This window comes from Tropicibacter naphthalenivorans, from assembly GCF_900176475.1.
GTDB lineage: Bacteria > Pseudomonadota > Alphaproteobacteria > Rhodobacterales > Rhodobacteraceae > Tropicibacter > Tropicibacter naphthalenivorans.
Genome location: NZ_FWXX01000002.1, coordinates 373,938 through 485,069 on the forward strand (window position 1 = coordinate 373,938; position 111,132 = coordinate 485,069).

The following is a 111,132-nucleotide window of genomic DNA, read 5'->3' on the forward strand; positions in this document are numbered from 1 at the left end:
GTTGACCACGCGGCCCCAGCCCTTGTCGATCATCTTGGGCATCAGCGCCGTCATCAGTGCGATGGGCGTCAACATGTTGGAATCAAGCGCTTTGAGGAAATCCTCACGCCCCCAATCGGACCACATCCCCGGAGGCGGCCCGCCAGCGTTGGTCACCAGGATGTCCACGTCGCCCGCAACCTCCAGCACCTTGGCGCGGCCCTCTTCGCTAACGATATCCGCTGCGACGGTGGTCACCTCGACACCAAACCGATCCCGAATGTCCTGCGCCGCAGCCTCCAGCGCCTCGGCCCCGCGCGCGTTCATCACCAGGTCGACGCCCGCTTCGGCCAGCGCCTCGGCGCAGCCCCGGCCAAGCCCCTTGCTCGACGCGCAGACCAGCGCTTTTTTCCCGCGAATACCCAGATCCATGTCCTGCTCTCCCTTGCTGCGTCCAGAACGGTCGGCCCCCAAAAAGGCCGAATGCGGGGCCATATGATGACACATTCCCATGGCATACAATGGCCGTTACAGTAGTTTTACCGGGAATTTCCCCCGGCCGTTCCAAGGGATTGTCGCGCACCATGGCACTTAGAGATTTTCAACGCCCCGCGCAGGGTTTGCAGGTTTACCGCGCCGAGTTTCTGCGCGTGGTCAATGGCGCGAACCTTGGCGACCCGCTTGGCTTTGCCGAAGAGTTGGTGCATGACGACGTCTACCGCCTGTCCCCCGTGGCCGGGGCCACCCAGCTGAGCGTGATCGCCACCGCGACGCCGCCGTTCCGCATTGCGCAGGACTCTGAAACTGGCACCCCCGGCGCGGACATCCACCTTGATTGCTGTGCGACCTTCATGTCCGGCGATGGCCACACCACCGAGGTGCTTGTGCTTGTCGAGGTCGACGGCCAAGGCGACGTGGCGCAGGTCTATCTGTTGCCGCTCGCGCCCCTGTCGGCGAAACACGACTACGTGCTGGTGGGCGTCAGCCAAAAGCTGGCCCTGCAACGCTTTGCCCAGGTCGCCTGCGTGTCCTTTACCGGCGGCACCATGATCACCATGGCCAACGGCGCGCAGCGCCCGGTCGAAGAGCTTGAGGTCGGCGACCGCGTCCTGACCCGCGACGACGGCCCGCAGGAAATCCGCTGGATCGGCCACCAGACCACCCGCGCCGTGGGGGCCTTTGCGCCGATCTGCATCCGCGAAGGCACGCTGAACAACACCCGCGATCTTGTGGTTTCGCCCGACCACCGGCTGTTCATCTACCAGCGCACCGATGAGCTGGGCGCGGGGCGCTCGGAAATCCTCGTGCGGGCGCGGCATCTGGTGAACGGCGATACGGTGACGCGGCTGAATGGCGGCTTTGTGGACTACTACCAGATGCTGTTCGACGCCCATCAGATCATCTACGCCGAAGGCATCGCGGCGGAATCCATGCTGGTCGACACCCGTACCCGCGCCGCCCTGCCCGAAGAGATCGGCGACAAGCTGGCCGAGCTGATCCCCGGCCACCGCAAAAGCGACCACCGCGCTTTGGAAGTGCAAGAAGGCCTGCTCGCCCGCCCCGACGCGGCGGCTTTGCTGCGCAAGTCGTCGGGTGGCTGAGGGTGAGCCCGGTTCGCTCTGCGACAAAGGCTCCGGGGGAGCCTTTGAGGGCCTCACGGGCGGAGCCCCGGCGTAATTTCTTGCCCTAACGCCGTAACTTAATGCCTCGCGACCCTTGACGCGCACCCGCATCGCGGGTGTTCTCTGCCTTCGGGGTAAGGTGAGGGGCAGATGGCCAACCGGCAACATATCGAGTGGCTTTTAGAAGGCGTCGGCGCATGGAATGCCCGCCGCGAGCGGGATGATTTTGTTCCGGATTTTGAGGGACTTGATCTTGCCCGCCTTTTATATCAACAACGGAAAGATTTACCGGAAAATCAGCAATCACGGCATCTCTTGGTCAGTGTTAATCTAAGCAGGGCCAACCTGAGGTACGCGAGCTTAGATTTGGCAGACCTCCGCTATGCGAATTTCAATCGAGCAGACCTTTCATTTGCGAAGCTCTTCTCTGTCGTCCTCATAAAAGCCAACCTAACAGAAGCAACGTTGAAAAGTTGTCAATTAATCAAATCGAATCTGTCTGAAGCAGATTTACGCGGAGCAGATTTATCGAATGCCTCTCTGGAAAGCTCATTTCTTTCCGGTGCTGATCTACGAACCTTTGTAGGTCGCGACGAAACTGGAAAGCTATCAATTCTTACAACAAACCTATCTACAGCCAAGTATCTGAAACAAGACGCTCTTAACGAGACAATCGGCGACCAAGGAGTTGTGCTTCCTTCCAGAACCACTATTAATCCTCCTGCCCATTGGCCGCCATTGTCAGACACTATAGCGGAGTTCATTGGGGAAGCCGCGCCACGATCGCATATTGATAACGAACTCGAACTCCCCCTCATCAAAGCCAGCGCCGTTGACTTCCAGATCACCGACGCCGGGGTCGAGGCCACGCCGCCCGAGGGTCAAGACCTCTCGCAAATCACCTTTACCGGCGATTGCCTGCAGCGCTCGACCGCGCTGATTACGACAGCCCGCGATATTGCCGCCTCGGTTTCCAACAAGTTGGGCGAGGACACGCGCGAGGATCTGTTGCGCTATGCGAACCACCTTGAAAACAGCGAGAGTGGCAACCCTCATTACCTTGTCTCGACCTGTGTGGGCATCCGGGCGGACCTTGACGACCCCTTTGTGTCGGATGCGCTGGGGCACCGTCTGACCCGAAAGCTTGAGAATTTCCTCAGCCAGCACAATGACTTCTTGGCCCACTGCCTGCCTGCCACCGCCGAAGCGGTCCAAGTCAAAGCAGATACGCATCCCACGCGCGAGGTGACAAAGGAAGAGGCGACCGCCGTCCTCAACACCCTCGAAGAGGCCATCGCGCAGGCCGAGGCTTCGACCGAATCCTACAGCAAGGTGATTGCCGAGTTCCGCGCTTTTGACGACCACCTCAACGATCTCAAGATAAAGGCGTTTCACCCCGGCGAGATTGAACGCCTGCGCAACGCCGTGCAGCGCGAAACCGTCGAGCTGGGGGCCTTTGGCGCACGGCTGTATTGGCGGGCGAAACAGGTCGTCTCTCGGGCTCGGCTACACGCCGGGGACATTGCCATCGCCGGAACGATCAGCGGCAAGACCGGGGAACAGATGGCTGCGGCGGTTGTCCAATATCTTGAGCCATTGATGCGCAAACTCGGAGAGCTGTTCACCGCCCTGCCGCCACTCTGATCAGGCGCGCAACGCCTCGATCAACTCGCCCTTGTCCATCCCCGACCGCCCGTCGATCTCCAATTCCTGCGCGCGCTCGTATAGCTCGTCCTTGGTCCACTCCTCATAGGGCGGGGCTTTGCCGCCTTTTTCGCTGGGGGACATGTCGTCGTTGGCTTGCGCGTTGGCGATGCGGGCGGCTTTGGATTTGGACATGCCGTCCTCGCGCAGGTCTTCGTACAATTTGTCGTTCTTGATGCTGGGGCCGTGGTCCTTGGTCATCGGGGTCTCCTTTTCCCGGATTAACCACGCGCGCGCGGCAAGGGTTCCGCGCAAAGCACTCCATTGTGCCGCGTCCCGTTTCAGGGTAACGGAGCGGTCATGTTGGATACCGCTTCGAACCGCCCCGATCTGCCTGCCGAAATCGCTCGGCGGCGCACCTTTGCCATCATCTCGCACCCGGATGCGGGCAAGACCACGCTGACTGAAAAGTTCCTGCTGTACGGGGGCGCGATTCAGATGGCCGGACAGGTGCGCGCCAAGGGCGAAGCGCGGCGCACGCGCTCGGACTTCATGCAGATGGAAAAGGATCGCGGGATTTCCGTTTCCGCCTCGGCCATGTCCTTCGATTTCGACGGGTTCCGGTTCAATCTGGTGGACACCCCCGGCCACTCGGATTTCTCCGAGGACACCTACCGCACGCTGACGGCTGTGGACGCGGCGGTGATGGTGATCGACGGCGCGAAGGGCGTGGAAAGCCAGACGCAAAAGCTGTTCGAGGTCTGCCGGTTGCGCGACCTGCCGATCCTGACGTTCTGCAACAAGATGGACCGCGAAGCGCGCGACACCTTTGAGATCATTGACGAAATCCAGGAAAACCTGGCGATTGACGTCACGCCTGCGTCGTGGCCGATCGGCATGGGGCGCGATTTCCTGGGCTGTTATGACATGCTCAACAACCGGCTGGAGCTGATGGACCGCGCCGACCGGAACAAAGTGGCAGAGAGCATCCGTCTGGAAGGGCTGGACGATCCGCGCATGGAAGAGCACATCCCGGCGGACCTGCTGGAACAGCTGCGCGAAGAAGTCGAGATGGCGCGCGAACTCTTGCCCGCTTTGGACCCGCAATCGGTGCTCGAAGGGCACATGACCCCGATCTGGTTCGGCTCTGCGATCAACTCTTTTGGGGTGCAGGAACTGATGGACGGGATCGCCAAATATGGCCCCGAGCCGCAGGTGCAAAAGGCGCAGCCGCGCGAGATTTCCCCCGAGGAAAAGAAGGTCGCGGGTTTCGTGTTCAAGGTTCAGGCGAACATGGACCCCAAGCACCGCGACCGTGTGGCCTTTGTCCGCTTGGCGTCGGGGCATTTTCATCGCGGGATGAAGCTGACCCATGTGCGCACGAAAAAGCCCATGGCGATTTCCAACCCGGTGCTGTTTCTGGCGTCCGACCGGGAGCTGGCCGAAGAGGCCTGGGCCGGGGATATCATCGGCATTCCGAACCACGGGCAGCTGCGCATTGGCGATACCCTGACCGAGGGCGAGGCGCTGCGCGTCACCGGCATCCCGTCCTTTGCGCCGGAATTGCTGCAATCGGTGCGCGCGGGTGACCCGATGAAGGCCAAGCACCTTGAGAAAGCCTTGATGCAGTTCGCCGAGGAAGGCGCGGCGAAGGTGTTCAAGCCGATGATCGGTTCGGGCTTTATCGTGGGCGTTGTGGGCGCGTTGCAGTTCGAAGTCTTGGGTAGCCGGATCGAGCTGGAATACGGCTTGCCGGTGCGCTTTGACGCCTCGCAGTTTACCTCCGCGCGCTGGGTGCACGGGGACAAGGCCGCGGTGGAGAAGTTCATCAACGCCAACAAGCAGCACATCAGCTATGACCATGACGGCGATGTGGTGTACCTGACGCGCTTGCAGTGGGACATTGACCGGGTGGAACGGGATTACCCGGATGTGACCTTGTCGGCGACGAAAGAGATGCTGACTTAAGGTTGTGGGTCGGCCCCGTATGACCGGAGGTGAGCATTCTATAGACTAGGGGGCGCTGCCCCCGCCCTGCGGGCTCCCCCGGGATATTTTTAAAGAAAAGAAAGGCGCGGGTCCGTGGGTGCGGTCGCGCCTTTCCTTGTTTTCTCAGGGGGAAAACCCTGCGGCGTTATTGCAGCAGCGGCGTGATCCGGCGGATGGCGGCGCGGCGGTTGGCGCGCTCATCGCTTTGGGTTTGCACCAACAGATCGCTCTCGCCGTAGCCTTGGAGCACCATGTTTTCCGGCGGCACGGCGAAGTATTCGGTCAGCGCGAGGGCCACCGATTCCGCCCGGCGGTCGGACAGCGCGAGGTTGTAGCCATAGCCCCCCACCGCGTCCGTGTGGCCTTCGATCAGGAAGACTTCGCCGGGGTTCTTGTCGATCAGGTCGCGCATGGCGTTGCCCAGCGTTGCCAGCTCTTCGGCCTCATCGGGGCGGATGGCGGCGCTGTCAGTGGCAAAGTTGATCGTGTCCACCGAGATTTCCGGCACCAGCTGGCGCACCGCGTCGATGTTGCGGATTTGGTTCAGCGAGAATGTGCGGTCGATCTTGGCCGTCTCTTGCGCGGCCAGAGCGGCTTCGAGGTTATCCACCTCTACCGTTCGGTAGTTGACCGTGTTGCGGTCGGTGGTTTGCGGCAGATCGTTTACGACCACCTCTTGCTGGGCTTGTGTGTCGTCAAAGAGGACGACTTCGGTGCCGTCCTGCAGGGTGCGGGTGCGGCGCAGGACGCGGCCATCGTTCGCGCGCACTGTCTCGACGGTGGTGCCGTCGTTGTAGGTGATCACGGTGCGGGTCGAGCCGTCGTCATAGCTGTAGGTCTGCACCTCGGCGCCGGGGCGGCGCAGCAACACGTCGTCATTGCGCAGCACGCGGTACTGGCCGTTGCCGTCCTCGACCACCACGCGGTCGCCCGAGTTGGACACCACCTTGTCGTCGGCGTTCAGGATCTCGTTCAGCGCCACGGCCCCAAGGCCGATCAGCGCGGCGGTTTTGAAGTCGCGCAGGCTGTCGTCGCCGTTGCCGCCATCGGCAGCGGGTTCATTGGCGGGGGCTTGCGCCATGACGTCGGTGTCAAAGTCCTGATCCGAGCGGCGCACATCGGCGTCGGCGACGGTTTCCTCCGAAACTTCGGCCTGCGCGTCCGCATCGGCGGCAGCGGCAGCGGCGGGGGCGTCATCCTGGGCGGCCACCGCATCGGCTTGGGCCTGAGCGTCCATCTGCGGCGGGTCCTGCGGAGCTGGTTCCTCCTGCGGGGCGGCGATCACCTCGGGGGCTTCGGGCTCGACCGGGGCGGGATCGGCGGCGGCCTGCGCTTCGGCGTCAGCTTTGGCCTCGGCTTCCGCAAGGGCGGCGGCGAGGTCTTCGCTCTCGACCGGCTCAGCCGTTTCGGCGGGGGCTTCGGCGACGTCAGCAGGCGCTTCGGCGGCGGGGGCTTCAGCGACCTCGGCGGGGTCTTCAACCGGCGCGCCCTCGGCGGGGGTCGGGGCGATGTTGGCTTGTTCGATCACCTGATCGATCATCTCGGGGTTTTCCAGGACCTGCGCGCGCAGCGCTTCGTCGGTCAGCAGCAGGTCGACCACGGCGCAGTCCACACCCGCAGGCAGATTGGGCAGCGTGCCGCCATCCTCGCAGGCCTGCGAGAGTTGCTGGAGGCGTTCGGTGACGCGCGCCGGATCGGCACGGGCCGCCAAGGCCAGCAGGTCGGCAAGGTCACGCGCGCCCTTGGCATTGGCATTGGCGTTGATCTGCGCGTTGATGTTGGCATTGGCGTTCTGAGCGAGGCTTTGCTGCGGCAGCGAGAGCGCCAGAACGCTGGCCGAGACGGTCGCCATGAGGATCTGTTTCATCGAAGTGTCCTTTCCTGTTGCCCGATGCGGGCTTGGAGACAGAACGCCGTTCGATGCGACAAAGTTGCATGGCCGGGATGCAATGGCGGGGATGCGGGGAGCGTTTAGGCCGTGACCTCGCCTTGACACAGCCGGATAAAATCCTCTCTGAGGCCCGCTTGCCAATCTGCCAGAAAGCGCAAAGCCTGCGCCTGCATCCACTCGTGTTGACGAGGCCAATCCTCTTCGTCGAGGGCATCGGCATCCAACGTCACATAAAGTCCCCAGACGCCTTTCGGGCTGCATTCACTCTCAGCGTCAACCAAAGAGGGATAGGACGCGAGCGCTGACAGCCAGCGCTCGATGTCTTCTTCTTCGTGCTTGCCAATGCTCAGGTACGCCCCAACCCGATCATTTTTAAGATTCCGGTACAATACAATGCTGGCGGCACCGCTTTCCGTGCGCAAATCCGGCGGAAACTTCAGGTTCATCCAGCCTTGATTGGGCGCACGGGATGGCGGGATCAGGTCCGAGGCGTCGCCGTATGCCTCCAGAAACGCCCCCCAATATTCCATCCGTCCCTGATAGCTGACCATGGTTGCGGTCTTTTTCGCCTCCGTCTCTTTCTGCGCCATGCGGATCATGTAGTCGGCGGCCTCTGGGGGCGGGATGACCTGTTGCAGGTCGATCAGCACGTCGTCGTCAAGACGGTACGGCTTGACCTTGATGCAGCGCGCGTCGATGCCGTAGTCGCGCAGCCAGAGCACGGTCGAGGTGACCTCTTTGCGGAAATCCGTGGCCACCATGATGACCCGCTGGCCGGTGCCATCGTTGAGGATCACATCGTCGAGGGTCTCTTCGCCCAGAAAGTCGCACAGGCTGTCCGAGGCCGAGGTGCCGGGATCGTAGCGGTCGAGATAGGCCTGAAAGGCGGACACAATCTCGGACTTTTGCATGGTCGAGCAGTAGGCGGCGTATTTCAGCGCCTGCCAGACCACGTCGCGGCCGCTGTCGTCGAGCTTGTTCTCGATGATGACCAAGCGCCCCTCTTTGTCCAAAGCCAGCAGGTCGAGCCGTTCGCGCGTGCCATCAAAACCGTCGAATTCCTTTTGGATGATCAGCAGCTCCTCGCCCAGGGCCAAGGGGTCGGTCGCGATCCATTCTTGCAGGTGGTCCCGTTCGCGGAACGAGACGTCTGACAGGGTGGTTTCGGGCAGTTTTTGCAGACGGTTGCCGGAACGGTCGATACGGTACATGGGAACGGGCCTTTGACGTAGGGTTGCCGTCAGGGTGGCCCGCCCTGCCCCGCATGTCCACCCCTAGAGCAGCGCCATAAGCCGTTGTTTTTCCCCCGCATCGTCGGGGCGGGAAATGGCCTCGGCGAGGTCTTCGAGCGAGGCGATGGAATGTCCGGCGCGGAAGCTGTGGACGTGGGGCAGCATGGCGCGGATACCGGACGCCTTGGGTGCAAAGCCATCCCAGCGCAGCAAAGGATTGATCCAGATGAGGCGGCGCGAGGACAAGTGCAGACGCTCCATTTCCTTTTCCAGCGCGCCCGCGTCGTCGCGGTCAAGGCCGTCGGTGATCAGCAAGACCACCGCGCCCTGTCCCATGACCCGCCGCGACCAGTCGTGGTTGAACTGGTGGAGGCATTCGCCGATGCGGGTGCCGCCCTCCCAGTCTTGGGCCTCGGCCCCGGCGGCCTTGAGGGCGGCGTCCACGTCGCGGGTGGCGAGGTGGCGGGTGATGTTGGTCAGACGGGTGCCAAAGGTGAAGGCGTGCACCTTGGCCCAGCCCTGCCCCTTTTCGTTGGCCACCGCGTGCAGGAAATGCAGCACCATGCGGGAATATTGGCTCATGGAGCCGGAAATGTCGCACAGCACCACGAGGTTGGGCCAGCGCGGGCGCGGCTTGGCATGGGCGATGGAACGGATCTCGCCGCCTTTGCGCAGCGCTTCGCGCAAGGTCCGGCGATAGTCGGTGCGCGCGCCGGTTTGCGAGGCGATGGAGCGGCGCGATTGGATCGGTTTGACGGGGAGTTTCATGCGGGCCAGCATCCGCTTGGCCTCGGCGATTTCCTGCGTCGACATCTGTTCGAAGTCAAGGCTGCGCAGCTTTTCCTCGTAGGACATGGTCATCGAGGCGTCGATTTCGATCTGCTCGCCGCCTTCGTTTTGCTCTGCCTCCGGGACTTGCGGCATCTGGTCGCCAAGGAGCGCCTGCGCCGCGCGTTTTTCAGCCGATTGGGCGAGCTTTTCCTCTTGGACGCCGCGTACCGCGGGCAGCATCATCGACATCATGTGCTCGAGGAACCGCGGGTCGCGCCAGTAAAGGCGGAAGATCTGGGCAAAGACCACGCGATGTTCGGGGCGGTTCACGAAACAGGCGTGGAGCGTCCAGTAGAAGTCCATGCGGTCGGTGAAGCCCGCCGCCTGCACCGCGTTGACCGCGTCGATCACCCGCCCCGGCCCCACCGGCAGCCCAGCCCGCCGCAGCGCCCGCGCGAAGTGAATGATGTTCTGCGCAAGCCGTGGATTGTCGGGGATTTCGAGAGGGATGTATTCGGCCATTGGGGTGCTCTCGGGGTTGGTTGGTCGGAGTGGGGGCGCTGCCCCGTCTCACCGGAGGTGAGCCACTTGAAGGTGTAAAGGGGGGGGGCGCTGCCCCCCTGCCCGTTGGGCATTCCCCCCGGGATATTTTCAAAGAGAAGAAGCGCACGGCGTGGTGCCTTGGGGTGGCGGTCGGGCCTGCCCCAAGGGACGCCTTTGTCGTCATGCCTCTTCGAGGGCTTTCTTGCTTTCGTCGAGGATGCGTTTGGCTTCGGAGCCGTTGATCTTGGCGATGTCGTCCTGGTATTTCAGGATCGCGCCCAGCGTGTCCGAGATGACCTCGGGGGAGAGGTCGACCACGTCCAACGCCAGCAGGCATTTCGCCCAGTCGATGGTTTCCGCCACGCCCGGTTTCTTGAAGATGTCCTCGGTGCGCAGGGATTGCACGAAGGCGATGATTTCGCGGGACAGGTTTTCCGAGACCTCCGGAGCGCGGGAGCTGAGGATTTCCACCTCGCGGTCGAAGTCGGGGTAGTCCACCCAGTGGTAGAGGCAGCGGCGTTTCAGGGCGTCGTGCACTTCGCGCGTGCGGTTGGAGGTCAAGATGACGATGGGCGGTTCTGGGGCCTCGATGGTGCCGATCTCGGGGATGGTGACCTGGAAGTCAGAGAGCGCTTCGAGCAGGAAGGCCTCGAACGGCTCGTCGGTGCGGTCCAGCTCGTCGATCAGCAGGATCGGTGCACCGTTTTCATCGGGGCGCATCGCTTGCAGCAGCGGGCGCTCGATCAGGTAATCGGGGCCGAAAAGCTCGTCGTTCAGCGCCTCGCGATTGGCCCCGCCCTGCGCCTCGGCTGTGCGGATCGCGATCATCTGCGCCGGGAAGTTCCATTCGTAGACCGCGCTCGAGGCGTCGAGGCCTTCGTAGCATTGCAGGCGGATCAGTCGGCGGTTCAGCGCCTTGGCCAGCGCCTTGGCGATCTCGGTCTTGCCGACGCCGGCCTCGCCTTCGAGAAACAGCGGGCGGCCCAGCTTGAGCGACAGGAACACAACGGTGGCCAGCGCGCGGCCGCAGACATAGCCGGTCGAGGCGAGTTCGGACTGCACCTCGTCGATGGTATTGGGAATAGGCATGGACGTCCTCCTTGGCCCCTTGTGTCCCAAGAGGTTAAGGCGGGGTCAATAGCGCCAAGGTCGCACATGGGCATATGATCTGGCGCAAAGATTGACCCCGTGGAAAGGGGATGTCATGATTCGCACGATAAGAAGGCCGGGGCAAACCCGGGGATTATGGGCAGATATTTAGGATGATAAGCCGTTTTCAGCGGGGCGCGCCATGCGCATAACCGCCGTCACATGTGTCAAGAACGAAGGCCCGTTCCTATTGGAATGGATCGCCTATAACCGTTTGATCGGCGTGACCGATTTCCTGTTTTACTCCAACGATTGCACCGATGGAACGGACAATCTGCTGGACGCTCTGGCGGCGCGCGGGGGCGTGGTGCACCTGCCCAACCCAGCGCGCAGCCGCAAGTACCAGATGGAGGCGCTGAAAGATTGCCCGCGCCAGCCGGTGATTGGCGCGTCGGACTGGGTCTGGGTGGCGGATGTGGACGAGTTCCTGAACATCCATGTGGGCGATCACACCCTGCCCGCCTTGATCGAGGCTTGCGGCAACCCTCAGGCGATTTCCGTGACCTTTCAGTACTTTGGCAATGACGCGGTGTGGGATTTTGTCGACACCCCGGTGATCGAACAATTCACCCGCTCGCACAATCCCGACCTGTGGTGCGCCGATCCGCAGATGGAGGTCAAGACCCTGACCCGGCGCGGCTTTCCCTTGCAGTATTTTGGCGCCCATCGCCCCTATTTCCGCGAGGCGATCCCCAAGGATCACTGGCCGGTCTGGACCGATGGCGCAGGCCGCCCCGTGCATGACAAGTTCAAGGTGCCGCCCAACCCGCGCCGCAGCCGCAAGTTCCACTGCGCCGGGGCACGCAAATACGCCACGCTGAACCACTACGCCCTGCGCTCGCTGGACAGCTACCTGGTCAAGAACGACCGGGGCGATGTGAACCGCGCCAACCGCGCCTTTGACGACACCTATTGGCTGGAACGCAGTGACGTGGCCTATGAAGATCGCTCAATCCTGCGGCACTCGGACGCGCTGGCACAGGCGCTGGCGGTGATGAAATCCGACCCAGAGATCGGGCGCTTGCACGAGGAATGCGTCGCGAGGCACCGCGCCAAGCGTGACGAGCTGCTGGCGCAGGAACCCTATCGGCTGCTCTACGATCATCTCAAGGGACTGCCGCCCTACCCGCCCGGCGAATACGCCCTGATGCAGGAGCTGGGGCTGGCATGAGCGTGAAACTGGTCAATCTGGGGCTGCCCAAGTCGGGTACGACGACGCTGGCGCACGCGTTGCAGCAGGCGGGCTGGCACGCCGCCGATCACAAGGTCCGGCGCATCCACACCAAGGATCCCACGCTGGGTGGCACCTTTGTGGGGCGGCAAATCTATGACGGCTATTACCAAGGCGACCCCTTCAAGCGGCTCGACCTCTATGATGCGCTGACGGAAATCAACGTCCTGAACGGCGATGTCTCGCTCTGGCCGCAGTGTGATTACGCAGTGCTCAAGGCGATGCGGCTGGCGCGGCCCGATATGCTGTTCGTGGCGACGTGGCGCGATCCGGCGGAGGTCGCCGACAGTATGCGGCGCTGGAACAACCTCGGGACGGACCGTTTGCCCAACGCTTGGGTGCCCGGCCTGCCGCGCGGCTATGGCACCAGCGACGCCGAGCGGATCCGCTGGATCGAGGGGCATTACGACATGCTGCGCGACGTCTTTGGCGACGATCCGCGATACTTGCAGTTGGACATGGCGGCGGAGGACGCGCGCGAGAGGCTCTCGGCCCATATCGGCGAGGATCTGCCTTGGTGGGGGCGCGTGAACGTCAACACCGACAACCCGGCGACGGCGCCAGAGTCGGGGGCAGTCTGATGCGGATTTACGTGCATATCGGCCCCGACGCGGCCACCGCCACGCGCCTGCAACAGGTGATGGACGCGGGCCGCGACGCGATGCTGGCCCAAGGCGTGCTGTTCTCGCGCGCACCCGGCGCGCGCAACCACACGCGGCTGTTCATGGCCGTCACCGATCCCGACAACGTCGACGTTCTGCGCTACAACCGCGAGTTTGTCAGCGCCGCCGCGCAAGAGGCCCTGCAAGAGGACGTCGCGCGCCAGTTGCTCCAAGAAGCCCAAGGGACAGACGCCCGCGCGCTGATCCTCTCGGCGCATCAGCTGGGCAACAGCCTTGTGTCCCGGACCGAGTTGCAACGGCTCAAGGACATGCTGACGCCGATCTCGGACGACATCCGCATCGTGGCGCATTTGGACGATCCGGCGCGGCTGCTGGTGCAGCGCTATGGCGCGCAATTGCTAGAAGGGCGCAACCGCGCGCTTGATCTGGAACTGGCCTGTCTGGGGCCGGATTACCGCAGCACAGCCTTGGCGACCCGTCCCGACAGCGACCCCGCCAAGGGCCAAATCATGGACGTGCAAGGCGCGAGCTTTTGGCTCGATTTCAAGGCCTTGCAGACGGAATGGGAAAGCGTGTTCGGCGCGGGCAGCGTGTCTTTTCACAGCATCGCGGCGGACAGTCTCTATGCGCCTGAAGTCACCCAAGACATCGCCGCCGCCTTTGGGATAGACGCCCTGCCCCCCGCTGAGGCGGACAAAGCCCCGCGCCCGCCCTCGGCGGCGTGGCTGACGCGGTGCCGGCTGTTCAATGACGCCGTCCTGCGCTTGCTGAACAAACAAGACGTGCGCATCCCGCGCCCCCTCTGGCGCAAGTTCCTTGCCGAACTCAAGGTGCCCGGCGCGGGGATCAAACCCGGCGCGCTCCATGCCGTGTCCCAGCATTTCGCCGCCGACATCGCGCAGCTTTGCGCCCAGCACCCCGGCCTTGATCCGGCGCACATGGCCCCCGATGCGCCGCTGGACCCGTGGCAAGAGGCGGGCCCGACGCGCGGCTTTCGCGCCACGCAGTACCTGATGGCCTTTCGCCCGCGCATCGACGCCGCCACCGCCGAGGAAACGCAGGCCCCGGCCCCAGAACCAAAACCAGAGCCGCAAGACATCAAGCTGCCGGACAATCTCGACCAGTTCCTGAGCCCCGCCGCGCGCACTCTGCTGCCGCCCGAGGCCAAGCTGAACTTTATCAAACTCCAAGCCTCTCCGTTTGCGCCGCACAACCGCATTGGCCGCGTAAACGAGGAATTGCCCGCCCCGCCCTATACGCCTGCCGACACGCGCCCCATCCCCGATGGCAGCACCGGACGCGTCATCGTCGCCTGCATGAAAAACGAGGCGCCCTATATCCTTGAATGGATCGCCTACCACCGGGCCATCGGGTTCGACAATTTTCTGATCTACACCAACGATTGCGAAGACGGCACGCAGCACATCCTGACCCACCTCCAAAGCCTTGGGATCGTGCAGCACCGCGACAATTCCAAGTGGCGCGGCAAGTCCCCACAGCAGCACGCGCTGGACAAAGCCTTGAAAGAGCCAATCGTCCAGAACGCCGCATGGGTCGCGCATCTCGACGTGGATGAGTTCATCAACATTCGCTGCGGCAATGGCACCGTGGACGATCTGCTGAACCACGTCCCCGATGCCACCCACATCGCCATGACGTGGCGCTTGTTCGGGCACGGCGACGTGACCACCTTGCAGGACCGTCTGGTGATCGAACAATTCGATGCCTGCGCGCCGAAATACTGCCCCAAGCCGCACACCGTCTGGGGGTTCAAGACCTTTTTCCGCAACACCGGCGCCTATGGCAAGCTGTCCTGCCACCGGCCCAACAAGCTGCAACCGGGGTTTGAAGCCAGCGTCAAATGGGTCAACGGCTCGGGCGTCGATATGACCGATGCGTTCATCAAGAACGGCTGGCGCAGCTCGCAGCGCTCGATCGGCTATGATCTGGTGCAGCTCAACCATTACGCCTTGCGCTCACTCGACAGCTTTCTGGTGAAGCGCCAGCGTGGGCGGGCCTTGCATGTGGATCGCACCATTGGGCTGAACTACTGGGTGCGTATGGATTGGAACGACAATCGCGACGTGACGATCCAGCGCAATATTCCGCGCGTGCGCGCCGCCGTGGCCGACCTATTGGCCGATCCGGTCTTGGCCGATCTGCACGCGCGCGGGCTGGCCTGGCATCAGGCGCGGGCCGAGACTTTGCGCAACACGCCGGAATTTGCCGACCTGGCGCAGCAGGCTTTGCAGGTCAAGCTGACGGAAACCGAACGCGTGGCCTATTCCCTGACCTTGGACATGGAGACCTGAGATGACCCAAAGCCCTCCGGTTCCACGCTCGCCCTATATCATGTCGCGCGGGATGCGCATTCCCAAGCATCCGCAGATCACGCGCGGCCGGGTGCGCGGCGCCTTGCGGGATGATCTGTACGAGCGCAAGGAATGTGACGCGGTGATGCGCGTGGTCCAGCCCGGCGACCGGGTGCTCGAGCTTGGCGGCGGGCTGGGGTACATGTCGACGCTTTTGTCGGTGAAAAAGGGGGTCTCGCGCGTCATCAGCTATGAGGCGAACCCGGCCCTGATCCCCTACATCCGCCAAGTGCACGAGGCCAATGGCGTGACCAATGTCGAGGTGCGCAACGCCTTGCTGTCGCCGCAAGCGGGCGAGCCGGTGCCCTTCTACGTACGGCGTAACTTTCTGGGGTCGTCCATGGACCGCGAGGCCGATGTGAACAGCATCACCGCCGAGCATATGATCGAACGCCACGCCCTTGCCCCCGTGCTGCAAGAGCTGTGCCCCGACGTGCTGGTCTGCGACATCGAAGGGGCCGAGGCCGATCTGATCCCCGCGGGCGACTGGTCGGGCCTGCGCGCCGCGATCATCGAGCTGCACCCGCAGTGGATCGGGCAAACCGGCGTTCAGGCGGTGTTCGACGCCATGCACAAGGCCGGTCTGACCTATTTCCCCAAGGCGTCCGAGGCCAAGGTCGTCACCTTTCGGCGGGGCTGGTAAATGGCTGCGCCGACCATCACCGCCGTGCTGTGCGTGCGCAACGAAGGGGCGTTCCTGCTCGACTGGATGGCACATCATCTGGCGGCGGGGGTGACCCACGTTGTGGCGCTGAGCAACGATTGCGACGACGGGACGGACGCGATCCTTGACCGTTTGGAGGCGATGGGTCTGGTGACGCATCTGCGCAACGACGGACCCTATGACAAGGGCGGCATCCAGTTCACCGGGCTGAAAGCCGCCGACAAGCTGAACGCTGTGAAACGCGCCGACTGGCTGCTGGCGCTGGACATTGACGAGTTCGTCAACGTGCATGTGGGGGACCGCACCCTGCCCGCCTTGATCGACCACCTGCCGGACGCCGACGCCATCACCCTGACGTGGCGGCTGTTCGGCAACGCAGGGGTGGTGCGCTACCAAGACACCCCCGTGACGCAGCAGTTCACCCGCGCCGCCCCAGAGGTCATGTACTGGCCGTGGCGCGCCGCGATGTTCAAGACGCTCTACCGCAACACCGGGATTTACCGCAAACTGGGCGTGCACCGCCCGCGCAACCCCGATCCGGCGCGCGTCGACGGGGCGCGGTGGTTCGACGCCCATGGCCGCGAATTGGACGGGCAATTCCGCAAGCGGCGGATTTTCTCGAACTATGGCCGGCCGATGTACGGGCTGGCGCAGCTCAACCACTATCCGCTTGGCGCGATGGAAAGCTACCTGCTGAAAGCCGACCGGGGGCGCGCGGTGCATTCCGATCACGTCTTGGGCATGGATTACTGGGTCGAGCGCAACTGGTGCGAGGCCGAGGATACCTCTGTGACCCAGTTGGCGGGCGTGGCCGAGAAACGCGCCGAATTCGCCGCCGATCCGGTCCTGAGCGATCTGCATTCCAGTGCCGTGACATGGCGGCACGCGCGGTTTGACGCGCTTATGGCTTTGGAGCCGATGCGCGCGCTCTTTGCCCGTTTGCTGATGACGCCCCCGGCCCGGCCCATCCCTTTGGAGGCGGCGCAGGTCCTGGCCACGCACGCGACCCGCGCCAAACAGGCCGAGGGCGATTAACCAATCTGGCAGGCCCTCCGCCGGGGAAAACCGCCGAAAAACAGATCCTTAGACCCAAAGCCCGCATACCCCCGCCGCGAAACCTTCGCCCTTTTTCCACGCCTTAACCACAATCTCGCCCGGATCGCGGGGCATTGTTTCCTCAAACGCCGCAAAACAACGGCGGTTCGAGGACTGTGGGCAATGCAACGTAACGACCAAGCTTTTTCTCCTGATCTCAGCAAATTGCCGCGTAGCGAGTGGCTGGAGGCTTTGCGCAAAATCGGACAAGAGCGCGGCTTTGCCGAACCCTTGGGCAAGGCGCACGCGGGCGTGTTCGTCGAAGAAGGCGACACGCTGCTGGTCAGTTTCGAATCCATGTCCGGGATCGAAGCGCTGTCCGACACCCGCACCCCGCTGGGATGGGACATGGTGCAAAGCCACGGCTGGTCGTCGCTGTCGGTTCTGTCGCACGGCGATACGTGGTTCCGCGACCCGCGCGTTTACGGGTTTTTCGACCAACTGCTGGACGACGGCTTTTTCGACGACTTCGAGAACGTGATCTTCTACGGTGCGGGGCCCTGCGGTTATGCGGCGGCGGCCTATTCCGTGGCGGCCCCCGGCGCGCGCGTGTTGCTGTTGCAACCCCAAGCCACGCTGGATCCGCGCATCACCGAATGGGACGAGAGGTTCACCGAACAGCGCCGCCGCGATTTCACCTCGCGCTATGGCTTTGCCCCCGACATGATCGACGCCGCCCACCGCGCGCATGTGATTTATGACCCGCGTGAGCGGCTGGACGCCATGCACTCGGCCCTGTTCGAGCGGCGCAATGTGCGGCGGTTCCGCGCGCCGTTCATGGGCGCGGCCTTGCAGTCGGAATTCCGCACGCTGGATGTCTTGCCCTCGCTGCTGGCCGCCGTCGCCGAAGACCGTCTCGACACGCGCGCCTACGCCCAGATCATGCGCATCCGCCGCGACCACGCGCCCTACCTGCGCAAGCTGTTGGCGCATCTGGACCATGACGAGCGGTTTGGCCTGTCGCGGATGCTGTGTCAGAACGTGGTCAGCCGGAAAAAGGCGCCGCGGTTCCGTCGCCGTCTGGCGGAGCTTGAGGCGGCTTTGGACTAAGCCCGTCAGTCGCGGCGGTTCAGGATCGCCTCGCGGATGTTGGCTTGGAAATACCCCAGCGCCGCGCCAAAGACAAAGACGAACACCCGCGCCCAAAGCCCCAAGAGCGCGCAGAGCGCAGCGCCCAAGAGCAAGCACAACAGCAGCGAGGCCGCCCGCCGGTCCTGCACGTCCGGCAGGTTGTCCGCGCCTAAAAGGCTGACCAAGGCTTCGGTCATTTTCGGCTCTGCCGGGCGCGCGGCGTATCCGGCCACCACCCCGATTATCAATGTCAGGATCATCCCTGCCCCCCAGATCGTTTGCCCCCCGTTTGCCCCCTTGTAGCGCGCCTTTGCCCACTGGTGAAGCGCCGCGCGCCGTGCTAACGCGAGGCCATGGAACAGATCACGCTTGCCCGCCCCGACGATTGGCACCTGCACCTGCGCGATGGCGCGATGCTGCGGGCTGTCGCCCCTGAAACCGCGCGCCACTTTGGCCGTGCGATCATCATGCCCAACCTCGTGCCGCCGGTTGTGACCGGCGCGCAGGCCGCCGCCTACCGAGAGCGCATCCTGGCCGCCCTGCCCGAGGGCAGCGCCTTTGAGCCGCTGATGACGCTGTATCTGACCGAGGATACCGACCCTGCCGATGTCGCCGCTGCCCACGCCAGCGGTCTGGTCAAGGCGGTCAAGCTGTACCCCGCCGGGGCCACCACCAACTCCGCCTCTGGGGTGACGAATTTCGACAAGGTCCGCCCCACGCTGGAAAAGATGGCCGAGATCGGCCTGCCGCTGTGCGTGCACGGCGAGGTGGTGACCTCTGACGTGGATATCTTTGACCGCGAGGCGGTGTTCATCGACACCGTGCTCGACCCGCTGCGCCGCGCGACCCCCGGTCTGCGCGTGGTGATGGAGCATATCACCACCAGCCAAGGGGCGGATTACGCGCGCTCTGGCGGCGACGATCTGGGGGCGACGATCACCACGCACCATCTGGTCATCAACCGCAACGCCATTCTGGTCGGCGGGATCAAGCCGCATTACTACTGCCTGCCCGTGGCCAAACGCGAAGAGCACCGTCTGGCACTGCGCAAGGCGGCGACCTCTGGGGATGCGACCTTCTTTTTGGGGACCGACTCGGCCCCGCACCTCGACCCGCTCAAGGAAAACGCCTGCGGCTGCGCGGGCTGTTTCACCGCCACCAACACCATGTCCGTGTTGGCCGAAGTGTTCGAGCAGGACGGCGCGCTGGACAAGCTTGAGGCCTTTACCTCGCTCAATGGCCCGCGGTTCTACGGCCTGCCGGTGAACGACAGCACGCTGACGCTGACCAAGGGCGCGCCCGTGACCTACCCGGCCAAGATCGACAGCGCAGACGGCCCGGTCACGGTGTTCGATCCGATGATGCCGCTGCACTGGCGCGTCGAGGATTAAGCAGATCAGGGCGGCCTTTGGGTCGCCCTTTTCCTTTGGGGATCAGCGCCCAGCCTGCTGGTTCTGCCAGTCCATCCACGCCTTGCGCGGCCGCTCGGCACGCTCGGCGATCCCGCCCAATTCATGCGCGATCAGCATCATTCGCGCCACCGTGGCGCTGTCCAGTATGCCCGCCGCGCGAAAGCCCGCCCGTTCCAGCATCCCGGCGATCAATTGCAGCTCTTGCCCCAGCGCATAGGCCGCAAGATCGTCATCCCCCAGCTCTGGCTCAATCGCTGGCTCCATCTCTGGCGCCTGTTCCCTATCCACGTGTCCCCACTCCGATCTACGGGCCCTGCTGCCGCATTTTGCGGCTTTTCTCAAAGCCCTCGGTCTCAGCCATTAACCAACCCTAAAGATGAATTAACCCAAGCCCGATGCTGGGAAACCCGCACGAAAGGCTGTAAATTCAGACCCTTGGGATGGGATGCCTATCCGTACGGATAGTGGAAAACGCCGATCAGACCACTAGCGCGCCAAAGGCGTAGCGCCGCAGGATGCGAAAACGGTGTTTTCCAATCGCACGTGACGCGCTAAAGGGGCCACAAAGCTGAACGGAGTTGCCCTGATGATCCCCTCGACCTATCCGACCACCGAAGAAATGGCCCGCCTGACCGCGCGCATGTTGTGGGAAATCGAGGCGGTCAATTTCATGACCGACGAGCCGTTCAAACTGGCCTCGGGTCAGCTGTCGCCGGTCTATATCGACTGCCGCAAGCTGATTTCCTACCCGCGCATCCGCTCGACGCTCATGGACTTCCTGACCGTCACCGTCATGCGCAACGCAGGCTTTGAGGCCTTCGACAACATCGCCGGGGGCGAGACCGCGGGCATCCCCTTTGCCGCTTTGGTTGCCGAACGCATGGGCCTGCCCATGACCTATGTGCGCAAGAAACCCAAAGGCTACGGCAAGAACGCCCGCATCGAAGGCGCCATGACCGAAGGCCAGCGCGTCCTGCTGGTCGAGGATCTGACCACCGATGGCGGATCGAAACTGTCGTTTGTGGATGCGATCCGCGACACCGGCGCGACCTGCGCGCATACGGCGGTGATTTTCTACTACGGCATCTTCCCCGAGACGATCAAAACGCTGGGTGATCACGGCGTTGAACTGCACCACCTGTGCACCTGGTGGGAAGTGCTGGCCGAGGCCCCCGAAAAGCACAAGGGCGTGCTGGGCGAGGTCGAAGCCTTCCTCAAGGATCCGCACGGCTGGCGCGCCGCCAGAGCTTGATCGAGGCGTAATCAGCGGCTTTCCACCGGCGCACCACCGGCGAAAAATTGCGCAGTTGACCTGTGGCCTTGCGGTCACGGGCCTGCGGGGCTGGCCCCACATGTTGACCGATGCGGGGCCAAAGTGCCAAGATGATGCGGCGGGACCAAGGTGGAACCGTCCACAACTTATCCACTGAAACATACAATTTGCGTGAACCCGGCGGCCTGAGGTAGGCAGCCTACCTGAGCAGTCCGGGGGGACAACAAGATGAACGAGATCACGACGATCAATCCGACAGGCGTGCATGTGGATGCCGCCGAAACCATGCCGCACTCGATCGAAGCCGAGCAGCAGCTTTTGGGTGCGATTCTGACCGATAACGAGATCTATGACCGCGTCGCCGCGATCATCAATTCCAAGCATTTCTACGATCCGGTGCACCAGCGCATCTACGAAATCGCCGCCGCGCGCATTTCCAAGAACAACCTCGCCAGCCCCGTGACGCTCAAGGCGTTCATGGAGGATGACGACGGCCTCAAGGAACTGGGCGGCCCGGCCTATCTGGTGCGTCTTGCGGGCGCGGCGGTGTCGACCTTTGCGGTGCGCGACTATGCGCAGATGATTTACGATCTGGCGGTGCGCCGCGATCTGATCCGTCTGGGCCGCGAGATTGCCGACAAGGCCGCCAAGGTCGATGTGTCCTCGGAGCCCAAGGAACAGATCGTCGAGGCGGAACAGGCGCTGTACAAGATGGCCGAGCAGGGTCAGGCGGACAGCGGGTTCAAATCCTTCCTTTCGGCGGCGACCGAGGCGGTCAACGTGGCCAACGCCGCCTACCAGCGCGAAGGCGGTCTGGCCGGCATTTCCACCGGGCTTGATGACATGGACGCCAAGCTGGGCGGTCTGCACAAGTCTGACCTTTTGATCCTCGCGGGGCGTCCGTCCATGGGCAAAACCTCGCTGGCGACGAACCTCGCCTTCAACATCGCCAAGGCGTATAAAAAGGGCGATCTGCCCGATGGCACGCGCGGCGCGGTGCAGGGCGGCGTCGTCGGCTTCTTTAGCCTTGAAATGAGCGCCGAACAGCTGGCCAGCCGTATTCTGGCCGAGGCGTCCGAGATCAGCTCGCACAAGATCCGCCAGGGCGACATGGACGAAAAGGAATTCCGCCGCTTCGTCGAAGCCGCCAAGGCGCTGGAGGCCTGCCCGCTGTTCATCGACGACACCCCCGCCTTGCCGATTTCGCAGGTGGCGGCGCGCTCGCGGCGTCTGAAACGGACGCATGGGTTGGATCTGATCATCGTCGACTACTTGCAGCTGCTGCGCGGCACCGCCGACAACCGCGTGCAGGAAATCGCCGAAATCTCGATGGGTCTCAAAGCCATCGCCAAGGAGCTGAATATTCCGGTGATCGCCCTGTCCCAGCTGTCGCGTCAGGTGGAATCGCGCGAGGATAAACGCCCGCAGCTGTCCGACCTTCGGGAATCGGGCTCGATCGAGCAGGACGCCGACGTGGTGATGTTCGTGTTCCGCGAGGAATACTATGTCGAACGGGAAAAGCCGGGCGAGCACGAGCTGGACAAGATGGCCGAGTGGCAGGAACGCATGTCGCGTCTGCACGCCAAGGCCGAAGTGATCATCGGCAAGCAGCGTCACGGCCCGATTGGCACCGTCGAGCTGGCCTTTGAATCGCAGTTCACGCGCTTTGGCAACCTGGCCAAGTCGTGGCAGGTGGAACAGGCGGATCAGTACTAACCCCGCCTTTTCAGCGCCTTACGGGGCGTTTTTCACGTTACACCCAAACCGTCAGGCCGAGCAGGACCCCCAGCTCGGCCAATTGCTCGACCCCGCCGAGGCAGTCGCGCGTGTAGCCCCCCATCTTGGCCACCGCGCGCATCCGCCAGACCTGCCCCAGCGCCACCGCACCAAGGAACGCGCATAGGCCCGCCGCCAGCGAGGTCACCGCCACCAAGCCCGCCAGCAAAAGCCCACTGGTCGCCAAGGCCGCGCGGTAGCCGTCCGGCGTAACGCCGGGCACCAGCGCGCGAATGCCCTCTTCTCTGGCGTAATGCGTGGTCGCCGTCACATGCACCGCCGCCATCCGCCCGATGCCATGCGCCGCGATCAAGCCCACCGCCGCCAACCCCGGCGGCAGCTCCATCAGCAGCGCCAGCTTCAACGCCAGCGCCAGCCCAAGGGTCAACGTCCCCACGCGCCCATAGGAACTGGTCTGCAAGCCGCGCAAGACAGACATCCGGTCGCGGCCAATCGCCAAAGCCTCTGCCGAGCGGGCAAACCCCTGTTCGTGGAACGCGCCCGTCACCAGCAAGGTCGCCCCCAGCGACAGCAGCACCGCCACCGGCCAGGACCACACCATTCCCGCCAGCCCCAGCACCGCAGCCCCCACAGCGCCGACCAAAGCCCCCACCAGCGGCTGATACTTGGTCGCCCGAACGCGCAGATCGTCCGAGGTCGCCAGATCGCGCGCCATCGGCACCCGCGTCAGATAGCGCAGGCACAACAGGAACAGATGCGCTTCCATCCTCAGGGCGTCTTTCATCCCCCCTTGCTAGCATGTGACCGATAACAAGCGGTTACGACCCCCCGCAGACACGCCGCTTTGATCGCCTTAACACCGCGCGCCGCGCATTTCCCCTTGACCCGGCGCGCCAGAGTGACAAACACAGGCCGCATGGCACAGGCACATCTTACAATCGATCTCGCGGCGCTTTGCGCCAACTGGCGCGCCCTGCGCGATAAATCCAACGCCGAAGCGGGCGCGGTGGTCAAGGCAAACGCCTATGGCCTAGGCGTCGACAAGGTCGCCCCGGCTTTGGCCGCCCAAGGCGCAACGCGGTTCTTTGTGGCCGTCGCCGAAGAGGGCGCGGCCCTACGGCGCATCCTTGGCCCCGGCCCCGAGATCAACGTCTTTTCCGGCCATATGGCGGGGGATGCGGGCCTGATCCGCGCCGCCCACCTGACGCCGATGATCAACTCGATCGACCAAATGCTGCGCCATGTCGAAAGCCTGCCCGGCCACCCCTTTGGCATCCAGCTGGACAGCGGCATGAACCGTCTGGGGATCGAAGCCGACGAATGGCGCGCCCTGCGCGAAATCGCCATCGCCCAGAACCCCTCGCTGATCATGAGCCACCTCGCCTGCGCCGACGAGCCGGACCACGACATGAACCCGCAGCAGCTGCGCGCCTTTGTGGACATGACAGATGGCATCGACGCGCCGCGCTCGCTGTCCGCCACGGGCGGCATCCTGCTGGGCGAGGACTACCATTTCGACGTGACCCGCCCCGGCATCGGCATGTACGGCGGCGCGCCCTTTGACGACGCCCAGCCGGTCGTGCAACTGGACATCCCGGTGATCCAGATCCGCGACGTCCACCCGGGCGAGACGGTGGGCTATGGCAACACCTTCGTGGCCCCCGCCCTGACCCGCGTGGCGACCATCGCAGGCGGCTACGCTGACGGCATCCTGCGCGCCATGGGGCCGGACGCTGTGCTCTGGTCCGGGGACACCCGCTGCAAAGTCCTTGGCCGCATTTCCATGGACCTCATCGGCGTGGATGTCTCGGCGCTTGAGGACGCCCCCGAAACGCTGCAACTGCTGAACGCGGCGCAAGGCGTCGACACGCTGGCGGACTGGGCCGGGACCATCGGCTACGAAATCCTGACCTCGCTGGGCACCCGCTACGCCCGGACCTACCTGCCCGCATGAGCGCCCTCGCCCCCATCGGAGCCATCGGGCGCGGCACCCTTGCGGCCATGTCCTCGGTCGGGCGGGTGACGCTGTTTGCCCTGAGCGCGCTGGCGCATATGATCCGCCCGCCGTTTTACCCGCGCGAACTGGCGGTGGCGCTGCTGAACATCGGCTGGCTGTCGCTGCCCGTCGTGGGCCTCACCGCGATCTTCACCGGGGCTGCGCTGGCCTTGCAGATCTACTCCGGCGGCGCGCGTTTCAACGCCGAAGCGGTGGTCCCCCAGATCGTCGCCATCGGCATGGTGCGCGAGCTTGGCCCGGTCCTCGTGGGGCTGATGATCGCCGCCCGCGTGACCTCTTCGATCGCTGCCGAAATCGCCACCATGAAGGTGACCGAGCAGATCGACGCCCTCGTCACGCTCTCGACTCACCCGATGAAATACCTCGTGGCCCCGCGCGTGCTGGCGGCGTTGCTGGTGGTCCCGCTGCTGGTGGGCATTGGCGACATCATCGGCATCTTCGGCGGCTACGCGGTGGCCACCGGCAGCCTCGGCTTCAACGCCGCCGCCTACCTGAAAAACACCGTCGACTTTCTCGAACCGCTCGACGTCATCTCGTCCCTCGTCAAAGGCTGCGCCTTCGGCGGCATCGCGGCGCTCATGGGCTGCTACTTCGGGATGCAATCGGGCCGCGGCGCCCAAGGGGTGGGCCGCGCCACCAAAGGCAGCGTCGAGGCCGCCGCCGTCCTGATCCTCGCGGCCAACTTCCTACTTACGGGGGCCTTCTTCTCGCTATGACCCACCCCAACACGGCAGCCCAAACCCCCCGTTTCTTCTCTTTCAAAATATCCCCGCCGGAGGCATCCGCCCCCACCACAAACGCGAAGGCCAGACCATGATCGACCTCGCCCACGTCCAGAAAACCTTTGGCAGCAACACCGTGCTACGCGACGTCTCGCTGACGATCCCCAAGGGCACCTCCATGGTCATCATCGGCGGCTCGGGCACGGGCAAATCGGTGCTGCTCAAATGTATCCTTGGCCTCGTCACCCCCGATGCGGGGGTCATCTCGCTGGACGGGCAGGACGTGACGACAGCCGACCGCGACGCCTTTCTGGCGCGCTTCGGGATGCTGTTCCAGGGCGCGGCCCTGTTCGACAGCCTGCCCGTCTGGCAAAACGTCGCCTTTCGCCTGCTGCGCGGCAGCCTTCAGCGCCCGCGCGCCGAGGCCCGCGAGATCGCCATTGAAAAGCTCCGCCGCGTGGGTCTGAAACCCGACGTGGCCGACCGCCTGCCCGCCGAACTCTCGGGGGGCATGCAAAAGCGCGTGGGCCTTGCCCGCGCCATCGCCGCCGAGCCGGAAATCATCTTCTTTGACGAGCCTACGACGGGCCTCGACCCGATCATGGCCGGGGTGATCAACGATCTGATCCGCGAGATCGTCACCGAGATGGGCGCCACCGCCATGACCATCACCCACGACATGAGCAGCGTGCGCGCCATTGCCGACAACGTCGCCATGTTGCACGATGGCGTCATCCAATGGACTGGCCCCGTGGCACAGATGGACCACTCGGGCGATCCTTATGTTGACCAGTTCATCTCGGGCCGCGCCACTGGCCCGATTGAGGCCGTGCGATGACCCCCCTGTTCCAGCCGCCCCCCGAGGTGGTCGCCTTTCTCTTCGTCAAGAAATTCGTCTATCTCGAAGTGCTCGCCCTCCTTGCCTTGCTGCGGGTGATCGGCGGGCGCGGCATTGCGCGCTGGCCTGCGCTGGTCACACTTGTCATGGCCGCCAGTGGGATCTTTACCACCTTTGCGCCCGCGCTTGGCCTGAACCAAGGCCCGCTCTACACCAACGCCGCGCGCCTGATGGCGGGCAATGGCGGCATGTCGGCGCTGCTCGTGCCCTCGGCGGTGTTCCTGATCTGCTCGATCACCCCGCGCGCCCGCTGGCGCTGGATCGACGTGGTGCATATCGTGATGCTCTCGGGCCTCATCGGCCTGTGGTGGTGGGTGTCCTAAGCCGTTGCGCTGGCTGAACCTGACCCTCTTTGTCCTTTACCCCGTGGCGTGGTTCGCGCCGCTTTTGCGCGCGGGTCTGTTGCCACTGTTCGGGATGAAGGAAATCAGCGTCATCTCGGGGCTGCAATCGCTGTGGGATACGGACATCTTCCTTGCGCTGATTGTCACGGCGTTTGCCCTGTTCGCGCCGATGCTCAAAACGCTGGGGCTGGCCTTGGTGCAATTCCACCTGCTCGACCGCCGCGCCCTGCCCGCCTTGAACCTGCTCGGCAAGTTCGCCATGGCCGATGTCTTTCTGATCGCGGTCTATGTGACGCTGTCCAAGGGGATGGGCGTGGGCCGGGTGGACACGGCTTGGGGTCTGTACCTGTTCACGCTTTGCATTCTGGCGTCCATCGTCCTTGGCGCGGTCGAGGCGCGCAAGCGCTGACAACTTGGCCCCCGGCGCGCTTTGCGTCATAAAGCGCGGACACCTCGCATAAGGACCAACCATGGCCAAAGCCCAAACCTCCTTTGTTTGCCAATCCTGCGCCGCGCGCTCTTCGAAATGGTCGGGCCGCTGCGAGACCTGCGGCGAGTGGAACACCATCGTCGAGGAAAAGCCGCTGGCCGCTGGCCCATCTGGCAAGACCTTGGGCAAATCGCGCGGGCGTGCCGTGGCCCTGTCGGACCTGTCCACCAAAGAGGCGCCGCCGCCGCGCACCGCGTCCAAGCTCGATGAGCTGGACCGCGTGCTGGGGGGCGGCCTCGTGCCTGCCTCGGCGGTGCTGGTGGGCGGCGATCCCGGCATCGGCAAATCGACGCTGTTGCTGCAAGCCGCCGCCGCCTTTGCCAACGCTGGCCTGTCCGTCGTCTATATCTCTGGCGAAGAGGCCAGCGCCCAGGTGCGCCTGCGCGCGCAGCGCCTTGGGCTACAAGACGCGCCGGTCAAGCTGGCCACGGAAACCAACCTGCGCGACATCCTGACCACCTTGGATGAGACCCGCCCCGACCTTGCCATCGTCGATTCGATCCAGACCATGTGGGCCGACAACGTCGACAGCGCGCCGGGCTCCGTCAGCCAGGTGCGCGCCGCCGCCCACGAGCTGACCACCTTTGCCAAGCGCCGGGGCAGCGCCGTTATCATGGTCGGCCACGTCACCAAGGACGGCCAGATCGCCGGCCCGCGCGTGGTGGAACATATGGTCGACACGGTGCTGTACTTTGAGGGCGAGCGCGGCCACCAGTTCCGCATCCTGCGCAGCGTGAAAAACCGCTTTGGCCCGGCGGATGAAATCGGCGTCTTTGAAATGACCGGCGGCGGGCTGGCCGAAGTGTCCAACCCCTCGGCGCTGTTCTTGCAGGAACGCGGGCAACCGGCCCCCGGATCGGTGGTGTTTTCCGGCATCGAAGGCACCCGCCCCGTCTTGGTGGAATTCCAGGCGCTGGTGTCCCCTAGCCCCCATTCGCAGCCGCGCCGCAGCGTTGTGGGCTGGGATGGCTCGCGGCTGGCAATGATCCTCGCGGTGCTCGAATCGCGCTGCGGCATCCCGTTCGCCGGGCTCGATGTCTATCTGAACGTCGCGGGGGGGATGCGCGTGAACGAGCCTGCCGCCGATCTGGCCGTGGCCGCCGCCCTGCTTTCGGCGCGCGAAGACAGCGGGCTTCCGCCCGAAACGGTTGTATTTGGCGAGATAAGCCTGTCTGGCGCGCTCCGTCCCGTCAGCCAGACGGAAAATCGGTTGAAAGAAGCGCGAAAACTTGGTTTCTCCACCGCAATCCTGCCTTCGGGCGGAAAAGCTGCCGGGAACGGCGGCATGGCGCTTTCGCAAATGGGGGACCTTGCGTCCTTTGTGGGCGAAGTGTTCGGCGCCGGGTAAGGGACAACAAGAGGACGGCCCATGGAAGGTTTCACTATCGTAGACGGCGTTGTGGCCGGGATCATCGTGCTGTCCGCACTGCTGGCGTATTCGCGCGGCATCGTGCGCGAAGCCATGGCGATTGTCGGCTGGGTGGCCGCGGCGATCCTTGCGTTCATGTTCGCAGGCCAGGTGCAGCCGCTGGTCAAGGAAACCCCGGTGATCGGTGGTTTCCTGTCCGACAGCTGCGAATTGTCGGTGATCGCCGCCTTTGCCGCCGTGTTCACCGTGGCGCTGGTGATCGTGTCGCTGTTCACGCCGCTGTTCTCGTCGATTGTCCAGCGCTCGGCGCTTGGCGGGATCGACCAGGCGCTTGGGTTCTTTTTCGGCGTGGCGCGGGGCGTGCTTCTCTGCGCGATCGGCTTTTTCGTCTACGAGACGGTGATCACCGCGCAGGACATCCCGCAGATCGACGATTCGCGCTCTGCCGCCGTGTTCTCGCGCTTTACCGGCAAGATCGAAGAGCAAAACCCCGAGGAAGCGCTGGGGTGGATCACCGCGCAATACGAACAACTGGTGGGCATTTGCGCCGCCCCGGTGCCCGGCAGCGACGCCTGACAGCGCCTCAAAACGACGCATACAAACGCCCGCGTGACCAATGCGCGGGCGTTTTGCGTTAAAAATGCCATCTCGCATCTGTGACCCCGCGCCACAGAAAAACATCGTCATACTTCCGTGACATATGAGGTGTTAGCGATTAAGTAGGGCGCGAACAGCCACACTGGAGTCGGAGCGCGCCCTTGTCCGAGGCCCAATTTCCCCCCGCACACCCCTTTGATGACGACAAACTAAAGGAGGAGTGCGGCGTTTTCGGCGTTGTCGGTGTGACCGACGCGGCGAACTTTGTGGCCCTTGGCCTGCACGCCCTGCAACACCGCGGCCAAGAGGCGGGCGGCATCGTGTCCTACGCGCCCGACGCCGGGTTCAACTCGGCCCGCCGCTTTGGATATGTGCGCGACAACTTTACCAAGCAGTCCTTGATGGAAACGCTGCCGGGGGCTTTGTCCATCGGTCACGTGCGCTATTCCACCGCCGGGTCCAAGGCGGCGGCGATCCGCGACGTGCAACCCTTCTTTGGCGAGTTTTCCATGGGCGGGGCGGCGATTGCCCACAACGGCAACATCACCAACGCCGACGCGCTGCGCCGCGAGCTGATCGAGCGCGGCTCGATTTTCCAGTCCTCGTCGGATTCCGAATGCATCATTCACCTGATGGCCCGGTCCTTGCAGCGCAACATTCCGTCGCGCATGGAAGACGCCCTGCGCCGGGTCGAGGGCGCGTTCAGCGTTGTCGCCATGACCCGCACCAAGCTGATCGGTGTGCGTGACCCCTTGGGCGTGCGCCCGCTGGTGCTGGGCAAGATCGGTGACGGCTGGGCGCTGTCGTCGGAAACCTGCGCGCTGGACATCATCGGCGCGGAATTCGTCCGCGAGATCGAGCCGGGCGAAATGGTGGTCATCACCGCCGAGGGCGGCGTCGAAAGCAGCCACCCCTTCCGTCCGCAGCCTTCGCGCTTCTGCATCTTTGAGCACGTCTATTTCTCGCGTCCCGACAGCATCATCGGTGGCCGCAGCGTCTATGAAACCCGCCGTCAGATCGGCGTGGAACTGGCGCGCGAAGCCCCGGTCGAGGCCGATCTGGTCTGCGCCGTGCCCGACAGCGGCACCCCGGCGGCGATCGGTTTTGCGCATGAAAGCGGTATTCCCTTTGGCATGGGCATCATCCGCAACCAATACATGGGCCGGACCTTTATCGAGCCGACCGAGCAGATCCGCAACATGGGTGTGCGCCTCAAGCTCAACGTCAACCGCGCGCTGATCCGGGGCAAACGCGTGATCCTCGTGGACGACTCGGTGGTACGCGGCACGACCTCGCGCAAGATCAAGGAGATGATCCTTGATGCGGGCGCCGCCGAGGTGCACTTCCGCATTGCCTCGCCCCCCACCGCTTGGCCGTGTTTTTACGGCGTCGACACGCCCCAGCGTGAAAAGCTGCTGGCGGCGACCATGTCCGAGGACGAGATGTGCCAGCATCTGGGCGTTGACAGCCTCAAGTTCATCTCGCTCGATGGTCTGTACCGCGCCGCCGGCGAGGCCGAGGGCCGCAACGCCAAGTGCCCGCAGTATTGCGACGCCTGCTTCTCGGGGGAATATCCGGTCAAGCCTGCGGATATGATCGAAAAGGGCTTTCAGATGAAGGCCGCGGAATAAGCCTTTGGCTTTGTTGTGAATTCCAAAAGGCGGGTGGTCGTGGGCTGCCCGCCTTTTTCCTATCCAGAATGAAGGAACACCCCGTGTCCCTGCTTATGCTCGACAGCCGTTGGAAACGGTTTAACGACGAAGCCCGCGCCTGCCCCTGCTGCGGCGTGCAGTTCAACGGCATCTTTGACATCGGATTTTCCGAGCCCGAGGACTGGCCCCATGCCCCCTATACCGGCGCGCCGGTCGAGGTCGAAGACGACGTGCTGACCTCTGACTACTGCCGCATTGATGGGCGGCATTTCCTGCGCGCTGTTCTGCTGTTGCCGGTGCGCGGGGCCGATGACAATTTTGGCTTTGGCGCCTGGGTCGAGGTGTCACGGGACGTGGCCCGCGCCTATGGCGAGACCTTTGGCGACGATCCCCAGCCGTTCGAGGGCGAAGGCCTGCTGGCCAACACCCTGCCCGGCTTTGAGGACGAACAGGGCATCGCCGTCGCCCTGACCTGCCCCGACCCGGCCGAGCGCGCCTTGATCCATCCCCTGGACGGGCCACTGGCCGAGGCGCTGGAAAACGGCATTTCCTTTGACGATCTGCTCGACATCTACGCCGCCTCTGGCAACGACATTCGGCCGCATCTGACCCAGTAACGGCAAGGCTTTGCCGAAGGGTTTGCGTCTTTCGGCAAGGGCGCGCGCAGGGATTTGGGGAACTCTTCCGCTAGATGCGGGCGGCGCATAGATGGCGCGGACACGCAAACAGGACAGAGGTCTGAGATGCTGATTTCCTCGCCGCGCCCCAGCGGGCGCCCACAAACCGTTGTGAACCGCGTGACCTTGGCCAAGGCCGAGCCGCAGAGCAAACCCGAACAGCTTGCGACCGAGCAAGTGCCGCTGCCGCCGCGCAATGGCTTGCTGCTCTTGGGCACCTTTGGCACCGACAGCGCACCGCGCGCCCTGATCCGCCTGCCCGGTGGCAAGATCGACGAGGTGTCCAAGGGCGACAAGGTCGGCGGGCATCAGGTGCTCGCGATCGAAGCCGCAGCGGTGGTTTTGAACGTCGGCGGCACCGCGACCCGGCTGGCGATGCCGTAACGGCGCTTATGCCGCGCTTGACCTTGGACGCAAAGCGACACAAAAGCGGGGGCATGAAACAGATCGCCCTTATCACCGGCGCATCGCGTGGCCTTGGGGCCGCTCTCGCGCTGACGCTCGCCCCCAAGTACCACATCTTTGCGGTCGCCCGCACCGTTGGCGGCCTTGAAGAGCTGGATGACCAGATCAAGGCGCGCGGCGGCGAAGCCTCGCTTGCGCCCATGGATGTGACCGACCGCGACGCCATGGCCTATATGTGCCGCTCGATTTATGACCGCTTTGGCGGGGTGGCGGTCTGGTTGCACACGGCGATCCACGCCGCGCCGCTGACGCCTGCCGATCACTTGGACCAAAAGGACTGGGACAAGTCGATGGCCACGAACATCAACGCCTTGGGGCATCTGGTGCCTTTTGTGGCGCCCTTGCTGGGGGCCGAGGGTCAGGCCGTGTTCTTTGACGACCCGCGCGGCGGCGAGAAGTTCTATGGCCATTACGGGACAACCAAGGCGGCGCAGATCGCCCTGGCGCGGTCCTGGCAGGCTGAGACGGTCAAGGTTGGCCCCAAGGTGCAGATCTTGGAGCCCGCGCCGATGCCGACCCACACCCGCGCACGGTTCCACCCCGGTGAGGACAAGACGCTGCTGGCCAACCCGCTGGACGAGGCGGCCCGTTTGGTGGCTTTGGCGGGGCTGTAGTCCCGAGGCGGGTGCGCTTGTCGGACCCGATGAGGGGCGCTGCCCCTCAAACTCGCAGGTCTTCATGAGGGGCGCTGCCCCTCAAACTCCCCGGGATATTTTCAAAGAGAAGAAGACCCGGGCGGGGCTTTGGGCCCTCCTGCGGCTTGCCCCTGTGAAAGCCTTGCCCTAATGAGTTTGCAAGGCAATTCAGGGCGGGGCTTATGCGTATTCTCATCACCAATGACGACGGTATCAACGCGCCGGGGCTGAAGGTTCTGGAGGCGATTGCTCAGGACTTGGTCGGCCCGGACGGCGAGGTCTGGGTCGTAGCCCCTGCCTTTGAACAATCCGGTGTCGCGCATTGTATTTCCTATACGCACCCGACGATGATTGCGCAGATGGGCGAGCGGCGCTTTGCCGCCGAGGGGAGCCCGGCGGACTGTGTCTTGGCCGGTTTGCATGACGTGTTGAAGGATAGCCCGCCGGATTTGATCCTGTCCGGGGTAAACCGGGGCAATAACTCGGCGGAGAATGCGCTGTATTCCGGCACCTTGGGCGGCGCGATGGAGGGGGCTTTGCAGGGCATCCGGTCGATTGCCTTGTCGCAGTATCTGGGGCCGAAAACCCACGGTTTGGACAACCCGTTCGAGGCCTCGGCGGTGCATGGCGGCGACGTGATCCGCAAGATCCTCGCCGCCGACCCCGACGGGCAGAGCGGCTATCGTCTGTTCTACAACGTCAACTTCCCCCCGTTTCCGGCGGCGGATGTGGTCGGCACCGTGGCCACCGCGCAGGGCATTCGCCCCGAGACGTCCTTTAGCGTCGAGCCGCACACCTCGCCGTCGGGGCGGCGGTTCCTTTGGGCGTCGGGCGGCAACCAGCGCATTGGCACCGCCGAGGGCACCGACGCGGACATGAACCTCAAAGGGTACATCACCGTCACGCCCATGCGCGCCGATCTGACCTGCCACGACAGCCTTGCCCGCCTGAAAGACGCGCTGACATGAGCTTTGACGCCGAAGCCAAGATGCAGTTCCTGTTTGCCCTCCGCTCCAAGGGGGTGACGGACACCGTGGTGCTGAACGCCATGGAAAAGGTCGACCGCGGGCTGTTCGTGCAGGGCTATTTCAACGACCGCGCCTATGAGGACACGCCGCTGCCGATCCCCTGCGGGCAGACCATCAGCCAGCCCTCGGTGGTCGCCTTGATGACGCAGGCGCTGGATGTGGGCCCGCGCGACAAGGTGCTTGAGGTCGGGACCGGCTCTGGCTACCAGGCCGCGATCCTCAGCCAACTCGCCCGCCGCGTCTACACCGTCGACCGCCACAAGCGGCTGGTGCAGGCGGCCCGCGCGGTGTTCGACGCGCTGGAACTGAGCAACATCACCGCCTTCACCTCCGATGGTTCGCACGGGTTGCCCGATCAGGCGCCCTTTGACCGCATCATCGTCACCGCCGCCGCCGAGGATCCGCCCGGCCCGCTCTTGGCGCAGCTCAAGATTGGCGGTATCATGGTGGTGCCTGTGGGCCAGTCGGACACGGTGCAACAGCTGATCCGCGTCACCCGCCACGAGGACGGTTTCGACTACGATGAGCTGCGGCCTGTGCGTTTCGTGCCCCTCGTCGAGGGGCTGGGCAAGGACTGAACCATCGGCAAGACAGTGCCGTGACGCCTCGACACAAGGGGCGCATATGAGGATATCGAGATGACCCGGACAGCGCGCCTTTTCCCTTTGTTCGTCAGTATGATAGCGCTTGGCGCCTGCTCTGGCGGTGTAGACTTTGACCTCCGGGGCAAGATGGGCGGGCGGGTCGACACCTCGCAGGCAGCGATCAAGGCGACCACCGCGCGGCCCGCGCCGGACAACCGCGGTGTCATCTCTTACCCCAGCTACCAGGTGGCCGTGGCCAAGCGCGGCGACAAGCTCTCGGACGTGGCGAACCGCCTTGGCCTGCCCGCCGAGGACCTCGCGCGCTTTAACGGTATCAAGGTCGACGACCCCCTGCGCCAGGGCGAGCTGATCGCCCTGCCCCGCCGCGTGAGCGAACCTTCGCCGGCGACCGGCGCGGCCACCACCGGCCCGATCCGCCCCGCGCCGACCGTCGATGTGGCGACGCTGGCGGGCAACGCCATCGACCGCGCCGCCCCCACCGCGCCGCGCACCGCCACAGGCCCCACCGGGATCGAGCCGATCCGCCACCAGGTCGCCCGCGGCGAAACCGCCTTTACCATCGCGCGCCTCTACAACGTCTCGCCGCGCGCGCTGGCCGAGTGGAACGGCCTCGACAAAGCCTTCAACATCCGCGAAGGCCAGTTCCTGTTGATCCCGCCGGTGGACACCACAGCGCCGCAAATCGCCGAACCGGCGGTCTCCGAGCCCGGCGATGGCACCCCCACGCCGACGCCGCCCTCGGCCTCGAAACCGCTGCCGACCGTGACCCCGCCCGCCGCCGCCAGCGTGGCCGCCACAACGCTGCCCAAAGCCGACGCGAAACCGGCGGCCCCGGCCAAGCCCGTCGCCGACATCGGCCAAAGCAAACCCGCCGCCAGCAGCGCGCAAATGGTCATGCCGGTCAGCGGCTCGATCATCCGCGAATACTCACGCGAAAGAAATCCCGGGATCGACATCTCTGCCACCGCAGGCTCTCCGGTCAAAGCGGCGGCCTCTGGGCAGGTCATCGCAATCTCGACAACCACCGAAGGCGTCAAGTTCATCTTGATCCGCCACCCCGCCGATCTGGTCAGCGTCTACACCCATGTCGACGATGTCAAAGTTGCCAAAGGCGACGCCGTCTCCAAAGGCCAAGACATCGCCCGTGTCCGGTCAGGAGAGCCAGCCTTCCTGCATTTCGAAGTCCGCCAAGGCATGGAACCCACCGACCCCATGCCCTACCTGCGCTAACCCCTAAAATCCTCCGGGCTTCTTCTCTTCAAAAATATCCCGGGGGAGCGCCTTCAGGCGCGGGGCAGCGCCCCCTTTTAACCAAGGCCCGTAGCCGATCCTCACACAGCACGAGCAGCCGCCTAACAGCCGCCCCGGTGGAACACGTCGCCCCAATCCGCCACGCCAAAGGTCCGAAACCGCCCGATCCCACCAGCGGGCATATCGCGGATCTTGTCCCCTCCGATCTCGGCGCGCCCGTCGCTCCGTTGCGCGGACAGGTAATAATTGCGGTTCGTGGACTCCGCCATCAACGCGATCCCATTGGGCGGCACCGGAAAGAACCCCTCGGTCTTCCAATCCCCACTCAGCGGCCTGAAATGCACCGCAACATTCAGCGCCCTCTGCCGCGTGCAGGTGTTCACCGCAAAGGTCCGGATCAGGTAATCATCCCCCGCAACCTTGCGCACCCATGGCTCTGCATACTCCGACCACGCCGGATCACCCGTGACGATAGCCGTCAAAATGTCCTGCCGCTCGCGCGTGAATAGACCTCTTCGACCTCGAAAAAACCCGCCCCAAGGTGCCCGTATGCGGGTTCCCCGGCGCAAAGATCACGCCCTTGCGCGCCTCGCCCGCCTCATCGACCACGCAGTCCGCCGCCGTCAGGATAAAGTCCGACGCGATCACCGACGCGGTGCAATAGGCAACGCGGGTGCCGTTTGACCCACGCTTATAATCCCGCAGCACGCCAACCTTGTTCGGAACGTCCCGCAGGGTGTCGGGCACGCGGGTGGTGGGCTTCAGCCTCTCAGCGGACAGCGACGCGCAGCTCAGCGCCAGCGCACAAAGGCCTTTAGAATGACGCGCATCGTGGGTCGGCTCCTTTTCTATTGGTGCGTTAAGGGTTTCAGATTCACGCGAAAACTCAAAGCCTTGCAGGCCTCCCTTTCCCCGCACCCACGCAAAAGTGACCAACAAAAAGGCCCCGGTCCCATGACCGAGGCCCAATCAGGACACAAGCAAGGCTCAGCCCAATGCCACACCCTTGCGCCCGGCCAGATCGGTAAAGAACTGCCACGCCACACGCCCCGAGCGCGACCCGCGCGTCGCCTGCCACTCGATGGCCTCGGCGCGCAGATCGTCGTCCGAAATCTCGACGCCATGGGCATCGCAGTAGCCGCGGATCATCTCAAGGTATTCGTCCTGCGAACAGGGGTGGAACCCCAGCCACAGACCAAAGCGATCGGACAGCGACACCTTTTCCTCGACCGCTTCGCCGGGGTTGATGGCGCTGGACCGCTCGTTCTCGATCATGTCGCGCGGCATCAGGTGGCGGCGGTTGGACGTGGCATAGAACACCACGTTGTCGGGCCGCCCCTCGACGCCGCCATCCAAAACCGCCTTGAGCGATTTGTAGTGCTGGTCGTCGTGCGAAAACGACAGGTCGTCACAGAACAGCACAAACCGGTAGGGCGCATCGCGCAGCAGGTTCAGCAAGCGCCCCACGGTCGGCAAGTCTTCGCGCTGCAATTCCACCAGTTTCAGGTCATGCCCCTGTGCGCGCACCGCCGCGTGGACTGCCTTGACGATGGACGACTTGCCCATCCCCCGCGCGCCCCAAAGCAGCGCGTTGTTGGCGGGCAGCCCTTCGGCAAACTGCAGCGTGTTCTTTAGCAGCGTATCGCGCGAGCGGTCGATGCCAACCAGCAGGTCCAGATCCACCCGGCTCACCCGTGCCACCGGGGCCAGACGGTCGGGCGATACATGCCAGACAAAGGCCTCTGCCCCATCGAAATCCGGAGACGCCAAAGGCGCCGGAGCCATCCGCTCCAGCGCCTCGGCGATCCGCGTCAGCGTCTCGTCATTCACGTGTCTTTATCCTCGTCGAACTCTTTCATCAGCGGGTCGTTCTCGGTGTCCGGCTCGTCCTCGAACCAAAGCCCCTGCGCCCGCAGCTCTTTTTCGCGCTTTTTCTCGACCATGCGCACCAGGATGATCGACACCTCGTAGAGGCCGTAGACCACGGTGAACAGGATGATCTGCGTGGTCACATCCGGCGGCGTCACAATCGCGGCGAGGATCAGGATACCAACCATGGCGTATTTGCGCACGCTGCCCAGACCCTCGGCCGAGACCATCCCCGCCTTGCCCATCAGCGTCAGCAGCACCGGCAGCTGGAAACACAGGCCAAAGGCGATGATGAACTTCAGCGTGATATCAAGGCTCTCGTTCACCTTACCAAAGAAGGTGATCTGGATGCCCTCGTCCGGCGCGGCTTCGGCGGCGGCTTCGGCCAGCTCCGGCACGGTCACCCCGGTCAAATCCCCTGCCCGTCCCAGAAGGTCAGACATCAGCGACGGGAAATCCGCGAACCCAAGGAAGAACGCCATCGCCAGCGGTGTCACCACGAAATGCGCAAAGCTCGCGCCCAGCAGGAACATGAACGGCGAAGCGATCAGGAACGGCAGGAACGCGCCCTTTTCGGATTTATACAGACCCGGCGCGATGAAGCGCCACATCTGGTAAGAGATCACCGGAAAGGCCAGCGCAAAGCCGAACACCATCGAGATGCGGAACAGCGTGAACAGGTATTCCTGCGGGCTGGTGTATTGCATCGTCGGCGACGGGTCGCCCAATTCGCGCAAGGTCGCCTCGATCGGGCCCAGCAGGAACTGCAAGATCGGCTCGGCCACGGTAAAGGCCAGCACCATGCCGATCAAAAAGGCGATCACGCAGCGGATCAGCCGCGTGCGCAATTCGGCGAGGTGCTCGATCAGCGGGGCCGAGCTGTCCTCGATCTCGTCGTTGGTCGCGTTCATGCGTCACCCTTCGTAGGGGCGTCATCGCCCTTGGTCTCAGACGCGGCCTCGGCCTCCAGACGCTCGGCGGCTTTCAGCGCCTCCTCGGCCTCGCGGGCCTTGCGTTCGGCGGCCTTGCGCGCGGCAGAGGCTTCGATCTTTTTGCGGGCCTCTTCGCGCTCGGCGGCCAGTTTGCCGGTCTCGCTGCTGGGGTCGAGGTTGGTCATCGACTTGGCCGCATCCTTGACCCCGTCCATGGCCGCGCCAACGGGGTTGGTCGCGGTTTTAAAGGTCTTGGCCACGTCCTGCACGCCAGACTGGTCCGCCGCGTCATTCATGGCACGGCTGAACTCGCGCGCCATTCCGCGGGCCTTGCCCATGAACTGGCCCACCTTGCGAAACAGCATCGGCAGATCCTTGGGACCGACGACGATCAACGCCACGATCCCGATCAGCATCAGCTCTGTCCAGCCAAGATCAAACATGGTTTAGACCTTGTCTTTCTCTTCGGCGGGGGTGACGTCCTTGGCCTCGGCGGCCTTTTCGTCCTCAAGCTCTTTGGCGCCCTCGTCGACACCCTTTTTGAAGGCGGTGATGCCCTTGCCGACCTCACCCATGAGGCCAGAGATTTTGCCGCGGCCGAACAGGACCAGCACCACGACGGCGATCAGCAGAAGGCCCGGAAGGCCGATATTGTTGAGCATTGCTCTCTCCTTAGTCCGTGGGGATTTTCCCCGCGATGAATTCCGTCCGATGTATGTATCGGCTTCGCGCCAAGGCGAAAAGCACCAAACTGCACCGCTTTGAGGGTGTTTGTGTCATGAGGTTGTCAGTTGTCAGGATTTTGTCAGTATAGGCGCAACTGGAGGCTCGAAAATGAATCGCAAAGACCGGCTTTTCGCCCTGATGCAGCGCCTGCGCGATGGGCAATTGCACACCGCAGAGGCAATGGCGCAGGACCTTGGGGTGTCCGTGCGCACGATCTATCGCGACATGGAGGTGCTGGCAGAATCAGGTGTGCCGGTCGAAGGGGCGCGCGGCTATGGCTACACGGCCCAAGCGGCGATCACCCTGCCCCCCTTGAACCTGACCGAAACAGAGCTGGAGGCGTTGCACGTCGCCCTCGCGGCCCTCGGCGCATCGGACCTGCCCGAGATGTCAGAGGCGGCGCGGTCGCTGTCCGCCAAGATCGACGCCATCCTGCCAGAGGACAGCAGCGCGCCGTCCGCCTCTTTCGGCTTTGCCACCCATGCCTTTGCCGAGGCGGCGCGCGGCTTTGCCCATATGCCCAGCATCCGCGCCGCGATCCGGGCGCGGCAAAAGCTGCGGATCACGCGGGCGGGCGCGGTGCACGACATTCGCCCGCTGCACTTGGATTACTGGGGGCGCGTCTGGACCTGCATCGCCTGGGAGGAGACCGCGAACGACTTCCTGTCCTTGCGCATCGACCGCATCGACAGCGTCACCCCCCTGCCGGGGCTGTTCGTGGACGAGCCGGGCAAGCGCTTTGCCGACTGGCAGGCCCGTACAAAAGACGAAGCCCCCCTTCGCCAGCGCAAAGAGGGGCCTTGATCGTCTGACTGAGGGAACAGATCAGAGCGAAGCTTGGTAGATCTTGTCGATGTTCGCGCCGAGCGCCGCGTTGAACTCTTCGTCCGACTGCTGCTTGGACAGACCTTCGGCCAACGCGCGGCTGAAAGAGGCGATCATCTTGGGCTGCTTGGACAGACGCGCGCAGGCGTCGTCGGTGGTGTAGCCGCCCGACAGCGCCACAACGCGCAGCACGCGCGGGTGGTCGGCCAGATCGTCGTACAGGCCCGCCTCGTTCGGGATGGTCAGCTTGAGCATCACGTTCTGATCGTCGGCCAGCGCGTCCAGCTGCGCGGTGATCTCGGCCTTGAGGATCGCCTCGGCCTCGGACTTGGTGGCAGAGTTGATGTCGACCTCGGGCTCGATGATCGGCACCATGCCGCAGGACACCACGGTCTTGCCGACCTCGAACTGCTGGGCGACCACGGCCTTGATGCCCTCGGGGTTCGCCTCGTGGATGACCGAGCGTTCCTTGGTGCCAAAGATGCCAAAGGTGGCGGCTTCTTTCAGCGTGTCCTCAAGGCCAGGGATCGGTTTCATCATCTGAACGCCGTTCGCCTTGTCGTCGAGACCCTTGTCGATCTTGAGGAACGGCACGATGCCGCGATCTTCCCACAGGGCCTTGGCGGTGGGCTTGCCGTCCACTTCGCCGCGCATGGTGCGTTCGAACAGGATCGCGCCCAGCACCTTGTCCTTGGTGAAATCGGGGGCCTTGATGATGCGCGTGCGCATGGCATGGATTTCGGCGAACATCGCCTCTTCGCCGTCGTACATGTCTTCGGTGACGCCATAAAGCCCCAGCGCCTTGGGGGTCGAGCCGCCCGACTGATCCAGCGCCGCGATAAAGCCTTTGCCGTTGGTCATCTGCGCAGCCATCTGCGCGAAAGTGTCTGTAGACATGTCGCCCTCATGAGGTGAGTAAGAATGAATTAACCCTTCGTTACACAAAGCTGTGAAGGCGGTATAGAGGCTCAACCGCCTGTTATCGCTAAACTTCGGCAGTTCGTCTCAAATGTTTCAAATCGCGGCGGGGCGCTGGGTGACGCGCAGCCAGATCCCATCGCGGGCGCGCACGGTCAGGTGCGCTTCGGGGATGGGATCGCGGCCTTTGACGCGCTCGACTTTCAGGTCACGCAGCAGCAGCGACAGCAGCAAAGGCCCCTCGACCATGGCAAAGCCTGCCCCCGTGCAGACCCGCGGCCCGGCGGAAAACGGGATATAGGCGTCGCGCCCGCATTGCTTGCCGTTCTCGGTCTGCCAGCGGGTCGGGTCGAACTCATCCGGGCGCTCCCACAGGCGTTCGTGGCGATGTAAATGCCATGGGCTAAGGACGATTTGGGACGATTTCGGGAGTTTTCTGTCACGAAACGCCTCTGGGCAGGTCGTTTGGCGCACCATCATCGGCACCGGCGGATAAAGCCGCAGCGTCTCGCGGAACACATCGCGGCTGAGGCGCAGTTTCGAGACATCGCCAAAGTTTTCGCCTTGCAGCAGCTGCGCCTCGGTCGCCAGACGGTCCTGCCAGTCGGGGTAAAGCGCCATCAGGTACAGCGCCCAGCCAAGCGCGCTGGCACTGGTTTCATGCCCCGCGAGGAAAAAGATCGCCACTTGGTCGACCATCTCCTCGGCGCTAAAGGTCTCGCCGGTTTCGGGATCAACTGTGGTCATGATCTTCGTGGCCAGATCGTCCGGCGCGGTGCCTGCCTTGATCTGCGCCATGCGGTCGGCGGTCAACTGGGCAATCAGCCCGCGAATGCGCTGCGCCGCCGCCCGCGTGTCCTTGCGGAAAAAGCGCGGCATCCAGCGCGGCAAAGGCACAAAGGCGGCGATGTTCAGGATCGGCTGGGTGCGCTGGTAGGCGCGGAATTCGTGAAAGACGGCGCTGGCGACCTCGTCCTCGATCGGGATCGAAAACAGCGTGCGAAAGATCACGTCGGCGGCGGCGTGGCTGGTGATCTCTTCGATTTCCACGTCCTGCCCGGCGCGCTCGGTTAGCCGTTTCAAAGCCGCCTCTGCCGCCTGCCACATGGCCGGATAGGTTTCGCGCAGGCGGCCGCCTTCGAACGCCGGGTCGATGATGCGTCGCTGCCGCTGCCATTGCGCGCCATTGGTCAGGAACACGCTGTCACCCAGCAAGGGTCGCAGCCCTTCGGAAATGCGCGAGGATTTGGGGAAATCCATCGGGCGATCCTTGAGCACGGTTTTGACCAGCTCGGGCTGGTTGACCAGATAGGACCGGAAAAAGGGCGTCTTGAACTCGGCCATCCACGCCCGGTACAGCCGCGCGGGCTGGGCCGAGAGGATGTCGGCGCGGAACAGTTTGACGTATTTGAGCAAGGACACACGGTTGGGCCGCGCGGCGGGTTTCGGCGGGATCATGGCGCGGTGCTCGTGAATTTCGACACCGCCTTGGTCAGGCGGCTGGCCGAGGGCGGGCGGTCCTGATAGCGCTGAGCCAGCGACAAAGGCCCGGCGGTGATCTGGAAATAGTCGTAGTCCAGCGGCGCATCAAAGGCGCAGAGATACTGGAAATGCAGGCGGAAAAAGCGCCAGCGCAGCGCCTTCCAGCGGGCGGGGCTGAGGCTGCGGGTGAACTGCGCCGAAAAGACCAGCGGCCAGAGTTTGTTTTCGGGCGCAACGCCGGAGACGCTGACCGGGTCACACAGAGCAAAGGCGCAGCCGTCGCCGGGCGCGGTCACATCGACCCAGGTCAGGGCGTTTTGCGCCGCCAAAAACTGCAAATCGGCCCTCAGACGCCACGCATCGCGCAGGAAAGACACCATGGGCACCACTTGCCCGAGGCTGAGGAAGGCCAGTTTCGGGCCTTGGTCCGGCACGCGCCCTTGGCGGATCAGATCGGACAGGATCGAGACCGCCAGATGCGCGCCCGAGGAATGGCCGACAATCAGGACTTCATCCACATCCGTGGTCAACGCCTCGGCGATGATGTCCGCAAACTCGGCCATGCGGGTTTCCAGCTCTGGCGGGTTGGCACCGCGATGCTGGGCCGAATAGGCGTAGTCGTGCATCAGGTAGTAGGCAAAGAACTTGCCGTCTTTCTTCTTGAACCAGCGCAGCAGGGCATGGCCAGCGGCGGCCCCAAGCGCCGCGCCGAGGAGCGTCGTCAGAGTGTTGCCAAGGCTGCCGAGTTTTGCGCCGAGGGCGGTCAGGCACAGGGCGAGCAAAGCCTGAAGCAGCAGCATCCCGATGGGATAGAGCGCCGCGATCACCGGCCCTTTGCGCAGGCGCATGAGGCGGAACAAAGCGCCGGTGGCGATGTACTCCCAAGCGGTGCGGACCAGCTGCGCGTAGGTGGCGGGGATCGAGGTTTCCATGCTGCCGCGGACGATGTCGGACCAGACGAGGACTTCGACGTCCGCTTGGGTTGTGTCTTGCGCGATCTCGCTGGAGACGCGCCAGCCGTAGAGGCCGCCGGTTTGCTTGGGGCTGAGGGTTAGCTCGTAGCCGGAGATGGCCGCCTGGGCGGTGCCTTCCTTGCGGTAGAGTTCGCGATAACGCCGGGGGTGAATGGGATCGTAGCCGGGAATGTAGAAGACCCGGCGTTTCGTGACATCTTGTTTGCGGGTGTGCTGCTCTGAACTCATGACCCGTCCCTTGGTTTAGGGAAAGAGTAACGGTGATTTTCGGCCAGAGTAAGGCCCGGGTGTGGGTTTTTGGTGTGGATGGGGGCGTCTGGGGGTGGGCAAAATTATTGATTAATAATTTTGGTGGGGGCGTTGCCCCCGGCCTGCGGCCTCCCCCAGGATATTTGGAAAGAGAAGAAGACGCGGGCGGTTAGCCGAGGCTGCCGAGGGCTGGAAAGGTGTCGAGGAGCCAGAAGCTGAGCGCGGAGAATCCCCCCGTCAGCATCAGCAAGCCGATGGTCCACAGCAGCAGGCCCATGGCGCGTTCTATCCGCTCCATGTGGCGTTTCATCCAGTTCATGGCCCCGGTGAGGCGCGGCAGGAAGGCGGCAACCAGCAGGAAGGGCACGCCGAGGCCAAGCGCGTAGATTGCCAGCAGCAGGGTTCCGCGCGCGACGGAGGCTTCGGAAGCAGCGAGCGACAGGATCGCGCCCAGCTGCGGGCCAATGCAGGGGGTCCAGCCGAAAGCGAAGGCGAGGCCGAGGATGTAGGCGCCAAAGGCCGAGCCGCCTTGGTCCCCTGCGTCGAGGCGGGCTTCGCGGTCGAGGAAGCCGATCCGGTAGACGCCAACGAAATGCGCGCCGAAGATCATCACGATCACGCCGGCGACCGTGTTGAAATACGCTTGGTATTGCAGCAGAGCGCGCCCCGCGGCGGAGGCGGCGACCCCCAGCAGCAGGAAGACCGTCGAGAGGCCCATGACAAAGAACAGCGCCGCCAGCAGCGCCTTGTTGCGGCTGTGGCTGAGGTCGGACATCGAGACGCCGCTCATATAGGCGAGGTAAGGCGGGACCACCGGCAGCACGCAGGGGCTGAGGAAGGATATCAGCCCCGCCACCAGCGCAACAAGCATGGCGGGCAAGAGCGATGCGTCTATGATCTCGATTCCGAACATGGGGTTGGCTTACGCCAATTCCACGGCGGCGTCACGGTGCAAGGCGGTCACATCCTTGTGGCGGGGATGAAACATGCGGGCGGGCGGGGAAAAGTGGTTTTCGCGCGGGGCCGTGCGCGCTAGATCAGAGGCATGGAACATGAACTTGATGCTTTGGGGCTGCTGTGCCCCCTGCCCGTTTTGAAAGCGCGCAAGCGGATGCAGGCTTTGCGCGCCGGGGATCGCTTGCGCGTGGTGACGGACGATCCGGCCGCGGTGATCGACATGCCGCATTTTTGCAATGAGGCCGGGCATATGTTGCTGTCTTCGGAGGAAGATGGAGACGCCATGATTTGGCTGATCGAGAAGCGGTAAATCGGCGTTTCGGCCCTGAAGTGCCCGATTTCGTGCAGAGACGCCGGATTGATCCAACCAGATTGACGCCTTTTAAACATAAAAAGCCCCGCCGGTTGGCGGGGCTTTTTGTGTCTGCGCTGCGCGCGAGGTTAGCGACCCAGAGACCACCAGCCGCGGCGCTTGGGCTTGTCTTCCTCGGCCTCCGCGCTCTGCGGCTCGGCCTCGGCAGCGACGGGCTCGGGCGCGGCGTCCTCTGCCGGGGTCTCCTCGGCTTTGGCTTCCTCGGCTTTGGCTTCCTCGGCCTCGGGCTCTTCGGCCTTGGGCGCGGTATCCCCCATCACCTGCGCGATGATGTCAGAGGCCTTGACGCGGGTGCGTTTAGGCTTGGCATCTTCGGCTTTCGGGGCGTCGTCAGTGGGCGCTTCAGCGGTCGGTTCGGGGGCCGCAGGCGCTTCGGCCTTGGGCTCCTCTGCCGGGGTGTCTGCGGCAGCGGCTGGCTCGGGCGTTTGTGCCGGTGCGTCCTCTGCCGGGGCCGCCTCCGCCGCGACCGGCGCGGGCGTTTCGGCCTCTGCGGGTGCCTCGGGGGCCGCCTCAGACTGTGCTTCGGCTTGCGTCTCTTCCTTTTGATCGTCCTTCTTGGACTTGGAGCGAGAACGCGACCGGGACCGCGAGCGGGATTTCTTGGGCTTGTCCGTCTCGGCAGCCTCTTCGCCCGACTCTTGCGGTTTCACCTCGGTGGCTGCGCCATCGGCTTCGGCGGCTGCGCCATCGGCTTCGATGGCTTGACCATCGCTGTCGGGCTTGTCCGACGTGTCCGATTTATCAGCGGTTTCGCCGTTATCGCCGTTCTCACCGTTCGACTTGGACCGCGAGCGCGAGCGCGACCGGCGGCGGCGCTTTTTCTTGGGCTTGTCCTCTTCGGACCCGGCCTCGGGCGCAGGGGCATCGGTGCTCTCGATCACCTCGGCGTCTTCGATCTCTTGGGCTTCGGCGGCGGCTTCTTCGTCGAGCTGCTCCATCAGCTTGGAGTCGACCGACACCACCGGCGCCGTCGCCTCGGGAACCGAGCGGGTCGCGGTCTTGAACTTTTCAAGCGTGAAGTCCGGCGAGACCAGATGCGGGTCGCCCTCAACGCGGACGGACATGCCGTAGCGCGCCTCGATCTGGGCGATATGCTCGCGCTTTTGATTCATCAGGTAGTTGGCGATGCCCACCGGCACCTTGACCAGAACCTCGCGCGAGCGGCGGCGCACGCCCTCTTCTTCGATCTGGCGCAGCACTTGCAGGGCAAGGTTGTCGTCCGAGCGGATCAAGCCGGTGCCGTGGCAGGCCGGGCACGGCTGGGTCGTCGCCTCGATCATGCCGGGACGCAGACGCTGACGCGACATTTCCATCAGGCCAAAGCCCGAGATGCGGCCCACCTGGATGCGCGCGCGGTCGGTTTTCAGCTTGTCCTTGATGCGTTTTTCGACGGCGGCGTTGTTCTTGCGCTCGTCCATGTCGATAAAGTCGATGACGATCAGACCGGCGAGATCACGCAGACGCAGCTGGCGCGCCACCTCTTCGGCGGCCTCAAGGTTGGTCTTGAGCGCGGTCTCTTCGATCGAGCCCTCTTTGGTGGCGCGGCCAGAGTTCACGTCGATGGCGACCAGCGCCTCGGTCACGCCGATGACGATGTAACCGCCCGATTTCAGCTGCACGACCGGGTTGAACATCCCGCCAAGGTAGCTTTCCACCTGGTAGCGCGCGAACAGCGGCATCTGGTCCTGGTAGTGTTTCACGTTCTTGGCGTGGGACGGCATGATCATCTTCATGAAGTCCTTGGCGATGCGGTAGCCGCCTTCGCCCTCGACAAACACTTCGTCGATGTCGCGGTTATACAGGTCGCGGATCGAGCGTTTGATCAGGTCGCCTTCTTCGTAGATCTTGGCGGGCGCGATGGATTTCAGCGTCAGCTCGCGGATCTGTTCCCACAGGCGCTGGAGGTATTCGTAGTCGCGCTTGATCTCGGTCTTGGTGCGTTTCGCACCGGCGGTGCGCACGATCAGGCCCGCGCCCTTGGGCACGTCGATCTCGTTGGCGATGGCCTTGAGTTTGGACCGATCCGCAGCGTTGGTGATCTTGCGGCTGATGCCGCCACCGCGCGCGGTGTTGGGCATCAGGACGCAGTAGCGGCCCGCGAGGCTAAGGTAGGTGGTCAGGGCCGCGCCCTTGTTGCCACGTTCCTCTTTGACGACCTGCACCAGCATGATCTGGCGGACCTTGATGACTTCCTGGATCTTGTAGCGGCGCGGGCGCGGCTTGCGGACCGGACGGATGTCCTCTTCGGTGTCGTCGTCGGCGACGGACTCGATCTCGTCGTCGCGGTCTTCGGGTTCGGTCGTCTCGGGCTTTTCCGACTTGGTCGATTTGCGGCTGCGCGAGCGCGAGGACCGCTTGGGCGCAGAGAGTTCCTCGGCGTCGGCTTGCTCCTCGGCGGTGTCCTCTGCCGTGTCTGCTTTTGCGTTGGGCGCATCAGAAGCGTCTTCGGCGGCGACCTCGCGGGCCTCGGGCGCGTCTTGCTCCGCTGCTTGGGCGGCGTCTGCGTCGGCCTCTGCTTCAGCCGGGGCGTCCTGAGATACTTCCGCAGGCTCGGCGGTCACGACGGCGTCTTCTTCCTTGGCGCCTTCGGCCATGGGACGCTGCGGCTTGTCTTCGCTGTCCGCGTCTGCTTCTGCGGCGTCACCTTCTGCGGCACCCTCGTCCAAGGGGGTAACCTCCGGCGTGGATTCCTCGGTCGAGGCAATCTCTGCCGGACCTTCCGCAATCTCGGCGGGGGCCGCCGCTTCCAGAGCGGGTTCTTCGACCACCTCTTCGACCGCCGCTGCGGGCGCGTCCTGCGCAGGTGCCTCCGCTTCGGGGGCCGCGTTCTGTGCCGGGGCGTCCGCCTCAGAGGGGGTCTCTACAGCTTCGGCCGCTTCGGCTGCCTGCTCGGCGGCGACCTCATCGGGGTCCGCCACAGGCGCCTCGTGCACGGTTTCCATCGGCGACAGACCTTCGCCCGGCGCGCCAGCTTCGCTGTCCTCGCCAAGGTCGATGGTTTCCATGCCGCTGATCTGATCAGACGACTTGACCTGCGCCTCATCGCCCTGCTCGGCACGATCGCCCGATTTCGACCGCGACTTGGACCGCGAGCGCGACCGCGAAGAGCGTGACTTCTTGGGTTTGTCGTCTTCGTCCTCGGCAGCGGCCAAGGCCGCCTCTTCTTCCATCAGGGCCTGACGGTCGGCGACCGGGATCTGGTAATAATCGGGGTGGATCTCCGAGAACGCCAAAAAGCCGTGGCGGTTGCCACCATAGTCCACGAATGCCGCCTGAAGGGACGGCTCGACCCGTGTGACTTTCGCTAGATAGATATTGCCGGCGAGCTGCCGCTTGTTCTCTGATTCAAAATCGAATTCCTCGACCTTGTTTCCGTCAACCACCACAACGCGGGTCTCTTCCGCGTGGGTGGCGTCGATGAGCATCTTCTTTGCCATGTTGTCCGTTTGCACACGAAATCGAGCCCCTGCCCGTCAGCGCGATCAAAAGACCGATCTGGCGGAGCGAAAAGCCGAAGGGTGTGTCTTGTCTGGGCGAACTGCGGCGCGCGCGGCTGGGGGGCGCAAATGCGTCCTGCCCCGTGCCTGTCTTGGTTCGCGCGCTTCATCGCGTTTCTTCTCCGACGCTCTCCCAAGGTGTGTCCCCGGTGGCGCCCATTAATAAACCCGTCGCTTGTGGCGGTCCGGGTCGGTTCGTTGGTCTTGCGACCGGATCGGTCTGGCCGGGGGCTGTTTGCCTGTCCACGTCCAGCGAAACTCTCTGGTGCCGCGCGGTGTCGCGCTGGCAGCCTAACCGCTAACATAAGGGCAGGATGGCCCCCATGACAATCCACAATCGTCAGCGCCAAGACGATCAGCACGGCCCAAAGGCCAATTTTCCATCAAAATGTCGGAACAAATGTGGGGCGGGGCCGGAAGTATGGGGCGGGAAGAAAGAGGACAGAGTCGGAGGAATGAGGGCGACACACGCCAATGTGTCAGGGTCGGCCCGCCAAGGGGTCCCTTCCCCCGGTGTGACGGGGGAAGGTCAGGATGGGGGCCGAGGCCTGCGGACTTGAGCTGTGCTCAAGCCCTTTGGATCAGGTGGATCAGTCCAGCTTGCGCAGGCGCGCCAGCAGCGAAGAGGTATCCCAGCGCCCGCCGCCCATCTTCTGCACGTCCTTGTAGAACTGGTCCACTAGCGCCGTCACCGGCAAGGACGCCTGTACCTCTTCGGCGGTTTTCAGACAGATCGCCAGATCCTTGCGCATCCAGTCGGTGGCAAAGCCGTGGTCGAACTTGCCATCCACCATGGTGTCCACGCGGTTCACCATCTGCCAAGAGCCCGCCGCGCCGCCGCCGATCACCTCGACCACCGCGCGCCCGTCCAGACCGGCCTTTTCGGCAAAGTGCAGACCTTCGGACAGCCCCTGCACCAGCCCGGCAATGCAGATCTGGTTGACCATCTTGCACAGCTGGCCCGCGCCGCTGTCGCCAAGGCGTTTGCACAGCTTGGAATAGGCGTCGATCATCGGCTCGGCCTTGGCATAGGCGTCTTCCTCGCCGCCGCACATCACCACCAGCTGGCCGTTCTCGGCGCCCGCCTGACCGCCCGACACCGGCGCATCCACAAAGGCCACGCCCTTGTCCGCCGCCGCCGCGAACAGCTCGCGCGTGACCTCTGCCGACACCGTGGTGTGATCGACAAAGGTCGCGCCCGCGTCCATCCCGGCGAACGCCCCGTCCTCGCCCAAACACACAGAGCGCAGATCATCGTCGTTGCCCACACAGGCCATAACGAACTCTGCCCCCTGTGCCGCTTCGCGCGGGGTGGGTGCCCATGCGCCGCCATTCTCGGAAACCCATTTGTCCGCCTTGGCCGCCGTGCGGTTGTAAACGGTCACCTCGTGACCAGCTTTGACCAGATAACCGGCCATCGGATAGCCCATCACCCCAAGGCCCAGAAACGCTACTTTTGCCATGTCATCGTTCTCCCTGCTGTCGCCGATCATGGGCACGCCTCTTGGCAAGGCCCGACCAGACGGTTAAGTCGCTTCAAACCCAACTAGCCCAAGACAGGAGCGAGTGGAATGGCGCTTATCTTCAAATGGCTGTTTCGACTGGCCAGCGCCGTGGTGGTTCTGACCGTCATCGGTGTGTTTCTGGCCTATTATCTCGCCTCTCGGTCGCTGCCTGAGTACGACAAGACCCTGCCCGTCTCTGGCATCACTGCCGACATCGAGATCGTGCGCGACAACAATGGCGTGCCGCATATCCTGTCGCTGTCCGACCGCGACGCCTTTTTCGGGCTGGGTTACACCCACGCGCAGGACCGCCTGTGGCAGATGACCCTGCTGCGCCGCACCGCCCAGGGCCGCCTGTCCGAGATCTTTGGCACCCGCACCGCCGATGTGGACACGCTGCTGCGGCGGTTCGACCTGCACCGGCTGGCGATCGAGTCGGCCCGGTTCCAGGACCCGCGCACCCTGGACGCGCTCGAAGCCTATTCGGCCGGGGTGAACGCCCGCATCGAGGAAATCAACGCCCGCTCGCTGGGCCGGGGCGCGCCCGAGTTCTTTATCTTTGACGCCGCCATCGCCCCTTGGCAGCCCGCCGATTCCATCGCGCTGGTCAAGCTGCTGGCGCTGCAACTGTCGGACCAGCTCAAGGACGAGGTGCTGCGCGCCCGCACCTCTTTGGCGCTGGACGACGATTTGCGGCTGTCCGACATCCTGCCCGACATGCCCGGCACCGGCACCGCCGCCCTGCCCGATTACGCCAGCCTCTTTGACGTGCCCCTGCCCCGTTACGCGCAGGCCACCGCCCAGCCGGATGGGTTTCTGGACGTGATCCCGCCGCGCGGGCTGGCGGGGGCATCCAACGCCTGGGCCGCAGCGCCGGGGCGCTCTGCCTCTCAGGCGACGATCCTCGCCAATGACCCGCACCTTGGGCTGACCGCGCCGTCGGTGTGGTACCTCGCCCGGATGAACCTGCAATCGGGGCCGGTGATCGGCGGGTCCATCCCCGGTATCCCGTCGCTGTTGGTCGGGCGCTCGGACAGCTTTGGCTGGGCGCTGACCTCGTCCTATATGGACGACCAAGACCTTTATATCGAAGAGCTGAACCCCGACGATCCACAGCAATACCGCACCCCCACCGGCTGGAAGCGGTTCGAGACGCGCAAGTCGATCATTGAAATCAAGGACGCCGCCCCGATCACCGTCACCCTGCGCTGGACGGACAATGGCCCGGTGCTGCCCGGATCGCAGTTCAACCTGAATGCCGTGACCCCGCCGGGGCATGTCGCCTCGCTGGCGTGGACCGCCCTTTCGGCGCAGGACACCTCTATGAGCGCGGCCATCGGACTGATGATGGCGCAGACCATCGAGGACGGGATCGAAGCGGGCCGCGCCTTTGTTGCGCCGTCGATGAACGTGACCATGGCCGACCGCACCCGCGTCGCCTTGCAGACCGTGGGGGCCATGCCGCGCCGCGACCCCGCGCACCAGTCGCGCGGGCGGATGCCTTCGCCGGGGTGGATCGCGCAGAACCGCTGGCAGGGGATGATGCCCTATTCCGCCAACCCGGTTTTTGTCGCGCCCCAAGGCGGCATCGTCGGCAATACCAACAACAAGGTGGTGGATCGCCCCTTCCCGAACCACATGTCCTACAGCTGGGGCGACAGCCAGCGGGTGCAGCGCTGGCAGACGCTGATGCAGGGGCGCAAGGTCCACACCCGCGACAGCTTTGTCGAGGCGCAGCTGGACACGGTATCGACCGCCGCGCGCACCTTGCTGCCGCTGATTGGCCGCGATCTGTGGTATACCGAAAGCGCCGCCCCCGAGGGCACGCCGGAACGTCGCCGCCAAGAGGCGCTGCGCCTGTTGGCCGATTGGAATGGCGAAATGAACGAGCACATGCCAGAGCCGCTGATCTACGCCGCCTGGCTGCGCGCGCTGCAAGACCGGCTGATCCGCGACGATCTGGGGCCGCTGGCCGGGGCGTTCAGCCATGTGGAACCGCTGTTCATTGAGCGCGTGTATCGCAACGTGGGCGGCGCTTCGGCCTGGTGTGACGTGATCCGTTCCGCGCGGGTCGAGACCTGCACCGACATTGCGCGGCTGGCGCTGGACGATGCGCTGGTGTGGATCGGCGAGACCTACGGGACCGCTTTGGGCGCGCTGCGCTGGGGGGATGCGCACGCGGCGCTGCACAAGCACCAGACCTTGGGCGATGTGCCGGTGCTGCGCTACTTTGTGAACATCCGCCAAAGCACCTCGGGCGGCGATCAGACCTTGCTGCGCGGGCGGACGATGGGCACCGGCCCTGCGCCCTTCACCAATGTGCACAGCGGCGCCTATCGCGGGGTCTATGACTTTGCCGATCCGGACAGCTCGGTGTTTATCTCGTCGACCGGGCAGTCGGGGCATTTCCTGTCGCGGCATTACGACGATCTGGGCCAGCTGTGGCGGCGCGGAGAGTATATCCCCATGTCGCTGGACACCGATCTGGCGCGGGCGGCCTCGGTTGGGGTGACGCGGCTGGTGACACCTTGATGCTCAGCTTGGCCGAGGCGCGCGGGCGCGCGCAAGAGGCTTTGGCGGCGCGCGGGGTTGCGCCGGAGTTGACCGCGTTACGCCCGGATGCTGGGCGCGCGCAGGCGCATCTGTTTGGCGCGGCGCTGCCCGAGGGGCGCGCGATCCTCAAGGTGTTTTCCCCTGCGGCGGCAGAGCGTGAGGGCCGTCAAGCCAAACGCGGGCGCGAGGTGGCGGCGGCCTTGGCGACAGGTTCGTATCGCGCCCCGGCACAGGTGTTTCACGACACCGAGCGGCAGGTCTTGGCCATGCAGGCGGTGGATGGGTTTGATCTTTCGGCGCTCTGGGCCGCGCGGGCGGATGAGGAATTGGCGACGCGGGCGGGCGCTTGGCTGCGGGCGTTTCATGGGCTGTCCCGGCGCGAGGTTTTGTTTGATCCGACCGGACAAGTGAATTGGCTTGCGCGGCTTGTCGAAGCTGGCGCCACCGGTGCGCGGGAGATTGTCGACCTCGAAGGGTTCACCAAGGCCGCGCGTCTGGTGCAGGCGCAGGCGGTGTCGGTGCAGGGGCGATTGTCCGTGCGGGCGGTGACCCATCGCGACATGACCCTGTCGAACCTGCTGATGGATCAGGCGGGGGCGATCTGGGGGATCGATTTCGAGAACCGCCGCGAGGATGAGCCGTTGCGCGATGTCTATACGCTGGCGCTGGACCTGATGACGGTGGGGCCGCATGACGGGCGCAAGGCGGTGCTGGCCTTGGTCGAAGGGTATAGTGAACCGCATATCGAGCCGCCCGTGCGGGTGTTCTTGCAGCGGTGTTTCAGCCTGTGGGTCTGGGCGAACACGCCCGAGGCCCCTTCGGCGCGGCAATTGCGGCGGCTGGAGGTGGCCGAGCAATGGCTGCGGGCGCGGCATCCGGTGATCTGACCGGATCGCATGTGGATAGGTTTGGGTGCGAGGGGTATTCCCCCTCGCGCTCCCCAGGATATTTTTAAAGAGAAGAAGATGAGGCCCCTTGCAGGGGTTAGAGGCTTTCGAACTGGGCGCGATCCTTGGCGGACCAGCTGAGGGTCAGGTGAAAGCCGTCTTCGTCTTGGGTTTCCTCTTCGACCAAGCCTTTTTGGAAGAGCCAGGCGCGTTTGCGGCCCTCGTCGTAGGGCAGGACCAGTTGGTCGCGGCGCTTTTCCTCGCCAAGGGCGTGGGTGACCGCGTCGAGGAAGGCATCGAGCCCTTCGCCGCTGAGGGCGGAGGTGACAAAGGTGCCGTCGTCGCGGCTGGCGCGGGCGCGCAGGGCGTCGGCGGTGTCCAGGTCGAGGCGGTCGACCTTGTTCCACAGCTCCAGTTGGGTGGTCTGTTCGTCCACGCCGAGGCTGTCCAGGATGGTGGTCACGTCGCGGGCTTGCTCTTCGGTTTCGGGGTGCGAGATGTCGCGCACGTGGACGATGACATCGGCGGCGAGCACCTCTTCGAGGGTGGCGCGGAAGGCGGCGACCAGTTCGGTGGGCAGGTCAGAGATAAAGCCCACGGTGTCCGACAGGATCACATCCGCCCCGGTGGGCAGTTGCACCCGCCGCATGGTCGGGTCGAGCGTGGCAAACAGCATGTCCTTGGCCATCACGTCCGCCCCGGTCAAGCGATTGAACAGCGTGGATTTCCCGGCGTTGGTGTAGCCCACCAGCGCGACGATCGGGTACGGCACCTTGGCGCGGGCCTTGCGGTGCAGCTCGCGGGTTTTGACGACCTTGTCGAGCTGGCGGCGCAGGCGCACCAGTTGCTCGTCAATGGCGCGGCGGTCCGCCTCGATCTGGGTTTCGCCGGGGCCGCCGACAAAGCCAAGCCCGCCGCGCTGGCGTTCGAGGTGGGTCCAGGCGCGCACCAGACGCGTGCGCTGGTAGCTGAGGTGGGCCATTTCCACCTGCAACACCCCTTCGCGCGTGGCGGCACGGTCGCTGAAGATTTCAAGGATCAGCCCGGTGCGGTCGAGCAGTTTGACCCCCCACTCCTTTTCAAGGTTGCGCTGTTGGACCGGCGTCACCGGCCCGTCGACGAGCACCAGCTCGACCTCGGCGTCCTTGATGCGGGTTTTCAGCTCGGCGATCTTGCCAGAGCCAAAGAGCATCCCTGCGTGGGGTTTGGGGAGCGAGACGACCTCGGAGCCGATGACCTCGAGGTCAGGCAAGGCGTGCGCGAGCGACACGGCCTCTTCGAGCGCCATATGCGCATCGCGTCGGCCGCGGTCGCTCTTGATGTCCGGGTGCAGGACCCAGGCGCGGGTCACATGCGTTTCATGTTCGTTCAAGAATTATCTTCGCCATCATAGAGGTTGATCGGCTGAGAGGGCATGATCGTGCTGATCGCGTGTTTGTAGACCAGCTGCGATTGACCGTCGCGGCGCAAAAGCACACAGAAGTTGTCGAACCACGTGATCACGCCTTGCAGCTTGACCCCGTTGATCAGGAACACTGTTACCGGAACCTTGGTTTTACGTACGTGGTTAAGAAATGCGTCCTGCAAATTCTGTCTGTCCGAAGCCATTGACTTGCCTTTGTTCTTTTATGGCCCTGAATACGGGCTTCCTCGTCCGGGGTAAGTATGTCTAAGCCGCGCGGGAGTTTCCAGCCGAAAAATTCCCCCTATGGGTTTGTGGGCGCGCGTGGGGCGATTGCGCCCTTATTCGCGCCAGATGTCCGGGCTGAACATCACGATCACGGCCAAAAGCTCTAGTCTTCCCAAGACCATAGCCACGCAAAGCAGCAGTTTGACATCCCAGACAGCCCCTGCGAGGTTCATGGGGTCTTCGGCGGCGATCTCGATCAGGGGGCCGGTGTTGGACAGGGTTGCGATGGTCAGAATCGTCGCGTTTTCCAGATCGATCCCATAGGCGCCCAGCACCATGGTCAGCGCCGCAAGGGTCAGCGCGAACATCATAAAGGACACCCAGGCGAGGAACGCGCCTTCGCGCCGGATGCGTTTACCAACCTTACCGGCGCGGCCAACCGAGTGCGGGTGGACAAGCCGCTCGATCTCGCGTTTGCCGTTCAGGTACAGCACGTAAACCCGTAGCAGTTTGACCCCGCCCGCGGTGGTGGCCACGCCGCCGCCCACCAGCGCCAGCCCCATCAGGATGATCCCCGGCGTCGGCAGCCCGGACCAGCCCTGCGCCGCCGACCAGTCAGCGCTGACAAAGCCGGTGGTGGACAGGAACGACAGCGCCGTAAACAGCCCGCCCCACAGCGCGCGCAGGCCCGCCTGCCAGTTTTGCTCATCCCCAACGTCAAAGGCCGCCGACCAGTGGCGCAGGAACAAGGCTAGCGGCACCGACAGCGCGATGATCAGGCCCATGCGGAACTCTGGGTCGTACCAAAGGCCCCGCTCGGCCTTGGTGTCGGCGGAAAAGGTCATGCGCGACAGGGCAAAGACCATGAAGCAGAACAGGATCATCTCGCCCGCCAGCCCAGAGGACGCGTTCGGCGTGTGGCCCAGCGGCGAAATCCCAGAGGTGGACATGATCGACATGGCGTGGCTCAGCGCGATAAAAGGCCGGTCGCCCGCGATCAGCAGCAGGATGGTCAGCGCCACGGTCAGGCCCGCATAGACCGGGAAAAGCGCCTCGAAGCTGCGGGTCAGGCGCTGGGACGGGCCGGTGTTGTCACTGCGCGAGGCACCTTGCAGGATGGTCTGGCCTGGCTCGCCGCTGGCGGTGACCTCAAAGCCCCCAAGCGCCAGCGGCGCAAGGATCGCAGAGGCCGCCACCCACATCAAAAGCCCCCCCATCCATCCCACCTGCACCCGCAGCAGGTGTTCCGCAGGCGACAGCCGCGCCGGGTCAAACAGGGTCGCGCCGGTGGTGGTCAGGGCCGAGACCATCTCGAAATAGGCGCTGACAAAGCTGGTGTTGCGCACCGCCTCTTGGAACGGCACCGCAAGGAACAGCGGCAGCGCCAAAAAGGCCGCCGCCAGCGTCACCAGCATCCGCAAGGGGCTGCGGTTGTGGTCGCGGTTGGACAGGGCCACCGCCACCAGCGTCGTCAGGATCAGGCCGATCAGCGCGCCGTAAAAGAACGTGCGCGCATCGTGGTGATCCCCGATCGAGCGCGCGTAGATCGCCGGAAAGACCAACGACACCGACGCGATCCCCATGAGCATCAGGAAAAGGGGCAGCTCCGCCAGACGTTTCATCAGAAAAAGTCGATCGAGACCTGCAAGAGCCGCTCTACTTCGGCCACGTCCCCGGACAGGCTGAAGATCACGATCAGGTCCCCTTCTTCGATGCGCAGCTCGCCGGTGGGTTTGACGACCTTGTCGCCCTTGCGCACCGCGCCGACCAAGACGCCTTCGGGAAAGTCGATGTCGCGGATGCGGCTGCCGGCGATGGGCGAGGTGCTGAGCACTTCGGCCTCGATCACCTCGGCCTCGGCGTCACCGATGGAATAGACCGCGCGCACCCGGCCATGGCGGATGTGGCGCAGGATCGAAGACACGGTGGTGGCGCGCGGGTTGATATAGGCGTCGATGCCGAGCGGATCCATCAAGGGTACCAGCGTCGGGTCGTTGATCAGCGCGATCACCATGGGGCAACCGGCGGCCTTGGCGCGCACGGCGGCCAGCATATTGGCCTTGTCGTCGTCGGTGACAAACAGCGCCGCATCGGCGCGCTCGACCCCCGCCTCGGACAGCAAGGCCTGATCCAAGCCATCGCCGTGCAGCACAATCGTGCGCTCCAGCGCTTCGGCGGCGTGTTCGGCGCGCTTGCGGTTGCGTTCGATCACCTTGGCGCGGACCCGTTCCGCGCGGGTCTCCAGCGTGCGCGCCACCGACAGGCCGACGTTGCCGCCGCCCATGATGACCACGCGTTCCTGTTTGTGCAGCGTCTTGCCAAAGATCTCCATGGTGCGGCGGATGTCTTCGCGGTGCACCATCACATAACAACTGTCGCCCGCGAACAGCTGGTCACGGGACTCGGGCGCAAACAGCGTGCCTTCGCGCCGCACGCCAACAACCACCGAGCGCAGGGTGGAAAACAGGTCCGTCAGCTGGCGCAGGGGCGTGTTGATGATCGGACAGTCCTCGTCGATGGACAGGCCCAGCAAATGCGCATCACCATCAAGGAAGTTTTCCGTGTCAAAGGCCGCAGGCGCCGCCAGCCGCTGCAACGCCGCCTCTGCCACCTCGCGTTCGGGGCTGATCACCACGTCGATGGGCAGATGGTCGCGCCGGTACAAATCCGAGTAAATCGCCGTCAAATAAGACTGCGCCCGCAGGCGCGCGATCTTGCGCGGGACAGAGAACACCGAATGCGCCACCTGGCAGGTGACCATGTTGACCTCGTCCGAATGGGTCGCGGCGATGATCATGTCGGCGTCGCGCGCGCCCGCCTTGTCCAGCACATCAGGATAAGAGGCAAAGCCCGAAATCCCCTGCACATCCAGCGTATCGGTGGCCCGGCGCACCAGATCGGGGTTGCTGTCCACCACCGTCACGTCGTTGCGTTCCCCCGACAGATGGCGCGCGATTTGCCAACCGACCTGACCTGCACCGCATATGATGACCTTCATGGCCCGTCCTTTTATCTTGCTGTCCTTGGCATGGCACGGCGGCGCAGTCCGGTCAACGCCCGCCACGCCGCACCCCCGCTGCGCAGGGGCCAAAATGCAGACAACGCCCAATGTGGGGCGTCGCCTATGGTCTTGCTGTATAAAAGCGCGCGGAAGCGCTCCTTTGGATCAGGCTTCCCCCCGCGCGATGCGGATCAGGAGGCTTGCTCGATCTCGTCCTCGACGCGGGCCACCCGTGCGCCGGACTTTTGGCTGGTCACCACGCCGAGCGATTTGAGCTTGCGGTGCAAGGCCGAACGTTCCATCCCCACAAAGGACGCGGTGCGCGAGATATTCCCGCCAAAGCGGTTGATCTGCGTCAGCAGGTACTCGCGCTCAAACGCCTCACGCGCCTCGCGCAGCGGCAGCGTCGCCAGCGTGCCCGACAGCACCACGCGCCCTTCGGCATCCTCGCCGGGTGCCGCATCACTGGGCAGCTCGCGCGCCTCGATCGGCCCGGTGCCATCCCCAAGGATCAACACCCGTTCGATCAGGTTCTTGAGCTGGCGCACGTTGCCGGGCCAGGTCATCGTCTGCATCAAGGCCACCGCATCCTCGGACAGCTCGCGCAGGGGCAGCCCCTGCGTGGCGTTGCAGGCCTCGATAAAGTGCTGCGCCAGAACCGGAATATCCTCGCGCCGTTCGGCCAGCGACGGCACCGCGATCGGCACCACGTTCAGGCGGTGATACAGTTCCTCGCGAAAGCGCCCCTCGGCGATTTCCACCTGCAAGTCGCGGTTCGTCGAAGAGATCACCCGCAGGTCCACCCGCACCTTGTCGTTGCCGCCCACGCGGGTGAATTGCTGGTCCACCAGCACCCGCAGGATCTTGGACTGGGTGCCGTGGGGCATGTCCGCGACCTCGTCGAAATAGACCACGCCGCCGTGCGCCTGTTCCAGCAGGCCGGGTTCCACCCCGCGCTGCGCGCTTTCCTTGCCAAACAGCATCGTCTCCATCATGTCGGGCTCGACCCCGGCGCAGTTGACGGTGACAAAGGGCGCATTCGCCCGCCCCGAGCGGCCATGGATATACCGCGCCGCCACCTCTTTGCCCGCCCCCGCAGGGCCGGTCAGCATCACGCGGCCGTTGGACTTGGTCACCTTGTCCAGCTGCGAAACCAGCGTGCGATAGGCGGCGCTGTCACCGATCATCTCGGCCGCCTTGACCTCTCCGCGCTTGAGCTGGTTGTTCTCGCGGCGCAACAAGGATGTCTCCATGGCGCGGCGGATCACCACCAGAAGCTGGTCGATGTTGAACGGCTTTTCGATGAAATCATAGGCGCCTTGCTTGATCGCCGCGACCGCAATCTCGATGTTGCCATGGCCGGAAATGATCACCACCGGGATGTCGGGGTTGTCACGCTTGACCGCCTTGAGGATGTCGATCCCGTCCATCTTGCTGTCCTTGAGCCAGATATCAAGGATCAGCAGCGCGGGCGGCTCGGCGTTGATCTCGGCCATGGCCTCGCTCGAGTTGCCAGCAAGGCGCGTGGTAAAGCCTTCGTCTTCGAGGATGTCGCCGATCAGCTCGCGAATATCCCGTTCGTCGTCAACAATAAGAATGTCGCTCATTCTGGGCCCCTACTCTTTCTTTTCAAACTTGTTCCAGCGCCTGTACGCCGGGGTCACTGACTGCAATGTCCAAGGGCAACCGCAAGACCGCCATGGCCCCTTGGTGCGCCCCTTCGGCAAAGGCGGGTGCGTCGTCCAGCACCAGCGTTCCGCCGTGTTCTTCGATGATCTTTTTGACGATGGGCAGGCCAAGGCCGGTGCCCTCGTCGCGCGTCGTCACATAGGGTTCGAACAGCCGCGCGCGGTCCTCTGGCAGGCCGACGCCGTTGTCCATGATGCGGATTTCGCCCTTGTCGCCGTCTACCGTGGCGGTGATGCGGATCTGGGGCGTGTAGCCGTCCGGCGCGCCGTTTTCGCGCAAGGTGACCGTCGCCTCACCGGCGTTCTTGATCAGGTTGGTCAGCGCCTGCCCGATCATCGCCGCATCCAGTTCCGCGGGCATCTTGCCGCTGGGAATCTCGGTGGTGAAGCGCACGTCCGGCTGCCCCGCCTCTTGCAACAGCACCGCCCCGCGCAACAGATCGCCAAGGTCTTCGCTGCGGCGGTCGGGTTCGGGCATCCGCGCGAATTTGCTGAACTCGTCGACGATGCGGCGCAGCCCTTCGGTCTGGCGGACGATGACTTCGGTCATATCCTCCAGCTTGGCGGCGTCGTCCTCGTCCAGCTGGCGGCCAAACTTGCGCTTGATGCGCTCGGCGGACAGGCGGATCGGCGTCAGCGGGTTCTTGATCTCATGGGCGATGCGGCGGGCCACGTCGCCCCAAGCGGCCATCCGCTGGGCGCTGACAAGGTCGGTCACATCGTCAAAGGCCACCACGAAACCTTCGAGGGAGCCATCGTCGCGGCGGCGCGTCGACAGGCGCACCAGCAGGTTTTCCAGACGGCCCTCGCGGCTGACCTTGACCTCGTCCTGCGCGGTTTCCATCGACTGGTCGCGCAGGCGGTCGAACAGCGGGCCGAACTCTGGCACCGCCACGGGCAAAGGGATCGCCTTGTGGGTCTCGTGCCAGCCCAGCAGGCGCTCGGCGGAGCGGTTCACAAAGGTCACTTTGCCTTCGGCATCAAGGCCCACCACCCCCGAGGTCACGGACGACAGCACCGAGTCGAACAGGCGCTGGCGGCGCTCGATCTGGCGGGTGTTTTCCAGCAGCGTGTCGCGCTGGCCCTTCAGCTGGCGGGTCATCTGGTTAAAGTACCGCCCCAGCATGGAAATCTCGTCGTCGCCCTCTTCCTCAAGGACCTGCACGTTCAGGTCCCCTGCCCCGACACGCTGCGCGGCCCCCGCGAGGCGGCCCACCGGGCGGCTGAGCTTTTCCGCGAACCAAAGCCCGGCCCAGGTGGCGGCGAGGATCAGCAGCAGGGCAAAGCCAAGATACAGCACTGCAAAGTCGAACAGCCGCCGCCCGCGCTCGGATTCCTGTTGTTGGTAAAAGCGCGCGGTTTCCTGCGTCTCGTCCAGCAAGTGCAGGATCGCCCCGTCCACATCGCGCGTCACATAAAGGTAGCGGTCGGGAAAGGCCCGCAGCCGCACCAGCGCGCGCAGCTCGTTGATGTCCCAATCGGGGATAATCGCAAGGCCGTTGTCGGCGGCCTCGGCAAAGCTGTCCGCGCTCGGTTTTTCGAAATCGAACAGGTAGGACCGCTCGCCGCGCGCACGGATTTCGCCAGCGCTGTCAACCACATAGGCCTCGGACAAGCCACGCTGGATCTGCGATTGCCCCTGCCCGAGGATCTGCCGCAGATCGCCGTCATCCATGCCGGCATTGGCGCGGCGGCTGGCGTCAAGAAAGCTGGCCAACGCCGAGGCGTCCGCCTGCATGGCCACGCGCTGTTCGGCCTCATAGGCTTCGGCAGCCGCCAAAGACGCGCCCACCACGTTCTGCACCCGGCTCGAAAACCACGTCTCAAGGCCGATGTTGATGGTTAACACGGCAAAGACCGCCACCGTCACCGTGGGCAGCAGCGCCATCAGCGCAAAGGCCCCGGTCAGCCGCAGGTGCAGGCGTGATCCCGCCGATTGCTTGCGCCGTTCGGTGACCATGCGGGCGACGCGGCCCAGCACCATGGTCGCCAGCGCGAGCACATAGATAAAGTCCGCCAGCAGGACCAAGCGCAGGCTGAGCGCAGTTGCGCCTTGCCCGAACGGCCCAAGGACCAGAAACGTCGCCAAGGCCAGCAACGGCCCCAGCAAAACCAAGCCCAGCGTGATCGCGTTCTGCACGCGTCGCTGGCGTCTGAGCCGTGTCAGACGCGCCCACGTTGTGGACCCAGACAATGAGCGTGCCCGCGTTGCCACAGCCTGCCCCCAAATTGATGCGCTGAACCTTGGGGTCCAAGGCCAGCAACCGCCATATATTGTGGCCTTCTCATCACGCCAGGGCGAAGGGGCCACAGTTATGTGGTCTTTTTACATCAATTTGCGGCGCCGTGTCACGCGAATATCGAGATCGGTGATTTTCTTTCGCAGCGTATTTCGGTTGATGCCCAGAAGGTCGGCGCATTTCGCCTGATTCCCGCCTGTGGCCTCTAGGGCCAGTTCGATCAGCGGGCCTTCGACCTCGCGGACGATGCGGCCATACAGCCCCGGCGGCGGCAACATCGCGCCGTGCAGGTCAAAGTAGCGCCGCAGGTGGCGCGCCACGCTGTCGCCCAGCTTGTCACTGTCGCCGCCACGCAGCACCGCGCCGGTTTCGGGCTGGTTGCCAAGGACGGCTTCGACCTCGGCGCGGGTGATTTCATCGGTGCGGCTGGTCAGAGACAGGCGGCGCACGGCGTTTTCCAGCTGGCGCACATTGCCCGGCCACGAGTAGACGCGGAAAAGGTCCGCCGCCCCTTCGGACAGCCAGCGCTTGGGCGCGCCTTCGCGTTCCCCGCGCAAGAAGAAGTGGTCGGTCAGCAGCGGAATATCCTCGACCCGCTCGCGCAAGCTGGGGACCGCGATGGCTGCCCCGTCGAGACGATAGAACAGGTCCTGACGCACCTTGCCGCCGTCGATCAGGCTTTGCGGATCGTATTGCGACGACGCAAGGAAGCGCGGCGTGTGATCGCCCGGCACGTCCATCATGCGCACGATGCGGCCCTGCACCTCGTCGCTGACATCGGCGATCTCGTCGATCAACAGCGTGCCGCCCTTGACCCGCGCCAGCACCCGCGCAGGCCCATCGAGGTCTTGCAGATCGGCCGCCGTGACGGTGACAAAGGGCAAGGACCGCCGGTCGGAAAAGTCGTGCAACGCCTTGGCAATCAAGGATTTCCCCGTCCCGCTTTCGCCCGTGATCAAGACCGGCAGGTCGGTGTTCATCACCCGCGCCACCAGACGGTACAGCGCCTGCATCGCCGGGGTTTTCCCCACCAAAGGCAGCTCATCGGGGGCATCGGCGCCCACCACCGGCTCTTCGCGCTTGGGCGCGCGCTTGCGGTTGTCGAGCGCCTTGGCCGTGCGTTTCATCAGGTCGGGCAGGTCAAAGGGCTTGGGCAAATAATCATAAGCCTCGGCCTCGGCGGCCTGAATGGCGGTCATGATGGTGTTCTGCGCCGAAATCACGATCACCGGCAGGTCGGGCCGATCCTCGTTGATCTTGGGCAGCATTTCCAGACCATTGCCGTCGGGCATCATGACGTCGGAGATCACCACGTCGCCTTTGCCCTCGCCGACCCAACGCATCAGCGTCGTCAGCGAAGAGGTCGCGTGCACCTTACAGCCTGCGCGGGTCAGGGCTTGGGTCAAAACCGTGCGAATCGTGCGGTCGTCATCCGCGACAAGTACTGTACCATCCATCACTCAGTCTCCTTGCTCTGTCCCGTTGCGCGGGGCAGTGAAATGCGAAACACGGTGCGGCCGGGGACCGAGTCCACCGAAATCCACCCGTCGTGGTCGGAAATGATCTTGCTGACCAAGGCCAGCCCCAGCCCCGTGCCGTTTTCCTTGCCGGACACGAAGGGATCAAAGATGTCGCCCTTGATGTCGGGCGGCAGGCCGGGACCATCGTCGATGATCTCGATCTGCAAGGGCAGCGTGTGCCCAGAGCCATCCGCCCGGCGCAGGCGGAAGCTGTGTTCGTAAAAGGTGTGCAGGCGGACGGTGCCGCCGGCGATCGGGTCCGCCGCCTCGGAAGCGTTTTTCACAAGGTTCAGGATCACTTGCAGCAGCTGGTCCGGATCGCCCATCGCCATGGGCAACGAGGGGTCGTAATCCTCGATGATTTTCATATGCGCGCCGAACCCCAGCGCCGCCGAGCGCCGCGCGCGGTCGAGCACGTCGTGGATATTGACCTCGCGCCGTTCGGGGGGCGAGAGGTTGCCGAATTGCTCGACCTGTTCGAGCAGCTTCACGATGCGGCGGGTTTCGGCGACGATCAGATCGGTCAGTTCCTGATCCTCTTTGGGCAGGCCCATGCTGACAAGCTGCGCCGCCCCGGTGATCCCGGCCAGCGGGTTCTTGATTTCATGGGCCAGCATCTCCGCCATGCCGATGGCCGACTTGGCCGCCGATTTGACAGAGTGGCTTTGCGTCATCCGCCCGGCCAGCTCGCGCGGGGAAATCAGCATCACCATCCAGCCCGGCTTGCCCTGAAGCGGCGCGATTTGCAGGTTGCACACCAGCGGCGCGCGGCTGCCGGTGCCCACGTCCACGTCATTGACGAACAGCGGCGTGCCGTGTTCGCGCGCGCGCATCAGGCTTTCCTCCAGCGGCGCGTCCACCGCGATGCGGTCCCAGATGGGCTGACCCGTCAGCCACTTGGCCGAGTTGTTCAAAAAGCCTTCGCCCGCCGGGTTCACATCCCCAATACATTCGTTTTCGTCGATCAAAATTGCCGGGACCGGCAAAGAGGACCAGATTTGCATTTCCGTCGTTTCCGTCATGCCGCCTCCGTCGGGGCCGTCGCCAGCGCCTCGGGCAACAGGCGCAAGACCTGCGCGGGCGTTTTCTCTGTTAAGATCTGTTGGCGCAGGGGCGCGGCGGTTTCGGCGCGGTCCATGTACCAACCCAAGTGTTTGCGCGCGACGCGGTTGCCCAAAGTCGCGCCATAGAAGTCCAACATCGCCTCGTAGTGGGCGCAGACCATGTCGGCCAGGGCGCTGCCCGTGGGGATGTCAGGCGCGGGCGTGCCGTAAAGCTCGGCTGCAATCTCGGCCAGCACCCAAGGCGCCCCTTGCGCCCCGCGCCCAACCATGACGCCATCGGCGCCGGACAGGTCCAGCGCTTGGCGGGCGGTCGCAGCGTCAATGATGTCGCCATTGGCCACCACCGGCACATTGACCGCCTGTTTGACCTCGGCAATGGCGGCCCAGTCGGCGTGCCCTTTATAGAACTGACAGCGGGTGCGGCCATGGATCACCACCATTCGGACCCCGGCCCCTTCGGCACGCTTGGCCAGATCGGCGGCGTTGCGCGCGCTGTCATCCCAGCCCAGCCGCGTCTTGAGCGTCACCGGAACGTCAACCGCGTTCACCACCGCCTCGATCAGGCGCAGCGCGTGGTCGGGCACCTGCATGAGGGCCGAGCCAGACCAGCCGCCCGTCACCTTTTTCGCCGGGCAGCCCATGTTGATGTCCACCACCTTGGCGCCCATGTCCACAACCTGGCGGGCGGCTTCGGCCATGGGTTCGGGCTCTCGTCCGGCGATCTGGACGCTGGTGTTTTCGATCTGCGCGCCCAGTTCGGCCTTTTCGCGGGTGCCGGGGCGCGCGGTCAGGAACTCGCCAGACGCGATCATTTCGGACACCACGAGGCCCGCGCCAAAGCGCGACACCAGATTGCGAAACGGCAAATCGGTGATTCCCGCCAGTGGGGCCAGCAGCACGGGGGGCGTTATTTCCTTGGGTCCGAGGGGCAGCGGCAAGTGCCTATTCCTTGTGCAATTAAGTTTGAGGTAACTGTGTCCTTTATACTGTTCAATATTCTGCGGCCTTTTTGCAGGCGCAGAAAGGGCTCATGCCTAATTTTTAATCACCACCCCGCAAGATTGCGCAGCACTTCATGAGCGCCTAAGACAAGCGCAAAGGGAGCCAGAGCCATGGACATAGCCATTGTGATCGTTGCGGCGGGGCGCGGGACACGCGCCGGGGGCGGTTTGCCAAAGCAGTGGCAACCGGTCGGCGGCAAACCCGTGGCGCGCTGGACGCTGGAGCGTTTGGCGGGGTTCGGACGGCTGTGCATGGTGATTCACCCCGACGACCGAACCTTGGCGGCGCAAGTCTGTGACGGGCTGGAGGTCACTTTGGTCGACGGGGCGGCGACTCGCGACGGATCGGTCCGTGCGGGGCTGGAGGCGCTTGCGCCCACCGCGCCGGATGTCGCGCTGATCCACGACGTGGCACGCTGCTGTGTGCCGGATGCGGTGGTCCAAGGGGTCATCTACGCTTTGGAAACGCACGCGGGCGCGGCCCCTGCCCTTGCCGTCAGCGATGCCTTGTGGCGCGGGGAAAATGGCCTTGTGGTCGGGACACAGGACCGGACCGGGCTATATCGCGCCCAGACCCCTCAGGGGTTCCGCTTTGACGCGATCCTTGCCGCGCACCGCGCCCACCCCGGCGGCGCGGCCGATGATGTCGAGGTCGCGCGCGCGGCGGGTCTCGACGTGGCCATCACCCAAGGCGATGAGCGCAACCTCAAGATTACCCTGCCCGGCGATTTCGCGCGGGCGACCGGACTATTGGAGAGACAGATGGATGTAAGGCTTGGCAACGGCTATGACGTGCACGCCTTTGAAGAGGGCGATCACGTGATCCTCTGCGGCGTGGAAATCCCGCATGACAAGGCACTTAGGGGCCATTCCGACGCCGATGTGGGGATGCACGCGGTGACCGACGCGCTGTATGGCGCAATGGCCGAGGGCGACATTGGCCGCCACTTCCCCCCGTCCGAGCCGCAGTGGAAAGGCGCGCCGTCCGAGATCTTCCTGCGCCACGCGCGCGATCTGGCCAGTGAAAAAGGGTTCACCATTTCCAATGTCGATTGCACCTTGATCTGCGAGCGCCCCAAGGTCGGCCCGCACGCCCCGGCGATGATCGCCAAGATGGCCTTTATCCTTGGGATCACCGAGGACCGCGTGTCGATCAAGGCGACCACCTCGGAAAGGCTTGGGTTTACGGGCCGTGAAGAAGGGATCGCGGCGATTGCCACCGCGACGCTGGTGCGCACATGAAGGCGATTGCGTCCCTTGGATATGTCGGTTTCCTGCGGCCTGCGCCGGGGACTTGGGGCTCGGCTGTGTCGGTGGTTTTGGCCTATGGCGTGCTGTTGGTCGGGGGCTTTTGGCTGCTGGCAGCGCTCACGGTGGTGGCCTTTGTCGTGGGCTGGTACGCCACGGCGCAAGTCACCAAGACCGGCGATCACGACCCGTCCTGGGTGGTCATCGACGAGCTGGTCGGCCAGTGGATCGCGCTTTGGCCGGTGGGCTATGGCGCGGCCTTTGCAGGGGCGGACCTGCTGGCGCTGTACCCGGGCTGGATCGCGGCATTCGTGCTGTTCCGACTGTTCGACATTCGCAAGCCGTGGCTGGTGGGCAAGGCGGACCGGCGCGGCGATGCCTATGGCGTGATGATGGATGACGTCTGGGCCGGGGTCTTTGCCGCCTTTGGCGTCTTTGTCCTTGCGGCGCTGTATCACGTCCCGCTGATCCTGAACGCGCAATGACCCGGGCCGAGGATATCGTGGCGCGCGCCACGGCGCTTGGCCTGACGGTCACCTGCGCGGAAAGCTGCACGGGGGGCAAGGTCTCGGCGGCGATCACCGATGTGCCGGGGTCGTCGGCGGTGTTCGAGCGGGGCTTTGTCACCTATTCCAACGTGGCCAAGACCGAGATGCTGGGCGTCTCCCCCGCCACGCTGGGCGCCCATGGCGCGGTGTCAGAGCAGGTCGCGCGCCAGATGGCGCAGGGCGCGTTGCAGGCGGCGCGGGCCGATGTGGCGGTGGCGATTTCCGGCATCGCGGGCCCCGGCGGGTCCGAGTTCAAACCCGAAGGCCGCGTCTGCTATGCGCTGGCGACGGCCTCTGGCGTGGTGTCGGAAACCATCGAACATGGCGCTTTGGGGCGGGCGAATGTGCGCGCAGCGGCCGCCGACCACGCGTTGGATTTGATCCTGCGCGGGCTGGCAGATCTGGACGGCAAATCTTAAAGCGCTGATCGACATGAGGCCAAGGGGCCAGAAATAGCCCCACACCGCCCCATGTTCCGCACAATATTTAAGCGAAAAATCTGCATACAACAGCACACCGCCCGCAAAATAAGACATGCGCGTATCGCCCGGTAAGGGGGCATTAACCAAAATAACCGCCCATTTTTTAGCCGTTTTGCAAACTGCCGCCGTTTTACGCGCCCTCAAAAGCCAAAGATACTTTTTTTCGCATCCGAATCCTGCATGTACGCCCGCAGGAAACCGGAGGGACAAGATATGAACGGAGCGGATACCGCTTGGATCATCGTCGCGACAGCGCTTGTGCTGTTCATGACGTTGCCGGGGCTGGCGCTGTTTTACGGCGGCCTCGTGCGTGCACGAAACGTACTGAGTGTCTTTATGCACTGCTATGCCATTGCCTGCCTGATGAGCGTGCTTTGGCTGGCGTTTGGCTATTCCATCGCATTCGGCGAGGGCAACGCCTATTGGGGCGGTCTGGACAAGATGTTCCTGAACGGCGTCACCGCGGACACCCTGTCGGGCACCCTGCCCGAGGTGCTGTTCTTTGCCTTCCAGATGACCTTTGCGATCATCACCCCGGCGCTGATCGTCGGCGCGTATGTGGAGCGTGTGGGCTTTGGCTTTGTGATGCTGTTCTCGGCGCTGTGGATGCTGATCTGCTACGCGCCCGTCACCCACTGGATCTGGGGCGGCGGCATGATGGCCGATGGCGGCATCTTTGGCGACGTTGGCGTCAAGGACTTTGCCGGCGGGATCGTGGTGCACGAAACGGCGGCCATCGCGGCGCTGCTGATCGCGGTTTTCCTTGGCCCGCGCAAGAACCAAAAGCACCCGCCGCACAACCCCGGTTACGTGATGATCGGTGCGTCCATGCTGTGGGTCGGCTGGTTCGGCTTTAACGGCGGCTCGCAGCTGGCGGCAGATGGCGGCGCGGCCATGGCGCTGACCGTGACGCATATCTCGGCGGCGACGGCCTCGCTGACCTGGGCGATCTGGGAAAAGATCAAGTTCGGCAAAGCGTCCCTCGTGGGCATCGTCACCGGCACCATCGCCGGTCTGGCCTCGATCACCCCGGCGTCGGGTTTCGTGAACCCCATTCAGGCGGTCATCATCGGCGCTATCGCAGGCATTCTGTGCCAGGAAGCGGTCAACCTGATCCGCAACAAACTGCAAATCGACGACACGCTGGACGTGTTCGCGGTGCACGGCGTGGGCGGCATCTTTGGTACGATCATGATCGCGGCCTTTGGGCTGGGCTCCTGGACGGCGCAGCTGGGCGCTCTGGCGATTGTTGGCATCTTTACCGTGGTTGTGACCGTGGTGCTGATCTTTGTGGTCAAGGCGATCACGCCGCTGCGCGTGGACGAAGAGACCGAGCATCAGGGTCTGGACATCACCACCCACGGCGAGCGGGCCTACGATCACGCCAGCTAAGCTGGTCTGACAGACAAAACGAAACGGGCCCCTCGCAGGGCCCGTTTTTTGTTGTCCTTAGGCGGCTGTGACAGCCTTGTCAGGCTGGCGCTTAGGCGGTGGTCATCAGCTTGGCCGGATCGGCGGCAGAGGTGGTTTCCGCAGCGCCACGATAGCCTGCGGTGGCCGCCTCCAGCGCCTCTGTCACCGGCGAGGTGTCGCTTTGCTCGGCCATCATCCCTTTGGGGGCCTCACTGCTGGCCTCGGTCAAGGCAGAGCCGCCGCGCGGGGCGTTGGGGTTCGCAGGAGCCTCGGTGGGACGCTCTCGACCAATGGGCGTGGTCGTCGCCTCAAAGGCTTCTTGCTGCGCGATCACCTCGGCTTCGGCCTCTTCGGCCTCGGTCACGGCGGTGTCCTCTGCGGTGGCGTCGTCACTGGTGCCCACGGGCCGGGTGGTCAGCTCAAAGTCGGTCTCTGTCTTGATATAGTCCGCCTCTTCGCGCTGCTTCACCTCGGTGGGCTGCTCCTGTTGGCGGGCCTCTTCGCGGCGCAGGCGCTTGTCCTCTTGGGCGCGGTTCTCGATCCGCTGTTCGTCGCGTTCGGCGTTGCGCTCGGCCTCGCCGCGGGCGGCGGTGCCCTTTAGCTCGGTCCGCTCGTCGCCCTGCCGCTGAGCCTCTTCAGAGCGGGCAAAGCGCGCGCCCTCTTGGCGGTCGGCATTTCCGGCGCGTTCGGCTCGGGCGCTGTCCTGACGTTGCAAGCCATCGGTCCGCTCGGCGCGGGCTGTCTCTTGGCGCGCAGCGTCAAATCGGCCCAAGGCCTGCTCCTCGCCTGCATCGTTCGCTGGGCGGGTCGACGCGCCAGACCGGTCCCCTGCCCGGTCGACAGATCTGTCACCGGGGTCTCCGGCGCGGACCGTGGGTCGATCACCGGCACGGACCCCTTCCCCCTCGGGCGCAGGCTGTCGCGGCTCTGCCCCCGGACGCGCCCCGGCCAAGGCCATCTGCGCGGCAAAGCCCTTGTTGTCCTCGGCGGATTGCGGGCCAATCGCGGTGGCCGGGTTTAACGCCTGACGCACCTGACCGGCGGCGCTCATGACGTCGATCCCTTGGGTCGAGGCCGCCCCGGCAATCGCCGAGGCCACCACAACGCCGGTCTGCGAGGTGGACACAGGCGCAGTAACCGCCGGGTTCGGCGTGATGGCACTGGCGCGGCCGACTTGCCCCGTGGCAGCCGGCGCGGCGGGCGTAAAGCCGACAAGGCCCGCCGTCTGACCCGCAGGGGTCTGACCGGGCCCGGTCTGGGCCGGGCGCGCGCCATTGGCGGGCGAGACCGGCTTGGGCGCATACTGCGCCGTGGGCATTAAAACGGCCGCGTTAAAGATCGATGACATGGATTCATCCTTTCGATACGCGAATTACTCTGACCGTAAGGATTGCGCGCCAAACCTGTCAAAATCTGGGCAAGCGCCGGGGATTCGCGGCCAGTGGTTAACGCAAGGTTCAGACGATCAGATCGAGCCGCCCGGGTGTGGTGCCGTTTTCCGCCTGCCCCGCCGCTATGACCTGCCCCGTGGCCACAACGGTCGCCAGCGCGGCGATGTTCTGGGCGGCGGCTTCGGCCTTGGTGGTGGGGGCGACCTGCGCGCCAACGTATGCGGCCTGCACCTTGGTCACCAAGCGTTTGATTTCTTGGGCGGGATCGGCGGGCGCGGGTTGGGCCTGCGCCGGGGCGGCGGGCCGTTTGGCGAATTGCGCCGCAGCGCTCGCAGACGAAGAGATTTGCATGGGAGCTCCTGTAAACGTGCAAGAGCCCACAGAAAACCGGCGAAATTTGTTCTAAATCTGGCGAAGAGTCGCGTTTTGCCGCAGGTGGTTAACCCTGCCCTAAAGCTTACGCAGGACTTAACCGTAGAGCTCGGCGGCGCGCCGTTCAAACGCCCGCACAATGCGCTGCATCGCCTCGTAAAAGAACATGCCCGCCGCGCCTTGCAGCAGCTTGTTGCGGAATTCGAAATCCACGAAAAAGGACACTTCGCAACCGCCCTCGACGTCCTTGAACGCCCACTTCGAGATCATGTGCTTGAATGGCCCGTCCAGGTATTCGGTGTCGATGCGCTTGTCGTCCGGGAACAGCGTCACGCGGCTGCCAAAGCGTTCGCGGAACACTTTGAAAGAGATCACCAGATCGGCCAGCATCACCTCGTGATCGCCCTTGTCATCGCGCGAGCGGATGCGCGCCGCCGCCGTCCACGGCAGGAATTTCGGATAGGCCCCCACATCGGCCACCAGATCAAACATCTGCTGGGCGGTGTAGGGCAAGGTGCGGGTCTCGGAATGGGTCGGCATGTCGCTCTTTTCAGGGAAGCATCTTGCCCCGTGATGTCGTATGATAGCGCCGGAAAATCAAGAGCATGACGAGGGGGAACCATGCACGAGCGTCCTTATGTCGTAGATGAGATGATCAGCGCCAAGGCGATTGCCGCCCGGATCGAGGCGCTGTGCCGCGAGATCACGGCGGAGTTTTCGGACACCGACAAGCTGGTGGTGGTCGGGCTGCTGCGCGGGTCGTTTGTGTTCATCGCAGACTTGGTGCGCGAGTTGAACCTGCCGGTCGAGGTCGATTTCCTTGAGGCGTCATCCTATGGCGATGGCATGGAAAGCTCGCGCGAGGTGCGCATCCTCAAGGATTTGCGCGGCGGGATAGAGGGGCGCGATGTGCTGGTGGTCGAGGACATCGTCGACACCGGCCACACGCTGAGCCACGTGGTGCACCTGCTGGCCTCGCGCCACCCCGCCCGGCTGAAGACCATCGCCCTGCTCGACAAGCCCGTGCGCCGCGAGGTGGATTTCCGCGCCGACTGGATCGGGTTCGAAATCCCCGACGAATTCGTGGTGGGCTACGGTATCGACTTTGCGCAGCGCAACCGGAACCTGCCCTTCATTGGCAAGGTGCGCTTTACCGAAAGCTGATCTCTCGCGCCCCCAGCGCCGGTTCGCGGGGCCGTGAGGGGCGCGCCCCAAAATCCTTCTCCTCCCTGTCCGCCCTGCCCCGCCCGGGCGGCAAAGGATTTTGCACCGCGTGACGCGGGACTTGCGCGCCCTGATCGGCGGATCACGCAAGGTCAACCCGGTGTGAGGTCAGGTATTCCCGCCCTGATTGCAGGTTGACCCGCAGCGCCAGACAGCAAAAACTGAATGTAATTGCCACAAGGTCACCTTGCGTTAAGGTGGTCCTATTCAACGTCCGGGTTTCATCCGGGATTCAACAGGGAGAACCCCATGAAAAAGCTCATTACCACTGCTGTTCTGATGGCTGGCCTTGCCACCGCCGCCACCGCGCAGGACTTGCCCGCCGAGGTCAAGGCGCGTCAGGGCCAGTTCCGCATCATGGCGTTGAACCTTGGGGTTCTGGGTGGCATCGCCAAGGGCGCGATCGAATACGACGCCGCCACTGCTTCTGCTGCTGCCGACTCGCTTGTTGGCGTGTCCATGGTCCACCAGCCCACCCTGTTCAAAGAGGGCACCGATTCCATGTCCGTCGATGGCACCCGCGCCATGCCGGAAATCTGGGACAACATGGACGATTTCGGCACCAAGTGGGAGGCCTACAAGACCGCCGCCGCCGAGATGCAGACCGCTGCCGCCACCGGCAAGGACGCCATCGGCCCGGCTCTGGGCAAGCTGGGCGGCTCTTGCAAGGGCTGCCACGACACCTATCGCGCCCCTGAATAAGCCATGGGCGTCCTGAAATTTCTGGTCCCGGCGGCGGTGGTCGCTGCCGGGGTCGGGCTCTGGCTCACCGCGCCGACTCGCGTTGACCCCGATCGTTATGCCGGCCTGACCGGGGATGCCGCCGCGGGCGAGAAAGTCTTTACCGCTGCGGGCTGCGCCTCTTGCCACCACGCGCCGACCGGCGAGGACAAGCTGGTCCTGACCGGTGGCCAGCCCTTTGCCTCGGATTTTGGCACCTTTTATGCGCCGAACATTTCCCCTTCGGATCAGGGGCTTGCGGGCTGGGATCTGGTGGATTTCGCCAATGCGGTGACGCGCGGGGTCTCGCCTGAGGGCCAGCACTATTACCCCGCCTTCCCCTACACCGCCTACGCCAAGATGCAGACGCAGGACGTGGCCGATCTGTTTGCCTACATGCAGACCCTGCCCGCCTCGGACACGCCGTCGCAGGCGCATGACGTGGGCTTTCCGTTCAATATCCGCCGCTCGCTGGGCGGGTGGAAGCTGCTCTTTTTCACCGGCGATTACGTTTTGCCCGCCTCGCCAGAGGCTGGCGGGGAACGCGGCCGCTATCTGGTCGAAGCGCTGGCCCATTGCGCCGAATGCCACACGCCGCGCAACGCTTTGGGCGGGCTGGATACAACCCGCTGGATGGGCGGCGCGCCGAACCCTTCGGGCCAGGGCACCATTCCCGCGCTGACCCCGGACAAGCTGACGTGGAGCGCCGAGGACGTGGCCTATTACCTCGAATCCGGCTTTACCCCCGATTACGACAGCGTCGGCGGGCACATGGCCGAAGTGGTTGATAAATTTAGCAAACTCAGCGCCGAGGATCGCATGGCAGTGGCTCAATACGTCAAGGCTCTGCCCGCGCTGGACTAACCTCCTTGCCAAACAGACAGCAGGCGCGCCCCACGCGGGACGCGCCTTTTTCTATGCAGCTTAGTGCCCGAACATGCCGGTAAGACTTGCCGTGGCGGTGGCATTGGCATTCACCATAAAGCCGACAACCGCCTTGGACGGCGCGCCAGACACGTCAAGCGCCTCGGGCAACGCATACAGCGTAAAGACATAGCGATGCGGATCGCCAGCGGGCGGGCACGGGCCGCCCCAACCTTCGGCGCCGTAGTCATTGGCCCGGACGGTGACGCCCTCGGGCATAGCCGCGCCCTGCGTGATGCCGGTGCTGTTCGCCGGGATGTTCACCGCGATCCAATGCCAAAAGCCCGCGCCCCCCGTCGGCGCGTCGGGGTCATGCACCATCAAGGCCAGCGCCCCGGTGCCCTCGGGCACGCCCGACCATTCCAACGCGGGCGAGACATTCTCGCCGGTGCAGCCGAACACATCCGCCACGTGTTTCATGGCAATATCGCCGCCGTCCGCGATGTCCGGGCTGGTCAATTCGAACGCCTGCGCCGAGACGGCGGCAAAGCACAATCCTGCAACAAAACATGTACGTAACATATTGTTTTCTCCGGTAATAAAGCTCTTAGCAGGCGTGAGGGTGCCGCAGACTTTGGCATCCGTTCAATATCAAAAATGGTGTTTCTCAGAAGAGACTGGCAACTTTTACGTGTGCGCAGATCTGGCGCCCCCCTTAGTGCCGCTTTTCTAAACATCCAAGAAATCGCGCATCGCCGCTTGACCATGCCGCAGCGCAGCGCCACATAGGAAGGGCCGAGAAACGCCGCCCGGTTTGGTTAGCCCGGGCTTCGCGCCGCACGCGTGAAAGTTAGTCCCTGATCCCACGGCACCGCAAATTCGCGGCGGGAGTCTTGGGATCGCCCTGCCCGTCGCCTTTTGGATGCACGAACAGGAGTTAACCCATGACCAAATTCACAGTGATCCTCGCGCAGGTTTTCATCTCGGCGATGATGGCGTTCTTGATGACGGGGATTTTCACCGCTTTTCCCATGGGCTTTGCGCCGGGATGGGTGGGCGCGTGGCTGACGCGGTTCATCACCGCCTGGCCCATCGCCTTTGTGCTGTCGCTGGGGGTCGGGCCGCTGGCCTTTGCACTGGCGCAGCGCTGCACCCGGCGCTAGATCTGATGCAAAAAGGGCGGCCCAAGACCCGGACCGCCCTTATCTATTTCCCCTGTCAGATCAGCCCCTTGCGAGCTTTTCTTCACGTGCCGCGCGCAGCCGGGCAAAATCGTCGCCCGCGTGATAGCTCGACCGGGTCAGAGGCGTCGCGGACACCATGAGGAAGCCTTTGCCATAGGCGGCTTTCTCGTATGCCGCGAATTCGTCCGGGTGGACAAAGCGGTCGACGCGGTGGTGTTTCGGCGTCGGTTGCAGGTACTGACCGATGGTCAGGAAATCCACGTCAGCGGCGCGCATGTCGTCCATGATCTGGTTCACAGACTGCTTGTCCTCGCCCAGACCAACCATGATCCCCGACTTGGTAAAGATCGACGGGTCCAGCTCCTTGACCCGCTGCAACAGCCGCAAGCTGTGGAAGTACCGCGCACCGGGGCGCACCGTCGGATACAGGCCCGGCACGGTTTCGAGGTTGTGGTTAAAGACGTCCGGCTTGGCGGCCACGACCACTTCCAGCGCCTCGGGGGCACATTTCAGAAAGTCCGGCGTGAGGATTTCGATGGTCGTCTCGGGCGAGCGGTGACGCACCGCTCGGATCGTCTGGGCGAAATGCTCGGCCCCGCCGTCCTCTAGATCGTCGCGGTCCACGGATGTGATCACAACGTGGTTGAGCCCCAGCTTTTGCACCGCATCGGCCACCCGCCCCGGTTCAAACGCGTCCAGCGTGTCGGGCTTGCCGGTGGCCACGTTGCAGAACGTACAGCCGCGCGTGCAAATCTCGCCCATGATCATCATGGTCGCGTGGCCCTGGTTCCAGCATTCGCCCGCATTGGGGCAGCCCGCCTCTTCGCAGACCGTCACCAGCTTGTGCTCGCGCATGATCCGGCGGGTATCGTTGTAGCCCTTGCCCACGGGCGCCTTGACCCTGATCCAATCGGGCTTTTTCGGCTGCGCATTGTCCGGGCGATGCGCCTTTTCGGGGTGGCGCTCGGACGGCAGTTTGAGATCACGCATCGAATTTTCCCCTCACGGTTTCGGCGTTGGCACAGTATTAAAGAGGAGCAGAGGGGATTTCCAGTATCGCAAGCTGTCATACAGCGGCGCATCCCCAAAGTTAACCAGTATCCTCTGCGCCCTAGCCAGTGTTCACAGGGCTTTCAGAGCGGGACGGCCACGCGCCATCCCGCTCTTTTTACACGCGAATCATGCGATTTGGCCGCGCGCAGAAATGTGATCACAAACGCCGTTTTCACCCGGCATTAACCCGGATTGCAAAAATCACATAGATGTCTTGCGTTCAGGACATTTCTTTCAGAAGCTGATATTGCGGCGCAGCATTTTGGGCGTTATCTGGGGGCAGCGAATTTAAAACCATTCCAAGGAGCTGCCATGAAAGCCGGATTGAAACTCCCCGAGGTCACCTTCCACACCCGCGTGCGCGACGAGGCCGTTGGCGGCCCGAACCCGTTCCGCTGGGAAGACAAGACCACCTCTGACTACTTCGCCGGCAAGCGCGTGATCCTGTTCTCGCTGCCGGGTGCCTTCACCCCCACCTGCTCGACCTACCAGCTGCCCGGTTTCGAAAAGGGCGCGGCAGAGTTCAAGGAGCTGGGCATCGACGAAATCTACTGCCTGTCGGTCAACGACAGCTTTGTGATGAACAAGTGGGCCGAGTCGCAAAACCTTGAAAACGTGAAGGTTATCCCGGACGGCTCCGGCGAGTTCTCGCGCAAGATGGGCATGCTGGTGGCCAAGGACAACCTCGGCTTTGGGATGCGTTCGTGGCGCTATGCGGCCATCGTCGACAACGGCGTGGTCGAAGCGTGGTTCGAAGAGCCGGGCATCTGCGACAACCACGGCGAAGACCCCTATGGCGTCTCCTCGCCGGAAAACCTGCTCAAGCACCTCAAGGGCGAAGGCGCAGAGGCCGTGGCATAAGCCACCGGTTTTGTTGAGAGATATGGGGGGCGCGTCCGGGTTCGGGCGCGCCTTTTACTTTGGTCTAGAGGCTCAGGTGGTAGATGTGATCGGCGCAAGGTTCGCCATCAATCCGCACCGTATCCGGTACAGTCGCCACGCGCGCAAAGCCGCAGCGTTCATAGAACCGGATCGCGCGGGCGTTGCGTGAATCCACGTGCAGCGTCAGCAGGCCAAGCGCCGTCTCGCGTGCCTCGGCGATGATTCCGTCCATCAGGGCGCGCGCCGCCCCCTGCCCTTGGTGGGGCGGCGTGACGTAGAACGGCCCGATCTCGGCGCTATGAGCGATGCGCGACAGCCCGCCACGGCGCAAACCGGCAAGCCCCACGAGGGCCGGCCCGTCGAACACCCCGCGGTTGTTGCCTTGCCCCAAGATCCAGCGTGCTTGGTCGTAGGTCGCCTCTGCCTCGGCTTCGGTGGTCAGAAACCCCATGGGAAACAGCCGCACGCCTTCCATCCGCAGTTCTTGCCATGGTGCCGCATCCAACTCGGTGAGGGAGCGGTAAGCATAAGCCATCACACCACCTTTTGCGCATTGGCGATCAGACTTGCCCCCACCCCGCGCAGCGTTTCGGCCAGATCGTCGAACCACGCCCCGGTCGAGGACGACCGCCGCACCAGACCAATGCGCCGCGCCGGCTGCGGCTCATCGAACCGCCGCAGCCCAAGGTTTGGCGAGGCCGCGCATTCCGTCGGCGCGGCCAGTTCCGGCATCAGGGTAAAGCCAAAGCCCGCCTCGACCAGCCGTGACAAGGTCGGCAGCGACGACGCGCCAGTGTTGATCCGCCCGTGGCCCCGGCCCCGCCCGCAGACCGCAAGCGCTTGATCCGTCAGGCAATGCCCGTCCTCCAGCAGCAAAAGCTGGCTTTCGCCCAGCCCCTCGGGGCGCGGCACCGGCCCCAGATCGGCGAGCCGTTTGGCGTGCCCCGCCAGCAGGAATCGATCCTCGAACAGCTCGGCCTCAAACAGGCCCGGACGCTCTGTCGGCAGCGCAAGGATGCAGGCGTCCAGCGCGCCCTCGCTCAACATCGCTAAAATGCGTTCGGTTTTGCCTTCGGTCACATCGACGCCCAGCGAAATATCCGAGGCGCGCAGGGCCGCCAGGGCTTCGGGCAGCAGATAGGGCGCGATGGTGGGAATCACCCCAAGGCGCAGCGTCCCGCCCAAACCGGCGCGCCCGCCCTGTTCCAGCTGCGTCACCTCGGCCAGAATGCGCGTGGCGCTGGCCAGCGTATCGCGCCCGAGCGGCGTCAGAATCACCCGGCGGGGTTGGCGTTCAACCAGCGCCCCGCCGAGGATGCGTTCAAGCTCTTGGATTTGCACGGAAAGCGCAGGCTGCGAGACATGCGAGACCTCGGCCGCACGGCGAAAGTTCTGCTGCTCGGCGAGCGCTTTGAAATAGGTCAGTTGTTTGAGCGTGATCCTCATAGGGAAGTCCTATCACGGGATCCGAAAACGACAAGAGGACGTTAAAAAAGCGGCCCTGTCGTGGGCCGCTTTGCGGTGTTAGCCAAGCAGGTCGCCGCCATGGCGCCCGCGTTCCTCGTAGTGGCGGCGCAGGCGTTGCAGCGCGATCCGCAACACGATCTTGCCAGAGCGCGCCGACCAGCCGAGGTTTTTCTCCGTGGTCTCAAGACCTTCGAGATAGCAGCAGCAGCGCAGCGCCACATCGCCCAGACCCGGCCCAAGGTCGCGCAGCGCCGATTGCAGCCGTCCCTGCGCCGCATCCGGGCCGCCCCCGGTGCCATGTGAGACGTCAATGCCGGCGGTCAAGAACTGGTCCCAGTTCTGCGTGGTGCGCGGCCCCATCTGGCTCAGCTCAAAGTCTTCGCGCAGGCGTTCCCCCGCCGCGATCAGATCATCGCTGAGAAAGGGCGTGCCGTCCTTGTCGCGGCGACGTCCCAGCGCGGTCAGAGGGCTTTCGGCCAGCGTGTAGCGCGCCTTGCGCGCCCGCGGGTCGCGTTCGACCTCGTCCAAGGCCGCTTCGGCGGCGCGCCCGGTGTCAAACCCGGCCTGCGATTCGGCAAAGCCCCGGACCTTGGATTCCTGCTCGGCGACCATACGGCTGAGCGCCTGACGCCCGCTTGCGGTGATCCGATAGCGCGAAATGCGCCCCGGCTCGTCGCAGGCAATCCACTCTTTCAAGGCCATCGCCTGCGCGATCGGGCTGTCCACCACGGCGGTGCGGGCCGACCCGCCATCGCCGGTGTCGCGGACCACCACGGCCTTGTCCATTTCGGCACAAACGGCCAAAACCGCCCCGCTTTCGCAAAGGCGGCGCAATACCCTGCGTGCTTCCCGCGCGAGGGTCGTCTCATCCGGTGGAGACGGATAATTCACGGCAGCGTTCATAGTATCTTTATCCTTTCCTGACGGAATGGCCCCCGGCACACACCGAAAAGCCCCCAGGTTCAGCAGAGCGGCGTCGATCAGCGGGTCATCCCGTCTTGTCTCGATTCGCCGCACCTGACGCAGCACAGTTGATGCGTGGCATCCCGCCCGACGGGCCAATTCCCGGATCGAATGACCATCTTCCACATGCGCAAGATACACGCGCGCCGCGTCCGGCACCCATTCGGGCAACCCTGTCGCCGTGCGGTGTGGCTTGGCATTGGTCATAGCAGCATCCTGGCCCTCAGGCGGTTTTCCACAGACTTATCCCCAGATACGTCAATCGCAACTTTCCCGTGTGTTGGTTACTCTGAGGTTAACAAAAAGCGTCAAAAATGAGGATTTCAGTTAATTCACAAAAACTTCTGACCCCTGCGCACGCACCGAACGCCGCTTGCGCAACGGCTGCACCACCTGAGGCATAGTGCCAGCGTCATCAAAGGTTGAAGGACGACACCCATGAAAGACGTGCTTGGAATGCTGAATGATCTGCGCCGCCCGCGCCTGTTGATCCGTGCCGCCCGCATCGCGGCGCAGGATTATCAGCGCGCAAAACACCTTGGGCCGCTGCTGGGCGGCGGCGGTTTGCCCCGCTCTGGCGCGGCAATCGTCAAGCTGATGGAACTGGAGGCCGACATCGACACGCGTCGGCGCACGCATGACGCCGGCTATTCGGTGTCGGCGCATGTGGAGATTTTGACCGCCCTGATGGGCGAGGCCAAGGTCTTGCGCGAAGCGCGCTATGGATGAGCCGCGCCCGGGAGTGAGGGGCGCGGCTTGACCAAGATCAGCTAAAGCTGTCTTTGGTCGAGGCTTTCTTGTTGGCCACATATGCGGTCAACGCCTCGTAGATGGCCGGATCCATCTGCGGCTGCTGGTAGCCGTCCAGCAGCTTTTTGACCCGCGCCTGTGCCAGCGCCATGGTGTCGCGCGCGCCCTCTTCGGACCAGGTCTCGAACGGTTTGTAGTCGAGCAGCTCGCTGCGCCAGAACGCCTCTTTGTAGTTGGCGTGGGTATGCGCGCAGTCCAGATAGTGACCGCCCGGGCCGACTTCGCGCAGCGCATCCATGGCTTGCGCGTTTTCGTCATAGGCCACGCCCTGCGCCATCTTGTGCAGTGCGCCCAGCTGATCAGCGTCCATCACGAACTTTTCGAACGACGCCACGAGGCCGCCTTCGAGCCAGCCACACGAGTGCAGCATGAAGTTCACGCCGGATTGCAGCCCCATGTTCAGCGAGTTCGCGGTTTCATAGGCAGCCTGCGCGTCGGGCAGTTTCGAGCCGCAGAACGACCCCGCCGAGCGGAACGGCAGCCCCAGACGGCGGGCCAGCTGCCCAGCGCCGTAGGTGACTTGCGACGCTTCGGGCGTGCCAAAGGTCGGTGCGCCAGAGTTCATGTCGATCGAGGTCACAAACGCCCCAAAGATCACCGGCGCGCCCTTGCGAACGAGCTGCGAGTAGGCAACCCCCGCCAGCACTTCGGCCAGAACCTGCGTCAGGGTGCCGACGACCGACACCGGCGCCATGGCCCCGCCAACGATGAACGGCGAAATGATGCAGGCCTGCCCGGCCTTGGCGTAGACTTCGAGCGAGCCCATCATCACGTCGTCGAAGGTCAACGGCGAGTTGATGTTGATCAGCGAGGTCATCACCGCGTTGTCGTGCACGAACTCTTTACCAAAGAGGATCTCGCACATCTCGACGCTGTCCTGCGCGCGGCTGGCTTCGGTGACAGAACCCATAAAGGGCTTATCCGTCAGCGTCATATGCGCCATCAACATGTCGAGGTGACGCTTGTTCACCGGAACGTCGGTCGGCTCGCAGACAGTGCCGCCCGAGTGGTGCAGCCACTTGGACATGTGGCCCAGCTTCACGAACTTGCGGAAGTCTTCCATGGTGCCGTAGCGGCGACCGCCATCGACGTCGCGCACAAACGGCGGGCCGTAGACCGGCGCCAGCACCAGGTTGCGACCGCCGATTTCGACGTTTTTCTCGGGGTTGCGGGCGTGCTGGGTGAACTGCGACGGCGCGGTCTTGCACAGCTCGCGTGCGAGCCCTTTGGGGATGCGCACCCGTTCGCCATCAACCGAGGCGCCCGCCTCTTTCCACAGCGCCAGCGCGCCGGGGTTGTTGACGAAGTTTACACCGATCTCTTCCAGTACCGTTTCGGCGTTGGCCTCGATGATCTCCAGAGCTTCTTCATTGAGAATCTCGAAGTTCGGGATGTTACGCTCGATGTAACGGGCCGTCTCGACACTGATCGAGGTCCGCTCTGCGCGGCGGGCTGCCCCACCTCCGCCCCGGCTGCGTCTGCGCGTTGCCGCTTCTGCCATGGATCACTCCTCACGACTAAAGAGAGGCCGTAAATGGCCCCGCAATTGGCTCTGGTTTACCGCGCTTGTCCGGATCGTCGCCTGCGGATTCCGGCGTTTAGGGGGGGAAAACGACATCGCAGAGACAAGAATTCAGAAAGTCAGACATATTCGCCCCCGGTTTTGTCGCCAATTCGCGCCATCTGTATCCCCGTTTGTATTCCCGTCCGTCGCTCCGACGGGCGACCGTGATGTTGGCAAGAGGGTCCTAGCAATCGGTTAAACACCACGGGCAAAACCGTGAAAATTGCAGGCAAATAGTCGCGCGGCGCGAGGCGATTTTAAATTGGCGTTAGGGCCACGCGTGGCACATCCATCCCACTTGGATTGACCTATGTTGGAGGCCGTACATGTTGCCCGCTTTCCCCCGTCTTGCCTTGGCTCTGGCGCTTGGCGCGACCGCTCTGGCCAGCCCGGCCTTTGCGATCTGCACCGGGTTTGGCCCGCAGACGCCGCGCGACATTTCCAATACCTACGGGCGCAATCCGGTGACCTTTGGCATGGCCCCCCCGGCGAGCTCTCTGAACCTGTGCAACATTCATACCCACACCAATGCCGAACACATGGGACCGGGGTTTTCGATCTTTGCCGGGGATCGTGAACATGGCGGGTTCAAGTGCTCTGGCTCCAATAACCTGACCGAAGAAGAGCTGACTCGCCCCGGCAAACCCGCCAAGGCCGCCCATGGCGACGATCATGGTGACGATCATGCGGATGATGGGCACGGCGGCGGTGACAGCCATGCCGCGTCCAAGGATGACCCCCATGGCGGCGGGCATGGCGGGTTCCAAGCGGTCGAGCCGGGCGACACCATCGAGGTGCATTGGGTCTATTCCTCTTGCAATATCGAACCGGGCAAAGGGCTTGGGGCCTGCCTGTCCGACGGCTGCGCCAATCCGCAGCTGCGTGTGGAAAGCCAGGTCTTTTTGGTGGTGAACGACCCCAACGCCTTGGATTTCATGGATTTCGTCTATCGCGGCACTATGCGAAACGGCCTGCACCAACCGCGTAGCCTGCCCACGGGGACCGGCACACCGGTGGTGTTCCGCGGCTCGACCACTGGCACGAGTTACGACCAGAATACATGCTCCCCGTTGCAGGTCACGTGGTCCGTGCGCCCGCGCTGTGCCCGGCTTGACATCTCGTCACTGGATGCTTGGGCCGATGCCGGCAACGTCTTTGAAGAGAACCACAGCCACGGCGTGCGCCAGTTGGTCACCTCGCCAGAGCTGCTTGCCCCCATCGAGTGAGGTGCCCCATGCGTGTCTTGGCCTTGACCCTTGCCCTATGCCCCGTGACGGCGCTGGCGTCGGACAACAGCCACGGCGCGCCCGCGCCTGCCCATGCTGCCCCGTCGCATACGGCGCATGACCTGCCCGACCCCGGCCCGCTCTGCGAAGGGTTTGGCCCCCAGACCCCGCGCGACATTGGCAACTATCACGGCGCCAACCACCGGGTTTTCACCACCGCGCCCCCCGCAAGCTCGCTGAACCTGTGCAACATCCACACGCATACCAACGCCGAACACAAGGGACCGGGCTTTTCGATCTACGCCGGTCCGGGGGATCACGGCGGCTATATGTGCAACGAAAGCTACGACCTGACCCCCGCCGAACTCGAAGACCCGGCCCACGGCCATGGCGGTTTTCACGGTGTCAAACCCGGCGACACGATCGAGGTCCACTGGGTGCACACCAGTTGCGAGGTTGGCCCCGGTCCCGGCCTTGGCTCTTGCCTGTCCAGCGCCTGCGCCAACCCGCAGCTCCGGGTCGAGGCGCAGGTATTTCTGGTGGTCAACGACCCTAACGCGCTGAACTTCATGGACTATGTCTACGGCGGCGAGGTGAACGGCCTGCATCAGGCCAAGCGCATCCCATCCGATACCGGCACCCCGGTGGTCTTTGCCGGGTCCACCACGGGCACCACTTACTCCCAGCAGATCTGCTCGCCCTTGCAGGTCACGTGGTCGGTACGCCCACGCTGTGCCCGCCTGGACATCTCGTCGCTCTACGAATGGGGCGAGTCGCAAAACGTCTTTGCCGAAGAGCACAGCCACGGGGTGCGCCAATTGGTGACCGCACCGTCGCTACTGGCGCCCATCCGCTAGCGAATGCGCCAGCCGTCCTGCGCGGGCAGGAACACCTCAACCGCCGCGCTGGCCACCACATGGCCGCCTGCCCCCACGTCCATCCCGCCGTGGCGCACCGCAACCTCGACCTCACCAACCGGGAACATTGCCGGGAAAACAGCCGTGTCCACCGCTTCGGGCCTTTGCACCCCGATGGTCACCCGCACCACCGCGCCGGGCACCTCATGCAGGATCGGCAAGGCCGAATGCCCCAGGCAATCGCGCACCGCGCGCTGCGCCGCCTTGGTATAGTCGCCCCCCGTCAGGTCCACGCCCATCCCCATCTCGATGATCAGCCGCCTCATGCCACCCGCTCCATATCAAAGGACACCGTGATCGAGGCCACCGCAATCACCGTCGCATTGCCCACGCCTTCGGGGCGCGGCACGTCCAACCCGCCCTGCCCCACCGTGATCTCAGGCACACCATAGGGGAACACCTCGGCCACCTTCCCCACATCCACAAGGTCCGGCTCTGCCACGCCGATCTGAACCGCCAGCCGCATGTCCTCCTTGGCGAATCCAAACAGCTCGGCGGCATTGATCGAGTTGTGCCACAGCGCATCACGCAGCGCCCGGCAGGCCGCTTCGGTGTAATCGCCCCGCCGCAGCGACGTGCCCATGCCAAATTCCGTCAATATGCGCATCCCTGCCGCCTTTCCCCATATTGCCATTTTCACATCTCCCGCCTATCAGAGCGCATGACCCAAGCCCAGCATGACCGCCTCCTCATCATCGACTTCGGAAGCCAGGTGACGCAGCTGATTGCGCGCCGCCTGCGTGAACTTAACGTCTATTGCGAAATCCACCCCTATCAGAACGTGACCGACGCGTTCCTGGCAGAGTTTGCACCCAAAGCGGTGATCTTCTCTGGCGGCCCCGACTCGGTCACGCGCGACGGCTCTCCGCGTCCGCCGAAATCGGTCTATGACCTCGGCGTGCCGATCCTGGGTATCTGCTATGGCCAGCAGGTCATGATGCAGGACCTCGGCGGCAAGGTCGAAGCGGGCCAGTCGCACACCGCCGAATTCGGCCGCGCCTATGTGACGCCCAGCGACGAGCGCGTCGATCTGCTGACCGGCTGGTTCATGGACGGCTCGGGCCGCGAGCAAGTCTGGATGAGCCACGGCGACCACGTCTCGGAAATCGCTCCGGGGTTCGAGGTTTACGCCACCTCCCCCGGCGCGCCCTTTGCCATCACCGCCGACACCGCGCGCCGCTTTTTCGCCGTGCAGTTCCACCCCGAGGTGCACCACACCCCGAACGGCGCGACACTGTTCGAGAACTTCGTGCGCATGGCGGGCTTTGAGGGCGACTGGACCATGGGCGCCTACCGCGAAGAAGCCATCAAGAAGATCCGCGAACAGGTGGGCGACGCCAAGGTCATCTGCGGCCTGTCCGGCGGCGTCGACAGCTCGGTCGCGGCGGCCCTGCTGCACGAGGCCATCGGCGACCAGCTGACGTGCGTCTTTGTCGACCACGGCCTGCTGCGCCTGAACGAGGCCGAAGAAGTCGTCACCATGTTCCGCGATCACATGAACCTCCAGGTGATCCACGCCCAGGAACAGGAACTCTTCCTCGGCGAGCTCGAAGGCGTCTCGGACCCCGAAACCAAGCGCAAGATCATCGGCAAGCTCTTCATCGACGTCTTCCAAAAGTACGCCGACCAGATCGAGGGCGCGCAGTTCCTCGCCCAAGGCACGCTTTATCCCGACGTGATCGAATCCGTGTCCTTCTCGGGCGGCCCGTCGGTCACGATCAAATCGCACCACAATGTCGGCGGTTTGCCGGAAAAGATGGGCCTCAAGCTGGTCGAACCGCTGCGCGAACTCTTCAAGGACGAAGTCCGCGCGCTCGGTCACGAACTCGGCCTGCCCGCCAGCTTCATCGGCCGCCACCCCTTCCCGGGGCCGGGCCTCGCGATCCGCTGCCCGGGCGAGATCACCCGCGAAAAGCTGGAAATCCTGCGTAAAGCCGACGCGGTCTACATCGACCAGATCCGCAAGCACGGCCTGTATGATGACATCTGGCAAGCCTTCGTAGCGATCCTGCCGGTGCGCACCGTGGGCGTGATGGGCGATGGTCGCACCTACGACTATGCCTGCGCCCTGCGCGCGGTGACCTCCGTGGACGGCATGACGGCGGACTACTACCCCTTCAGCCACGAATTCCTCGGCGAGACCGCCACGCGGATCATCAACGAGGTCAAGGGCATCAACCGCTGCACCTACGACATCACCTCCAAGCCTCCGGGCACGATCGAGTGGGAATGACCAACACCCAGAACTGCGCCTCCACCACAGGGCGCAGTTTTTTAATGCCCGCCCCGCCCTAGCTTCTTCTCTTTAAAAATATCCCGGGGGGAGACCGCAGGGCGGGGGGCAGAGCCCCCCCTCCATTCTAAAGTGGCTCACCTCCGGTGAGACGGGCAGCGCCCCCCCATTCTTAGTAACTCGCCTCCGGTGAGACGGGCAGAGCCCCCCTCCATTCTCAGTGGCTCACCTTCGGTCAGACCGGGCAGAGCCCCAGCCCCCTCACCAACTCGCCTTTAGCCAGAGGGCAAATCCCCCAAACATCCCATGTCGCCTTCCCACTCCAATCTGCCTCACAAAGATCATGCAGATTATGAATTTGTCTTGTAGACCGGGATGTGAAACACCTCCCCTCGCATGCAAAAGAGGCAATATTCATGAGCGACGCACTTTCCCGCGCCTTGGCTTCCCGCGATTGGCTTCTGGCCGACGGCGCCACCGGCACCAACCTGTTCAACATGGGCCTGCAATCGGGCGACGCCCCCGAGTTCTGGAACGAGGACGAGCCGGAAAAGATCCGCAACCTCTACCGCGGCGCGGTCAACGCAGGCTCCGATTTGTTCCTGACCAACTCCTTTGGCGCCAACGCCTCGCGCCTCAAGCTGCACGACGCGGGCCACCGCGCCTACGAGCTGTCGAAACTCGCCGCCGAGCTTGGCCGCGAAGTCGCTGACGCCGCGGGCCGCGAGGTCATCGTCGCAGGCTCCGTCGGCCCGACCGGTGAAATCATGGGCGCGGTCGGCACCCTGTCCCACGAAAGCGCCGTGGAAATGTTCGAAGAAACCGCCAAAGGCCTGATGGACGGCGGCGCAGACGTGCTCTGGGTCGAGACGATCTCGGCCCCCGAAGAATTCCGAGCCGCCGCCGAAGCCTTTGCCAACATCGGCGCGCCGTGGTGCGGCACCATGAGCTTTGACACCGCCGGGCGCACCATGATGGGCGTGACCTCTTCGGCGATGGTCGAAATGGTCGAAGCGCTGCCCAACCCGCCCCTCGCCTTTGGCGCAAACTGCGGCGTGGGCGCGGCGGACCTGCTGCGCACCGTCCTGGGCTTTTCCGCCACCGGCACCGAACGTCCGATCATTGCCAAGGGCAACGCGGGCATCCCCAAATACGTCGACGGCCACATCCACTATGATGGCACGCCGGAACTGATGGGCGAATACGCCCTGATGGCGCGCGCCTGCGGAGCCAAGATCATCGGCGGCTGCTGCGGCACCATGCCCGTGCACCTCAAGGCGATGCGCGAGGCACTGGAAAACCGTGAACCCGGCCCGCGCCCGTCGCTGGAAGAAATCGCAGAGACCCTCGGCGGGTTCTCGTCCGACAGCGATGGCACCGGCGAAGACGCCACCGAAGGCCGCGCCCGCCGGGGTCGCCGCCGCTCCAAGGCCGATTAAACCGGCCTTAACTGATGTGATCCATGATCCGGGCATGAGCCACGTTCGCGCCCGGATCAGTCCCGAAAACTGGCTGCGCCAGATGTTCACCGCCCGCGCGGCGGCCGAAGGGGGCGTGGTGCGGCGCAAAACGAAAGACATCGACAGGATCATCGGACGTGAACGCTTTTTGTTTGAGATCGACAGGCGCGGCTACACCGCCGTGGAAAACGCGGGCCAGATCATCGTCTTTTGCAATCGCGATCCCGTTCGCCGCCTGCGCTGACAAATCTTTTCCAAAAGATTTGCAAATTCCTTGCAAGGAATTTGGCCCCGCCCGCCTAGAACAAGCTCAACTGATCCCCGGCGCGCGGGGGGACACGGAACAGATCACTGCGCAGCGGCGGCTGCCTTTGATCCAACCCCAGCGCCCGGACAACCCGGTTAAACCGCTGACCGATCAGCTGCGCATACGGCCCCTCGCCGCGCATCCGTTTGAACCACTCGGACGAGTACACCTCGCCGCCGTGCATGTCGCGCAGATGCCCCATGATGCGGCCTGCCCGGTCTGGGTAGTGCTCGGCCAGCCAGTCCTGCCACAGACCCGCCACTTCGCGCGGCAGACGCAGCATGATCCAGCTGGCCGCCGTCGCCCCGGCCTCGGCCCCTGCGGTCACAATCGCCTCCAGCTCGGGATCGGTCAGCGCTGGCACGAGGGGCGAGGCCATGACACGCACCGGCACCCCTGCCTCGGTCAGCCTTTGGATCACGGCCAAGCGGCGGGCGGGCGGCGGACAGCGCGGCTCCATCCGGCGCGACAGCTGTGCATCCAGGGTCGTGACGGAAATCCCGACCCGCGCCAGCCCCTTTGCTGCCATATCCGACAGAATATCAATGTCGCGCTCGATCAGCGTGCCCTTGGTGACAATCGCCACCGGATGGCGAAAGTCGCGCAGGACTTCGAGACAGGCGCGCGTGATGCCCCGGTCCCGCTCCACCGGTTGGTAGGGATCTGTATTCGACCCAATAGACAGCGGCGCACAGTCATAACGATGCGCCCGCAGCTCACGCGCCAGCACCTCTGGCGCATCGGGCCGCGCGATCAGCTGCGTCTCAAAGTCCAACCCCGGCGACAGGCCCAGGTAGGCATGCGTGGGCCGGGCAAAGCAATAGATGCAGCCATGCTCGCACCCGCGGTACGGATTCACCGTCCGATCAAACGGCAAATCGGGCGAGCGCACGTAGTTAATGACACTGCGCGGGCGCTCTTCGCGCACAACCGTCCGCATCACCGGCAGCTCTTCGGACAAGTCCCAGCCGTCGTCGACCGCCTCGCGACCGTAGCGTTCGAACCGTCCGACATCACAGCTGGCCGCCCCGCGTCCGGGCCGCCGCGCCGGGTCGATCTTGCGCGCGTCCCAGTCCATGCGCCCAATCTAGAACACATCAAGAACATGCGCAACTTGTGTGCATTCCATGGCATACAGGTCGCAGGCGCATCGGCCAGTGTCGGAATTCGCCAACCGCACTTGCAAAACTTTGACAAATAGTCGCAATAGAAGCGGGCCGTTAACGGCTCAGGATCAAGGGAAACGCACATATGTCCGACGAAGAAGACGACATCATCCTCTCTGAACTCGATGACGAGGAACTCGTCCAACAGATGTTCGACGACCTTTACGACGGTCTCAAGGAAGAGATCGAAGAAGGTGTGAACATCCTGCTGGAACGCGGCTGGACCCCCTACGACATCCTGACCAAGGCTCTGGTCGGCGGTATGACCATCGTGGGCCACGACTTCCGCGACGGCATCCTGTTCGTTCCCGAGGTGCTGCTGGCCGCCAACGCGATGAAGGGCGGCATGGCCATCCTCAAGCCGCTGCTGGCCGAAACCGGCGCACCGCGCATGGGCAAGATGGTCATCGGCACCGTCAAGGGCGACATCCACGACATCGGCAAGAACCTCGTGTCCATGATGATGGAAGGCGCAGGCTTTGAGATCGTCGATCTGGGCATCAACAACCCGGTCGAGGATTACATCGACGCGATCAAACGCGAAGAGGCCGACATTCTCGGCATGTCCGCTCTGCTGACCACCACCATGCCCTACATGAAGGTCGTGATCGACACGATGGTCGAACAGGGCATCCGCGACGATTACATCGTTCTGGTCGGCGGCGCGCCGCTGAACGAAGAGTTCGGCAAGGCCATCGGCGCTGACGCCTATTGCCGCGACGCCGCCGTGGCCGTGGAAACCGCCAAGGAATTCGTTGCGCGCAAGCACAACCAAATGTCCGCAGGCTAATCCAGCCTGCAGCATTTCAAAGGCTCCGCCACCTGCGCGGGGCCTTTTTCGTTGGCGCCGCCTGCAACGCCGCCTGCCACGCCGATTTGCGCGACATAGGGCCCGGCGTTTACGCTGATCGGCGGAACTTGGCGTTTCCTTGGGCTTGGCCCTTTTTATTCGCGCAAAGTTACGCCATATTGACAGGGAGAGGAGACAAGAATGCCAGTCACATCCTTCGCCCTTTTGGTTTGTTCCGTGATCGCGGCTGCGGCTTTGACCGTGTGGGCCGTGTCCGCTTGGGGTATGCTGACGATGCTTCCGCTCTTCCTTTTCGTTGTGGTTCTGGCCCGTTGGGGGCTGGCCCATGTGCCCTACGATGACCACCGCACCTGACGCTTTTCCCACCGATGACACCGCGCTGACGCAAGACGGGCTGGCCCCGTCGGGCAAGGGGCGCGTGCTGCTGATCGCCTGCGGGGCGTTGGCGCGGGAAATCCTTGATATCAAGGCGACGAACGGCTGGGATCACCTTGATCTGACCTGCCTGCCCGCGATTTTGCACAATCACCCCGAAAAGATCACCGACGCCGTGCGTGCCGCCGTGGCCAAGCATCGCGCCGCCTACGACCAGATCTGTGTCGCCTATGCCGATTGCGGCACCGGCGGGCTGCTGGAACAGGCCTGCGCCGAGATGGGGGTCGAGATGCTCGGCGGGGCGCATTGCTATGCGTTCTTTGACGGGGTCACTCGCTTTGCCGAGCGCGACGAGGTGACGGCCTTTTACCTGACCGACTTTCTGGCGCGGCAGTTCGATGCCTTTGTGTGGAAGCCGCTTGGTCTGGATCGGCACCCGGCGCTGCGGGACATGTATTTCGGCAATTACCAGACGCTGGTGTACCTCGCCCAGACCGACGACGCCGCGCTGACCGCCAAGGCCCAAGACTGCGCCGACCGGCTTGGCCTGAAGTTTGAGCGGCGCATGACCGGCTACGGCGATCTGCAAGCTTCGGTGGCCGACTGGGCCGCGCGCTAAGGCCCGGCCCGTTCGGCTCAGACAACCGGCGCGCGGATTTCGCGCCTTACTGGGTCACCGCTTCGGTCAGCACCGTGGACACCGGCACCAAGGCGACAGAGCCGGTGCGGTCCTGCAACCCCCACAGCGTCAGCTGCGACATGGTATCGGCGCTTAGCCGGGCCAGCATGACCACCGCGCCTTCCTGGCGGGCGCGGAAGGCGGCTTGGTTCAGGGTGCGCTTGATCATCTCGCCGTCCTGCCCGGCCCCGTCGATGTCGCGGAACAGGGTCACGGCGGGCACGCCATCCTTCAGCGCCAGCTTTTGCGCCGTGTCCATGCCCTTGGGCATCATGACGATGCCATGCCCGCTTTCCTTGAGGAAAGAGGTCGTCTGATCGGAAATATCGCGGCTCTGCTGAAGCCCTCCGGTGGGCGCTTCGAGGATGCCGACCGCTTCGGGCACGGCAGAGACCAGCCCGGCCAAGGTCACCTCGACATCGCTGGGGGTCGCGCCCTCGGGGACCGCGCCGATGGCGAGGATGTCAAAGCCCAGCTTGCGATAGGCGACCGCCGCCTCGGCAGCATTGGGGTGCTCCGGCCCAAGCGCGATGGTCAGCGGAAAGGGAAACGCCTCGAGCGTGTCCGGCCCCAGCGGCGTGCTGCCGTCGTCGATCACCACCACGGCCATGCGCGGCACGTCCGCCGCCACGTCCACCTCGGCGGCGAATTTGACCAAGGGGCTGTCCGCGGGCAAGGCCGCAACCTGCGGGGCGTCGGCCTGTTCTTCGGGCGCATCTGCGGTGATGGTGGCAAGGCGACCCGTGGGCACGGCCTGTTTGTCCAAGAGCGATCCGGCGGGTTTGCCGATGCTGGGCCCAGCAGTCTCGGGCTCTGGGTCCGGGGTATTCACGACAACCTCGGGCTCTGGTGCGGGCTGAGGCTCTGGCTCTGGCTCTGGTGCGGGCTGGGGCTGGGGCTGGGGCGCGGGCGGCGCGGCAGGATCGGTTTCAACCACGGGCGGCTGATCCGGCGCAGCGGCGGCGGGCGCGGCGCTTTGCCCCGCAGGCGTCACCGGCGCATCCGCTGCCACCGCCAGATCGAGCGGCGCGTCGGCCTCGGGGCCCGCCGGGGCTTGCGGCGCATCCCCAATATCGGGCCCAACATCGGGCGCTGCGGTCTGGGCGGGGTCGGCCACCGGCGCGCTATCTTGCGGCTGCGGCTGCGGCAAAGCGGGATCAGGCGCGGTCGCCACAGGCGCATCGCTCGCAGGCTCTGGTGCCTCTGGGCTTGGGGCCGCATCAGGGGTGGCGGGCGCCTCGGGGGCGTCGGCCTCGACCTGCGGCATCGCCACGGGGGCCTCAACCGGCGCGTCCAACGGCGCGGCCAGCTCTGCCGAGGTATCGCTCACCGGGGCATCGTTCGCCGGGACAGGCATCTGCGCGACCACCGACAGCGTCCCCGCGCCAATGCCCGACACCACCGTGCCCCAGACCACACCTGCCAGAAATCCGCGTGCCATCGCCTGTACCCCTTGCCCAATTCCCCACCCGATCACAAGAACGGGACGGTTTTCATTCCGTGGCGGCCTTGACGCCATGCCGCCTGCCTGCGCATGTATACCGCGACCTTTGGCCTTCGTGCCAGCCCTTAGAGACGGGTATTGCCATGCTTTTGCTGATAGATAACTACGACAGCTTCACCTACAACCTCGTGCACTTCTTTGGTGATCTCGGGGCCAATGTCGAGGTGCGGCGCAACGATGCGATCACCACGCAGGACGCCATGGCGATGAAGCCCGCGGGCATCGTGCTGTCCCCCGGCCCCGGCACCCCGGACGAGTCCGGCATCTGCAAAAGCATGGTCGAAGCCGCCGCTGAAACCGGTATCCCGCTGTTTGGCGTCTGCCTTGGCCACCAGACCATCGGGCAAGTCTTTGGCGGCTCCGTGGTGCGCCATAGCGAAATCGTCCACGGCAAGATGGGCGAGATCCAGCACGCGGGCAAAGGCGTCTTTGCCGGGCTGCCCTCGCCGCTGAAAATGACGCGTTACCACTCGCTGGTGGTGCAGCGCGACACCGTGCCTGACTGCCTTGAAATCACCGCCGAGCTGGCTGACGGCACCGTCATGGGCCTGTCCCACAAGACCCTGCCGATCCACGGCGTGCAATTCCACCCCGAAAGCATCGCGTCCGAACACGGCCACGCGCTGCTTCAGAACTTTTTGAACGAGATCAAGGTCCCCGCATGAGCGACAACTTCAAGCCCCTCATCGGCACCGCCGCCGAACGCCCTCTGACCCGCGCCGAGGCGGAAATCGCCTTTACCGCCCTGTTCGAAGGCGCGGCGACCCCGGCCCAGGTGGGCGGCTTGTTGATGGCTTTGCGCACGCGCGGCGAGACGGTGGATGAATATTCTGCCGCCGCTTCCGTCATGCGGTCCAAGTGCAACGCGGTCGCCGCCCCTGCGGGCGCGATGGACATCGTCGGCACGGGCGGCGACGGCAAGGGCACGCTGAACATCTCGACCGCCACGGCCTTTGTGGTGGCGGGCGCGGGTGTGCCGGTGGCCAAGCATGGCAACCGCAACCTGTCGTCGAAATCCGGCGCGGCGGACGCCTTGGGCGCCATGGGGATCAACGTGATGGTTGGCCCCGACGTGGTGGAAAAGGCGCTGGCCGAGGTCGGCATCTGCTTTATGATGGCGCCCATGCACCACCCGGCCATGGCCCATGTCGGCCCCGTCCGCACCGAGCTGGGTACCCGCACGATTTTCAACATCCTTGGGCCGCTGACCAACCCGGCGAGCGTCAAGCGCCAGTTGACCGGGGCCTTTACCCGCGATCTGATCCGCCCCATGGCCGAGACCCTGGGCCAGCTTGGGTCCGAACGCGCGTGGCTGGTGCACGGCTCTGACGGCACCGATGAGCTGACGATCACCGGCGTGTCCTGGGTCGCCGCCTTGGAAGAAGACGGCAGCATCCGCGAGGCCGAACTGCACCCCGAGGACGCCGGCCTGCCCGTGCATCCCTTTGAGGCGATTGTCGGCGGCACGCCAGAGGAAAACGGCAAGGCGTTCCAAGCGCTGCTGGACGGCGCGCCCTCGGCCTACCGTGATGCGGTTCTGCTGAACACCGCCGCCGCGCTGACCATCGCGGGCAAGGCCGCCGACCTGCGCGAAGGCGTCGCCATGGGCCGCGAGAGCATCGACAGCGGCGCGGCCTTGGGCAAGGTTCAAGCGCTGGCCAAAGCCACGCAGGCCGCCAGCTAATCCGCCGTGCCTGACCTGACGCCCCCCGCGACTTGGCAGCATCTGCCGTTTTTCGTGCAGGATCTGCCCCAGATCGCGGCGGATCTTGCGCAAAGCGCCCAGCTTAACGATCAGGGGCACCTGCCGCCCGCGGGTCAGGTCTTTGCCGCGCTGGACGCCTGCGCGCCTGCACAAACCAAGGTCGTGATCCTTGGCCAAGACCCCTATCCCACGCCGGGCCACGCCCATGGGCTGGCCTTTTCGGTCGAACCGGATGTGCGCCCCCTGCCCCGGTCCTTGCAGAACATCTACAAGGAGTTGGACGCCGAATTCGGCGCGGTCCCGCCCAATGGCGACCTGCATTTCTGGGCCGAACAGGGCGTCCTCTTGCTGAACACCGCGCTGACCGTCCTGCCGGGCCAAGCCGGGGTCCACGCCAAACTCGGCTGGGCCGAGCTGACGCGCCAAGTGCTGGCCGATCTGTCACAATCCCCGCGCGCCTTTCTGCTGTGGGGCAACCACGCCCAAGGCTTTGCCAAGCACATCACCGGCGACAATCACCTGATCCTGACCTCCGCGCATCCCTCGCCCCTGTCGGCGCGGCGCGGCTTTTTCGGCTCGCGCCCCTTTTCTCGCATCAACGCGTGGCTTAAAGCCAATGGGGACACGCCCATCAACTGGACGACACCGACATGACCACGACCATTCTTGACAAGATCAAAGCCTACAAACTCGAAGAGGTCGCCGCCGACAAGGCCGCGAAACCGCTGTCCGAGGTCGAGGCAGAGGCCAAATCCGCCAGCCCCATCCGCCCGTTTGGCCAGGCGCTGTTCGACGCCGCCAAGACCGGCTACGGGCTGATCTCCGAGGTCAAAAAAGCCTCCCCGTCCAAGGGGCTCATCCGCGCCGATTTCGAACCGGCCAAGCTGGCCAAAGCCTATGAGGACGGCGGCGCGACCTGCCTGTCGGTGCTGACGGACACGCCGTCTTTCCAGGGCGCCAAGGAATTCCTCGTCGCTGCCCGCGCCGCAACCAACATGCCCGCCCTGCGCAAGGATTTCATGTATGACACCTACCAGGTGGCCGAGGCGCGCGCGCTGAACGCCGACTGCATCCTGATCATCATGGCGTCGGTCTCTGACGCGCAGGCCGCCGAACTCGAAGACGCCGCCTTCAGCTGGGGCATGGACGCGCTGATCGAGGTCCACGACCGGGCCGAGCTTGACCGCGCACTGGCGCTGAAATCGCCGCTGATCGGGGTGAACAACCGCAACCTCAAGACCTTTGAGACGACGCTGGACACCACCCGCGAGCTGTCCAAGGCGGTCCCCGAGGGGCGGTTCCTTGTGTCTGAATCTGGCCTGAACACGCCCGAAGACCTCGCCGACATGGCGCAATACGGCGCGCGCGCCTTCCTCATCGGCGAAAGCCTGATGCGCAAGGACGACGTGACCGCGGCCACCAAAACCCTGCTGCAAAACCCGGTGCTGGCATGAGCGACCTGACCCACTTTGACGACTCTGGCAACGCCCACATGGTCGACGTGTCGGAAAAGGCCGTGACCTCGCGCATCGCGACCGCGAGCGGCTGGATCAAGATGGCCCCCGAGACCTTTGCCCTGATCACCGAAGGCCGCGCCAAAAAGGGCGACGTGGTCGGTGTGGCCCGTCTGGCCGGGATCATGGGCGCAAAGAAAACGCCCGAGCTGATCCCGCTGTGTCACCCCCTGCCGATCACCAAGGTCACCGTCGATCTGACCCAAGACCCGGACCTGCCCGGCCTGCGCATCGAGGCCACCGTCAAGACCACCGGCCAGACCGGCGTCGAGATGGAGGCGCTGACCGCCGTGTCTACCTGCGCCCTGACGGTCTATGACATGGTCAAGGCCGTGGACAAGGCGATGGAGATCGGCGGCATCCATGTGACGCTGAAAGACGGCGGAAAATCAGGACGTTACGAAGCACAATGATCCCCGTTACCGAAGCGCTCGACCGCCTGTTTGCCCTTGTCCGCCCCTTGGAAGTCGAGGAAGTGCCGCTGCTGGCGGCGCATGGGCGGGTCTTGGCCTCGGATGTGGCGGCGCGGCGTGACCAGCCGCCCTTTGCGGCCTCGGCGATGGACGGCTACGCGGTGGTCTCGGCTTCGGTGGGCGAGCGATTGTCCGTCATTGGCGAAAGCGCTGCGGGCCATGGCTTTGGCGGCGCGGTCGCGGCGGGCCAAGCGGTGCGCATCTTCACCGGCGCGCCGGTGCCGCAGGGCGCAACCCGCGTGGTGATCCAAGAGGACGTGACCCGCGAGGGGGGCGAAATCGTGGTAAACGAGGTCGAACCCGGCACCAACATCCGCCCCGCCGGAACCGATTTCCTCACCGGCACCTTGATCACCGCGCCGCGTGTGATCACCCCCAACGACATCGCCCTGATGGCCAGCATGAACATCGCCCGCGTGCCCGTGACGCGGCGGCCCAAGGTGGCGCTGATTTCCACCGGCGACGAGCTTGTCATGCCCGGAGAGACCCCCGGCCCCGATCAGATCATCGCATCGAACACCTTTGGCCTGCATGCCTTGCTGCGCGATCTGGGGGCCGAGCCGCGTCTTTTGCCGATTGCGCGCGACAATGAGCCGTCGCTGAAATCCGCCTTTGGCCTGATCGACGACGCCGATCTGGTGATCACCATCGGCGGCGCGTCGGTGGGCGATCACGATCTGGTCGGGGCCGTGGCGCAGGATCTGGGGATGGAGCGCGCCTTTTACAAAGTCGCCATGCGCCCCGGAAAACCCTTGATGTCCGGGCGGTTGGGCGACGCCATGATGATCGGCCTGCCGGGCAATCCGGTGTCGGCCATGGTCTGCGGCCATGTGTTTGTCGCCCCGGTGATCCGCGCGATGCTGGGCCTTGGGGCCGCGCCTGCTGCGCGTTTGACCGCCCCCTTGGCCGAGGGTATCGCCGCCAACGGTCCGCGCGAGCATTACATGCGGGCGCGGCTTGACGCCGAGGGGATCACCTCCTTTGAACGGCAGGACAGCAGCCTGCTCAGCGTGCTGGGTGCGGCCAATGCCTTGTTGATCCGGCCTGTGGGTGATCCGGCGCGTCAGGCCGGGGAAGTGGTCGAATATCTGCCACTTTGAATGGCTTTGTTAACCACGTCTTAGGTGTTGTTGCCGAAACTGACCTTGTGGGTCGGTGTTTGTTGACACAAAACAAGAACACCAGTAGAACAAATGTTAACAAATCAAACGAGGGCACGAGCGATGCTAACCAAGAAACAACTCGATTTGCTGGATTTCATTAACAAGCGGATGCAGCGCGATGGCGTGCCGCCCAGCTTTGATGAGATGAAAGAGGCGCTGGATTTGCGCTCTAAATCGGGGATTCACCGGCTGATCACGGCGCTTGAGGAACGCGGGTTCATCCGCCGTCTGGCGCACCGCGCCCGCGCCATCGAAATCGTCAAACTGCCCGAAAGCCTCGGTGGTCGCCCAGCAGGCTTTACGCCGCAGGTGATCGATGGCGACCGCCCCGACAGCGTGCCGGGCAACGCCCGCGACATTGACCGCGCGTCGGTGGCCGAATTGCAGATCATGGGCCGCATCGCCGCCGGTGTGCCCATCGAAGCGATCAACGACCAGCCCCCGTCGATCGCCGTTCCCGGCGCCATGATGCAGGGCAAAGGCCGCCATTATGCGCTTGAGGTCAAAGGGGATTCCATGATCGACGCCGGGATCAACGACGGCGATGTGGTGGTGATCCGCGAGACCTCTCAGGCGTCTGACGGCGATATCGTCGTCGCCCAGGTCGAAGGCTATGAGGCCACGCTGAAATACTTCCGTCCCAAGGGCGACAGCATCGTCCTGGAGGCCGCGAACCCCGCCTATGAGTCCCGGGTTCTGCCCAAGGGGGCGGTCAGCGTGCAAGGTCGCCTAGTCGGGCTGATCCGCACCTACTGATTTTTCGCCAACTTGAGCGCGCGTTTTTCCCGAGCGGGGTGCCACAACCGGCGCCCCGTTTTTTCTGCGTCGGTGACAATGCGCGGGCCGCCCTCTTCGAGGTAGAGCGCGACCGACCCGGTCCTGCGCAGCGTCATCGGGTCAAACAGCGTGCAGCCACCTGTTAAGGTTAATTCGACGCTGGACACCACAACTTGATCGCGCGCGCAGCGGCTGACCTGTTTCGCGCCGGTCTTGCCTTGGATGTGCATCACGCCGATTTGCGGCAATTGCGCCTCTGCCACCCGTTTCAAGGGGCTTTCGGGCCAAAGCAGTGCCGCCCCGATCTGGTCCCCGCCGCGACCGTCGTTTTCCAGCCAGGTATCCGCGATGAACCCCGCCCCGCGATCGCGCGACAGGGCGCGTCCCTCAGGGGTCATCATCCCCACAAGCGTTCCGGTATCGGCGATCAGGATATCGGGCCGCTGGGTTTGCGACCACGCAACCACGGCCACCGCTAGCGGCACCAGCCCGGTCCAGCGCCCCCGGCCATGCCACAGGCACAGCATCAGCCCGGCCAGCGCCACCACCGGCAGCACCCAAGGATCGGGCGACACCACGGGCCGCACCGCGCCGTCCCACTCGGCCACGCGGTGGGCGACGAACAGGATCCAATCCAACCCCAAACCCATGATTTTCAACGCAATCCAATCCAGCCCAAAGGGCATCAGAAGCGCCGCCAAGACGCCCATGGGCACCACCACCAGCCCCATCACCGGCACCGACACGAGGTTCGCAAGCAAGCCATAAGTTGCGATCTGGTTGAAATGGGCCATGCCCACCGGGCCCGTCGCCGCGCCCGCCACCGCCGAAGAGATCACCACCGACGCCACCGCGCCCAGCCATCCCGGCAAGCGAACCTGCCGCGCCGCCATGGCCGAAAACACCGCGACCAGCGCCGTGGTGGCCGCAAAGGACATCTGGAAACCGGGGGACAAGAGCGCTTCGGGCCGGATCAGCAGGACAACCACCGCCGCCATGGCAACCGAGCGCAGGGACAAGACCCGGCGGTCCAGCATCAAGGCAGTCAGCCCCGCCGCCGCCATGATAAACGCCCTTTGCGTGGCGATGGACCCGCCCGACAGCGCCAGATAGCCCGCCGCCGCCAGCAGCGCGCCAAAGGCGGCGTATTTGCGCACATGTCCGCTGTGGCGCGTCCATGGCAGCAACAGCAGACCATAGCGCAACGACGCATAGACAAACCCCGCCACCAGCCCCATGTGTAGCCCCGAAATGGCGATCAGGTGGGCAAGGTTGGTCTCTCGCAGCGCCTTGATCGTCTCTTGGCTCATGCCCGACCGCTCCCCCGCCATGAGGGCCGCCGCAAAGGTTCCCGTCTCTCCCTCTAGCTGCGATTGGACGCGGGCGGACAGCCACATGCGCGCCTTGAACAGCCACAGCCCCTCCCCGGCTTTTTCCAGCAATAGCACCGGGGTGCGGGTGTATCCCACCGCGCCGAGGCGCTGAAACCACGCGTGGCGGCGAAAGTCGAAACCGCCCGGTTCCACCGCGCCGCCGGGGCCGGACAGATGCGCCGTCAGGATCACCACGTCGCCGGGCCGCGGATCGCTGAACCCTTGCTGGCCATGCAGCGACACACGCACGCGGGTCGGCGTTCGGCTTGGGTCCATCCGTTCCAGCACCACCCGATCCAAGGTCAGGCGCACCGCATCGGACGACGACCGATCCATCGCCACGATGCGCCCCTCGACCGCGCCATAGTACCGAAAATCCAGAACCGGGCTGGCGACCTGATGCGCGCGCATCCCCGCCAGACCAAAGCCAAAGGCGGTCAGCACCATCAGGCACACCAGCGGCCCGACCACCGCGCCATAGCGCGTCCACAGCAGCGCCAGGGGGGACACCGCCAGGCACAGCCACAGCACCCACATGGCCGGTTCGATCCGCAGTTCGAAATAAAGGCCGATCCCCACCGCCAGACACACCGGCACCCACGGGAACAAATGCCCCCGCTGGCTCAGCATCAGCTGGCTAGGAAACTGCAAAAAGCGGCCCATGCTTGCCCCGAGGTTGGTGGCTGGGTAAGGAATGTCCAAACTGCCAGAACACCCGTAAGGAAAGAGTTAATCCCCATGACCCAAGTCGTGACCCGCTTTGCCCCCTCGCCCACCGGCTACCTGCACATCGGCGGCGCACGCACCGCCCTGTTCAACTGGCTGTACGCCCGTGGCCGTGGCGGCAAGTTCCTGCTGCGCATCGAAGACACCGACCGCGCCCGTTCCACCCCCGAGGCGACCGCCGCCATCCTGCAAGGCATGAGCTGGTTGGGTCTGGACCACGACGGCGAGGTCATCAGCCAGTTCGAGCGCGCCGACCGTCACCGTGAGGTGGCCCTCGCGCTGCTGGAGAAAGGCGCGGCGTATAAGTGCTTTGCCACGCAGGAAGAAATCGAAGCCTTCCGCGAAAAGGCCCGCGAGGAAAAGCGCTCGACCCTGTTTCAGTCGCCTTGGCGTGACGCGGACCCGGCGACCCACCCCGATGCGCCTTACGTGATCCGTCTCAAGACCGCGCAGGACGGCGAGACGGTGATCGAGGATGAGGTGCAAGGCACGGTCAAGATCAAGAACGACCAGCTGGACGACATGATCCTGCTGCGCTCGGACGGCACGCCGGTCTATATGCTGGCGGTTGTGGTCGACGATTACGACATGGGCGTCACGCACGTCATTCGCGGCGATGACCACCTGAACAACGCCGCGCGCCAGATGGGGATTTACACCGCCATGGGCTGGGACTTGCCGGTTTACGCGCATATCCCGCTGATCCACGGCCCCGACGGCAAAAAGCTGTCGAAACGCCACGGCGCGCTGGGGGTCGAGGAATATCAGGCCATGGGCTACCCCGCCGCCGGCATGAGAAATTACCTCGCGCGCCTCGGTTGGAGCCACGGCGATGACGAATTCTTTACCGATGATCAGGCAAAGGAGTGGTTCGACCTTGATGGAATCGGCAAATCCCCCGCCCGGTTCGATTTCAAGAAACTGGAAAACCTGTGCGGCCAGCAGATCGCCATCGCCGACGACGCTGCGCTGCTGCAAGAAATAGAGGCATATCTCACAGCCAGCGGTGGTGCGACGTTGGGTAGCGCGCAAAAAGACGGTTTGCTGCGGGGCATGTACTGTTTGAAGGAACGCGCAAAGACCTTCCCGGAACTACTTGAAAAGGCTCACTTTATCCTTGCGGACACGCCGTTGGAAATCGAACCCAAGGCGGCAAAGAACCTTGATACGGTATCCCGTGGTATACTGGATGCGTTGACGCCGCATTTGCAAAATGCTAGCTGGACGCGAGACGATCTGGAGGCGGTACTGAACCGCTTTGCCGAGGATCAGGGCACCAAGTTCGGCAAGCTGGCCGGACCGATGCGCGCCGCCCTTGCGGGGCGGGCTGCGACGCCCTCGGTCTTTGACATGATGCTCGTTCTGGGCCGCGAAGAGACTATGTCTCGACTGGCACAGGCTGCGGCCGCAGGGGATGCGGGGTCGAACTGACCCAAGGCCCGATGGCCATGTGACTTGAATCGGCTGGGGCCCCCGCGGCCCAGCCAATGGAATTTAGAGGGATGACAAGCATGGCTGAAACCAAAAGCGCAAAGCTGACTATTGATGGGCAGGACTACGAGCTGCCGATCCACTCGCCCACCGCCGGCCCCGATGTCATCGACATCCGCAAGCTGTACGGTCAGGCGGGTGTTTTCACGTATGACCCCGGCTTTACCTCGACCGCCAGCTGCGACTCGACCATCACCTTTATCGATGGCGAAAAGGGCGAGCTGCTGCACCGCGGCTACCCGATCGACCAGCTGGCCGAGAAATCGCACTATCTCGAAGTGTGCTTCCTGCTGCTGTATGGTTACCTGCCCAAGGCCGAGGAACTGGAAAAGTTCGAAAGCACGATCACCCGTCACACGATGATCCACGAGCAGATGTACAACTTCTTCCGTGGGTTCCGCCGCGACGCGCACCCGATGGCGGTGATGGTGGGTGTGGTTGGCGCCATGGCGGCCTTCTACCACGACAGCACCGACATTGCCGACCCGCGCCAGCGCGAGATCGCGTCGCACCGCCTGATCGCTAAGATGCCGACCATTGCGGCCATGGCGTATAAGTACTCGGTGGGTCAGCCGTTCGTGTATCCGCGCAACGATCTGGATTACGCCGCGAACTTCCTGCACATGTGCTTTGCCGTTCCGGCGGAAGAGTATCACGTCGATCCGATCCTGGCCCGCGCCATGGACCGCATCTTTACCCTGCACGCCGACCACGAGCAGAACGCCTCGACCTCGACCGTGCGTCTGGCGTCGTCCTCAGGCGCGAACCCGTTCGCCTGTATCGCTGCGGGCATCGCCTGCCTTTGGGGTCCGGCGCACGGCGGTGCGAACCAGGCCTGCCTTGAAATGCTCAAGGAAATCGGCACCCCGGATCGCATCCCCGAGTTCATCGCCCGCGCCAAGGACAAGAACGATCCCTTCCGTCTGATGGGCTTTGGCCACCGCGTGTACAAGAACTTTGACCCGCGCGCCAAGGTGATGAAGCAGTCCGCCGACGAAGTGCTGGACCTGCTGGGTGTGGAAAACAACCCGATCCTCGCGACCGCCAAGGCGCTGGAAGAGGCCGCGCTGGCCGATCCCTATTTCGCCGAGAAAAAGCTGTTCCCGAACGTCGACTTCTACTCGGGCATCATCCTCGAGGCGATGGGCTTCCCGACGTCGATGTTCACGCCGATCTTTGCGCTGTCGCGCACCGTTGGCTGGGTGTCGCAGTGGAAAGAGATGCTGAACGACCCGCAGAACAAGATCGGTCGTCCGCGCCAGCTGTACCTCGGCGAGACCGAGCGCGACTACGTCGACATCGAAAACCGCTAAGCTCCTTTACAGGAGAGGCGCGAAACCCGGTCCTTTTGGGCCGGGTTTTTTCTTGGGCGCAGTCCAGCACAGGCCGCAGACGCGCCACAAAGGTTAAGAGCTGCCCCGCCGGGGCGGCTTTTTTCGTCTGTTTGGGGCTTGAATCCCCAGAATTGCGAATCGAAACGGGCGATTCTGGGCGTCGCCGTTCAGAATTTGGGCATCCCTGCCCCATTTTCCCCGTTCCAAACCGTGAACAATTCTTTAACAGTCGTTTTAATTGTCTCAATGCGAAATGGGTTCCCTCCTGAATTGAGGCCCAAATACGGCGGAAACAATACGTTTCCACAAAAAGGCGCGCAATTACGGCAAGTTGGAGGCATTAACGTCTCAAGCAAGTCAAATTTACGCCCCCTTTTACGAGGATCCCCACAATGTCTACTGGTCAGAACACTGAAATTCTTCTTGGTTGCGATCCGCAAGTTCGTGTCGTTGTTATCGAGGACGCTGGCGCTCTGGTTATGCAGGTCTTTGCCGAGGATCCCGCCGCCGTCGATATGGACGCGCTGTTCTTTAACCTGACCGATGACGCGGTTGCGACCAACATCAACGTGTGGCCGGTCGTGAACGACGGCCAGAACATCACCGGCTTTGACGTGGCCGTCGGCCAGCTGGCGTCGATGGACAGCGGTGTGCAGATCCAGGAAGCCTATGACGTACGCGTTCAGTTCGGCGAATTCCCGGACACCTCCTGGGGCGACATCGACCAGGCCGGCTTTACCCTGTGGGTCGAAGGCGACGCGCCGCTGACCGCGGACAGCATCGACCTGACCAACATGACCTGCGTCGTGAACTCTGACGGGTCCGACAACACCGGCCTCGCGCTGACCGGCGGTCTGGGCAACACCGGCGACGACACCACCATGATCTACGAAACCAGCACCGTGCTGACCGAAGATTTCAACGGTGGCTCGCATTGCGCCACCGGCAGCAACACCGTCACGCACAACGACTGGGCGCAGACCTGGGGCGGCGAGCTGATGACCTCTGGCTGGCATGACGGCGCGGTGCAGTTGGCCCCGGTCGAAAGCGACGGCGCCGTCACCCTGTCCTTTGACATCCGCGCAGAAAACGCCTGGGCGTTTGAAAGCTCGGGCGCAGGCGCGGACCGCCTCGACGTGCAGGTCCGTCTGGACAACGGCGACTGGGTCACGCTGGACACCTTTATCGTCAACGAGCACACCGACACCTTCACCGGGTCGGAAACCGGCCAGACCTTTGGCTGCCAGTCGACCACGCTGACCTACTCGGGCGGCGTTCTGGATGGCGTCACCGGCACCGCCGAGTTCCGCATCGTGTCCGACATCACCGCCTGCGATGAGAAAATCTACATCGACGACGTGCAGATCACCGCGACCGAAGCCATCGAAGTGTCCCCCGAGGGCACCGTGGCCGTGGCCGAGGATGACTTCGAAGGCATCCACTACGCCAACGACTCTGACCTCGTGGACTACACCCACGACTGGGACATCCAGAACGGCGAGCTACAAACCGACGGCCGCGACGATGGCCAGATCTGGTTCGAAACCGTGGATGTAGACGGCGACGCCGCGATCTCCATCGACGCCCGCGCCCCGCACACCGAGTACTTCGAGGACGGGGGCTGCTACGGCGACAGCCTCGATGTCTGGGCGCTGGTCGACAACTACAACTGGGTCCACCTCGACACCTTTGTGGTCAACGCCGAAGGCACCGCGCTGGTTGGCTCCAACACCGGTCAGGAAATCACCGCCGAGAGCGACACCCTGACCTGGACCGCAGGTCTGGAAGATGCGGACAGCGTCATGCTCTACATGGACTCGAAAATCTCGGGCGCGGAAGAGGAGATCTTCTTTGACAACCTCACCATCTCCGAGGCGGTCGACCTGCCGCTGGACGGCGACGACATTCTGACCAACGGCTCCTTCGAAAGCGGCGTCGCCGCGGGCCACGTGAACATGAACGCCTCGGTCGAGGGCTGGCAGTCCGACACCGGCATCGAAGGCTGGGGTACCGGCTTTGAACATCAGGCAGCGTCCGAAGGCCAGTCCTTTATCGAGCTGGACCGCAACGCTGACGCGCACCAGGTGGACAACATCTATCAGGACGTGCAGACCGAAGAAGGCGAGACCTACCAGCTGTCGCTGGACGTGGCGCAGCGCTTCCACGGCGAGACCGACAGCGTCGAGATCTACTGGAACAACGAGCTGGTCGACACCGTTTCGCCCGATGGCGAAGACTGGGAAACCTTCACCGTGGACGTCACCGGCACCGGCGGTCTGGACCGTCTGGAGTTCCGCGAGCTGGCCTCCGAGAACGACTCGACCGGCCCGCTGCTGGACAACGTCTCGCTGGTTGGCGGCTCTGACGCGGGCGATGCGACCTGCGGCCAGTACGAGGTCACCTACGACGAGCTGGTGAACAAGCAGCTGACCGACGAAGAGATCGACGCACTGCTGGGCAACACCGACGACGAAGAAGAGGCCGACCTGGTCGACGCCGCCTTCCCGTAATTTCAGCAAGACCGGCCCGGTGTTTTCGAATGCCGGGCCGTATTTATGGCGAGATTTGCGAAATTGGGGCGGAAACGCTCCGAATGAGGCATAGAATTGGACGGAAACAATGCGTTTCCCCAATTCATGCCTCATTTCGTTTGAATTGCCCAGATTTTGCCACAATTGGGCGACATTAAGGCATCAACAGGTGGGGGCCTGTTATACGGATGACCTAAAATGAGCTTCGGTTTCTTTTCCTTCAACTGCCTGTCCTTTATCGTTTCCCACAAATCCGACGTTTGTGTCCGTATCTCTGAAACCCAAGAGGGTGCGCTGAAATGCGACCTGAAGGTTTTGGACGCAGACAAGGCCTGCTCGCTCAAGAGCTTTTCCTGCGATTTCAAAGACCCCAGCCTGGCCGATGGCCTGAAGATTGACGGCGACGACGTGTCGGGCGGCAAATGTGGCGGCAAGACCTTTGGCGACTGGGGGCGCAACAGCCACCGCGACCGCGACGAAGACCGCGATTGCGACCGGGACGGCGGGCGTCATGGCCGCCATGATCGCGACGACCGGGATCACGACCGCCACCACGATGACACCGACCGCGACTGCGGCTCCAAGTTCGACGGCGGCGAGGAGGGCTGCAAGGAAACCAGCTTTACCATTTCGCATCCCGACTGCGCGCTGAGCGTTCAGGACCTGTGCGGCATGGACTTTGACCTTTGCGTCACCGAAGAGGGCGAAGACGACGACACCGTCCTGTGCGCCGAACTGCCCGAGGCCGAAGAGACCATCGAATTCGAACAATCCACCGAGGAAGACCCGGCCGACGAAGCCGATGATGCGGATGATGCGGATGACGCCGACGAGATCACCGCCGACGACATCCCCTATGTCGACATGACAGAGGACGAGCGCGCCGCCATGGCGCAGGCTGATGACAACGCCGCCGAAGAGGCCGACCTGCCCGACTTCCTGCTCTAACGACAAAGGCCGGGTGTGATGCCCGGCCCCCTACTCTCTCTCGTCTCTCTGACGCTTTAGCGCCCTTCGTATTCCGCGGGGCGCTTTTGCATAAAGGCGACCACGCCCTCTTTGAAGTCGCGGGTCTTGCCGCATTCCCCTTGCAGCCGCGCCTCGACCGCCAGCTGTTCGTCCAGCGTATTGTCGAAAGAGCCCATCATCGCCTCTTTGACGCGGGCGTAGGCTTGGGTCGGGCCGTTGGCCAGATGGGCGGCGCGGCGGGCGATGTGGGCGGCAAAGCCTTCGTCCGGGACGGTCTCATAGATCATGCCCCAATCGCAGGCCTGTTTGGCGCTGATCTTGTCGGCAAACAACGCCGCGCCCATGGCCTTGGCCAGACCGACCTGGCGCGGCAGGAACCACGTCCCGCCCGCATCAGGGATCAGGCCGATGCGCGTAAACGCCTGAAGGAAAAAGGCACTTTCGGTGGCGATCACCACGTCGGCGGCCAGCGCAAGGTTCGCCCCCGCCCCCGCTGCCGCGCCATTGACGGCGGCAATCACCGGCACCGGGCAGTCGTACATCGCCTTGAGCATGGGCACGTATTCGTCGCGCAAAATACGCTCCAGATCGAGCTGCGTGGCATCTTCGCCGTTGCCCAGATCCTGCCCCGAGCAGAACGCCTTGCCCACGCCGGTCAGCACCACCACCCGCGCCTCGCGCCCGCCGCGCGCCACCGCATCGGTGATCTCGGCGCGCATTTGCGTGTTGAGCGCGTTCATCACATCGGGCCGGTTCAGCGTGACCGTGGCGATGTTGTTGTCCAGCGAATAGGTGATCGTGTCGTACTGCATGAAGGCCTCCCAAAGCGTTGGCCGCATGAAACACCGCGCCCGCGCAAAAGGCAAAGCGAAACGCGGCGTCACATGGGGAATGCTCTGGCGATTACTCTGGGCGGGAAACCCTTTGGCGCCCGCAGCTTAGCTCTTGAGGATTTCCTCAAGGCGTTTGCGTTCGTCGTCGGACAGGCCGGCCTCTGTGGGGGCGTCCGCCTTGGACCGTCGGCCCACGTAGACGATGCCCAGCCCTAGGGCGAGGATGAACATCAACGGCCCCGCCCCCCAGAGCAGCCAGTTCCAGCCGCCGGTCGTGGGCCGGAGCAAAACGAACTCGCCATAGCGCGCGACGATGTAATCTACCGCCTCTTCGTTGGTGTCGCCCGCGGTGATCCGCTCACGCACGAGGATGCGCAGATCGCGCGCCAGCGAGGCGTTGCTTTCGTCGATGCTTTCGTTCTGGCAGACCAGACAGCGCAAGCCCGCCGAGATTTCGCGCGCCCGCGCCTCTTCCGCAGGGTCGGCGAGCATTTCGTCCGGTTGCACGGCCAAGGCCGCGCCCGGCAAAGCCAGAGAGGCAACCACGGCGAGGGTTTTTATCAGGCGCATTGGGGCGTTTCCTTGTTTCATTCCGCAGGCACCGCCGAGGTCTTGGCCAATTTGCGCGCGCCTGCCGCCACGCGGTAGCGGCGGTCAGACAGGCTCAGCAAGCCGCCAAGCGCCATCAGGATCGAGCCGCCCCAGATCCAGTTTGCCAGCGGTTTGATATAAATCCGCATGACATAGCCGCCGTCATCCTGCGCATCGCCGATCACCACGTAAATGTCGCGCAGGAAGCGATAGTCGATGGACGCCTCAGTCGTGGGCATCTTGGCCACCGGGTAGTTGCGCTTTTCCGGGTAGAGATGCGCGATTTCGCCATTGTCCTGAACGACGCTGACCTCACCCATGGTCGAGAAATAGTTCGGCCCCTGCACCTGTTTGACGTCCAGCAGGGTAAATTCGTAATCGCCCACCGTCCACGGCTGGTTCAGCTGAACGGCGCGAATGTCCTCTTCCTGCCAAGCCATCAGGCCCGCGATCCCCAGCATGGTGATGCCCAGCCCCGCGTGCGCAACCGCCTTGCCCCAATCGGCGCGCGGCAGGCGCAGCAGACGCGCGTAATCGCGGCTTTGGCCGATGCGGCTGAGCAGGTCGACCACCGCGCCCGACACCAGCCAGGCGCCAAGGAACACGCCCACCGGCCCCAGCATCGACCGCCCGCCCTGCATGACCCAGACCAGCGCCAGCAGCGCGATCGACAGGGCAAAGGCCGGGGCGAGCGAGCGCAGCACCCGGCCCAGCTTGCCGCGTTTCCAGCCGATCATCGACCCGATGGGCAGCAGCAGACCCAACATGACCATGAAAGGCGTAAACGCCATGTTAAAGAACGGCGCACCAACCGACAGCTTGCGATCCCAGATCATCTCGGCCACCAGCGGCCAGATCGTGCCGACAAAGACGACAAAGGCCGCGACCGCCAGCAGGATGTTGTTGGCGACCAGCGCGCTCTCGCGGCTGACCACGCTGAACACGCCCTTGGCCTCCATCGCGCTGGCGCGGACGGCGTACAGGGTCAGCGCCCCGCCGGTAAAGAACACGAGGATCATCAAGATGAACACGCCGCGTTCCGGGTCGTTGGCGAACGCGTGGACCGAGGTCAGCACGCCCGAGCGCACGATGAATGTCCCGATGAGCGAAAAGCCAAAAGCCAAGATCGCCAGCAGCACCGTCCAGCTTTTCAAGGCTTCACGCTTTTCCACAACGATGGCGGAATGCAGCAGCGCGGCGGCAAACAGCCACGGCATAAAGGACGCGTTTTCCACCGGGTCCCAGAACCAGAAGCCGCCCCAGCCCAGCTCATAGTAGGCCCACCATGACCCCAGCGCGATGCCGATGGTCAGGAACATCCACGCCGCCAGCGTCCACGGCCGCACCCAGCGCGCCCAGGCAGCATCGACGCGCCCTTCGATCAGGGCGGCGACAGCAAAGCTGAAGCAGATGCTCAGGCCGACGTAGCCGAGGTACAAGAACGGCGGGTGAAACGCGAGACCGGGGTCCTGAAGCAGCGGGTTGAGGTCTTGGCCATCAAACGGCGGCACCGACATGCGCAGGAAGGGATTCGAGGTAAACAGGATAAAGGCGAAAAAGGCCGCGCCAACCGACGCCTGAATCGCCAGCACCCGCGCCTTGAGCGTCGGGGGCAGATTCCCGCCAAACCAAGCGGCCATGGCGCCGAACAGCGCGAGGATCAAAACCCACAGCAGCATCGACCCTTCGTGGTTGCCCCAAACGCCGCTGATCTTGTACAGCATCGGCTTGGCCGAATGGCTGTTCAAATAGACCAGGCGCAAAGAAAAGTCAGACACAACAAAGGCATAGGTCAGCGCCGCAAAGCTCGCCCCGACCAGAAAGAACTGCAAACTGGCGGCAGGTTCGGCCACGGCCATCCAGCCCGGCCAGCGTTTGTGCGCCCCGATCAACGGGACAACCATTTGGACGAGGCTCACCAGAAAGGCGAGGATGAGGGCGAAGTGACCGAGCTCTGTAATCATGGCCCGGTTATAGATGCAGCTTAGTTAAGGGCCAATGATTTTCCGGCCCGCGCGGTGTTCACATTGTCGCAATCAAATCCGGTTTTACGAATACGTAAGGAAAAAGGGCGGGAAAGCCCCGCCCTGTCTTGATCCGTTTGCCAGATTTTAACGCCCCGCGCGCCAATCTGCGAGCGCGGGGTTACTCTGAGCCTCTGGCGCGTCTGGCTCTGGCGTCACATCCCGCAAGGATTCGACGTTTTTCACCGTCCGCACCACCTGCGGCACGGCAGCCATGGTCTCGGCCAGTTCACGCTGGAAGTCTTGGCCTTTGGCCTGATGCCGCGCCCCAAAATAGAAGGAGACGATTGCCGCCAACAACCACCACAACGGCTCTGGCACCAGGGCAATCCCCGCCATGCGCGCCGCGAACCACACCGGGTCGACCATCGCCGCGATGAACAGCCCCAACGTCCCCAAGGCCATCGCCGGGCGCGGGACGCGGTTGAGTGCGTCCATGAAGCGGTCAAACCAGCCCCGCTGCGTCAGGCGGAACTCGCCGCCAAACTGCTGCAAGGCCGCGCTTTGCATCTGGTGAGCGCGCTGCGCATCGGCTTCGGCATTGATCCGGAACACCTCTGCGGTTTCGGCGACCACGTTGCGACCAGACCCAAAGATCACGCCAAGAATACGTTCGATCACCCCCATGCCGCGACCCGAGCGTCGAACTCGGCCTCCGACAGGTGATACCGGGGCGAAATGAACTCTTCGGCGCGCTTGATCCAGCCTCCTTTGCCGCCCGCCCGCGTGCGCGCGTATTTGCGCGAGGCCGGGCGACGGTCCGCAATGCCGAAGTAATAGTTGCGCCGCGCGATGCCGTAGGCATCAACGATATGCGACGGCGCCTTGGCCGCCGCTGCCTTGGCCGACGCGATGGTCTGCGGGCCGATGACCCCGTCGACCGAGGCCGCCTCGCCCATGTCGTTCAGCAAGCGCTGAAGGATCTTCACCGCGTTCGCCCCGGCGTTCACGTACATGTCGAACACCGTCTCGTGCAAAGCCTCGGGCAGCTCTGCGATACGCGGTTTCACATAGTAATGCTGCAAGAAAATCTCGACCGCGTGGGTACGGGTGATCTTGCGCACGTCCTCGGCGTCGATGCGCCCGTCGCCGGTCAGGTCCAGCCCCAGCCGTCGCATGGTGTGGATCGTCACGCCATATTTCGTCGCCCCGCCCGGATCGTCCGGGTCGTTGACATAGCCGCCCTCTCGGGCGACGATTTCTTCGGCCATCTGCCGAACGCGTTCTGCAATTGCCGCCATGTTTGCCTCCTGCTCGAAGCGGTTGAACGGCCAAAGTTTGCAAATGAGGTGTTAACGGCCCCTCGCCCCGCCGTGCGCCGCCCTTAAGAAAGTCTGAACATGACCGCTGATGAGATCATCGCCCTGCTCGATCTGGCCCCCCATCCCGAGGGCGGGCACTATCGCCAGACCTGGATGGACGACGCGCAGCCGCGGGCGGCGGGCACCTGTATTTACTTCCTGCTCAAGGGTGGTGAGCGCAGCCATTGGCACCGCGTCGATGCCGCCGAGATCTGGCACTATTACGCGGGCGCGCCGCTGACGCTGTCGCTGTCTGAAACGGGTGCCGGGCCGCGCGCGGACCTGACGCTGGGCCCCGATCTGGCGACCGGGCAGCGGCCCCAATTGATCGTGCCGACGGGGCACTGGCAGGCGGCCCAAAGCCTTGGCGATTGGACGCTGGTGGGCTGCACAGTGTCCCCCGGTTTCCAGTTTTCGGGATTCGAATTGGCCCCCGAGGGGTTCGACATTCCTTAACGCGCCCAAAATTTGGGCAGTTGAAAGACTTCAAGAACAACACCCAAGCTCCTGAAACTGCGCAACATT

The 111,132-nt window shown here is 64.1% G+C and carries 109 protein-coding genes (1 of these 109 cut by a window edge); 60 read left to right on the plus strand and 49 right to left on the minus strand.

What is annotated here, in order from left to right:
- Positions 1 to 411 carry the 5' portion of an SDR family oxidoreductase gene (locus B9A11_RS06080; RefSeq protein WP_058246786.1) on the minus strand. 369 nt of this gene lie to the left of the window's left edge, so the window shows 411 of its 780 coding nt (coding positions 1–411); it begins with the start codon at positions 409 to 411; its stop codon lies off the left edge, out of view.
- A gap of 152 nt (positions 412 to 563) precedes the next feature.
- Between B9A11_RS06080 and B9A11_RS06085 the strand changes: the two genes are divergently transcribed.
- Together B9A11_RS06085 and B9A11_RS06090 are read left to right on the plus strand one after the other, a co-directional pair.
- Positions 564 to 1,580 (plus strand): Hint domain-containing protein, encoded by a 1,017-nt coding sequence (locus B9A11_RS06085; protein ID WP_058246785.1) that lies wholly within the window; start codon positions 564 to 566, stop codon positions 1,578 to 1,580.
- A gap of 171 nt (positions 1,581 to 1,751) precedes the next feature.
- On the plus strand, positions 1,752 to 3,245 hold the full coding sequence (locus B9A11_RS06090) for a pentapeptide repeat-containing protein (RefSeq protein WP_083499782.1): 1,494 nt from the start codon (positions 1,752 to 1,754) through the stop codon (positions 3,243 to 3,245).
- On the opposite strand, the gene B9A11_RS06095 is transcribed toward B9A11_RS06090, so the two are convergent.
- A complete protein-coding gene (locus B9A11_RS06095; protein ID WP_058246783.1) occupies positions 3,246 to 3,506 on the minus strand; it encodes a DUF7218 family protein in 261 nt (86 codons plus the stop codon).
- A 99-nt stretch (positions 3,507 to 3,605) separates the two neighbouring features.
- Here B9A11_RS06095 and B9A11_RS06100 point away from each other — a divergent pair, with 99 nt between their 5' ends.
- Complete coding sequence (locus tag B9A11_RS06100; RefSeq protein ID WP_058246782.1) at positions 3,606 to 5,213, plus strand: peptide chain release factor 3; 1,608 nt, start codon at positions 3,606 to 3,608, stop codon at positions 5,211 to 5,213.
- A gap of 166 nt (positions 5,214 to 5,379) precedes the next feature.
- Here B9A11_RS06100 and B9A11_RS06105 read toward each other — a convergent pair whose 3' ends face one another.
- From B9A11_RS06105 to B9A11_RS06120, 4 genes are all read right to left on the minus strand, one after another.
- Positions 5,380 to 7,101 (minus strand): OmpA family protein, encoded by a 1,722-nt coding sequence (locus B9A11_RS06105; RefSeq protein ID WP_058246781.1) that lies wholly within the window; start codon positions 7,099 to 7,101, stop codon positions 5,380 to 5,382.
- Between the two features lie 104 nt (positions 7,102 to 7,205).
- On the minus strand, positions 7,206 to 8,336 hold the full coding sequence (locus B9A11_RS06110; protein WP_058246780.1) for a hypothetical protein: 1,131 nt from the start codon (positions 8,334 to 8,336) through the stop codon (positions 7,206 to 7,208).
- A gap of 63 nt (positions 8,337 to 8,399) precedes the next feature.
- Positions 8,400 to 9,650, minus strand: a complete 1,251-nt coding sequence (locus B9A11_RS06115; RefSeq protein WP_058246779.1) for a vWA domain-containing protein — start codon at positions 9,648 to 9,650, stop codon at positions 8,400 to 8,402.
- 201 nt (positions 9,651 to 9,851) lie between these two features.
- A complete protein-coding gene (locus B9A11_RS06120) occupies positions 9,852 to 10,760 on the minus strand; it encodes an AAA family ATPase (RefSeq protein ID WP_058246778.1) in 909 nt (302 codons plus the stop codon).
- A gap of 202 nt (positions 10,761 to 10,962) precedes the next feature.
- On the opposite strand from B9A11_RS06120, the gene B9A11_RS06125 reads away from it, so the two are divergent.
- The 6 genes from B9A11_RS06125 to B9A11_RS06150 all read left to right on the plus strand — a co-directional run bounded on the left by B9A11_RS06125 (position 10,963) and on the right by B9A11_RS06150 (position 17,855).
- Entirely contained in the window at positions 10,963 to 11,991 is a 1,029-nt protein-coding gene (locus tag B9A11_RS06125; protein WP_058246777.1) for a glycosyltransferase family 2 protein, read from the plus strand.
- Complete coding sequence (locus B9A11_RS06130; RefSeq protein WP_058246776.1) at positions 11,988 to 12,632, plus strand: sulfotransferase; 645 nt, start codon at positions 11,988 to 11,990, stop codon at positions 12,630 to 12,632. The genes B9A11_RS06125 and B9A11_RS06130 overlap by 4 nt, the downstream gene beginning before the upstream one ends.
- Positions 12,632 to 14,986 (plus strand): glycosyltransferase family 2 protein, encoded by a 2,355-nt coding sequence (locus tag B9A11_RS06135; RefSeq protein ID WP_058246775.1) that lies wholly within the window; start codon positions 12,632 to 12,634, stop codon positions 14,984 to 14,986. The genes B9A11_RS06130 and B9A11_RS06135 overlap by 1 nt, the downstream gene beginning before the upstream one ends.
- Position 14,987: 1 nt before the next feature.
- On the plus strand, positions 14,988 to 15,689 hold the full coding sequence (locus B9A11_RS06140) for an FkbM family methyltransferase (RefSeq protein ID WP_058246774.1): 702 nt from the start codon (positions 14,988 to 14,990) through the stop codon (positions 15,687 to 15,689).
- Entirely contained in the window at positions 15,690 to 16,745 is a 1,056-nt protein-coding gene (locus tag B9A11_RS06145; protein ID WP_058246773.1) for a glycosyltransferase family 2 protein, read from the plus strand.
- A gap of 183 nt (positions 16,746 to 16,928) precedes the next feature.
- On the plus strand, positions 16,929 to 17,855 hold the full coding sequence (locus tag B9A11_RS06150; RefSeq protein ID WP_058246772.1) for a hypothetical protein: 927 nt from the start codon (positions 16,929 to 16,931) through the stop codon (positions 17,853 to 17,855).
- Between the two features lie 5 nt (positions 17,856 to 17,860).
- On the opposite strand, the gene B9A11_RS06155 is transcribed toward B9A11_RS06150, so the two are convergent.
- Entirely contained in the window at positions 17,861 to 18,136 is a 276-nt protein-coding gene (locus B9A11_RS06155) for a hypothetical protein (protein WP_058246771.1), read from the minus strand.
- Positions 18,137 to 18,229: 93 nt separating this feature from the next.
- Between B9A11_RS06155 and pyrC the strand changes: the two genes are divergently transcribed.
- Complete coding sequence (pyrC, locus tag B9A11_RS06160; protein ID WP_058246770.1) at positions 18,230 to 19,267, plus strand: dihydroorotase; 1,038 nt, start codon at positions 18,230 to 18,232, stop codon at positions 19,265 to 19,267.
- Between the two features lie 42 nt (positions 19,268 to 19,309).
- Here the strand turns inward: pyrC and B9A11_RS06165 are convergent, their stop codons facing one another.
- The gene (locus B9A11_RS06165; RefSeq protein WP_058246769.1) at positions 19,310 to 19,552 is read right to left on the minus strand and encodes a hypothetical protein; all 243 of its coding nucleotides are present in this window, start codon (positions 19,550 to 19,552) and stop codon (positions 19,310 to 19,312) included.
- A gap of 322 nt (positions 19,553 to 19,874) precedes the next feature.
- On the opposite strand from B9A11_RS06165, the gene B9A11_RS06170 reads away from it, so the two are divergent.
- Both B9A11_RS06170 and B9A11_RS06175 read left to right on the plus strand, forming a co-directional pair.
- Positions 19,875 to 20,540 carry an orotate phosphoribosyltransferase gene (locus tag B9A11_RS06170; protein WP_058246768.1) on the plus strand — a complete coding sequence of 222 codons (666 nt, stop codon included), beginning with the start codon at positions 19,875 to 19,877 and terminating at the stop codon, positions 20,538 to 20,540.
- Between the two features lie 249 nt (positions 20,541 to 20,789).
- Positions 20,790 to 22,277 carry a replicative DNA helicase gene (locus B9A11_RS06175; RefSeq protein ID WP_058246767.1) on the plus strand — a complete coding sequence of 496 codons (1,488 nt, stop codon included), beginning with the start codon at positions 20,790 to 20,792 and terminating at the stop codon, positions 22,275 to 22,277.
- A gap of 37 nt (positions 22,278 to 22,314) precedes the next feature.
- On the opposite strand, the gene B9A11_RS06180 is transcribed toward B9A11_RS06175, so the two are convergent.
- A complete protein-coding gene (locus B9A11_RS06180; protein WP_083499781.1) occupies positions 22,315 to 23,082 on the minus strand; it encodes an adenosylcobinamide-GDP ribazoletransferase in 768 nt (255 codons plus the stop codon).
- A gap of 132 nt (positions 23,083 to 23,214) precedes the next feature.
- Between B9A11_RS06180 and alr the strand changes: the two genes are divergently transcribed.
- The 14 genes from alr to B9A11_RS06250 all read left to right on the plus strand — a co-directional run bounded on the left by alr (position 23,215) and on the right by B9A11_RS06250 (position 35,027).
- Entirely contained in the window at positions 23,215 to 24,252 is a 1,038-nt protein-coding gene (gene alr / locus B9A11_RS06185; RefSeq protein WP_058246765.1) for an alanine racemase, read from the plus strand.
- A complete protein-coding gene (locus B9A11_RS06190; protein WP_058246764.1) occupies positions 24,249 to 25,031 on the plus strand; it encodes an MlaE family ABC transporter permease in 783 nt (260 codons plus the stop codon). Before alr ends, B9A11_RS06190 begins: the two co-directional genes overlap by 4 nt.
- A 97-nt stretch (positions 25,032 to 25,128) precedes the next feature.
- Positions 25,129 to 25,875 carry an ABC transporter ATP-binding protein gene (locus B9A11_RS06195; protein WP_058246763.1) on the plus strand — a complete coding sequence of 249 codons (747 nt, stop codon included), beginning with the start codon at positions 25,129 to 25,131 and terminating at the stop codon, positions 25,873 to 25,875.
- The gene (locus B9A11_RS06200; protein WP_058246762.1) at positions 25,872 to 26,258 is read left to right on the plus strand and encodes a hypothetical protein; all 387 of its coding nucleotides are present in this window, start codon (positions 25,872 to 25,874) and stop codon (positions 26,256 to 26,258) included. The genes B9A11_RS06195 and B9A11_RS06200 overlap by 4 nt, the downstream gene beginning before the upstream one ends.
- A 4-nt stretch (positions 26,259 to 26,262) precedes the next feature.
- Positions 26,263 to 26,688, plus strand: a complete 426-nt coding sequence (locus B9A11_RS06205; RefSeq protein ID WP_058246761.1) for a paraquat-inducible protein A — start codon at positions 26,263 to 26,265, stop codon at positions 26,686 to 26,688.
- A 61-nt stretch (positions 26,689 to 26,749) separates the two neighbouring features.
- Positions 26,750 to 28,117, plus strand: a complete 1,368-nt coding sequence (gene radA / locus B9A11_RS06210) for a DNA repair protein RadA (RefSeq protein WP_058246760.1) — start codon at positions 26,750 to 26,752, stop codon at positions 28,115 to 28,117.
- Positions 28,118 to 28,138: 21 nt separating this feature from the next.
- Entirely contained in the window at positions 28,139 to 28,714 is a 576-nt protein-coding gene (locus B9A11_RS06215) for a CvpA family protein (RefSeq protein WP_058246759.1), read from the plus strand.
- A gap of 182 nt (positions 28,715 to 28,896) precedes the next feature.
- Entirely contained in the window at positions 28,897 to 30,366 is a 1,470-nt protein-coding gene (gene purF / locus B9A11_RS06220; RefSeq protein WP_058246758.1) for an amidophosphoribosyltransferase, read from the plus strand.
- Positions 30,367 to 30,449: 83 nt separating this feature from the next.
- Entirely contained in the window at positions 30,450 to 31,004 is a 555-nt protein-coding gene (locus tag B9A11_RS06225) for a DUF2199 domain-containing protein (RefSeq protein ID WP_159452479.1), read from the plus strand.
- Between the two features lie 126 nt (positions 31,005 to 31,130).
- Positions 31,131 to 31,448 carry an amidophosphoribosyltransferase gene (locus B9A11_RS06230; RefSeq protein ID WP_234988746.1) on the plus strand — a complete coding sequence of 106 codons (318 nt, stop codon included), beginning with the start codon at positions 31,131 to 31,133 and terminating at the stop codon, positions 31,446 to 31,448.
- Between the two features lie 53 nt (positions 31,449 to 31,501).
- Positions 31,502 to 32,143: an SDR family NAD(P)-dependent oxidoreductase gene (locus tag B9A11_RS06235; RefSeq protein WP_058246756.1), complete on the plus strand. Its 642-nt coding sequence runs from the start codon at positions 31,502 to 31,504 to the stop codon at positions 32,141 to 32,143.
- A 203-nt stretch (positions 32,144 to 32,346) separates the two neighbouring features.
- Positions 32,347 to 33,132 (plus strand): 5'/3'-nucleotidase SurE, encoded by a 786-nt coding sequence (gene surE, locus B9A11_RS06240; RefSeq protein WP_058246755.1) that lies wholly within the window; start codon positions 32,347 to 32,349, stop codon positions 33,130 to 33,132.
- The gene (locus tag B9A11_RS06245; protein ID WP_058246754.1) at positions 33,129 to 33,770 is read left to right on the plus strand and encodes a protein-L-isoaspartate(D-aspartate) O-methyltransferase; all 642 of its coding nucleotides are present in this window, start codon (positions 33,129 to 33,131) and stop codon (positions 33,768 to 33,770) included. Before surE ends, B9A11_RS06245 begins: the two co-directional genes overlap by 4 nt.
- Before the next feature lie 60 nt (positions 33,771 to 33,830).
- Positions 33,831 to 35,027 (plus strand): LysM peptidoglycan-binding domain-containing M23 family metallopeptidase, encoded by a 1,197-nt coding sequence (locus tag B9A11_RS06250; protein WP_058246753.1) that lies wholly within the window; start codon positions 33,831 to 33,833, stop codon positions 35,025 to 35,027.
- A gap of 122 nt (positions 35,028 to 35,149) precedes the next feature.
- On the opposite strand, the gene B9A11_RS06255 is transcribed toward B9A11_RS06250, so the two are convergent.
- The 6 genes from B9A11_RS06255 to B9A11_RS06280 all read right to left on the minus strand — a co-directional run bounded on the left by B9A11_RS06255 (position 35,150) and on the right by B9A11_RS06280 (position 38,511).
- Entirely contained in the window at positions 35,150 to 35,530 is a 381-nt protein-coding gene (locus B9A11_RS06255) for a hypothetical protein (RefSeq protein ID WP_143595810.1), read from the minus strand.
- Positions 35,508 to 35,795: a hypothetical protein gene (locus B9A11_RS21085; protein WP_143595811.1), complete on the minus strand. Its 288-nt coding sequence runs from the start codon at positions 35,793 to 35,795 to the stop codon at positions 35,508 to 35,510. Before B9A11_RS21085 ends, B9A11_RS06255 begins: the two co-directional genes overlap by 23 nt.
- A gap of 240 nt (positions 35,796 to 36,035) precedes the next feature.
- On the minus strand, positions 36,036 to 36,833 hold the full coding sequence (locus tag B9A11_RS06265; RefSeq protein WP_370736527.1) for an ATP-binding protein: 798 nt from the start codon (positions 36,831 to 36,833) through the stop codon (positions 36,036 to 36,038).
- A gap of 41 nt (positions 36,834 to 36,874) precedes the next feature.
- Positions 36,875 to 37,828, minus strand: a complete 954-nt coding sequence (gene tatC / locus B9A11_RS06270) for a twin-arginine translocase subunit TatC (RefSeq protein ID WP_058246749.1) — start codon at positions 37,826 to 37,828, stop codon at positions 36,875 to 36,877.
- Entirely contained in the window at positions 37,825 to 38,292 is a 468-nt protein-coding gene (tatB, locus tag B9A11_RS06275) for a Sec-independent protein translocase protein TatB (protein ID WP_058246748.1), read from the minus strand. Before tatB ends, tatC begins: the two co-directional genes overlap by 4 nt.
- A gap of 3 nt (positions 38,293 to 38,295) precedes the next feature.
- Entirely contained in the window at positions 38,296 to 38,511 is a 216-nt protein-coding gene (locus B9A11_RS06280) for a twin-arginine translocase TatA/TatE family subunit (protein WP_058246747.1), read from the minus strand.
- Between the two features lie 172 nt (positions 38,512 to 38,683).
- Here B9A11_RS06280 and B9A11_RS06285 point away from each other — a divergent pair, with 172 nt between their 5' ends.
- Entirely contained in the window at positions 38,684 to 39,379 is a 696-nt protein-coding gene (locus B9A11_RS06285; protein WP_058246746.1) for a helix-turn-helix transcriptional regulator, read from the plus strand.
- A 21-nt stretch (positions 39,380 to 39,400) separates the two neighbouring features.
- Here B9A11_RS06285 and B9A11_RS06290 read toward each other — a convergent pair whose 3' ends face one another.
- From B9A11_RS06290 to B9A11_RS06305, 4 genes are all read right to left on the minus strand, one after another.
- Positions 39,401 to 40,297, minus strand: a complete 897-nt coding sequence (locus B9A11_RS06290; RefSeq protein ID WP_058246745.1) for a fructose bisphosphate aldolase — start codon at positions 40,295 to 40,297, stop codon at positions 39,401 to 39,403.
- 117 nt (positions 40,298 to 40,414) lie between these two features.
- The gene (locus B9A11_RS06295; protein WP_058246744.1) at positions 40,415 to 41,776 is read right to left on the minus strand and encodes a cytochrome P450; all 1,362 of its coding nucleotides are present in this window, start codon (positions 41,774 to 41,776) and stop codon (positions 40,415 to 40,417) included.
- The gene (locus B9A11_RS06300) at positions 41,773 to 43,002 is read right to left on the minus strand and encodes a hypothetical protein (RefSeq protein WP_058246743.1); all 1,230 of its coding nucleotides are present in this window, start codon (positions 43,000 to 43,002) and stop codon (positions 41,773 to 41,775) included. Before B9A11_RS06300 ends, B9A11_RS06295 begins: the two co-directional genes overlap by 4 nt.
- Before the next feature lie 190 nt (positions 43,003 to 43,192).
- Positions 43,193 to 43,936, minus strand: coding sequence for a cytochrome c biogenesis CcdA family protein (locus B9A11_RS06305; RefSeq protein ID WP_058246742.1), 744 nt, complete (start codon positions 43,934 to 43,936; stop codon positions 43,193 to 43,195).
- 132 nt (positions 43,937 to 44,068) lie between these two features.
- Between B9A11_RS06305 and B9A11_RS06310 the strand changes: the two genes are divergently transcribed.
- On the plus strand, positions 44,069 to 44,290 hold the full coding sequence (locus tag B9A11_RS06310; RefSeq protein ID WP_058246741.1) for a sulfurtransferase TusA family protein: 222 nt from the start codon (positions 44,069 to 44,071) through the stop codon (positions 44,288 to 44,290).
- A 131-nt stretch (positions 44,291 to 44,421) separates the two neighbouring features.
- On the opposite strand, the gene B9A11_RS06315 is transcribed toward B9A11_RS06310, so the two are convergent.
- Together B9A11_RS06315 and B9A11_RS06320 are read right to left on the minus strand one after the other, a co-directional pair.
- Positions 44,422 to 47,790: an Rne/Rng family ribonuclease gene (locus B9A11_RS06315; protein WP_058246740.1), complete on the minus strand. Its 3,369-nt coding sequence runs from the start codon at positions 47,788 to 47,790 to the stop codon at positions 44,422 to 44,424.
- Positions 47,791 to 48,440: 650 nt separating this feature from the next.
- Complete coding sequence (locus tag B9A11_RS06320) at positions 48,441 to 49,313, minus strand: NAD(P)-dependent oxidoreductase (protein WP_058247119.1); 873 nt, start codon at positions 49,311 to 49,313, stop codon at positions 48,441 to 48,443.
- A 108-nt stretch (positions 49,314 to 49,421) separates the two neighbouring features.
- Here B9A11_RS06320 and B9A11_RS06325 point away from each other — a divergent pair, with 108 nt between their 5' ends.
- Together B9A11_RS06325 and B9A11_RS06330 are read left to right on the plus strand one after the other, a co-directional pair.
- A complete protein-coding gene (locus B9A11_RS06325; RefSeq protein WP_058246739.1) occupies positions 49,422 to 51,887 on the plus strand; it encodes a penicillin acylase family protein in 2,466 nt (821 codons plus the stop codon).
- Complete coding sequence (locus B9A11_RS06330) at positions 51,887 to 52,795, plus strand: aminoglycoside phosphotransferase family protein (RefSeq protein WP_058246738.1); 909 nt, start codon at positions 51,887 to 51,889, stop codon at positions 52,793 to 52,795. The genes B9A11_RS06325 and B9A11_RS06330 overlap by 1 nt, the downstream gene beginning before the upstream one ends.
- A 97-nt stretch (positions 52,796 to 52,892) precedes the next feature.
- On the opposite strand, the gene hflX is transcribed toward B9A11_RS06330, so the two are convergent.
- From hflX to dusB, 9 genes are all read right to left on the minus strand, one after another.
- Positions 52,893 to 54,167 carry a GTPase HflX gene (gene hflX / locus B9A11_RS06335; protein WP_058246737.1) on the minus strand — a complete coding sequence of 425 codons (1,275 nt, stop codon included), beginning with the start codon at positions 54,165 to 54,167 and terminating at the stop codon, positions 52,893 to 52,895.
- Positions 54,164 to 54,403 (minus strand): RNA chaperone Hfq, encoded by a 240-nt coding sequence (hfq, locus tag B9A11_RS06340; RefSeq protein WP_058246736.1) that lies wholly within the window; start codon positions 54,401 to 54,403, stop codon positions 54,164 to 54,166. The genes hflX and hfq overlap by 4 nt, the downstream gene beginning before the upstream one ends.
- A gap of 135 nt (positions 54,404 to 54,538) precedes the next feature.
- Positions 54,539 to 56,047 carry a TrkH family potassium uptake protein gene (locus tag B9A11_RS06345; RefSeq protein WP_058246735.1) on the minus strand — a complete coding sequence of 503 codons (1,509 nt, stop codon included), beginning with the start codon at positions 56,045 to 56,047 and terminating at the stop codon, positions 54,539 to 54,541.
- Positions 56,047 to 57,423, minus strand: coding sequence for a Trk system potassium transporter TrkA (trkA, locus tag B9A11_RS06350; protein ID WP_058246734.1), 1,377 nt, complete (start codon positions 57,421 to 57,423; stop codon positions 56,047 to 56,049). Before trkA ends, B9A11_RS06345 begins: the two co-directional genes overlap by 1 nt.
- A 194-nt stretch (positions 57,424 to 57,617) precedes the next feature.
- Positions 57,618 to 59,033, minus strand: a complete 1,416-nt coding sequence (gene ntrX / locus B9A11_RS06355; RefSeq protein WP_058246733.1) for a nitrogen assimilation response regulator NtrX — start codon at positions 59,031 to 59,033, stop codon at positions 57,618 to 57,620.
- 22 nt (positions 59,034 to 59,055) lie between these two features.
- Positions 59,056 to 61,329 (minus strand): sensor histidine kinase NtrY-like, encoded by a 2,274-nt coding sequence (locus tag B9A11_RS06360; protein WP_083499779.1) that lies wholly within the window; start codon positions 61,327 to 61,329, stop codon positions 59,056 to 59,058.
- Between the two features lie 111 nt (positions 61,330 to 61,440).
- A complete protein-coding gene (locus B9A11_RS06365; RefSeq protein WP_058246731.1) occupies positions 61,441 to 62,811 on the minus strand; it encodes a response regulator in 1,371 nt (456 codons plus the stop codon).
- On the minus strand, positions 62,811 to 63,896 hold the full coding sequence (locus B9A11_RS06370; protein WP_058246730.1) for a two-component system sensor histidine kinase NtrB: 1,086 nt from the start codon (positions 63,894 to 63,896) through the stop codon (positions 62,811 to 62,813). Before B9A11_RS06370 ends, B9A11_RS06365 begins: the two co-directional genes overlap by 1 nt.
- Positions 63,893 to 64,876, minus strand: a complete 984-nt coding sequence (gene dusB / locus B9A11_RS06375; protein WP_058246729.1) for a tRNA dihydrouridine synthase DusB — start codon at positions 64,874 to 64,876, stop codon at positions 63,893 to 63,895. The genes B9A11_RS06370 and dusB overlap by 4 nt, the downstream gene beginning before the upstream one ends.
- Positions 64,877 to 65,050: 174 nt before the next feature.
- Here dusB and B9A11_RS06380 point away from each other — a divergent pair, with 174 nt between their 5' ends.
- The 4 genes from B9A11_RS06380 (at position 65,051) to B9A11_RS06395 (ending at position 68,609) form a co-directional block, all read left to right on the plus strand.
- Positions 65,051 to 66,181, plus strand: a complete 1,131-nt coding sequence (locus B9A11_RS06380; protein WP_058246728.1) for a bifunctional 2-C-methyl-D-erythritol 4-phosphate cytidylyltransferase/2-C-methyl-D-erythritol 2,4-cyclodiphosphate synthase — start codon at positions 65,051 to 65,053, stop codon at positions 66,179 to 66,181.
- A complete protein-coding gene (locus B9A11_RS06385; RefSeq protein WP_058246727.1) occupies positions 66,178 to 66,672 on the plus strand; it encodes a phosphatidylglycerophosphatase A family protein in 495 nt (164 codons plus the stop codon). The genes B9A11_RS06380 and B9A11_RS06385 overlap by 4 nt, the downstream gene beginning before the upstream one ends.
- Positions 66,669 to 67,154: a CinA family protein gene (locus B9A11_RS06390; protein ID WP_058246726.1), complete on the plus strand. Its 486-nt coding sequence runs from the start codon at positions 66,669 to 66,671 to the stop codon at positions 67,152 to 67,154. The genes B9A11_RS06385 and B9A11_RS06390 overlap by 4 nt, the downstream gene beginning before the upstream one ends.
- A gap of 276 nt (positions 67,155 to 67,430) precedes the next feature.
- On the plus strand, positions 67,431 to 68,609 hold the full coding sequence (locus B9A11_RS06395) for an ammonium transporter (RefSeq protein WP_058246725.1): 1,179 nt from the start codon (positions 67,431 to 67,433) through the stop codon (positions 68,607 to 68,609).
- Positions 68,610 to 68,700: 91 nt separating this feature from the next.
- On the opposite strand, the gene B9A11_RS06400 is transcribed toward B9A11_RS06395, so the two are convergent.
- The 3 genes from B9A11_RS06400 to B9A11_RS06410 form a co-directional block, all read right to left on the minus strand.
- The gene (locus B9A11_RS06400; RefSeq protein ID WP_058246724.1) at positions 68,701 to 69,978 is read right to left on the minus strand and encodes a hypothetical protein; all 1,278 of its coding nucleotides are present in this window, start codon (positions 69,976 to 69,978) and stop codon (positions 68,701 to 68,703) included.
- A gap of 109 nt (positions 69,979 to 70,087) precedes the next feature.
- Positions 70,088 to 70,372, minus strand: a complete 285-nt coding sequence (locus B9A11_RS06405) for a hypothetical protein (protein ID WP_058246723.1) — start codon at positions 70,370 to 70,372, stop codon at positions 70,088 to 70,090.
- Positions 70,373 to 70,489: 117 nt separating this feature from the next.
- Complete coding sequence (locus B9A11_RS06410; protein WP_058246722.1) at positions 70,490 to 70,933, minus strand: type II toxin-antitoxin system RatA family toxin; 444 nt, start codon at positions 70,931 to 70,933, stop codon at positions 70,490 to 70,492.
- Positions 70,934 to 71,014: 81 nt separating this feature from the next.
- Here B9A11_RS06410 and hpt point away from each other — a divergent pair, with 81 nt between their 5' ends.
- The 3 genes from hpt (at position 71,015) to B9A11_RS06425 (ending at position 73,201) form a co-directional block, all read left to right on the plus strand.
- On the plus strand, positions 71,015 to 71,557 hold the full coding sequence (gene hpt, locus B9A11_RS06415; protein ID WP_058246721.1) for a hypoxanthine phosphoribosyltransferase: 543 nt from the start codon (positions 71,015 to 71,017) through the stop codon (positions 71,555 to 71,557).
- A 309-nt stretch (positions 71,558 to 71,866) separates the two neighbouring features.
- A complete protein-coding gene (locus B9A11_RS06420; RefSeq protein ID WP_058246720.1) occupies positions 71,867 to 72,319 on the plus strand; it encodes a c-type cytochrome in 453 nt (150 codons plus the stop codon).
- A 3-nt stretch (positions 72,320 to 72,322) separates the two neighbouring features.
- Positions 72,323 to 73,201, plus strand: coding sequence for a c-type cytochrome (locus B9A11_RS06425; protein ID WP_058246719.1), 879 nt, complete (start codon positions 72,323 to 72,325; stop codon positions 73,199 to 73,201).
- Between the two features lie 60 nt (positions 73,202 to 73,261).
- Here the strand turns inward: B9A11_RS06425 and B9A11_RS06430 are convergent, their stop codons facing one another.
- Complete coding sequence (locus B9A11_RS06430) at positions 73,262 to 73,783, minus strand: YbhB/YbcL family Raf kinase inhibitor-like protein (RefSeq protein ID WP_058246718.1); 522 nt, start codon at positions 73,781 to 73,783, stop codon at positions 73,262 to 73,264.
- Positions 73,784 to 74,145: 362 nt separating this feature from the next.
- Between B9A11_RS06430 and B9A11_RS06435 the strand changes: the two genes are divergently transcribed.
- Positions 74,146 to 74,364: a DUF2798 domain-containing protein gene (locus B9A11_RS06435; RefSeq protein WP_058246717.1), complete on the plus strand. Its 219-nt coding sequence runs from the start codon at positions 74,146 to 74,148 to the stop codon at positions 74,362 to 74,364.
- A 60-nt stretch (positions 74,365 to 74,424) separates the two neighbouring features.
- Here the strand turns inward: B9A11_RS06435 and lipA are convergent, their stop codons facing one another.
- The gene (gene lipA / locus B9A11_RS06440; RefSeq protein ID WP_058246716.1) at positions 74,425 to 75,375 is read right to left on the minus strand and encodes a lipoyl synthase; all 951 of its coding nucleotides are present in this window, start codon (positions 75,373 to 75,375) and stop codon (positions 74,425 to 74,427) included.
- Positions 75,376 to 75,750: 375 nt separating this feature from the next.
- Between lipA and B9A11_RS06445 the strand changes: the two genes are divergently transcribed.
- Positions 75,751 to 76,299 (plus strand): peroxiredoxin, encoded by a 549-nt coding sequence (locus B9A11_RS06445; RefSeq protein ID WP_058246715.1) that lies wholly within the window; start codon positions 75,751 to 75,753, stop codon positions 76,297 to 76,299.
- A 64-nt stretch (positions 76,300 to 76,363) separates the two neighbouring features.
- Here the strand turns inward: B9A11_RS06445 and B9A11_RS06450 are convergent, their stop codons facing one another.
- The 3 genes from B9A11_RS06450 to B9A11_RS06460 all read right to left on the minus strand — a co-directional run bounded on the left by B9A11_RS06450 (position 76,364) and on the right by B9A11_RS06460 (position 78,957).
- Positions 76,364 to 76,855, minus strand: a complete 492-nt coding sequence (locus B9A11_RS06450; protein WP_058246714.1) for a GNAT family N-acetyltransferase — start codon at positions 76,853 to 76,855, stop codon at positions 76,364 to 76,366.
- Positions 76,855 to 77,766, minus strand: coding sequence for a hydrogen peroxide-inducible genes activator (locus B9A11_RS06455; protein ID WP_058246713.1), 912 nt, complete (start codon positions 77,764 to 77,766; stop codon positions 76,855 to 76,857). Before B9A11_RS06455 ends, B9A11_RS06450 begins: the two co-directional genes overlap by 1 nt.
- A 78-nt stretch (positions 77,767 to 77,844) precedes the next feature.
- Entirely contained in the window at positions 77,845 to 78,957 is a 1,113-nt protein-coding gene (locus B9A11_RS06460; protein ID WP_058246712.1) for a DUF6456 domain-containing protein, read from the minus strand.
- A 231-nt stretch (positions 78,958 to 79,188) separates the two neighbouring features.
- Between B9A11_RS06460 and B9A11_RS06465 the strand changes: the two genes are divergently transcribed.
- Complete coding sequence (locus tag B9A11_RS06465) at positions 79,189 to 79,479, plus strand: DUF6477 family protein (protein WP_058246711.1); 291 nt, start codon at positions 79,189 to 79,191, stop codon at positions 79,477 to 79,479.
- Between the two features lie 37 nt (positions 79,480 to 79,516).
- Here B9A11_RS06465 and B9A11_RS06470 read toward each other — a convergent pair whose 3' ends face one another.
- Positions 79,517 to 81,061 carry a trimethylamine methyltransferase family protein gene (locus B9A11_RS06470; RefSeq protein ID WP_058246710.1) on the minus strand — a complete coding sequence of 515 codons (1,545 nt, stop codon included), beginning with the start codon at positions 81,059 to 81,061 and terminating at the stop codon, positions 79,517 to 79,519.
- A gap of 389 nt (positions 81,062 to 81,450) precedes the next feature.
- On the opposite strand from B9A11_RS06470, the gene B9A11_RS06475 reads away from it, so the two are divergent.
- Positions 81,451 to 82,350 (plus strand): delta-class carbonic anhydrase, encoded by a 900-nt coding sequence (locus tag B9A11_RS06475; RefSeq protein ID WP_159452480.1) that lies wholly within the window; start codon positions 81,451 to 81,453, stop codon positions 82,348 to 82,350.
- 8 nt (positions 82,351 to 82,358) lie between these two features.
- The gene (locus tag B9A11_RS06480) at positions 82,359 to 83,207 is read left to right on the plus strand and encodes a delta-class carbonic anhydrase (protein WP_083499778.1); all 849 of its coding nucleotides are present in this window, start codon (positions 82,359 to 82,361) and stop codon (positions 83,205 to 83,207) included.
- Here the strand turns inward: B9A11_RS06480 and B9A11_RS06485 are convergent.
- Complete coding sequence (locus tag B9A11_RS06485; protein ID WP_058246709.1) at positions 83,204 to 83,533, minus strand: Lin0512 family protein; 330 nt, start codon at positions 83,531 to 83,533, stop codon at positions 83,204 to 83,206. The genes B9A11_RS06480 and B9A11_RS06485 overlap by 4 nt on opposite strands.
- Entirely contained in the window at positions 83,530 to 83,874 is a 345-nt protein-coding gene (locus B9A11_RS06490; protein ID WP_058246708.1) for a Lin0512 family protein, read from the minus strand. Before B9A11_RS06490 ends, B9A11_RS06485 begins: the two co-directional genes overlap by 4 nt.
- A gap of 54 nt (positions 83,875 to 83,928) precedes the next feature.
- Here B9A11_RS06490 and guaA point away from each other — a divergent pair, with 54 nt between their 5' ends.
- From guaA to B9A11_RS06505, 3 genes are all read left to right on the plus strand, one after another.
- Positions 83,929 to 85,500, plus strand: coding sequence for a glutamine-hydrolyzing GMP synthase (gene guaA, locus B9A11_RS06495; protein WP_058246707.1), 1,572 nt, complete (start codon positions 83,929 to 83,931; stop codon positions 85,498 to 85,500).
- Between the two features lie 416 nt (positions 85,501 to 85,916).
- On the plus strand, positions 85,917 to 86,939 hold the full coding sequence (gene bmt, locus B9A11_RS06500) for a betaine--homocysteine S-methyltransferase (RefSeq protein WP_058246706.1): 1,023 nt from the start codon (positions 85,917 to 85,919) through the stop codon (positions 86,937 to 86,939).
- 34 nt (positions 86,940 to 86,973) lie between these two features.
- Positions 86,974 to 87,204 carry a hypothetical protein gene (locus B9A11_RS06505; protein WP_058246705.1) on the plus strand — a complete coding sequence of 77 codons (231 nt, stop codon included), beginning with the start codon at positions 86,974 to 86,976 and terminating at the stop codon, positions 87,202 to 87,204.
- Positions 87,205 to 87,259: 55 nt separating this feature from the next.
- On the opposite strand, the gene B9A11_RS06510 is transcribed toward B9A11_RS06505, so the two are convergent.
- Positions 87,260 to 88,345, minus strand: coding sequence for a PA0069 family radical SAM protein (locus B9A11_RS06510; protein WP_058246704.1), 1,086 nt, complete (start codon positions 88,343 to 88,345; stop codon positions 87,260 to 87,262).
- A gap of 173 nt (positions 88,346 to 88,518) precedes the next feature.
- On the opposite strand from B9A11_RS06510, the gene B9A11_RS06515 reads away from it, so the two are divergent.
- The 3 genes from B9A11_RS06515 to B9A11_RS06520 all read left to right on the plus strand — a co-directional run bounded on the left by B9A11_RS06515 (position 88,519) and on the right by B9A11_RS06520 (position 90,238).
- Complete coding sequence (locus tag B9A11_RS06515) at positions 88,519 to 89,223, plus strand: corrinoid protein (protein ID WP_058246703.1); 705 nt, start codon at positions 88,519 to 88,521, stop codon at positions 89,221 to 89,223.
- A gap of 201 nt (positions 89,224 to 89,424) precedes the next feature.
- Positions 89,425 to 89,598 (plus strand): hypothetical protein, encoded by a 174-nt coding sequence (locus B9A11_RS21595; protein ID WP_186009180.1) that lies wholly within the window; start codon positions 89,425 to 89,427, stop codon positions 89,596 to 89,598.
- Positions 89,582 to 90,238 (plus strand): DUF1638 domain-containing protein, encoded by a 657-nt coding sequence (locus B9A11_RS06520; RefSeq protein WP_058246702.1) that lies wholly within the window; start codon positions 89,582 to 89,584, stop codon positions 90,236 to 90,238. The genes B9A11_RS21595 and B9A11_RS06520 overlap by 17 nt, the downstream gene beginning before the upstream one ends.
- Positions 90,239 to 90,284: 46 nt before the next feature.
- Here B9A11_RS06520 and B9A11_RS06525 read toward each other — a convergent pair whose 3' ends face one another.
- The gene (locus B9A11_RS06525; RefSeq protein WP_058246701.1) at positions 90,285 to 91,739 is read right to left on the minus strand and encodes a polysaccharide deacteylase family 2 protein; all 1,455 of its coding nucleotides are present in this window, start codon (positions 91,737 to 91,739) and stop codon (positions 90,285 to 90,287) included.
- Between the two features lie 146 nt (positions 91,740 to 91,885).
- Here B9A11_RS06525 and B9A11_RS06530 point away from each other — a divergent pair, with 146 nt between their 5' ends.
- The 7 genes from B9A11_RS06530 to lexA all read left to right on the plus strand — a co-directional run bounded on the left by B9A11_RS06530 (position 91,886) and on the right by lexA (position 97,413).
- Positions 91,886 to 92,467 (plus strand): anthranilate synthase component II, encoded by a 582-nt coding sequence (locus B9A11_RS06530; protein WP_058246700.1) that lies wholly within the window; start codon positions 91,886 to 91,888, stop codon positions 92,465 to 92,467.
- Complete coding sequence (gene trpD, locus B9A11_RS06535; protein WP_058246699.1) at positions 92,464 to 93,486, plus strand: anthranilate phosphoribosyltransferase; 1,023 nt, start codon at positions 92,464 to 92,466, stop codon at positions 93,484 to 93,486. Before B9A11_RS06530 ends, trpD begins: the two co-directional genes overlap by 4 nt.
- 15 nt (positions 93,487 to 93,501) lie before the next feature.
- Entirely contained in the window at positions 93,502 to 94,161 is a 660-nt protein-coding gene (locus tag B9A11_RS06540; protein ID WP_058247116.1) for a uracil-DNA glycosylase, read from the plus strand.
- On the plus strand, positions 94,158 to 94,961 hold the full coding sequence (gene trpC / locus B9A11_RS06545) for an indole-3-glycerol phosphate synthase TrpC (protein WP_058246698.1): 804 nt from the start codon (positions 94,158 to 94,160) through the stop codon (positions 94,959 to 94,961). The genes B9A11_RS06540 and trpC overlap by 4 nt, the downstream gene beginning before the upstream one ends.
- Positions 94,958 to 95,434 carry a cyclic pyranopterin monophosphate synthase MoaC gene (moaC, locus tag B9A11_RS06550; RefSeq protein ID WP_058246697.1) on the plus strand — a complete coding sequence of 159 codons (477 nt, stop codon included), beginning with the start codon at positions 94,958 to 94,960 and terminating at the stop codon, positions 95,432 to 95,434. The genes trpC and moaC overlap by 4 nt, the downstream gene beginning before the upstream one ends.
- Positions 95,431 to 96,594, plus strand: coding sequence for a molybdopterin molybdotransferase MoeA (locus tag B9A11_RS06555; RefSeq protein WP_058246696.1), 1,164 nt, complete (start codon positions 95,431 to 95,433; stop codon positions 96,592 to 96,594). Before moaC ends, B9A11_RS06555 begins: the two co-directional genes overlap by 4 nt.
- 123 nt (positions 96,595 to 96,717) lie before the next feature.
- Entirely contained in the window at positions 96,718 to 97,413 is a 696-nt protein-coding gene (gene lexA, locus B9A11_RS06560; protein ID WP_058246695.1) for a transcriptional repressor LexA, read from the plus strand.
- Here lexA and B9A11_RS06565 read toward each other — a convergent pair.
- A complete protein-coding gene (locus tag B9A11_RS06565) occupies positions 97,407 to 99,470 on the minus strand; it encodes a ComEC/Rec2 family competence protein (protein WP_058246694.1) in 2,064 nt (687 codons plus the stop codon). The genes lexA and B9A11_RS06565 overlap by 7 nt on opposite strands.
- A gap of 75 nt (positions 99,471 to 99,545) precedes the next feature.
- Between B9A11_RS06565 and gltX the strand changes: the two genes are divergently transcribed.
- From gltX to B9A11_RS06585, 4 genes are all read left to right on the plus strand, one after another.
- A complete protein-coding gene (gene gltX / locus B9A11_RS06570) occupies positions 99,546 to 100,964 on the plus strand; it encodes a glutamate--tRNA ligase (RefSeq protein ID WP_058246693.1) in 1,419 nt (472 codons plus the stop codon).
- An 80-nt stretch (positions 100,965 to 101,044) separates the two neighbouring features.
- On the plus strand, positions 101,045 to 102,337 hold the full coding sequence (gene gltA / locus B9A11_RS06575; RefSeq protein ID WP_058246692.1) for a citrate synthase: 1,293 nt from the start codon (positions 101,045 to 101,047) through the stop codon (positions 102,335 to 102,337).
- Between the two features lie 413 nt (positions 102,338 to 102,750).
- Complete coding sequence (locus B9A11_RS06580; RefSeq protein ID WP_143595812.1) at positions 102,751 to 104,868, plus strand: DUF642 domain-containing protein; 2,118 nt, start codon at positions 102,751 to 102,753, stop codon at positions 104,866 to 104,868.
- 219 nt (positions 104,869 to 105,087) lie between these two features.
- A complete protein-coding gene (locus tag B9A11_RS06585) occupies positions 105,088 to 105,837 on the plus strand; it encodes a hypothetical protein (protein WP_058246690.1) in 750 nt (249 codons plus the stop codon).
- Positions 105,838 to 105,893: 56 nt separating this feature from the next.
- Here the strand turns inward: B9A11_RS06585 and B9A11_RS06590 are convergent, their stop codons facing one another.
- From B9A11_RS06590 to B9A11_RS06610, 5 genes are all read right to left on the minus strand, one after another.
- Positions 105,894 to 106,670 carry an enoyl-CoA hydratase-related protein gene (locus B9A11_RS06590; protein ID WP_058246689.1) on the minus strand — a complete coding sequence of 259 codons (777 nt, stop codon included), beginning with the start codon at positions 106,668 to 106,670 and terminating at the stop codon, positions 105,894 to 105,896.
- A 126-nt stretch (positions 106,671 to 106,796) separates the two neighbouring features.
- Positions 106,797 to 107,261: a cytochrome c-type biogenesis protein gene (locus tag B9A11_RS06595; protein ID WP_186009179.1), complete on the minus strand. Its 465-nt coding sequence runs from the start codon at positions 107,259 to 107,261 to the stop codon at positions 106,797 to 106,799.
- Between the two features lie 17 nt (positions 107,262 to 107,278).
- Positions 107,279 to 109,246, minus strand: a complete 1,968-nt coding sequence (locus B9A11_RS06600; protein ID WP_058246688.1) for a heme lyase CcmF/NrfE family subunit — start codon at positions 109,244 to 109,246, stop codon at positions 107,279 to 107,281.
- A gap of 147 nt (positions 109,247 to 109,393) precedes the next feature.
- On the minus strand, positions 109,394 to 109,933 hold the full coding sequence (locus B9A11_RS06605) for a holin family protein (protein ID WP_058246687.1): 540 nt from the start codon (positions 109,931 to 109,933) through the stop codon (positions 109,394 to 109,396).
- The gene (locus B9A11_RS06610; protein ID WP_234988748.1) at positions 109,924 to 110,547 is read right to left on the minus strand and encodes a holin-associated N-acetylmuramidase; all 624 of its coding nucleotides are present in this window, start codon (positions 110,545 to 110,547) and stop codon (positions 109,924 to 109,926) included. The genes B9A11_RS06605 and B9A11_RS06610 overlap by 10 nt, the downstream gene beginning before the upstream one ends.
- Positions 110,548 to 110,646: 99 nt before the next feature.
- On the opposite strand from B9A11_RS06610, the gene B9A11_RS06615 reads away from it, so the two are divergent.
- On the plus strand, positions 110,647 to 111,063 hold the full coding sequence (locus B9A11_RS06615) for a cupin domain-containing protein (RefSeq protein ID WP_058246686.1): 417 nt from the start codon (positions 110,647 to 110,649) through the stop codon (positions 111,061 to 111,063).
- Positions 111,064 to 111,132: the final 69 nt, after the last annotated feature.

Excerpts from the sequence above, each read along its gene's own strand:
- B9A11_RS06085 (WP_058246785.1), top strand. The coding sequence starts at position 564 with ATGGCACTTAGAGATTTTCAACGCCCCGCGCAGGGTTTGCAGGTTTAC.
- B9A11_RS06090 (WP_083499782.1), top strand. The coding sequence starts at position 1,752 with ATGGCCAACCGGCAACATATCGAGTGGCTTTTAGAAGGCGTCGGCGCA.
- B9A11_RS06095 (WP_058246783.1), bottom strand. The coding sequence starts at position 3,506 with ATGACCAAGGACCACGGCCCCAGCATCAAGAACGACAAATTGTACGAA.
- B9A11_RS06100 (WP_058246782.1), top strand. The coding sequence starts at position 3,606 with ATGTTGGATACCGCTTCGAACCGCCCCGATCTGCCTGCCGAAATCGCT.
- B9A11_RS06105 (WP_058246781.1), bottom strand. The coding sequence starts at position 7,101 with ATGAAACAGATCCTCATGGCGACCGTCTCGGCCAGCGTTCTGGCGCTC.
- B9A11_RS06110 (WP_058246780.1), bottom strand. The coding sequence starts at position 8,336 with ATGTACCGTATCGACCGTTCCGGCAACCGTCTGCAAAAACTGCCCGAA.
- B9A11_RS06115 (WP_058246779.1), bottom strand. The coding sequence starts at position 9,650 with ATGGCCGAATACATCCCTCTCGAAATCCCCGACAATCCACGGCTTGCG.
- B9A11_RS06120 (WP_058246778.1), bottom strand. The coding sequence starts at position 10,760 with ATGCCTATTCCCAATACCATCGACGAGGTGCAGTCCGAACTCGCCTCG.
- B9A11_RS06125 (WP_058246777.1), top strand. The coding sequence starts at position 10,963 with ATGCGCATAACCGCCGTCACATGTGTCAAGAACGAAGGCCCGTTCCTA.
- B9A11_RS06130 (WP_058246776.1), top strand. The coding sequence starts at position 11,988 with ATGAGCGTGAAACTGGTCAATCTGGGGCTGCCCAAGTCGGGTACGACG.
- B9A11_RS06135 (WP_058246775.1), top strand. The coding sequence starts at position 12,632 with ATGCGGATTTACGTGCATATCGGCCCCGACGCGGCCACCGCCACGCGC.
- B9A11_RS06140 (WP_058246774.1), top strand. The coding sequence starts at position 14,988 with ATGACCCAAAGCCCTCCGGTTCCACGCTCGCCCTATATCATGTCGCGC.
- B9A11_RS06145 (WP_058246773.1), top strand. The coding sequence starts at position 15,690 with ATGGCTGCGCCGACCATCACCGCCGTGCTGTGCGTGCGCAACGAAGGG.
- B9A11_RS06150 (WP_058246772.1), top strand. The coding sequence starts at position 16,929 with ATGCAACGTAACGACCAAGCTTTTTCTCCTGATCTCAGCAAATTGCCG.
- B9A11_RS06155 (WP_058246771.1), bottom strand. The coding sequence starts at position 18,136 with ATGATCCTGACATTGATAATCGGGGTGGTGGCCGGATACGCCGCGCGC.
- pyrC (WP_058246770.1), top strand. The coding sequence starts at position 18,230 with ATGGAACAGATCACGCTTGCCCGCCCCGACGATTGGCACCTGCACCTG.
- B9A11_RS06165 (WP_058246769.1), bottom strand. The coding sequence starts at position 19,552 with ATGGAGCCAGCGATTGAGCCAGAGCTGGGGGATGACGATCTTGCGGCC.
- B9A11_RS06170 (WP_058246768.1), top strand. The coding sequence starts at position 19,875 with ATGATCCCCTCGACCTATCCGACCACCGAAGAAATGGCCCGCCTGACC.
- B9A11_RS06175 (WP_058246767.1), top strand. The coding sequence starts at position 20,790 with ATGAACGAGATCACGACGATCAATCCGACAGGCGTGCATGTGGATGCC.
- B9A11_RS06180 (WP_083499781.1), bottom strand. The coding sequence starts at position 23,082 with ATGAAAGACGCCCTGAGGATGGAAGCGCATCTGTTCCTGTTGTGCCTG.
- alr (WP_058246765.1), top strand. The coding sequence starts at position 23,215 with ATGGCACAGGCACATCTTACAATCGATCTCGCGGCGCTTTGCGCCAAC.
- B9A11_RS06190 (WP_058246764.1), top strand. The coding sequence starts at position 24,249 with ATGAGCGCCCTCGCCCCCATCGGAGCCATCGGGCGCGGCACCCTTGCG.
- B9A11_RS06195 (WP_058246763.1), top strand. The coding sequence starts at position 25,129 with ATGATCGACCTCGCCCACGTCCAGAAAACCTTTGGCAGCAACACCGTG.
- B9A11_RS06200 (WP_058246762.1), top strand. The coding sequence starts at position 25,872 with ATGACCCCCCTGTTCCAGCCGCCCCCCGAGGTGGTCGCCTTTCTCTTC.
- radA (WP_058246760.1), top strand. The coding sequence starts at position 26,750 with ATGGCCAAAGCCCAAACCTCCTTTGTTTGCCAATCCTGCGCCGCGCGC.
- B9A11_RS06215 (WP_058246759.1), top strand. The coding sequence starts at position 28,139 with ATGGAAGGTTTCACTATCGTAGACGGCGTTGTGGCCGGGATCATCGTG.
- B9A11_RS06230 (WP_234988746.1), top strand. The coding sequence starts at position 31,131 with ATGCTGATTTCCTCGCCGCGCCCCAGCGGGCGCCCACAAACCGTTGTG.
- B9A11_RS06235 (WP_058246756.1), top strand. The coding sequence starts at position 31,502 with ATGAAACAGATCGCCCTTATCACCGGCGCATCGCGTGGCCTTGGGGCC.
- surE (WP_058246755.1), top strand. The coding sequence starts at position 32,347 with ATGCGTATTCTCATCACCAATGACGACGGTATCAACGCGCCGGGGCTG.
- B9A11_RS06245 (WP_058246754.1), top strand. The coding sequence starts at position 33,129 with ATGAGCTTTGACGCCGAAGCCAAGATGCAGTTCCTGTTTGCCCTCCGC.
- B9A11_RS06250 (WP_058246753.1), top strand. The coding sequence starts at position 33,831 with ATGACCCGGACAGCGCGCCTTTTCCCTTTGTTCGTCAGTATGATAGCG.
- B9A11_RS06265 (WP_370736527.1), bottom strand. The coding sequence starts at position 36,833 with ATGGCTCCGGCGCCTTTGGCGTCTCCGGATTTCGATGGGGCAGAGGCC.
- tatC (WP_058246749.1), bottom strand. The coding sequence starts at position 37,828 with ATGAACGCGACCAACGACGAGATCGAGGACAGCTCGGCCCCGCTGATC.
- tatB (WP_058246748.1), bottom strand. The coding sequence starts at position 38,292 with ATGTTTGATCTTGGCTGGACAGAGCTGATGCTGATCGGGATCGTGGCG.
- B9A11_RS06280 (WP_058246747.1), bottom strand. The coding sequence starts at position 38,511 with ATGCTCAACAATATCGGCCTTCCGGGCCTTCTGCTGATCGCCGTCGTG.
- B9A11_RS06285 (WP_058246746.1), top strand. The coding sequence starts at position 38,684 with ATGAATCGCAAAGACCGGCTTTTCGCCCTGATGCAGCGCCTGCGCGAT.
- B9A11_RS06290 (WP_058246745.1), bottom strand. The coding sequence starts at position 40,297 with ATGTCTACAGACACTTTCGCGCAGATGGCTGCGCAGATGACCAACGGC.
- B9A11_RS06295 (WP_058246744.1), bottom strand. The coding sequence starts at position 41,776 with ATGATCCCGCCGAAACCCGCCGCGCGGCCCAACCGTGTGTCCTTGCTC.
- B9A11_RS06300 (WP_058246743.1), bottom strand. The coding sequence starts at position 43,002 with ATGAGTTCAGAGCAGCACACCCGCAAACAAGATGTCACGAAACGCCGG.
- B9A11_RS06305 (WP_058246742.1), bottom strand. The coding sequence starts at position 43,936 with ATGTTCGGAATCGAGATCATAGACGCATCGCTCTTGCCCGCCATGCTT.
- B9A11_RS06310 (WP_058246741.1), top strand. The coding sequence starts at position 44,069 with ATGGAACATGAACTTGATGCTTTGGGGCTGCTGTGCCCCCTGCCCGTT.
- B9A11_RS06315 (WP_058246740.1), bottom strand. The coding sequence starts at position 47,790 with ATGGCAAAGAAGATGCTCATCGACGCCACCCACGCGGAAGAGACCCGC.
- B9A11_RS06320 (WP_058247119.1), bottom strand. The coding sequence starts at position 49,313 with ATGGCAAAAGTAGCGTTTCTGGGCCTTGGGGTGATGGGCTATCCGATG.
- B9A11_RS06325 (WP_058246739.1), top strand. The coding sequence starts at position 49,422 with ATGGCGCTTATCTTCAAATGGCTGTTTCGACTGGCCAGCGCCGTGGTG.
- B9A11_RS06330 (WP_058246738.1), top strand. The coding sequence starts at position 51,887 with ATGCTCAGCTTGGCCGAGGCGCGCGGGCGCGCGCAAGAGGCTTTGGCG.
- hfq (WP_058246736.1), bottom strand. The coding sequence starts at position 54,403 with ATGGCTTCGGACAGACAGAATTTGCAGGACGCATTTCTTAACCACGTA.
- B9A11_RS06345 (WP_058246735.1), bottom strand. The coding sequence starts at position 56,047 with ATGAAACGTCTGGCGGAGCTGCCCCTTTTCCTGATGCTCATGGGGATC.
- trkA (WP_058246734.1), bottom strand. The coding sequence starts at position 57,423 with ATGAAGGTCATCATATGCGGTGCAGGTCAGGTCGGTTGGCAAATCGCG.
- ntrX (WP_058246733.1), bottom strand. The coding sequence starts at position 59,033 with ATGAGCGACATTCTTATTGTTGACGACGAACGGGATATTCGCGAGCTG.
- B9A11_RS06365 (WP_058246731.1), bottom strand. The coding sequence starts at position 62,811 with ATGGATGGTACAGTACTTGTCGCGGATGACGACCGCACGATTCGCACG.
- B9A11_RS06370 (WP_058246730.1), bottom strand. The coding sequence starts at position 63,896 with ATGACGGAAACGACGGAAATGCAAATCTGGTCCTCTTTGCCGGTCCCG.
- B9A11_RS06380 (WP_058246728.1), top strand. The coding sequence starts at position 65,051 with ATGGACATAGCCATTGTGATCGTTGCGGCGGGGCGCGGGACACGCGCC.
- B9A11_RS06385 (WP_058246727.1), top strand. The coding sequence starts at position 66,178 with ATGAAGGCGATTGCGTCCCTTGGATATGTCGGTTTCCTGCGGCCTGCG.
- B9A11_RS06390 (WP_058246726.1), top strand. The coding sequence starts at position 66,669 with ATGACCCGGGCCGAGGATATCGTGGCGCGCGCCACGGCGCTTGGCCTG.
- B9A11_RS06395 (WP_058246725.1), top strand. The coding sequence starts at position 67,431 with ATGAACGGAGCGGATACCGCTTGGATCATCGTCGCGACAGCGCTTGTG.
- B9A11_RS06400 (WP_058246724.1), bottom strand. The coding sequence starts at position 69,978 with ATGTCATCGATCTTTAACGCGGCCGTTTTAATGCCCACGGCGCAGTAT.
- B9A11_RS06405 (WP_058246723.1), bottom strand. The coding sequence starts at position 70,372 with ATGCAAATCTCTTCGTCTGCGAGCGCTGCGGCGCAATTCGCCAAACGG.
- B9A11_RS06410 (WP_058246722.1), bottom strand. The coding sequence starts at position 70,933 with ATGCCGACCCATTCCGAGACCCGCACCTTGCCCTACACCGCCCAGCAG.
- hpt (WP_058246721.1), top strand. The coding sequence starts at position 71,015 with ATGCACGAGCGTCCTTATGTCGTAGATGAGATGATCAGCGCCAAGGCG.
- B9A11_RS06420 (WP_058246720.1), top strand. The coding sequence starts at position 71,867 with ATGAAAAAGCTCATTACCACTGCTGTTCTGATGGCTGGCCTTGCCACC.
- B9A11_RS06425 (WP_058246719.1), top strand. The coding sequence starts at position 72,323 with ATGGGCGTCCTGAAATTTCTGGTCCCGGCGGCGGTGGTCGCTGCCGGG.
- B9A11_RS06430 (WP_058246718.1), bottom strand. The coding sequence starts at position 73,783 with ATGTTACGTACATGTTTTGTTGCAGGATTGTGCTTTGCCGCCGTCTCG.
- B9A11_RS06435 (WP_058246717.1), top strand. The coding sequence starts at position 74,146 with ATGACCAAATTCACAGTGATCCTCGCGCAGGTTTTCATCTCGGCGATG.
- lipA (WP_058246716.1), bottom strand. The coding sequence starts at position 75,375 with ATGCGTGATCTCAAACTGCCGTCCGAGCGCCACCCCGAAAAGGCGCAT.
- B9A11_RS06445 (WP_058246715.1), top strand. The coding sequence starts at position 75,751 with ATGAAAGCCGGATTGAAACTCCCCGAGGTCACCTTCCACACCCGCGTG.
- B9A11_RS06450 (WP_058246714.1), bottom strand. The coding sequence starts at position 76,855 with ATGGCTTATGCTTACCGCTCCCTCACCGAGTTGGATGCGGCACCATGG.
- B9A11_RS06455 (WP_058246713.1), bottom strand. The coding sequence starts at position 77,766 with ATGAGGATCACGCTCAAACAACTGACCTATTTCAAAGCGCTCGCCGAG.
- B9A11_RS06460 (WP_058246712.1), bottom strand. The coding sequence starts at position 78,957 with ATGACCAATGCCAAGCCACACCGCACGGCGACAGGGTTGCCCGAATGG.
- B9A11_RS06465 (WP_058246711.1), top strand. The coding sequence starts at position 79,189 with ATGAAAGACGTGCTTGGAATGCTGAATGATCTGCGCCGCCCGCGCCTG.
- B9A11_RS06470 (WP_058246710.1), bottom strand. The coding sequence starts at position 81,061 with ATGGCAGAAGCGGCAACGCGCAGACGCAGCCGGGGCGGAGGTGGGGCA.
- B9A11_RS06475 (WP_159452480.1), top strand. The coding sequence starts at position 81,451 with ATGTTGCCCGCTTTCCCCCGTCTTGCCTTGGCTCTGGCGCTTGGCGCG.
- B9A11_RS06480 (WP_083499778.1), top strand. The coding sequence starts at position 82,359 with ATGCGTGTCTTGGCCTTGACCCTTGCCCTATGCCCCGTGACGGCGCTG.
- B9A11_RS06485 (WP_058246709.1), bottom strand. The coding sequence starts at position 83,533 with ATGAGGCGGCTGATCATCGAGATGGGGATGGGCGTGGACCTGACGGGG.
- B9A11_RS06490 (WP_058246708.1), bottom strand. The coding sequence starts at position 83,874 with ATGCGCATATTGACGGAATTTGGCATGGGCACGTCGCTGCGGCGGGGC.
- guaA (WP_058246707.1), top strand. The coding sequence starts at position 83,929 with ATGACCCAAGCCCAGCATGACCGCCTCCTCATCATCGACTTCGGAAGC.
- bmt (WP_058246706.1), top strand. The coding sequence starts at position 85,917 with ATGAGCGACGCACTTTCCCGCGCCTTGGCTTCCCGCGATTGGCTTCTG.
- B9A11_RS06505 (WP_058246705.1), top strand. The coding sequence starts at position 86,974 with ATGAGCCACGTTCGCGCCCGGATCAGTCCCGAAAACTGGCTGCGCCAG.
- B9A11_RS06510 (WP_058246704.1), bottom strand. The coding sequence starts at position 88,345 with ATGGACTGGGACGCGCGCAAGATCGACCCGGCGCGGCGGCCCGGACGC.
- B9A11_RS06515 (WP_058246703.1), top strand. The coding sequence starts at position 88,519 with ATGTCCGACGAAGAAGACGACATCATCCTCTCTGAACTCGATGACGAG.
- B9A11_RS21595 (WP_186009180.1), top strand. The coding sequence starts at position 89,425 with ATGCCAGTCACATCCTTCGCCCTTTTGGTTTGTTCCGTGATCGCGGCT.
- B9A11_RS06520 (WP_058246702.1), top strand. The coding sequence starts at position 89,582 with ATGACCACCGCACCTGACGCTTTTCCCACCGATGACACCGCGCTGACG.
- B9A11_RS06525 (WP_058246701.1), bottom strand. The coding sequence starts at position 91,739 with ATGGCACGCGGATTTCTGGCAGGTGTGGTCTGGGGCACGGTGGTGTCG.
- B9A11_RS06530 (WP_058246700.1), top strand. The coding sequence starts at position 91,886 with ATGCTTTTGCTGATAGATAACTACGACAGCTTCACCTACAACCTCGTG.
- trpD (WP_058246699.1), top strand. The coding sequence starts at position 92,464 with ATGAGCGACAACTTCAAGCCCCTCATCGGCACCGCCGCCGAACGCCCT.
- trpC (WP_058246698.1), top strand. The coding sequence starts at position 94,158 with ATGACCACGACCATTCTTGACAAGATCAAAGCCTACAAACTCGAAGAG.
- moaC (WP_058246697.1), top strand. The coding sequence starts at position 94,958 with ATGAGCGACCTGACCCACTTTGACGACTCTGGCAACGCCCACATGGTC.
- B9A11_RS06555 (WP_058246696.1), top strand. The coding sequence starts at position 95,431 with ATGATCCCCGTTACCGAAGCGCTCGACCGCCTGTTTGCCCTTGTCCGC.
- lexA (WP_058246695.1), top strand. The coding sequence starts at position 96,718 with ATGCTAACCAAGAAACAACTCGATTTGCTGGATTTCATTAACAAGCGG.
- B9A11_RS06565 (WP_058246694.1), bottom strand. The coding sequence starts at position 99,470 with ATGGGCCGCTTTTTGCAGTTTCCTAGCCAGCTGATGCTGAGCCAGCGG.
- gltX (WP_058246693.1), top strand. The coding sequence starts at position 99,546 with ATGACCCAAGTCGTGACCCGCTTTGCCCCCTCGCCCACCGGCTACCTG.
- gltA (WP_058246692.1), top strand. The coding sequence starts at position 101,045 with ATGGCTGAAACCAAAAGCGCAAAGCTGACTATTGATGGGCAGGACTAC.
- B9A11_RS06580 (WP_143595812.1), top strand. The coding sequence starts at position 102,751 with ATGTCTACTGGTCAGAACACTGAAATTCTTCTTGGTTGCGATCCGCAA.
- B9A11_RS06585 (WP_058246690.1), top strand. The coding sequence starts at position 105,088 with ATGAGCTTCGGTTTCTTTTCCTTCAACTGCCTGTCCTTTATCGTTTCC.
- B9A11_RS06590 (WP_058246689.1), bottom strand. The coding sequence starts at position 106,670 with ATGCAGTACGACACGATCACCTATTCGCTGGACAACAACATCGCCACG.
- B9A11_RS06595 (WP_186009179.1), bottom strand. The coding sequence starts at position 107,261 with ATGCGCCTGATAAAAACCCTCGCCGTGGTTGCCTCTCTGGCTTTGCCG.
- B9A11_RS06600 (WP_058246688.1), bottom strand. The coding sequence starts at position 109,246 with ATGATTACAGAGCTCGGTCACTTCGCCCTCATCCTCGCCTTTCTGGTG.
- B9A11_RS06605 (WP_058246687.1), bottom strand. The coding sequence starts at position 109,933 with ATGGGGGTGATCGAACGTATTCTTGGCGTGATCTTTGGGTCTGGTCGC.
- B9A11_RS06610 (WP_234988748.1), bottom strand. The coding sequence starts at position 110,547 with ATGGCGGCAATTGCAGAACGCGTTCGGCAGATGGCCGAAGAAATCGTC.
- B9A11_RS06615 (WP_058246686.1), top strand. The coding sequence starts at position 110,647 with ATGACCGCTGATGAGATCATCGCCCTGCTCGATCTGGCCCCCCATCCC.